This is a genomic window from Nitrosopumilus sp. Nsub, from assembly GCF_001541925.1.
GTDB lineage: Archaea > Thermoproteota > Nitrososphaeria > Nitrososphaerales > Nitrosopumilaceae > Nitrosopumilus.
In genome coordinates, this window is the sequence record NZ_LQMW01000017.1 from 55,312 (window position 1) to 167,804 (window position 112,493).

At 31.5% G+C, this 112,493-nt stretch carries 134 protein-coding genes, 2 tRNA genes and 1 pseudogene; 61 read left to right on the forward strand and 76 right to left on the reverse strand.

Annotation, left to right across the window (positions count from 1 at the left end):
- Nucleotides 1-104 precede the first annotated feature (104 nt).
- Together AW732_RS03510 and AW732_RS03515 are read right to left on the reverse strand one after the other, a co-directional pair.
- On the reverse strand, nt 105-599 hold the full coding sequence (locus AW732_RS03510; RefSeq protein ID WP_067958574.1) for a GTP-dependent dephospho-CoA kinase family protein: 495 nt from the start codon (nt 597-599) through the stop codon (nt 105-107).
- An 11-nt stretch (nt 600-610) separates the two neighbouring features.
- Complete coding sequence (locus tag AW732_RS03515) at nt 611-1,735, reverse strand: Mrp/NBP35 family ATP-binding protein (RefSeq protein ID WP_067958578.1); 1,125 nt, start codon at nt 1,733-1,735, stop codon at nt 611-613.
- A gap of 146 nt (nt 1,736-1,881) precedes the next feature.
- On the opposite strand from AW732_RS03515, the gene AW732_RS03520 reads away from it, so the two are divergent.
- The 3 genes from AW732_RS03520 to nadC are packed head-to-tail and all read left to right on the forward strand — an operon-like array spanning nt 1,882 to nt 3,525.
- Complete coding sequence (locus tag AW732_RS03520; RefSeq protein WP_067958580.1) at nt 1,882-2,475, forward strand: DNA-directed RNA polymerase; 594 nt, start codon at nt 1,882-1,884, stop codon at nt 2,473-2,475.
- Between the two features lies 1 nt (nt 2,476).
- Nucleotides 2,477-2,665 (forward strand): transcription elongation factor subunit Spt4, encoded by a 189-nt coding sequence (gene spt4, locus AW732_RS03525; RefSeq protein WP_067958583.1) that lies wholly within the window; start codon nt 2,477-2,479, stop codon nt 2,663-2,665.
- Between the two features lie 41 nt (nt 2,666-2,706).
- Nucleotides 2,707-3,525 (forward strand): carboxylating nicotinate-nucleotide diphosphorylase, encoded by an 819-nt coding sequence (nadC, locus tag AW732_RS03530; protein WP_067958585.1) that lies wholly within the window; start codon nt 2,707-2,709, stop codon nt 3,523-3,525.
- Here nadC and AW732_RS03535 read toward each other — a convergent pair.
- The 3 genes from AW732_RS03535 to nadX all read right to left on the reverse strand — a co-directional run bounded on the left by AW732_RS03535 (nt 3,522) and on the right by nadX (nt 5,794).
- Nucleotides 3,522-3,917, reverse strand: coding sequence for a CDC27 family protein (locus tag AW732_RS03535; RefSeq protein ID WP_348625413.1), 396 nt, complete (start codon nt 3,915-3,917; stop codon nt 3,522-3,524). The two genes, nadC and AW732_RS03535, sit on opposite strands and share 4 nt — an antisense overlap.
- A 9-nt stretch (nt 3,918-3,926) precedes the next feature.
- A complete protein-coding gene (gene nadA, locus AW732_RS03540; protein WP_067958588.1) occupies nt 3,927-4,883 on the reverse strand; it encodes a quinolinate synthase NadA in 957 nt (318 codons plus the stop codon).
- A 92-nt stretch (nt 4,884-4,975) separates the two neighbouring features.
- A complete protein-coding gene (nadX, locus tag AW732_RS03545) occupies nt 4,976-5,794 on the reverse strand; it encodes an aspartate dehydrogenase (protein WP_067958591.1) in 819 nt (272 codons plus the stop codon).
- A gap of 194 nt (nt 5,795-5,988) precedes the next feature.
- Between nadX and AW732_RS03550 the strand changes: the two genes are divergently transcribed.
- Genes AW732_RS03550 through AW732_RS03565 form a run of 4 tightly spaced genes read left to right on the forward strand, consistent with a single transcriptional unit; the run spans nt 5,989 to nt 11,517 of the window.
- On the forward strand, nt 5,989-6,780 hold the full coding sequence (locus AW732_RS03550) for a DNA double-strand break repair nuclease NurA (protein ID WP_082697412.1): 792 nt from the start codon (nt 5,989-5,991) through the stop codon (nt 6,778-6,780).
- On the forward strand, nt 6,777-8,309 hold the full coding sequence (locus AW732_RS03555) for an ATP-binding protein (RefSeq protein ID WP_067958596.1): 1,533 nt from the start codon (nt 6,777-6,779) through the stop codon (nt 8,307-8,309). The genes AW732_RS03550 and AW732_RS03555 overlap by 4 nt, the downstream gene beginning before the upstream one ends.
- Complete coding sequence (locus AW732_RS03560) at nt 8,309-9,451, forward strand: DNA repair exonuclease (protein ID WP_067958599.1); 1,143 nt, start codon at nt 8,309-8,311, stop codon at nt 9,449-9,451. The genes AW732_RS03555 and AW732_RS03560 overlap by 1 nt, the downstream gene beginning before the upstream one ends.
- Nucleotides 9,448-11,517 (forward strand): AAA family ATPase, encoded by a 2,070-nt coding sequence (locus tag AW732_RS03565; protein WP_067958605.1) that lies wholly within the window; start codon nt 9,448-9,450, stop codon nt 11,515-11,517. Before AW732_RS03560 ends, AW732_RS03565 begins: the two co-directional genes overlap by 4 nt.
- Here the strand turns inward: AW732_RS03565 and AW732_RS03570 are convergent.
- From AW732_RS03570 to AW732_RS03580, 3 genes are read right to left on the reverse strand one after another with little or no spacing between them, the layout of a single operon-like run.
- Nucleotides 11,504-12,046: a YkgJ family cysteine cluster protein gene (locus tag AW732_RS03570; protein ID WP_253805553.1), complete on the reverse strand. Its 543-nt coding sequence runs from the start codon at nt 12,044-12,046 to the stop codon at nt 11,504-11,506. The genes AW732_RS03565 and AW732_RS03570 overlap by 14 nt on opposite strands.
- Nucleotides 12,047-12,085: 39 nt before the next feature.
- Nucleotides 12,086-12,886, reverse strand: a complete 801-nt coding sequence (locus tag AW732_RS03575; RefSeq protein ID WP_067958608.1) for a hypothetical protein — start codon at nt 12,884-12,886, stop codon at nt 12,086-12,088.
- Nucleotide 12,887: 1 nt separating this feature from the next.
- Nucleotides 12,888-13,376 carry a HEAT repeat domain-containing protein gene (locus tag AW732_RS03580; protein ID WP_067958610.1) on the reverse strand — a complete coding sequence of 163 codons (489 nt, stop codon included), beginning with the start codon at nt 13,374-13,376 and terminating at the stop codon, nt 12,888-12,890.
- 89 nt (nt 13,377-13,465) lie between these two features.
- Here AW732_RS03580 and AW732_RS03585 point away from each other — a divergent pair, with 89 nt between their 5' ends.
- Nucleotides 13,466-14,131 carry a redoxin domain-containing protein gene (locus AW732_RS03585; protein ID WP_067959044.1) on the forward strand — a complete coding sequence of 222 codons (666 nt, stop codon included), beginning with the start codon at nt 13,466-13,468 and terminating at the stop codon, nt 14,129-14,131.
- A 4-nt stretch (nt 14,132-14,135) separates the two neighbouring features.
- Here AW732_RS03585 and AW732_RS03590 read toward each other — a convergent pair whose 3' ends face one another.
- Nucleotides 14,136-14,714 (reverse strand): hypothetical protein, encoded by a 579-nt coding sequence (locus tag AW732_RS03590; protein ID WP_067958612.1) that lies wholly within the window; start codon nt 14,712-14,714, stop codon nt 14,136-14,138.
- 1 nt (nt 14,715) lies between these two features.
- A complete protein-coding gene (locus AW732_RS03595; protein ID WP_067958629.1) occupies nt 14,716-15,171 on the reverse strand; it encodes a 50S ribosomal protein L15e in 456 nt (151 codons plus the stop codon).
- Between the two features lie 278 nt (nt 15,172-15,449).
- On the opposite strand from AW732_RS03595, the gene AW732_RS03600 reads away from it, so the two are divergent.
- Nucleotides 15,450-16,112: a hypothetical protein gene (locus AW732_RS03600; RefSeq protein ID WP_253805554.1), complete on the forward strand. Its 663-nt coding sequence runs from the start codon at nt 15,450-15,452 to the stop codon at nt 16,110-16,112.
- Nucleotides 16,113-16,205: 93 nt separating this feature from the next.
- On the opposite strand, the gene AW732_RS08905 is transcribed toward AW732_RS03600, so the two are convergent.
- From AW732_RS08905 to AW732_RS03615, 3 genes are all read right to left on the reverse strand, one after another.
- Nucleotides 16,206-17,522: a hypothetical protein gene (locus AW732_RS08905; protein WP_067958632.1), complete on the reverse strand. Its 1,317-nt coding sequence runs from the start codon at nt 17,520-17,522 to the stop codon at nt 16,206-16,208.
- A gap of 112 nt (nt 17,523-17,634) precedes the next feature.
- Nucleotides 17,635-18,567, reverse strand: a complete 933-nt coding sequence (locus AW732_RS03610; RefSeq protein WP_067958635.1) for a D-2-hydroxyacid dehydrogenase — start codon at nt 18,565-18,567, stop codon at nt 17,635-17,637.
- Between the two features lie 66 nt (nt 18,568-18,633).
- A complete protein-coding gene (locus AW732_RS03615) occupies nt 18,634-20,043 on the reverse strand; it encodes a multicopper oxidase domain-containing protein (protein ID WP_067958638.1) in 1,410 nt (469 codons plus the stop codon).
- A gap of 171 nt (nt 20,044-20,214) precedes the next feature.
- On the opposite strand from AW732_RS03615, the gene AW732_RS03620 reads away from it, so the two are divergent.
- The 3 genes from AW732_RS03620 to AW732_RS03630 all read left to right on the forward strand — a co-directional run bounded on the left by AW732_RS03620 (nt 20,215) and on the right by AW732_RS03630 (nt 23,868).
- Entirely contained in the window at nt 20,215-21,576 is a 1,362-nt protein-coding gene (locus AW732_RS03620; protein WP_067959049.1) for an aspartate ammonia-lyase, read from the forward strand.
- Nucleotides 21,577-21,579: 3 nt separating this feature from the next.
- The gene (locus AW732_RS03625; protein WP_067958640.1) at nt 21,580-22,848 is read left to right on the forward strand and encodes a tRNA (N(6)-L-threonylcarbamoyladenosine(37)-C(2))-methylthiotransferase; all 1,269 of its coding nucleotides are present in this window, start codon (nt 21,580-21,582) and stop codon (nt 22,846-22,848) included.
- Between the two features lie 72 nt (nt 22,849-22,920).
- Nucleotides 22,921-23,868: a hypothetical protein gene (locus tag AW732_RS03630; RefSeq protein ID WP_067958642.1), complete on the forward strand. Its 948-nt coding sequence runs from the start codon at nt 22,921-22,923 to the stop codon at nt 23,866-23,868.
- 30 nt (nt 23,869-23,898) lie between these two features.
- Here the strand turns inward: AW732_RS03630 and AW732_RS03635 are convergent, their stop codons facing one another.
- The 4 genes from AW732_RS03635 to AW732_RS03650 form a co-directional block, all read right to left on the reverse strand.
- Nucleotides 23,899-24,126 (reverse strand): hypothetical protein, encoded by a 228-nt coding sequence (locus AW732_RS03635; protein WP_067958648.1) that lies wholly within the window; start codon nt 24,124-24,126, stop codon nt 23,899-23,901.
- Nucleotides 24,127-24,532: 406 nt separating this feature from the next.
- Nucleotides 24,533-24,973 carry a 50S ribosomal protein L31e gene (locus AW732_RS03640; RefSeq protein ID WP_067958651.1) on the reverse strand — a complete coding sequence of 147 codons (441 nt, stop codon included), beginning with the start codon at nt 24,971-24,973 and terminating at the stop codon, nt 24,533-24,535.
- Nucleotides 24,974-25,132 carry a 50S ribosomal protein L39e gene (locus tag AW732_RS03645; protein ID WP_067958654.1) on the reverse strand — a complete coding sequence of 53 codons (159 nt, stop codon included), beginning with the start codon at nt 25,130-25,132 and terminating at the stop codon, nt 24,974-24,976.
- A gap of 26 nt (nt 25,133-25,158) precedes the next feature.
- The gene (locus tag AW732_RS03650) at nt 25,159-25,710 is read right to left on the reverse strand and encodes a CoA pyrophosphatase (protein WP_067958656.1); all 552 of its coding nucleotides are present in this window, start codon (nt 25,708-25,710) and stop codon (nt 25,159-25,161) included.
- A 71-nt stretch (nt 25,711-25,781) separates the two neighbouring features.
- On the opposite strand from AW732_RS03650, the gene AW732_RS03655 reads away from it, so the two are divergent.
- Nucleotides 25,782-26,513 (forward strand): 5,10-methenyltetrahydrofolate synthetase, encoded by a 732-nt coding sequence (locus tag AW732_RS03655; protein WP_067958661.1) that lies wholly within the window; start codon nt 25,782-25,784, stop codon nt 26,511-26,513.
- Here AW732_RS03655 and AW732_RS03660 read toward each other — a convergent pair whose 3' ends face one another.
- A complete protein-coding gene (locus AW732_RS03660; protein ID WP_067958663.1) occupies nt 26,514-29,012 on the reverse strand; it encodes a dihydropteroate synthase in 2,499 nt (832 codons plus the stop codon). It lies immediately after the preceding gene.
- A gap of 31 nt (nt 29,013-29,043) precedes the next feature.
- Entirely contained in the window at nt 29,044-30,006 is a 963-nt protein-coding gene (locus AW732_RS03665) for a homocysteine S-methyltransferase family protein (protein WP_067958666.1), read from the reverse strand.
- A 111-nt stretch (nt 30,007-30,117) separates the two neighbouring features.
- On the opposite strand from AW732_RS03665, the gene AW732_RS03670 reads away from it, so the two are divergent.
- Nucleotides 30,118-31,218 carry an MFS transporter gene (locus AW732_RS03670; protein WP_067959051.1) on the forward strand — a complete coding sequence of 367 codons (1,101 nt, stop codon included), beginning with the start codon at nt 30,118-30,120 and terminating at the stop codon, nt 31,216-31,218.
- 3 nt (nt 31,219-31,221) lie between these two features.
- Here AW732_RS03670 and AW732_RS03675 read toward each other — a convergent pair whose 3' ends face one another.
- Genes AW732_RS03675 through AW732_RS03685 form a run of 3 tightly spaced genes read right to left on the reverse strand, consistent with a single transcriptional unit; the run spans nt 31,222 to nt 33,776 of the window.
- Nucleotides 31,222-31,980, reverse strand: a complete 759-nt coding sequence (locus AW732_RS03675) for an ABC transporter permease (RefSeq protein WP_067958675.1) — start codon at nt 31,978-31,980, stop codon at nt 31,222-31,224.
- Between the two features lie 5 nt (nt 31,981-31,985).
- Nucleotides 31,986-32,750, reverse strand: a complete 765-nt coding sequence (locus AW732_RS03680) for an ABC transporter ATP-binding protein (RefSeq protein ID WP_067958677.1) — start codon at nt 32,748-32,750, stop codon at nt 31,986-31,988.
- Nucleotides 32,751-33,776 carry an ABC transporter substrate-binding protein gene (locus tag AW732_RS03685; RefSeq protein WP_067958679.1) on the reverse strand — a complete coding sequence of 342 codons (1,026 nt, stop codon included), beginning with the start codon at nt 33,774-33,776 and terminating at the stop codon, nt 32,751-32,753. It abuts the gene before it with no gap.
- 133 nt (nt 33,777-33,909) lie between these two features.
- On the opposite strand from AW732_RS03685, the gene AW732_RS03690 reads away from it, so the two are divergent.
- From AW732_RS03690 to lysX (AW732_RS03700), 3 genes are read left to right on the forward strand one after another with little or no spacing between them, the layout of a single operon-like run.
- Nucleotides 33,910-35,109 (forward strand): argininosuccinate synthase, encoded by a 1,200-nt coding sequence (locus AW732_RS03690; RefSeq protein ID WP_067958680.1) that lies wholly within the window; start codon nt 33,910-33,912, stop codon nt 35,107-35,109.
- Entirely contained in the window at nt 35,106-35,273 is a 168-nt protein-coding gene (locus tag AW732_RS03695; protein WP_067958682.1) for an alpha-aminoadipate/glutamate carrier protein LysW, read from the forward strand. The genes AW732_RS03690 and AW732_RS03695 overlap by 4 nt, the downstream gene beginning before the upstream one ends.
- Entirely contained in the window at nt 35,273-36,130 is an 858-nt protein-coding gene (gene lysX / locus AW732_RS03700) for a lysine biosynthesis protein LysX (RefSeq protein WP_067958684.1), read from the forward strand. The genes AW732_RS03695 and lysX (AW732_RS03700) overlap by 1 nt, the downstream gene beginning before the upstream one ends.
- Before the next feature lie 32 nt (nt 36,131-36,162).
- On the opposite strand, the gene AW732_RS03705 is transcribed toward lysX (AW732_RS03700), so the two are convergent.
- The 3 genes from AW732_RS03705 to AW732_RS03715 form a co-directional block, all read right to left on the reverse strand.
- Nucleotides 36,163-36,492, reverse strand: coding sequence for a YnfA family protein (locus AW732_RS03705; RefSeq protein ID WP_067958686.1), 330 nt, complete (start codon nt 36,490-36,492; stop codon nt 36,163-36,165).
- Nucleotides 36,485-36,838, reverse strand: a complete 354-nt coding sequence (locus AW732_RS03710; protein WP_067959053.1) for a YnfA family protein — start codon at nt 36,836-36,838, stop codon at nt 36,485-36,487. Before AW732_RS03710 ends, AW732_RS03705 begins: the two co-directional genes overlap by 8 nt.
- 98 nt (nt 36,839-36,936) lie before the next feature.
- Nucleotides 36,937-37,881, reverse strand: coding sequence for a deoxyhypusine synthase (locus tag AW732_RS03715; RefSeq protein ID WP_067958688.1), 945 nt, complete (start codon nt 37,879-37,881; stop codon nt 36,937-36,939).
- Nucleotides 37,882-38,042: 161 nt separating this feature from the next.
- On the opposite strand from AW732_RS03715, the gene argC reads away from it, so the two are divergent.
- The 10 genes from argC to AW732_RS03765 all read left to right on the forward strand — a co-directional run bounded on the left by argC (nt 38,043) and on the right by AW732_RS03765 (nt 46,615).
- Entirely contained in the window at nt 38,043-39,089 is a 1,047-nt protein-coding gene (argC, locus tag AW732_RS03720) for an N-acetyl-gamma-glutamyl-phosphate reductase (RefSeq protein WP_067958690.1), read from the forward strand.
- A 2-nt stretch (nt 39,090-39,091) separates the two neighbouring features.
- The gene (locus AW732_RS03725) at nt 39,092-39,895 is read left to right on the forward strand and encodes a [LysW]-aminoadipate/[LysW]-glutamate kinase (RefSeq protein WP_067958694.1); all 804 of its coding nucleotides are present in this window, start codon (nt 39,092-39,094) and stop codon (nt 39,893-39,895) included.
- Nucleotides 39,888-41,069, forward strand: a complete 1,182-nt coding sequence (locus AW732_RS03730) for an aspartate aminotransferase family protein (RefSeq protein WP_067958696.1) — start codon at nt 39,888-39,890, stop codon at nt 41,067-41,069. Before AW732_RS03725 ends, AW732_RS03730 begins: the two co-directional genes overlap by 8 nt.
- Entirely contained in the window at nt 41,056-41,475 is a 420-nt protein-coding gene (locus tag AW732_RS03735) for an Lrp/AsnC family transcriptional regulator (RefSeq protein WP_067958699.1), read from the forward strand. The genes AW732_RS03730 and AW732_RS03735 overlap by 14 nt, the downstream gene beginning before the upstream one ends.
- 116 nt (nt 41,476-41,591) lie before the next feature.
- Nucleotides 41,592-42,758: a hypothetical protein gene (locus AW732_RS03740; RefSeq protein WP_067958701.1), complete on the forward strand. Its 1,167-nt coding sequence runs from the start codon at nt 41,592-41,594 to the stop codon at nt 42,756-42,758.
- Nucleotides 42,759-42,780: 22 nt separating this feature from the next.
- Complete coding sequence (locus tag AW732_RS03745) at nt 42,781-42,948, forward strand: alpha-aminoadipate/glutamate carrier protein LysW (RefSeq protein ID WP_012215677.1); 168 nt, start codon at nt 42,781-42,783, stop codon at nt 42,946-42,948.
- A complete protein-coding gene (lysX, locus tag AW732_RS03750; protein ID WP_067958703.1) occupies nt 42,945-43,787 on the forward strand; it encodes a lysine biosynthesis protein LysX in 843 nt (280 codons plus the stop codon). The genes AW732_RS03745 and lysX (AW732_RS03750) overlap by 4 nt, the downstream gene beginning before the upstream one ends.
- Before the next feature lie 2 nt (nt 43,788-43,789).
- Nucleotides 43,790-44,917: a M20/M25/M40 family metallo-hydrolase gene (locus AW732_RS03755; protein WP_067958706.1), complete on the forward strand. Its 1,128-nt coding sequence runs from the start codon at nt 43,790-43,792 to the stop codon at nt 44,915-44,917.
- Nucleotides 44,917-45,954: a diphthine synthase gene (gene dph5, locus AW732_RS03760; RefSeq protein WP_067958710.1), complete on the forward strand. Its 1,038-nt coding sequence runs from the start codon at nt 44,917-44,919 to the stop codon at nt 45,952-45,954. Before AW732_RS03755 ends, dph5 begins: the two co-directional genes overlap by 1 nt.
- 43 nt (nt 45,955-45,997) lie before the next feature.
- Nucleotides 45,998-46,615: an adenylyltransferase/cytidyltransferase family protein gene (locus tag AW732_RS03765; protein ID WP_067959056.1), complete on the forward strand. Its 618-nt coding sequence runs from the start codon at nt 45,998-46,000 to the stop codon at nt 46,613-46,615.
- Here AW732_RS03765 and AW732_RS03770 read toward each other — a convergent pair.
- The 7 genes from AW732_RS03770 to AW732_RS03800 form a co-directional block, all read right to left on the reverse strand.
- On the reverse strand, nt 46,612-47,295 hold the full coding sequence (locus tag AW732_RS03770) for a DUF120 domain-containing protein (RefSeq protein WP_067958713.1): 684 nt from the start codon (nt 47,293-47,295) through the stop codon (nt 46,612-46,614). The genes AW732_RS03765 and AW732_RS03770 overlap by 4 nt on opposite strands.
- A gap of 8 nt (nt 47,296-47,303) precedes the next feature.
- Complete coding sequence (dnaG, locus tag AW732_RS03775; protein ID WP_067958716.1) at nt 47,304-48,446, reverse strand: DNA primase DnaG; 1,143 nt, start codon at nt 48,444-48,446, stop codon at nt 47,304-47,306.
- A 128-nt stretch (nt 48,447-48,574) separates the two neighbouring features.
- Nucleotides 48,575-48,925, reverse strand: a complete 351-nt coding sequence (gene erpA, locus AW732_RS03780; RefSeq protein ID WP_067958719.1) for an iron-sulfur cluster insertion protein ErpA — start codon at nt 48,923-48,925, stop codon at nt 48,575-48,577.
- A gap of 107 nt (nt 48,926-49,032) precedes the next feature.
- Nucleotides 49,033-49,794, reverse strand: coding sequence for an enoyl-CoA hydratase-related protein (locus AW732_RS03785; RefSeq protein WP_067958721.1), 762 nt, complete (start codon nt 49,792-49,794; stop codon nt 49,033-49,035).
- 36 nt (nt 49,795-49,830) lie between these two features.
- On the reverse strand, nt 49,831-51,948 hold the full coding sequence (locus tag AW732_RS03790) for a 3-hydroxypropionate--CoA ligase (protein ID WP_067958724.1): 2,118 nt from the start codon (nt 51,946-51,948) through the stop codon (nt 49,831-49,833).
- A gap of 42 nt (nt 51,949-51,990) precedes the next feature.
- A complete protein-coding gene (locus tag AW732_RS03795) occupies nt 51,991-52,674 on the reverse strand; it encodes a type 1 glutamine amidotransferase (protein ID WP_067958726.1) in 684 nt (227 codons plus the stop codon).
- A 24-nt stretch (nt 52,675-52,698) separates the two neighbouring features.
- Complete coding sequence (locus tag AW732_RS03800; protein ID WP_067958730.1) at nt 52,699-53,973, reverse strand: Glu/Leu/Phe/Val dehydrogenase; 1,275 nt, start codon at nt 53,971-53,973, stop codon at nt 52,699-52,701.
- A gap of 137 nt (nt 53,974-54,110) precedes the next feature.
- On the opposite strand from AW732_RS03800, the gene AW732_RS03805 reads away from it, so the two are divergent.
- The 4 genes from AW732_RS03805 to AW732_RS03820 all read left to right on the forward strand — a co-directional run bounded on the left by AW732_RS03805 (nt 54,111) and on the right by AW732_RS03820 (nt 57,154).
- Nucleotides 54,111-54,836: an archaeal proteasome endopeptidase complex subunit alpha gene (locus AW732_RS03805; protein WP_067958732.1), complete on the forward strand. Its 726-nt coding sequence runs from the start codon at nt 54,111-54,113 to the stop codon at nt 54,834-54,836.
- A gap of 50 nt (nt 54,837-54,886) precedes the next feature.
- The gene (locus AW732_RS03810; protein WP_067958734.1) at nt 54,887-55,579 is read left to right on the forward strand and encodes a class I SAM-dependent methyltransferase; all 693 of its coding nucleotides are present in this window, start codon (nt 54,887-54,889) and stop codon (nt 55,577-55,579) included.
- Complete coding sequence (locus AW732_RS03815) at nt 55,576-56,733, forward strand: MFS transporter (protein ID WP_067958737.1); 1,158 nt, start codon at nt 55,576-55,578, stop codon at nt 56,731-56,733. The genes AW732_RS03810 and AW732_RS03815 overlap by 4 nt, the downstream gene beginning before the upstream one ends.
- A 76-nt stretch (nt 56,734-56,809) precedes the next feature.
- Entirely contained in the window at nt 56,810-57,154 is a 345-nt protein-coding gene (locus AW732_RS03820) for a twin-arginine translocase TatA/TatE family subunit (RefSeq protein ID WP_067958739.1), read from the forward strand.
- Nucleotides 57,155-57,156: 2 nt separating this feature from the next.
- Here the strand turns inward: AW732_RS03820 and AW732_RS03825 are convergent, their stop codons facing one another.
- On the reverse strand, nt 57,157-57,933 hold the full coding sequence (locus tag AW732_RS03825) for a site-specific DNA-methyltransferase (RefSeq protein ID WP_067959059.1): 777 nt from the start codon (nt 57,931-57,933) through the stop codon (nt 57,157-57,159).
- Between the two features lie 93 nt (nt 57,934-58,026).
- Here AW732_RS03825 and AW732_RS03830 point away from each other — a divergent pair, with 93 nt between their 5' ends.
- On the forward strand, nt 58,027-60,537 hold the full coding sequence (locus AW732_RS03830) for a DEAD/DEAH box helicase (RefSeq protein WP_067958740.1): 2,511 nt from the start codon (nt 58,027-58,029) through the stop codon (nt 60,535-60,537).
- A 102-nt stretch (nt 60,538-60,639) separates the two neighbouring features.
- Here the strand turns inward: AW732_RS03830 and AW732_RS03835 are convergent, their stop codons facing one another.
- Complete coding sequence (locus tag AW732_RS03835; protein ID WP_067958743.1) at nt 60,640-60,861, reverse strand: hypothetical protein; 222 nt, start codon at nt 60,859-60,861, stop codon at nt 60,640-60,642.
- Between the two features lie 3 nt (nt 60,862-60,864).
- A complete protein-coding gene (locus tag AW732_RS03840) occupies nt 60,865-61,125 on the reverse strand; it encodes a DUF373 family protein (protein WP_067958749.1) in 261 nt (86 codons plus the stop codon).
- Nucleotides 61,126-61,292: 167 nt separating this feature from the next.
- Here AW732_RS03840 and AW732_RS03845 point away from each other — a divergent pair, with 167 nt between their 5' ends.
- The 3 genes from AW732_RS03845 (at nt 61,293) to AW732_RS03855 (ending at nt 64,067) form a co-directional block, all read left to right on the forward strand.
- Nucleotides 61,293-62,123, forward strand: coding sequence for an SDR family oxidoreductase (locus AW732_RS03845; RefSeq protein ID WP_067958751.1), 831 nt, complete (start codon nt 61,293-61,295; stop codon nt 62,121-62,123).
- Between the two features lie 74 nt (nt 62,124-62,197).
- Nucleotides 62,198-63,859, forward strand: coding sequence for a DNA topoisomerase I (locus AW732_RS03850; protein ID WP_067958753.1), 1,662 nt, complete (start codon nt 62,198-62,200; stop codon nt 63,857-63,859).
- A 93-nt stretch (nt 63,860-63,952) separates the two neighbouring features.
- Nucleotides 63,953-64,067 (forward strand) — tRNA-Met (locus AW732_RS03855).
- Between the two features lie 49 nt (nt 64,068-64,116).
- On the opposite strand, the gene AW732_RS03860 is transcribed toward AW732_RS03855, so the two are convergent.
- A complete protein-coding gene (locus tag AW732_RS03860; RefSeq protein ID WP_067958755.1) occupies nt 64,117-64,560 on the reverse strand; it encodes a hypothetical protein in 444 nt (147 codons plus the stop codon).
- Nucleotides 64,561-64,666: 106 nt separating this feature from the next.
- On the opposite strand from AW732_RS03860, the gene AW732_RS03865 reads away from it, so the two are divergent.
- Nucleotides 64,667-65,530 carry a prohibitin family protein gene (locus AW732_RS03865; protein ID WP_067958758.1) on the forward strand — a complete coding sequence of 288 codons (864 nt, stop codon included), beginning with the start codon at nt 64,667-64,669 and terminating at the stop codon, nt 65,528-65,530.
- A 15-nt stretch (nt 65,531-65,545) separates the two neighbouring features.
- Here the strand turns inward: AW732_RS03865 and AW732_RS03870 are convergent, their stop codons facing one another.
- Complete coding sequence (locus AW732_RS03870) at nt 65,546-65,878, reverse strand: hypothetical protein (RefSeq protein WP_253805556.1); 333 nt, start codon at nt 65,876-65,878, stop codon at nt 65,546-65,548.
- An 85-nt stretch (nt 65,879-65,963) separates the two neighbouring features.
- Between AW732_RS03870 and AW732_RS03875 the strand changes: the two genes are divergently transcribed.
- Both AW732_RS03875 and AW732_RS03880 read left to right on the forward strand, forming a co-directional pair.
- A complete protein-coding gene (locus AW732_RS03875; protein ID WP_067958762.1) occupies nt 65,964-67,157 on the forward strand; it encodes a hypothetical protein in 1,194 nt (397 codons plus the stop codon).
- Between the two features lie 6 nt (nt 67,158-67,163).
- Nucleotides 67,164-67,982: a transglutaminase-like domain-containing protein gene (locus AW732_RS03880; RefSeq protein ID WP_067958765.1), complete on the forward strand. Its 819-nt coding sequence runs from the start codon at nt 67,164-67,166 to the stop codon at nt 67,980-67,982.
- Here the strand turns inward: AW732_RS03880 and AW732_RS08705 are convergent.
- From AW732_RS08705 to AW732_RS03885, 3 genes are all read right to left on the reverse strand, one after another.
- Nucleotides 67,979-68,149 (reverse strand): hypothetical protein, encoded by a 171-nt coding sequence (locus AW732_RS08705; protein WP_172790389.1) that lies wholly within the window; start codon nt 68,147-68,149, stop codon nt 67,979-67,981. The two genes, AW732_RS03880 and AW732_RS08705, sit on opposite strands and share 4 nt — an antisense overlap.
- A 70-nt stretch (nt 68,150-68,219) precedes the next feature.
- Nucleotides 68,220-68,381: a hypothetical protein gene (locus tag AW732_RS08710; protein WP_172790390.1), complete on the reverse strand. Its 162-nt coding sequence runs from the start codon at nt 68,379-68,381 to the stop codon at nt 68,220-68,222.
- A gap of 35 nt (nt 68,382-68,416) precedes the next feature.
- Nucleotides 68,417-68,503: transfer RNA gene (locus AW732_RS03885), tRNA-Ser, on the reverse strand.
- Between the two features lie 94 nt (nt 68,504-68,597).
- Between AW732_RS03885 and AW732_RS03890 the strand changes: the two genes are divergently transcribed.
- The gene (locus AW732_RS03890) at nt 68,598-69,629 is read left to right on the forward strand and encodes an isocitrate/isopropylmalate family dehydrogenase (RefSeq protein ID WP_067958768.1); all 1,032 of its coding nucleotides are present in this window, start codon (nt 68,598-68,600) and stop codon (nt 69,627-69,629) included.
- A gap of 221 nt (nt 69,630-69,850) precedes the next feature.
- Here AW732_RS03890 and AW732_RS03895 read toward each other — a convergent pair whose 3' ends face one another.
- The 11 genes from AW732_RS03895 to AW732_RS03945 all read right to left on the reverse strand — a co-directional run bounded on the left by AW732_RS03895 (nt 69,851) and on the right by AW732_RS03945 (nt 78,449).
- Nucleotides 69,851-70,387, reverse strand: a complete 537-nt coding sequence (locus AW732_RS03895) for a HemK2/MTQ2 family protein methyltransferase (RefSeq protein WP_067958771.1) — start codon at nt 70,385-70,387, stop codon at nt 69,851-69,853.
- Nucleotides 70,362-71,066 carry an rRNA adenine dimethyltransferase family protein gene (locus tag AW732_RS03900; RefSeq protein ID WP_067958774.1) on the reverse strand — a complete coding sequence of 235 codons (705 nt, stop codon included), beginning with the start codon at nt 71,064-71,066 and terminating at the stop codon, nt 70,362-70,364. The genes AW732_RS03895 and AW732_RS03900 overlap by 26 nt, the downstream gene beginning before the upstream one ends.
- Nucleotides 71,063-71,629 (reverse strand): DUF655 domain-containing protein, encoded by a 567-nt coding sequence (locus AW732_RS03905; RefSeq protein WP_067958776.1) that lies wholly within the window; start codon nt 71,627-71,629, stop codon nt 71,063-71,065. Before AW732_RS03905 ends, AW732_RS03900 begins: the two co-directional genes overlap by 4 nt.
- Before the next feature lie 20 nt (nt 71,630-71,649).
- Nucleotides 71,650-71,976 (reverse strand): RNA polymerase Rpb4, encoded by a 327-nt coding sequence (locus AW732_RS03910; protein WP_067958779.1) that lies wholly within the window; start codon nt 71,974-71,976, stop codon nt 71,650-71,652.
- A 2-nt stretch (nt 71,977-71,978) separates the two neighbouring features.
- Complete coding sequence (locus AW732_RS03915; protein ID WP_067958782.1) at nt 71,979-72,278, reverse strand: 50S ribosomal protein L21; 300 nt, start codon at nt 72,276-72,278, stop codon at nt 71,979-71,981.
- Between the two features lie 55 nt (nt 72,279-72,333).
- Entirely contained in the window at nt 72,334-73,389 is a 1,056-nt protein-coding gene (rlmN, locus tag AW732_RS03920) for a 23S rRNA (adenine(2503)-C(2))-methyltransferase RlmN (RefSeq protein ID WP_067958785.1), read from the reverse strand.
- Nucleotides 73,390-73,479: 90 nt separating this feature from the next.
- Complete coding sequence (gene radA, locus AW732_RS03925) at nt 73,480-74,655, reverse strand: DNA repair and recombination protein RadA (protein WP_067958789.1); 1,176 nt, start codon at nt 74,653-74,655, stop codon at nt 73,480-73,482.
- A gap of 84 nt (nt 74,656-74,739) precedes the next feature.
- Entirely contained in the window at nt 74,740-74,922 is a 183-nt protein-coding gene (locus AW732_RS03930; RefSeq protein ID WP_067958791.1) for a 30S ribosomal protein S30e, read from the reverse strand.
- A 43-nt stretch (nt 74,923-74,965) separates the two neighbouring features.
- A complete protein-coding gene (locus AW732_RS03935) occupies nt 74,966-76,690 on the reverse strand; it encodes a radical SAM protein (RefSeq protein ID WP_067958800.1) in 1,725 nt (574 codons plus the stop codon).
- A gap of 51 nt (nt 76,691-76,741) precedes the next feature.
- Nucleotides 76,742-77,554, reverse strand: a complete 813-nt coding sequence (locus AW732_RS03940; RefSeq protein ID WP_067958802.1) for a dihydroorotate dehydrogenase electron transfer subunit — start codon at nt 77,552-77,554, stop codon at nt 76,742-76,744.
- Nucleotides 77,538-78,449, reverse strand: a complete 912-nt coding sequence (locus AW732_RS03945; protein WP_067958805.1) for a dihydroorotate dehydrogenase — start codon at nt 78,447-78,449, stop codon at nt 77,538-77,540. Before AW732_RS03945 ends, AW732_RS03940 begins: the two co-directional genes overlap by 17 nt.
- A gap of 85 nt (nt 78,450-78,534) precedes the next feature.
- Between AW732_RS03945 and AW732_RS03950 the strand changes: the two genes are divergently transcribed.
- Together AW732_RS03950 and AW732_RS03955 are read left to right on the forward strand one after the other, a co-directional pair.
- Nucleotides 78,535-79,872 (forward strand): ribonucleotide-diphosphate reductase subunit beta, encoded by a 1,338-nt coding sequence (locus AW732_RS03950; RefSeq protein WP_067958806.1) that lies wholly within the window; start codon nt 78,535-78,537, stop codon nt 79,870-79,872.
- Nucleotides 79,811-80,533 (forward strand): fibrillarin-like rRNA/tRNA 2'-O-methyltransferase, encoded by a 723-nt coding sequence (locus AW732_RS03955; protein WP_082697409.1) that lies wholly within the window; start codon nt 79,811-79,813, stop codon nt 80,531-80,533. The genes AW732_RS03950 and AW732_RS03955 overlap by 62 nt, the downstream gene beginning before the upstream one ends.
- Here the strand turns inward: AW732_RS03955 and rnhB are convergent.
- Nucleotides 80,530-81,150 (reverse strand): ribonuclease HII, encoded by a 621-nt coding sequence (gene rnhB / locus AW732_RS03960; RefSeq protein ID WP_067958808.1) that lies wholly within the window; start codon nt 81,148-81,150, stop codon nt 80,530-80,532. The two genes, AW732_RS03955 and rnhB, sit on opposite strands and share 4 nt — an antisense overlap.
- Before the next feature lie 61 nt (nt 81,151-81,211).
- Between rnhB and AW732_RS03965 the strand changes: the two genes are divergently transcribed.
- Nucleotides 81,212-82,381 (forward strand): tRNA (guanine-N1)-methyltransferase, encoded by a 1,170-nt coding sequence (locus AW732_RS03965; RefSeq protein WP_067958810.1) that lies wholly within the window; start codon nt 81,212-81,214, stop codon nt 82,379-82,381.
- Here the strand turns inward: AW732_RS03965 and AW732_RS03970 are convergent.
- Genes AW732_RS03970 through AW732_RS03980 form a run of 3 tightly spaced genes read right to left on the reverse strand, consistent with a single transcriptional unit; the run spans nt 82,349 to nt 84,187 of the window.
- Nucleotides 82,349-82,942 carry an RlmE family RNA methyltransferase gene (locus tag AW732_RS03970; RefSeq protein WP_067958812.1) on the reverse strand — a complete coding sequence of 198 codons (594 nt, stop codon included), beginning with the start codon at nt 82,940-82,942 and terminating at the stop codon, nt 82,349-82,351. The two genes, AW732_RS03965 and AW732_RS03970, sit on opposite strands and share 33 nt — an antisense overlap.
- Complete coding sequence (locus tag AW732_RS03975) at nt 82,939-83,661, reverse strand: transcriptional regulator (protein ID WP_067958815.1); 723 nt, start codon at nt 83,659-83,661, stop codon at nt 82,939-82,941. Before AW732_RS03975 ends, AW732_RS03970 begins: the two co-directional genes overlap by 4 nt.
- Before the next feature lie 52 nt (nt 83,662-83,713).
- Nucleotides 83,714-84,187, reverse strand: a complete 474-nt coding sequence (locus AW732_RS03980; RefSeq protein ID WP_067958818.1) for a hypothetical protein — start codon at nt 84,185-84,187, stop codon at nt 83,714-83,716.
- Nucleotides 84,188-84,290: 103 nt separating this feature from the next.
- On the opposite strand from AW732_RS03980, the gene AW732_RS03985 reads away from it, so the two are divergent.
- The 4 genes from AW732_RS03985 to AW732_RS04000 are packed head-to-tail and all read left to right on the forward strand — an operon-like array spanning nt 84,291 to nt 89,948.
- Nucleotides 84,291-86,384 carry an AAA family ATPase gene (locus tag AW732_RS03985; RefSeq protein ID WP_067959068.1) on the forward strand — a complete coding sequence of 698 codons (2,094 nt, stop codon included), beginning with the start codon at nt 84,291-84,293 and terminating at the stop codon, nt 86,382-86,384.
- Between the two features lie 51 nt (nt 86,385-86,435).
- On the forward strand, nt 86,436-88,610 hold the full coding sequence (locus tag AW732_RS03990) for a biofilm-associated protein (RefSeq protein WP_253805557.1): 2,175 nt from the start codon (nt 86,436-86,438) through the stop codon (nt 88,608-88,610).
- 34 nt (nt 88,611-88,644) lie between these two features.
- On the forward strand, nt 88,645-89,157 hold the full coding sequence (locus tag AW732_RS03995; protein WP_067959073.1) for an adenine phosphoribosyltransferase: 513 nt from the start codon (nt 88,645-88,647) through the stop codon (nt 89,155-89,157).
- Nucleotides 89,157-89,948 (forward strand): S-methyl-5'-thioadenosine phosphorylase, encoded by a 792-nt coding sequence (locus tag AW732_RS04000; RefSeq protein WP_067958821.1) that lies wholly within the window; start codon nt 89,157-89,159, stop codon nt 89,946-89,948. Before AW732_RS03995 ends, AW732_RS04000 begins: the two co-directional genes overlap by 1 nt.
- Here the strand turns inward: AW732_RS04000 and AW732_RS04005 are convergent.
- The 4 genes from AW732_RS04005 to AW732_RS04020 all read right to left on the reverse strand — a co-directional run bounded on the left by AW732_RS04005 (nt 89,945) and on the right by AW732_RS04020 (nt 91,326).
- Nucleotides 89,945-90,229 carry a hypothetical protein gene (locus AW732_RS04005; RefSeq protein WP_067958824.1) on the reverse strand — a complete coding sequence of 95 codons (285 nt, stop codon included), beginning with the start codon at nt 90,227-90,229 and terminating at the stop codon, nt 89,945-89,947. The two genes, AW732_RS04000 and AW732_RS04005, sit on opposite strands and share 4 nt — an antisense overlap.
- A gap of 8 nt (nt 90,230-90,237) precedes the next feature.
- On the reverse strand, nt 90,238-90,603 hold the full coding sequence (locus AW732_RS04010; protein WP_067959075.1) for a hypothetical protein: 366 nt from the start codon (nt 90,601-90,603) through the stop codon (nt 90,238-90,240).
- A gap of 106 nt (nt 90,604-90,709) precedes the next feature.
- The gene (locus AW732_RS04015; RefSeq protein ID WP_067958826.1) at nt 90,710-91,063 is read right to left on the reverse strand and encodes a MarR family transcriptional regulator; all 354 of its coding nucleotides are present in this window, start codon (nt 91,061-91,063) and stop codon (nt 90,710-90,712) included.
- A 44-nt stretch (nt 91,064-91,107) separates the two neighbouring features.
- Nucleotides 91,108-91,326 carry a hypothetical protein gene (locus tag AW732_RS04020; RefSeq protein WP_067958828.1) on the reverse strand — a complete coding sequence of 73 codons (219 nt, stop codon included), beginning with the start codon at nt 91,324-91,326 and terminating at the stop codon, nt 91,108-91,110.
- A gap of 17 nt (nt 91,327-91,343) precedes the next feature.
- On the opposite strand from AW732_RS04020, the gene AW732_RS04025 reads away from it, so the two are divergent.
- On the forward strand, nt 91,344-91,859 hold the full coding sequence (locus AW732_RS04025; RefSeq protein WP_067958830.1) for an Hsp20/alpha crystallin family protein: 516 nt from the start codon (nt 91,344-91,346) through the stop codon (nt 91,857-91,859).
- On the opposite strand, the gene AW732_RS04030 is transcribed toward AW732_RS04025, so the two are convergent.
- From AW732_RS04030 to AW732_RS08715, 7 genes are all read right to left on the reverse strand, one after another.
- Nucleotides 91,860-92,984 (reverse strand): DNA topoisomerase IV subunit A, encoded by a 1,125-nt coding sequence (locus AW732_RS04030; protein ID WP_067958833.1) that lies wholly within the window; start codon nt 92,982-92,984, stop codon nt 91,860-91,862. It abuts the gene before it with no gap.
- Nucleotides 92,971-94,845 carry a DNA topoisomerase VI subunit B gene (locus AW732_RS04035; RefSeq protein WP_067958836.1) on the reverse strand — a complete coding sequence of 625 codons (1,875 nt, stop codon included), beginning with the start codon at nt 94,843-94,845 and terminating at the stop codon, nt 92,971-92,973. The genes AW732_RS04030 and AW732_RS04035 overlap by 14 nt, the downstream gene beginning before the upstream one ends.
- Nucleotides 94,832-95,404, reverse strand: a complete 573-nt coding sequence (locus tag AW732_RS04040) for a KH domain-containing protein (protein WP_067958839.1) — start codon at nt 95,402-95,404, stop codon at nt 94,832-94,834. Before AW732_RS04040 ends, AW732_RS04035 begins: the two co-directional genes overlap by 14 nt.
- Nucleotides 95,394-96,179 carry a serine protein kinase RIO gene (locus tag AW732_RS04045; RefSeq protein WP_067958842.1) on the reverse strand — a complete coding sequence of 262 codons (786 nt, stop codon included), beginning with the start codon at nt 96,177-96,179 and terminating at the stop codon, nt 95,394-95,396. The genes AW732_RS04040 and AW732_RS04045 overlap by 11 nt, the downstream gene beginning before the upstream one ends.
- Before the next feature lie 81 nt (nt 96,180-96,260).
- Complete coding sequence (locus AW732_RS04050; protein WP_067958846.1) at nt 96,261-96,557, reverse strand: DUF424 domain-containing protein; 297 nt, start codon at nt 96,555-96,557, stop codon at nt 96,261-96,263.
- Nucleotides 96,557-96,979 carry a translation initiation factor IF-2 subunit beta gene (locus AW732_RS04055; protein WP_067958848.1) on the reverse strand — a complete coding sequence of 141 codons (423 nt, stop codon included), beginning with the start codon at nt 96,977-96,979 and terminating at the stop codon, nt 96,557-96,559. The genes AW732_RS04050 and AW732_RS04055 overlap by 1 nt, the downstream gene beginning before the upstream one ends.
- Before the next feature lie 66 nt (nt 96,980-97,045).
- A complete protein-coding gene (locus tag AW732_RS08715; protein ID WP_172790391.1) occupies nt 97,046-97,198 on the reverse strand; it encodes a DUF5679 domain-containing protein in 153 nt (50 codons plus the stop codon).
- Nucleotides 97,199-97,453: 255 nt separating this feature from the next.
- Between AW732_RS08715 and AW732_RS04060 the strand changes: the two genes are divergently transcribed.
- The 4 genes from AW732_RS04060 (at nt 97,454) to AW732_RS04075 (ending at nt 100,444) form a co-directional block, all read left to right on the forward strand.
- Complete coding sequence (locus AW732_RS04060; RefSeq protein ID WP_067958851.1) at nt 97,454-97,951, forward strand: hypothetical protein; 498 nt, start codon at nt 97,454-97,456, stop codon at nt 97,949-97,951.
- A gap of 70 nt (nt 97,952-98,021) precedes the next feature.
- The gene (locus AW732_RS04065; protein WP_067958854.1) at nt 98,022-99,161 is read left to right on the forward strand and encodes a DUF373 family protein; all 1,140 of its coding nucleotides are present in this window, start codon (nt 98,022-98,024) and stop codon (nt 99,159-99,161) included.
- Between the two features lie 75 nt (nt 99,162-99,236).
- Complete coding sequence (gene uppS / locus AW732_RS04070; RefSeq protein ID WP_156416064.1) at nt 99,237-100,028, forward strand: polyprenyl diphosphate synthase; 792 nt, start codon at nt 99,237-99,239, stop codon at nt 100,026-100,028.
- On the forward strand, nt 100,025-100,444 hold the full coding sequence (locus AW732_RS04075; RefSeq protein WP_067958857.1) for an NUDIX domain-containing protein: 420 nt from the start codon (nt 100,025-100,027) through the stop codon (nt 100,442-100,444). The genes uppS and AW732_RS04075 overlap by 4 nt, the downstream gene beginning before the upstream one ends.
- Here the strand turns inward: AW732_RS04075 and pyrF are convergent.
- From pyrF to AW732_RS04090, 3 genes are read right to left on the reverse strand one after another with little or no spacing between them, the layout of a single operon-like run.
- The gene (gene pyrF, locus AW732_RS04080) at nt 100,430-101,164 is read right to left on the reverse strand and encodes an orotidine-5'-phosphate decarboxylase (protein WP_067959077.1); all 735 of its coding nucleotides are present in this window, start codon (nt 101,162-101,164) and stop codon (nt 100,430-100,432) included. The genes AW732_RS04075 and pyrF overlap by 15 nt on opposite strands.
- Nucleotides 101,145-101,831, reverse strand: coding sequence for a hypothetical protein (locus tag AW732_RS04085; protein WP_067958859.1), 687 nt, complete (start codon nt 101,829-101,831; stop codon nt 101,145-101,147). The genes pyrF and AW732_RS04085 overlap by 20 nt, the downstream gene beginning before the upstream one ends.
- A gap of 52 nt (nt 101,832-101,883) precedes the next feature.
- On the reverse strand, nt 101,884-102,882 hold the full coding sequence (locus AW732_RS04090) for an adenylosuccinate synthetase (protein ID WP_067958861.1): 999 nt from the start codon (nt 102,880-102,882) through the stop codon (nt 101,884-101,886).
- Between the two features lie 79 nt (nt 102,883-102,961).
- On the opposite strand from AW732_RS04090, the gene AW732_RS04095 reads away from it, so the two are divergent.
- Complete coding sequence (locus tag AW732_RS04095; protein ID WP_067958863.1) at nt 102,962-103,423, forward strand: hypothetical protein; 462 nt, start codon at nt 102,962-102,964, stop codon at nt 103,421-103,423.
- Here AW732_RS04095 and AW732_RS04100 read toward each other — a convergent pair.
- Nucleotides 103,420-103,701: a Fe(2+)-trafficking protein gene (locus AW732_RS04100; protein ID WP_067958866.1), complete on the reverse strand. Its 282-nt coding sequence runs from the start codon at nt 103,699-103,701 to the stop codon at nt 103,420-103,422. The two genes, AW732_RS04095 and AW732_RS04100, sit on opposite strands and share 4 nt — an antisense overlap.
- Before the next feature lie 77 nt (nt 103,702-103,778).
- On the opposite strand from AW732_RS04100, the gene AW732_RS04105 reads away from it, so the two are divergent.
- The 5 genes from AW732_RS04105 (at nt 103,779) to AW732_RS04125 (ending at nt 106,330) form a co-directional block, all read left to right on the forward strand.
- Entirely contained in the window at nt 103,779-103,994 is a 216-nt protein-coding gene (locus tag AW732_RS04105; RefSeq protein WP_067958869.1) for a hypothetical protein, read from the forward strand.
- Nucleotides 103,995-104,054: 60 nt separating this feature from the next.
- Entirely contained in the window at nt 104,055-104,702 is a 648-nt protein-coding gene (locus AW732_RS04110) for a hypothetical protein (RefSeq protein ID WP_067958872.1), read from the forward strand.
- Between the two features lie 103 nt (nt 104,703-104,805).
- The gene (locus AW732_RS04115) at nt 104,806-105,093 is read left to right on the forward strand and encodes a winged helix-turn-helix domain-containing protein (RefSeq protein ID WP_067958875.1); all 288 of its coding nucleotides are present in this window, start codon (nt 104,806-104,808) and stop codon (nt 105,091-105,093) included.
- Nucleotides 105,094-105,215: 122 nt separating this feature from the next.
- A complete protein-coding gene (locus tag AW732_RS04120) occupies nt 105,216-105,809 on the forward strand; it encodes an L-threonylcarbamoyladenylate synthase (RefSeq protein WP_067958881.1) in 594 nt (197 codons plus the stop codon).
- Nucleotides 105,809-106,330 (forward strand): THUMP domain-containing protein, encoded by a 522-nt coding sequence (locus AW732_RS04125; protein ID WP_067958884.1) that lies wholly within the window; start codon nt 105,809-105,811, stop codon nt 106,328-106,330. The genes AW732_RS04120 and AW732_RS04125 overlap by 1 nt, the downstream gene beginning before the upstream one ends.
- Here the strand turns inward: AW732_RS04125 and cgi121 are convergent.
- From cgi121 to AW732_RS04140, 3 genes are read right to left on the reverse strand one after another with little or no spacing between them, the layout of a single operon-like run.
- Nucleotides 106,322-107,095, reverse strand: coding sequence for a KEOPS complex subunit Cgi121 (cgi121, locus tag AW732_RS04130; protein ID WP_067958887.1), 774 nt, complete (start codon nt 107,093-107,095; stop codon nt 106,322-106,324). The two genes, AW732_RS04125 and cgi121, sit on opposite strands and share 9 nt — an antisense overlap.
- 42 nt (nt 107,096-107,137) lie before the next feature.
- Nucleotides 107,138-107,491: a hypothetical protein gene (locus AW732_RS04135; RefSeq protein WP_067958891.1), complete on the reverse strand. Its 354-nt coding sequence runs from the start codon at nt 107,489-107,491 to the stop codon at nt 107,138-107,140.
- Nucleotides 107,492-107,521: 30 nt separating this feature from the next.
- Nucleotides 107,522-108,280, reverse strand: a complete 759-nt coding sequence (locus tag AW732_RS04140; RefSeq protein WP_067958894.1) for a TatD family hydrolase — start codon at nt 108,278-108,280, stop codon at nt 107,522-107,524.
- 87 nt (nt 108,281-108,367) lie between these two features.
- Here AW732_RS04140 and AW732_RS04145 point away from each other — a divergent pair.
- Nucleotides 108,368-108,595 (forward strand): annotated as a pseudogene (locus AW732_RS04145) (histone); the annotation flags it as partial.
- 114 nt (nt 108,596-108,709) lie between these two features.
- Here the strand turns inward: AW732_RS04145 and AW732_RS04150 are convergent.
- Complete coding sequence (locus AW732_RS04150) at nt 108,710-109,135, reverse strand: plastocyanin/azurin family copper-binding protein (protein ID WP_067958898.1); 426 nt, start codon at nt 109,133-109,135, stop codon at nt 108,710-108,712.
- 74 nt (nt 109,136-109,209) lie between these two features.
- Between AW732_RS04150 and AW732_RS04155 the strand changes: the two genes are divergently transcribed.
- Together AW732_RS04155 and AW732_RS08985 are read left to right on the forward strand one after the other, a co-directional pair.
- Nucleotides 109,210-110,961, forward strand: coding sequence for an AIPR family protein (locus AW732_RS04155; RefSeq protein ID WP_067958901.1), 1,752 nt, complete (start codon nt 109,210-109,212; stop codon nt 110,959-110,961).
- A 202-nt stretch (nt 110,962-111,163) separates the two neighbouring features.
- A complete protein-coding gene (locus AW732_RS08985) occupies nt 111,164-111,292 on the forward strand; it encodes a hypothetical protein (protein ID WP_256381639.1) in 129 nt (42 codons plus the stop codon).
- Here the strand turns inward: AW732_RS08985 and AW732_RS04160 are convergent.
- Nucleotides 111,289-111,879: a hypothetical protein gene (locus AW732_RS04160; protein ID WP_067958905.1), complete on the reverse strand. Its 591-nt coding sequence runs from the start codon at nt 111,877-111,879 to the stop codon at nt 111,289-111,291. The genes AW732_RS08985 and AW732_RS04160 overlap by 4 nt on opposite strands.
- Before the next feature lie 105 nt (nt 111,880-111,984).
- Here AW732_RS04160 and AW732_RS04165 point away from each other — a divergent pair, with 105 nt between their 5' ends.
- Entirely contained in the window at nt 111,985-112,245 is a 261-nt protein-coding gene (locus AW732_RS04165) for a winged helix-turn-helix domain-containing protein (protein ID WP_067958908.1), read from the forward strand.
- Nucleotides 112,246-112,247: 2 nt separating this feature from the next.
- Here AW732_RS04165 and AW732_RS04170 read toward each other — a convergent pair whose 3' ends face one another.
- On the reverse strand, nt 112,248-112,466 hold the full coding sequence (locus tag AW732_RS04170) for a hypothetical protein (RefSeq protein WP_067958912.1): 219 nt from the start codon (nt 112,464-112,466) through the stop codon (nt 112,248-112,250).
- Nucleotides 112,467-112,493 lie beyond the last annotated feature (27 nt).

Below are 112,493 nucleotides of genomic sequence, written 5' to 3' on the forward strand. Positions count from 1 at the left end.
AAGATAATTGGTCGATTTTTGAGTTAATGAAATTATGAATAAATAGGGTCAGAGGTTATGTGGGGTAATCACGAATCATACAGCCACCGTCTCATCACACCCCATTAGTTCATTAAATCAAGTAGTGTTTGTGCTTTATTTCTAATTTCTGAACTAATTTCAACTAAAACAAGCCCCTCATTTGGCTGACCATATAACACAATTGAGTTATCAGGAGCATGAATACAGACAGGCAATACTAACAAATCTTCTTCGCCCATCACAGTAATTCTTACAGGAGCAGTCATAGAAAATGCTTTTTTTATAATTTCAATACTTTCTAAAGTGATTTCTGCTGCAGGATTGTCAATTTTTAATTCAGTTGCATTTCCAAGTTTTGGTAGATCACGTTTTTGTCTTTTTTCAAAACCATCAATTATTTGCAATGAAGGGGTTAAGCCAAAATTTATCATTTTTTCAGTCGTTTTATCTCCAACTGTTATCAGATAGGAATTATTTGAAAGGTATTTTTCAATATTTTCCTTATTGTCTTGTCCTAGTGGTAATAAAATACCTAAAGGGGTTTTGAATTGGTCTCTAAGAGAATCAGGTAATTTCACAGGAATCTCAATTAAGAAGTGCCGTTATTTGTAGAATCTTCATTTGATGATTCAGAATCACCAGATTCAGATTCCATTTCTTCTTGTAAATTAGATGCAATAATACTACATTGTGCAGCAACATTTTTTGCACTGGCACGAAATGCTTCAGCACTTGGTGAATCAGTATTTGTACTCATTATAGGCTTTCCAGAATCAGAACCAGACATGATACCATAATTTAATGGAATTTCACCCAAGAACGGGATTTTGAATTGTTCACTAATTTTCTTAGCACCACCATTTCCAAAAATATAATGTTTATCGTCACAGTTTGGACAAACAAAATGGCTCATATTTTCAATTACACCGATAATTGGAACATTAAGTTTTTCAAACATTGAAACTGCTTTGACTGCAACATTACTTGCAACATCTTGAGGAGTAGTGATAACAAGAATTCCAGTAATAGGAATTGTTTGTGCAAGTGTTAATGGAATATCACCAGTTCCAGGTGGGAGATCAACAATTAGATAATCCAGTTCAGACCAATTAGTATCAACTAGAAATTGTTTTAAAATTCCAGAAATAATAGGACCACGATAAATTGCAGCTTGTTTAGATTGATCTGCAAAAAAACCAAAAGATACGACTTTTAATCCATTAACATCAGCCGGTTGAAGTTTGTTATCTTCAACTTCCATTGAACCATCTTCCATTCCCAACATTAATGGAATACTAGGTCCATAGATGTCTGCATCAAGTAATCCAACTTTAGCTCCAGTTTGAGATAATGCAAGAGCTAAGTTTAGAGATACAGTAGACTTACCTACACCACCTTTACCACTTGCAACACCAATGATGTTTTTGACAGTTGCCATTTGAGTGTCAGCTTCAAGTGAACGACCTTCCATGACTTTTGCAGTTACATTCAAATCAAAATTCTTCAAGTCAGAAAGTTCAGCAATAACTTTTCTTACATCATCTTCAATTTCTACATTGAAAGGGCATGCAGGAGTAGTAAGTTCTAAAGTGAATTTTAGATTACCGTCGTTTAATTCTAAATCTTTAATCATTCCCATTGAAACAATATCTTTTTTTAAATCAGGATCAATCACAGTGCTTAATTTTTCAAGAACTTGATCTATAGCTACCATTGGATAAAAAAGTCAAAATACGATATTTAAAGTAAGTTAGATATGGAAAAAAATTGTGATTTTTTTCAAAAATCATCAAAATCCTTAGAAATTCAAGTCAAATCACCCAAAGATTCATAAATTGAAATTCAAGGAAAAAATAACAGTTGTTTTCTATATCTACCCTAGTTGATGTCGTTAGGATCCCTCCAAGCTTGTTTGGAACTACGCTCAAAAAAGCAGCAATAAACATTCTCAAAGAAAAATACGAGAGTATGATTAATGCCGAATTGGGTTACATCATTATGATTTTAGATGCTAAAGTAGACGAAATGGGAAAAATGATTGCAGGAGATGGAGGAACATTCCACAAAGTAGAATTTGAGGCTTTAACATTTTATCCAAAATTACAAGAAATCGTTCAAGGTGAAATTGTAGATATTACAGACTTTGGTGCATTTGTTAGAATTGGTCCAACAGACGCATTGTTACACTTATCACAAGTTATGGATGATTATCTAAAGAGTGATGTTAAGATGGGATTAATTTTAGCAAATCAAAGTGGAAGAACATTAAAAGTTGGTTCAACATTGCGTGCAAGAATTACAGCAGTTTCATTAGGAAAAGCTGCTGCAATGGGTAAAATCGGTATTACTTGTAGACAACCATTCTTAGGTGCAGATGAATGGATTGAAGAAGAAATTAAAAAAGCTGGAGGTTCAAGTGAACCTGCAAAAGAAGAAAAAGTAGAGGCTAGTTAAAATGGCACGAGAAATGGCATGCAGAAAATGTAAACGTGTTACAACAGAAAAAGTTTGTCCAGCTTGTAAATCATCAGACCTAACACCTGATTGGAATGGAGTTGTACTAGTAGTTGATCCAACAAATTCAGAGATTTCTAAAACACTAGCAATTACACAAAAAGGCAAATACGCAATTAAAGTTACATAGAGAAATTCTAAATCTTTAAAATCATAATAACATTAATCACAATATTGACATTTAATCCAAAAAAACAGCTATTGCAATTCCTTGCTGAAGATATTGGCAAAGGAGACATCACGAGTCAATTATTAACAAAGAAAAAAATTACAGTAAAGATAATTTCAAGAGAAAATGCCATTGTTGCAGGCACAAAATATGCAAAAGAAATTTTTGTTATCAAAGGATGTAAGGCAAAAATAATTTCCAAAGATGGAACAAAAATTAAACCTAATCAAAACATCTTAGAAATAACAGGAAATGCAGATAAAATTTTGACATGTGAAAGAACTGCATTGAACATACTAACAAGAATGAGCGGAATTGCAACACAAACAAATGAACTTGTAAAAAAAATTCCAAAAAAAACTAAATTGTATGCAACTAGAAAAACTGCACCAGGTTTAAGATATTTCGATAAAGAAGCTGTAAAAATAGGAGGCGGAGAAAAACATAGATTAAGATTAGATGAAATGGTGATGATTAAAGACAATCACATAGCAGCAGAGCAATCACTATTATCATTGATTAACAAAACCAAAAAGAAATATAAAAAATTTGAAGTAGAAGTCGAAAACACAGAGGATGCAGTACTTGCTACACAAAAAGGTGCAACAATTATCATGTTAGATAATTTTTCCCCAAATCAAATAATCAAAACAATCAAAGTTTTAAAAAGTAAAAAATTACGAAGTAAAGTATTATTAGAAGCATCAGGTGGAATTAATTCTAAAAATATTTCAAGATATGGTAAAACAGGAGTAGACATTATTTCAATTGGAAGCATAACAAATTCAGTGAAAGGAATTGACTTTAGTTTAGAAATCTAAGAATTTAATTCTGACAATAAATTTATCATAGATTTATTTTTTGGATCAATGTTTTGAATTTTTTTACAACAGTCTAAAGAAATTTGATTTTCTTGCAATTTCTGATGTGCGTACGCCTTCAACAATAAAACTTCAACATCTGTATCTCCAGTCTCTAGAGCCCTATCAAAATAAGAAATTGCAGTACGAAATTTATTTTTCAGGTAATATATGCCTCCAATAGTAAATAGAGCATCATGGTTGTAAGGCACCTTTTCCAAATAATCTAAACCTAATTTCAATGCCTCAGGATATTGTTTCTTTTTTACAAGTTTTTTAAATTTCTTGAATTGATCAATGTTCTTTTTAAATTCAATATCTTCAGGAGTTTTACTAAATAATCCAACCAACATAATCACATGTTAACTGATTTCTAACATTCTATCAATTGCCAAACGAGCCTTATCAGCTATTTCTTTTGGAACAGTAATTACAGTTTTCTCATGAATTAAAGCATCATATACTTTTTCAAGAGTGATCATTTTCATATATTCACATTCAGCCTTTTCAGAAGCTGGAATGAATGTTTTATCCGGATTTTGTTTTTTCATTCTATATAAAATTCCAGTTTCAGTTGCCACAACAAAATTCTTTGATTTAGATTTACTGACATGGTTTAACATTCCTTCAGTTGAAAGAATTGAGACTTTTTTATCATCATAACTTCCATCTGCAACATCATACATCATTGGAGTAGTACAACTACATTCAGGATGAATTACAAATTCGGCATCGTTCATTGATTCTAATTTTTTAGTTACATCTTCAGGAGTGATTCCTGCATGCACATGACATTCACCAGCCCAAATATGCATATTTTTTCTACCAGTCATTTTTGCAACATAAGAACCAAGAAACATGTCAGGTAAAAATAAAATTTCTTTATCTTCAGGAATTGCTTTGACAACATTTACAGCATTTGATGAAGTACAACAATAATCAAGTTCCGATTTAATTTCAGCAGTTGTATTGACATAGCCAACAGAGATTGCGTTAGGATGTTGTTTTTTCCAATTTCTTAATTCTTCAACGGTAATTGAATCCGATAAAGAACACCCAGCTTCCAAAGAAGGTAAAAGAACTCTTTTTTCAGGACTAATAATAGAAGCAGTTTCTGCCATAAAATGAACCCCACAAAACAAAATAGTCTTTTGTGGAACAGTGGCAGCTAATCTAGACAATCCAAGAGAGTCACCAGTAAAATCAGATACATCCTGTACATCAGGAATTTCATAATTATGAGCTAAAATGACAACGTCCTTTTCTTTTTTCAAACGCATGATTTCATTTTTTAAAAATGAGGTATCTTGAACTTGCATGATTTACAAAAAATTGAATATGTGTAAATTTAAAGAATAGGAAGTAGTCTATAATGTTCTACAGAGTCTCTAAAAGCGGCAAGTTTTGCCATTTAAGTGCCAATTTGAATGTCATCTGAACAATACTTTCTCAAAGTCTCAATAGCAGATAAAATGGCCAATCTACTAGTTTTTGGATTTTGTGGGTCGGGGGTATTTTCAATAGTAAAAGTCATTTTTCCAGATTTACCTATTGCCTCAATATGATGAGTGTTTTTATCAGTATTAGGATCAGCAATAATTTTGACAGATGTCTTATCACTACCAATTCCAGATAAAGATACAAGTGCAGCTACGTTGATGTTTGCAGGAAATAGCATAACTGCATCACGAGCAGTTCCTTCAAAAATAATGGTTGAAGAATCAAGTGAATCTAAATTAATTTCAGAAGATTCAAAAAATTTTGCACCCTTTAATGAACGAGGATGTTTGGTAGTAGTAATTGATACGGAGTCCAGTTCGTCTTTAATTGACTTTAATCCATCTAATCCTGCAATTGCTCCAGATGGAAGGTAAATTGTTTTTTTAAAATGATCACATGCATCATACAAGATATCGTAAATGGATTCATCTAATAATGCACCAACACTCATTATCATAAAATCACGTTTATTTTGTAAAATACTCAATCCATCATCTCTAACGGCATTTTGAGAAGCAGCTTCAACAACAATATTTACAGAATGAGAAGAAAGCAAATGTGAGTTTTCTACAATTTCAGGCTTATTCTTTAGTTTTGAAACAAGTGCAGAAGAAGCCTCTTTAGAATCATCATATACATGTGTTAAAATTCCAGGAATTTTGCCAGAGTCAATTGCAAGTGCAATCTGGGTTCCCATTACACCACACCCCAATAATCCAATTTTTTTCAAGTAATCAGAATAGAAAAGTTCTCTTAATTAATGATAGTCCAAAAATTGACATAATTATAAAATCACATTCAAAAAATGGTTTTAATGGATCACCTTTGTCAAATGTCAACATAACCTAAAGATTTTATTCAAACATACCAAGTAATGATGTGCTCAATACTGTTTACAAAGATGCAATTATCAATAGAGAAAAAATGCTATCAATTCTAAAAGGTCCTAAATTTGAGCAAATTTTACAAAAAGCACGTGCCAATTGGAATGATTTTACGCCTACTAAAGAAAATGTGAGTACAGCAGGAATAGACAGCAGTTTCAATAATACAAAATTTCAGGGAATTGAATTATGGGCAACTACAGCAGTTTCAATAAAATCTGATGGAGAAATTCTTGTGGATTTACATGAGTCAGGTTTAGGTTCAGATACTGATCTTTCAAGAATTGCAAGCAAAATGGAAATTGATGCTTGCGAAAAAACAGTTGAACAAGTTGATTTAGTTTTAATGGATGGATCCCTACACTCACAATTTATGACAAGACAATCTGCATTAGATGCACAAGTTGTTAGAACAATGAACAAAAAAAGAAACGTCATATTTATTGCAAAAACATCAAACACAAAAAAACAATTTGAAAATTTAGGATCTTTGGCAGGAGATATTTTTTATTATAACCACATAACAAATGGTCCAGGTTTCAGTGAAATATTTGTAGAAAAAAATTATGGACTAGATAAAATAATTTCATCCACATTTGTTAGACTAAGTGATTCAACACCAATTATCAAATTAGAATTTTTAGGAGGAAAACATGATAACGATGAAATTAAATCAATCATGAATAAACTGTTTAAAACAAGTATAGGAGGATATCCATACGCATTAAAACTTGCACATAATAACTGTAAAATATCAGATAAGGAACTTGGTAAAATGGTTAGTTTGTTAGGATTGAGTAATGAAATTGGATCAAGAGAGGTATTAGGTTGAGTTTAGGATTTGTCGTAGGAGAATCAAAACCTACATCAGTTACAGCAATTACATCTCGATCATTATCGGTTGGAGAATATATCAAAATCAGTATTGATGAAGGAGAAATCTTAGGATTAGTGGAAAGATCATCAGTTTCAAGTGCAGCATTTACAGATGTAAGAAATTTTCATGAAGCAGAAGAAAGTACAGAAATTGCAGACATTAACAAGAGAGATAAAACATTCACAGCTCATATTGGAATTTTAGGATTTTTAGAGAATTTACGCAGAGGTCAGTCAATAATACCTGCAATTCCACCAATCCCAGGTACAGAAATTACACAGCCAACAAATCAAGATTTAGAAGAAATTTTCAGTCCAAAAAAAGATGGATGGTTAAAAATTGGTAATTTATTGAGAAATAAAAAAATTGAAGCTAAAATCAATCTAGATAGAATCGTTTCAAGACATCTAGGAATTTTAGCTATGACGGGAATGGGTAAAAGTAACCTAGTTTCATTAATCACAAAAAAGATTTCAGAAGTAAAAGGAACTGTAATAATTTTTGATTACCATAATGATTACACAACACTAAACATTCCAAATGTGAATGTAATTGACGCAAAAATTAATCCAAGGTTGTTAGAAGCAGATCAATTTTCAGAAGTTTTAGAAATTAGAGAAAATGCAGATGTGCAACAACGAGTATTAAGAATGTCATTTACTCAAGAAGTTAAAGAGGCAGGAGAATTTTGGAATAAATTAGAATATGAAGTAGATTTACTTGTAAATTCAGAGGATAAAAAATTAAAAGAAATCAGAACATCAGCATACAGAGTGCAAGACATCATTGAAGATGCACAAAGAAGATTTGATGATATTTTGGATCCAGAAATTGGAAATCCAATGGACTACATCAAAGAAGGATGTACAAACATCATTAACATTTCAGAATTATCAGAAAAACAAGCCAATGTAGCAATGGGATTTTATTTACAGCAATTACTAAAAGATAGAAAGAATGCAACGATTGCAAAACATGGAAAATCAAAAAAGCAAAAAGATTACAAATTCTTTGAACCTGTTTTCATAATCCTTGAAGAAGCACATGTATTCATTCCAAAAGATCATGATACTGCAGCAAAATATTGGGCTGCAAAAATTGCAAGAGAAGGAAGAAAATTTGGAGTGGGCTTAGGCATAGTCTCTCAAAGACCACGCAGTGTGGATCTTAATATTCTGAGTCAAATGGGCTCATTTGCAATAATGAAAATCATTCAAGAAGATGATCAACGACAAATAGCCTCAGCCACAGAATCTACTAGTCGTGAATTGATATCACAATTAACATCATTAAACGTAGGAGATGCAGTTCTTGTTGGCCAATGGACAAATTTACCATCAATGGTACACGTAGAAGAAGTTAAAGAAAAGAAAATGGGAGCAGATCAAAGTGCAACTAAAGCTTGGATAAAGGCAGATAAAATGAAAAATGTCGGAATAGAATCCACACAAGGGTTAGTTCAAAAAGATTTGTTGTTAGACTAATGTTATTTTCGCATATTTCAGATACACATTTGGGATTAGTACAATATGGTTCCAATGAAAGAGAACAAGATGTGTATGATGTTTTCAATCAAGCAATTGATAAATCAATTGAGGATAATGTAGATTTTGTAATTTTTGCAGGAGATATTTTTCATGTGCCAAATCCAAATGGAACTGCAATCGTACAAATGGGAAATGCACTAAAACGTCTTAAAGAAAATAACATTGATTCATTTTTTATTTTAGGAGAACACGACATTAGTAGAATTAGAACAACACCAATTCCATACATATACCATAATTTAGGATTTTCAAAATACATAGGAAATGGAAAACCAATTGAATACAAAGGAATCATGTTAGCAGGATTAGATAAAATCAGAAAAACAGAAATGCCTCAATATGAAGAAATATTTTCAGATTTAGAAAAAAATGTAGAAAAATTTGCAGGGCATAAAATACTGGTATTACATCAAGGAATTACAGAATTTAACAAATTTGCAGGAGAATTGCAATCAACAGACTTGCCAAAAAATTTCACATATTATGCAATGGGTCATTTACATGACAAAGATATCAAACAGTTCAATCATCTTAAAGGTCCAATCGCATATCCAGGTTCCATCGAATTAACAACTAGTGAAGGAATTAAAGAAATCAAAAAGGGGTTTTTTGAAGTAGATATTTCAGGAGATGAAGCAGTACCAAAATGGATTGAATTAGACATTAGACCCCAATTCTCATTTAATACAGAATACAAAGAACTAGCAAAAACAATTGATCAAATTGTAGAAAAAATCAGTAATCTCACAAAAAAACCAATTATTGAAGTAAAAATACAAGGTGAAGAGATAGAAACAGACCAGATTCAGGCACAAATTGCCAGATTGAATACATTATCACTAAGATGTTTTTGGAAAATCACTACAAAACAAACATCAGATTCATCAGTATTTCTAGATAGACCAAATGTCATTGAAGATGAAATGTTTAGACTTTCAGCAAAAATCTTAGATTCTGAAAAAGATATAAATTTTGCAATAAAAGAACTACTACCAAAATTATCAACTGACGGAATTAACGAAGCACTTGAAATAATTGTAGACGATTATGAAAAATTCAAAAAGGAGGAAGAACAATGATTACTTCAATTGAATTAGGAGATTTCTTAGCACATTCAGAAACAAAATTAGATTTTGAGAAAGGAGTAACAATTTTTGTTGGAGAAAATGGTGCTGGAAAATCAAGCATAATTGATGGAATTACATTTTCACTATTTGGACAACATACAAGAAAGTCAAATAAAGGATTGATTAAAAGAGGATCAAATCAAGGTTATTCAAAAATTGAATTTTCAATAAATGGTAAAAAATATGAAACAGTCAGAAAAATAGACAGTAAAGGAAGTTTAGTTGCAACATTTTCTGAAATAACAGATAACAACAGAATAGAAATTGCAGCAGGAGAAAGAAAACAATTTGGAGAGTCAATGACAGAACAAGTTGAAAAAACAATAGGAATGGATTTTGAGAAATTAAAAATTGCATCAATTGTACAGCAAGGGGAATTAAATTCAATAATTAATGCAAAACCAAAAGAATTCAAAGAATTACTTAATGCAATAATTGGAATAGATAAATTAGATGTCGCATCAGAATCAATGAAAAAAGTAATAAAGGAATTTCGTGAAAAAATTAAAACAGATTTAGGATATGATGATACACATATTGATATTTTAGAACGAGATTTTGAGAAATATTACCAAGATATCAAAGAATCTGAGCCTGAAAAAAATCAATTAGAATTAAAACAAAAACAGATTCAAGAAGAGTTAAAAAAATTACAAAAAGAATTGGAAACGGAAACACCAAAAATTGACAAAATCAACCAATTAGAATTACGAAAGGAAGAATTATCAAAATACGTAAAAGAAACAATGAAAGGAATTCAGCAAAAAATTAGTGAAAATGAGCGTAAAATACGTGATTGTGAAGGATGTTTTGACGTAATTAAACTGAAAATCGATTTTGAGACAAAAATCCAGAAAGTTGAGGAAGCATTAGAAGATTCATTAAATAAAATTCAAGAAATGACAAATCAAATTGTATCTTTAAAAGAAAAACAAATTCTAGCATCAAAACTACAATTAAAAGACAATAAATGTCCAGTCTGTGATTCAACGGTAGAAAAATTAAATCCGCTTTTCCAAGTAGATCATATCAATGAAGAGATAGTCAAATTACAAGAAAATATCAAATTAAAAGAAGAAGAAAGAGAATTGTATACTCAAAAGAAAAAAGAATTTTTGGAAAAAGTACAAAAAACAAGAGATGCAGAAGCAACTCTCAGAGCACACTCAATAAATACAAAAGAAGAATTAATTGAAATTCAAAAAGAAACCCAAATTCAAAAAGAAAAATTACCATTAACAAATAATAATGATTTAAAACAAATATCACAAATAGATGAACATGCGAAATTAATTTTTGAAAATATTTTGAAATTAGAATTAGAAACAAATGGATTTAATGAAAAAGAATTTGAAGATCTTAAAAATACAATTATAGAAAAACAAACAAGTTTATCTCAAATTGATCAACAAATAGGAGGAATTTTAGAAAAAATAGATAAAGCTGAAAAACAAATAGATGTGATTGAAAAATCAATTTTAGAGCTTAAAAAAGTGAAAAAATATATTTCAAAATTAGATAAAGTTCAAGCAAATATTTTCAGCAGAGATGGTTCTGTTGCAATAAGTTTAAGATCATGGGCATTGAATTCAATTTCAGTAAAAGCCTCAGAATATCTATCATTTCTCAATACAAAAATTCAAAGAATCGCATTATCAGAAAAAGCAAGAGATGTTTCAATTACATGTTATTCAAAAACAGAAGTTTTGGAATTAGAATCACTAAGTGGTGGAGAAAAAGTAAGCGTAGCATTAGCATTAAGATTGGGAATGGCAAGTTTACTAGGCTCATCAAATCTAAATTTGATGATACTTGATGAACCAACAACTCACCTTGATGTTGAGAGAAAAAAATCACTAGTTAGAGTATTGTCACAATTATCAGATATTTCTAATTCAGAAGCACCCATGCAATTTTTAATTATCACTCATGATGCAGAAATTTTTGAAGACTCAAATGTTGAGCAAATTTACAAATTTGAATCAAAAGAAGAAGGAAGTAAAGTCATTGCACTTTGAGAGATAATTCAACTTGATTTAACATAAATTTTAGAAATTTAGATAAGGACTCTCCTTCATGTTTTGAATTCCATTCCCTTACAAGAACATCATAAAACTTCCATTCAAGTTCATCTTTTTTTAGATGAGGCATCATCATTTCTTTAAAACCATTAAGATCCCAGTCAGTAGGACACAGGATATCACTCATTTGAGATAACTTACCATTTTTCATTTCAAACGGATATGATTTGCATACACCAGGTTTGAAATCATTAACGGTGCATCTAAAAACATCATCAGTTTCTTCAAGAAATTTACATCCACCATTATTTTGTTTTAAGGCAAGATCTACTAAACCCTCTTCAACTTTTATTCCCAAAGAATAATCTTTTGCACCAATTAATTCCAAGAAAGTTTCAGGTTTAGAATTCAACCCATTTGAAAGTCGATGAACATCATGAGCATTAACAAAAATTGTGTATTCCTTACAGCAATCAGTATGACAATCAATACAAGGAAACTTTGGAGTTTTTTGATTAATAGACAACATAAATCACAAAATTAATTTTAGATTTAATGTAAAAAATTATTCTATGATAATTGTTCCCTGCATCCAAGTATGTAATAGACAGTAGTAGGGTACTTCGCCTATACTTTCTGGAACCCATTCAAAAGTGTCATCTCCACTCATGATTCCAGTATCAAATGTTCCACTTGGGGAAGGAGTAAATCCATCAACTGTGCCTGCAGTAAAAGAATGCATTGCGGCAGTAGAATCAGAATTTATCATGGTTACTACATCACCAACACTTACTGTAACAATACTAGGAGTATAGCAATCTAATGATGCTTGACAATCCATACTCATTCCAGAATTATCTGCAGTTCTAATTTCAGTACTAGTTGCAGTTTGTGCTGCAACTACTGGAGTTAAAGTAAATGCAGTTTCAACCCCTTTAGGACCAAAAATATCATCTCCATGACCTAAACCTTGTACAACAACTTTAATGTCAACAGTTGAATCATCTAATGTACTACTTTCATGAACAGGATATTTTCCAGGGTGACGATGTGCTGCAGAATCTGAAAGAATTGAATCAGAACTTTGAGTTGCAACGACATCATAGTTTACATGGTCGACAATGTTTCCATCATCATCCATAAATTCAACTTCAAACACTAATGCTTCACCAACATTACTTGTGCTAGTAAGTAAACTAGGGTTTACTGAAATTTGATTAAGTTCTTCTTCAATTTGAGCAATATTATTTTCAGGAATTGTAAGCTCACGAGATTCTGGTGTTTCATTTGGATCAGCAACAATTAGAAATAAAGTTATTGCAACTAAAACTCCAACAACTGCAATTACACTATATGTAAGATTCATCTCATCCACCTGTTAATTTAGCAAATTTTTCATTCTTACTTAAAGTTTCCATAAATTCAATATTAGATAGTGCCACAACAGCTGATTCTACTACAGGTTCATCAGGATCGTTTAGTGCTTTTTGTAAAGCCTCTTTAGCATCTTTATTTCCTACCACTCCCAAAGCTATTGCTGCTTCATGTCGTACAAACATACTTGGATCATTTAGAGTTGAGTCAATAAGCGGAGGAATAGCTGAAGAATAAGACATTTGACCTAATGAAAAAGCAGCTTCGTGACGAACCAATTCATTGTCATCATTTTTTAAAACTTTAGCAATATGTGGGATTTTATCCTCTCCACCAAAATCTACCAAAATGCAAGTAGCTCTTGTTCTAACAACATAATCAGAGTGATCCAAAAGGGAAACAAAATATTCAGTATCATTATTTTCATATTTTGATTCCATTTCTGCAAAAAGGGCTAATCTTTCATCAGTTACTGCTTGCAATTTACTTGAAAATTTTCGCTGTTCTATATTAGCGTACTTAAAAAGAAAAAGGGGGTATGTATTTAACGTAAAAAATATGGTTGATAGATATGACTGTAAAAATAGGTGAAAAAGCACCAAATTTTGGAGTTTCAGAATGGGTCCAAGGAACCCCAACAAATTTTGATCAGGAAAAAGATCACATTGTATTACTAGAAGTTTTTCAAGTAAATTGTCCAGGATGTTTTATGCATGCAATTCCAGAAGCAATTAACATTTATGAAAAATACAAAGATGAAGGAGTAAGAGTTTTAGGTCTTGCAACTGCTTTTGAAGACTTTGATAAAAATACTTTAGATAACTTGAAGATGTTAGCAGAAACTGGCGAAGTAGTTGGTGAAACAAAAAGTGCTTTATCACAATATGGTCAATTACAAGATGGAAGCAAATTATCATTTAAAATTCCATTTCCATTAGGAATGGATATGTTAACAAAAAATTCTGGTGAAATTAGTCAAGAAAAAATATTAGAATTTATCTATCCTCAAATTCCAAACTTTGATTCACAACCAGAAGACTATAGAAATCAAATAATTCAGAGAGTCAAAGACCACATGAAATCGAAAGAGTATTCTGCAGAAACATTTGAAAATTTTTCACTTCAAGGTACCCCTTCAGTAATTTTAGTAGATAGAAAAGGAATTCTAAGAGATGTATCATTTGGTCAAACAGGACATATTGATGGAATGATTCAACAGATACTTGACGAAGATTAAATTTTTATTTTTTAACAAACTTTATTGCAACAACCACAACTATTGCAACTACAATTCCACCCACAATAAGCCACACTAAATTATTATCAAATGACGTTGTATCAAATTGTCCATCAGGAGGCAAAAAATCATCATCAGATGTTTCAGAAGAATCATTTTCAAGGGGAATTATCTCATCCATGCCAACTAAATATTCAGTACCACTAATTGAAATCACATTAGAGCCAGAGCCAGAAAATTCCATAGTGATGAAATGAACTCTTTCACTAGATTGGATTTTTGGAAAAAATTCTTGGTCATTAAGATAAAACGTTAAATCGCCATTTAGCAAAGTAGAGGGAATAACTAATTCGCCCAAATTATTTTCGAGTCCACTATCAAGGTAAAGGGTAAATTGTTTACTATTTTTATCAAAACTATAATCGATTAAATCAAAATTTGAAGTTAATACAACTTCAAAATCATGGCCAGAAGTTTGAATATCGATTCGATTAATTAATCCAGTTGCATCAGATAGTAATTGTCCATAAGCAGGAGTTATTACAAAAAGTAATACTATTGAAAATATGATTAGTGATTTCAATCTATGCAGATTGTGTAACTCGTCTGTTTAATTCCTTATCTTGTGCAATTCTTGGATGAGATGGATCTGCAAGAATTACTTCAAACCAATAATGTTTACCATCTTTATAGATAAAGTATGAACCTAAAAGTTTCATATTTGGATAACGTTCAAGAACTCTTCTTTCTGCAACAGTTTTCATATCATCATCAGCTTTAATTCGAGTTACACCAAGATGTTTTGGTCTTCTACCACCAGTAGGTCTTTGTTTTCTCATACCACCAGTACCAACTCTCATTCTAACAACAACAATACCTTGTTTTGCTTTGTAACCTAATCTTCTAGCTCTTTCTAAACGACTTGGTTTATCAATTCGAGTGATAGCATTTTGTTTCCGCCATCCAATTACACGTGAACGAAGTTCAGGTGCATTTTCTTTCCAAAGTCGGATCCAGGTTTTATCTTGATGACTAGGCATATAAGAAATGATAAAAATCCCCTATAATAACTGATTTCAGAAAATTAAGAAAAATTGTAATTTTTCACAGATTTTAGCACAAATTTCAGCACATATAAAATGGTTGAATTCAATCTAAGCAACACTAGTGAATTAAAATGTCTTTGAGTGATGAATTAACATCAACTCAAAGATATGCTTCCGCAGAAAACGCTATGACTACTTTTGTTCAGAGTGATTAAAAAAGATTACCAAGTATAAATTTCAGATATTTATTGATCAAAATTAATTCTAAATCCATGGTATCTATGAAAATTATATTTTTTGTTGTATTAATTGGAAGTACTGGTAGTATTTCATCATCAGTATTTGCAGAACCACAAATGACAGCTACAATTGAAAAAACAACTTACACATATTGTGAAAAATTATCATACACCATTGTAGTATCTGAAATTACAGGAGAACATGCAATAATTCACATCAGAGATGAAGCAGATAAAAAAAGTAGTGCAATTCCAATTCCAATAGAAAAATTATCAAATCCAATACCATCATCATATCCATTTCAAAAAGACATTTTCCCATCAGGAAAATATTTTATAGATATTGAATATTCAGGAGCAACAATAACTTTAGAATTTGATTTAATTGATTCAGATAACTTGTGTATTTCAGATACTATGAAACCAGTAATAATTAGATGGATTAATGGAGAATTTACAGATGGAATGTTACTCAGTGGATTTCAAAATCTTGTTGATAAAAAATTAATAGAAATACCATTTGAGATTACTGAAGAAAATATTAGTAAAATAAAAATTCCCCAATGGGTCAAAAGCATAGGCAATGGATGGATAATGGGAATGATTTCAGATCAAATGTTTACAAAAAATTTGCAATATTTAATTGATGAAAAAATTATTTTAATTGCAGATAATAGAACTAACGAGTTAGGATAGATTTTTAATTATTGAAATTTTAGTAATTATTTTTTAGCATATTCATGATTAGGAGCATCATAAATTCTGAAAAATTAAGGATTGGAACTGAAACTAATCTTTCTTTTTGTGTGCTTTAGCAATTAAAGCCAAAATAATTGCAACAACTCCAGCAACTCCAAAAGCAATTGCAAAACTGATTATCATTTCTTTATTAGATGAAGGAGATGCAGAACTTGCAGTAGAACTGGATTCAGAGGAATCTAACACACAGACATTATTTTCTAAAATAGTTCCAGGACCACAACGTTGATCTAATACACAGACATTATTTTCTAAAATAGTTCCAGGACCACATTCATTTGTAGGAAGGGTTTCAATAACAGGGGTTTCAATAACAGGGGTTTCAATAACAGGGGTTTCAATAACAGGGGTTTCAATAACAGGGGCAGAAATTACTTTTGAGAAACCAAATTCTGAGCCAATTATTTCTAATTCTTCAGTTCCCAAAGGAACATCAATACTTAATGTTCTACTTTCAAAGGTAGTTTGAGTTTCTCTGAAAATTGTTTCATCCCCATCAGATAAAATAAAGAATTTATCATCAACACCGTCATAAATGGAATCAAAGAAATTTCGATCAAATGTGACATCTAGTTTTCCAGATGAGTCATTTACATTAACATAAAAAATTAGAGACATTGAATCAGTATCAGATTCTATTTCATATACAGTCAAACCCATGGCAGTAAAATCAACATCAAAAGGCATACCATCAACAGTTACTGAAAGAGTTTCAATAGAAGGAATGGCTGTAGGTTCAGAGATAGATGTTTGTTCTGCAGTTTCCTCATCTATAGGGAATCCAGAGTTAACATTGTTAGATGAATCGGAATCAGGAAAGCTATAGATAACAAATTCAATCCAAGGATAATCAGGATCAATTATTCGATAAGTTCCAAGTTCAGTCAGTGTAAATGAAACAGATTCCCCAGGAGGAATTATGTCAGTAACTATTCTATTATCTTTGTTAAAATCACATGGGTTATCATCAGTTTGAGTATCAGATGTTTGAGTATCATTAGGATCAAATTCACAAACTAAAAAAGTATCATAATTAATGGTTGATGCTCGATTAGAATTTGCATTACCACTAACTAACACATGTGAAACAACATCATTATTGATTATAGTAATCGTTGAGCCAGGGGAAGATGAAAATAAAGTATTGTCAAGGTATTGACTATTGTCTTCAAGATAACCATTTTCAATAATTTGAACAACTCCATTATCAGATGTTTCAGCATAAACTAACACTGTAGAAATCATTGTAAAGAGAATCAAACCTAGAGAAATTTTCATCAAAGTACTAACATTAGGAAAATGCAAAGTTTCAGACTTTAAATTACCAACATTTTGTTTTTCTAACACAAATTTTTAACTCAAAAATGGTGTTAAAATCAAAGAGCCGATTATTAATCACGTACAAGTCAATTTTTTTGAATATTTTTTAATGTCAGGCACAAACTATAGTGTTTAAATTCTAAATTACGCCTCTAAGGATTTGAATAATTTTTTCACCAATGACATTTGCAGCCAAAGATTGAGCCTCTTTTGTTTGAGCACCAATATGAGGAGTTAAAATCACATTATCAAGTTCTGCCAATTTATTACCAGTTGCAGGTTCTTGTTCAAAAACATCTAAAGCTGCTCCACCCAAAGTACCATTTTTGATTGCCTCATACAAAGCATCCTCATCAACAACACCACCTCTAGAAGTATTGATAATTTTTGCAGTATTTTTCATTGTTGACATTTTTTGTGCATCCAATAAATGATGAGTTGAATCTAACAATGGAACATGAATTGAGACATAATCACAACTTTGTAACAAAGTATTCAAATCAGCTTTCATTAAACCAACCTCTTTTGCAAATTCCTCATCAATTGGCATTACATCATATCCAATAATATTCATGTTTAGTGCACGTGCTAATCTACCTAATCTTTTACCAATATTTCCTAATCCAATAATACCCAAATATTTTCCACGAAGTTCTGTTCCCTTTAGTTCTTTTTTGAGCCATTTTCCATCACGGATTGCCCTATCACCTCTAGCAGTTTGACGTGCCAAAGATAACATCAAACCTAAAACTAATTCAGCAACAGCATTCATTGCACCTTCTACAGCATTAATTACACGAATGTTTTTTGCTTTAGCAGCTTCTTGATCAACATTATCTAATCCAACACCAACACGTGCAATTATTTTACAATTATCAGCTTTGTCAATAATCTCTTTTGTTATAGTTGTCCTACTTCTCACAATAACAATGTTAAAAGTAGAAATTTTTTCTAAAATTTGTGCAGGAGTTATTTCTGGTTCATATGCAACCTTTAGACCATTATCAGTTAAAATTTTAGTTAGTACTGGATCTACTTCATCACAAATTAGTACAGAATCTTCAAAACTCAATAAAATCTAAAATGAAATGCGGCATATAATTCATTAAAAAAAATAAAAAAATAAAATAAAATTGGTCTAGATACGACCTAAGTCTGTCATTACTTCAATGATTGGTCCAGCTAATTCAGGAACTACTTCCCATAGTGGGATAGCACCGTCTGCTTTCAAATCAGAAATAACTTCATCGGTATACATACCATGGATGTTTAATGCTGGGTGAGCAATGCTGTTTTGACCCATTGGTGGGACTGCATCACTTGGATTACCTAAGACATATGCGTATGATGGTACTGCGTCCATACCTAAGCCTTCAACGATTGGGTTTAAGTTGAATGGATCACCTGCAACAAATACTGTTACTGCACCGGAATAGATTGCTGCATAGTCGTGGTTAACTGCTGCATAAACTCCTGGCTCATCAAATACCAAATCTACAATCATACCTTGTGAACCTCCGACTAACCATGTTTCAGTGGCAGCAGATTGAACTCTGTTACCTTGTGTAACTCTATCCAAGATTTCTCCTACAATGTGGAAGAAGACTGGTTCGTTACCTTGGTTCTCAATGAAAAGTCTTACGTGTTGATCATTTTCAACAAATAAGAGTTGTCCTTGTTGTTCTTCTAAGTCAAGACCATCTCTGGCTTGTAGAACAGCACTGATTTTCTTTTCTGGGTCACCCATTACAAGTAAGTTGTGTGCCATGTTTGGAACATAACCAAATTGCATGCCGTTGACTACTGTTGCAGTGTTTTGATGAGACATCATTTTGCCCATATCATAATTACCGTCAGTTAAGTACAACTGGCTGTATTGTAGCTGGAACTCTAATGCATCAGCATCGTAGAAAACTCTGTCTAATTCACCGCTTCCACTGGTTTTCTCAACCATTAATTTCTTGTAACCGTTTGCTGGGTCAACGATTGCAATTCCGTACATGCCGGAAAGTACGTGTTGATCCATAGCAGCGAGTTTAACACCAGAACAATGGTATTTGAAAATTCCTGCGGATTCAGCAATATAACAGTAAGTTGTGGATTCACCTGGATTAACGGATTCAAATGCTCCTGCAGTTATCTGAGATGCGTGCATGTCATTTCCGTGTCCTACCATTTCATCAGATGGAATAGTTAGTGTCATCTTTACAACGTCACCTTGGGTAACTCTCAATGTTGGACCTGGGATTTGTCCACTAAAGGTCATTGCATTGTAAGTTTCACCAGTTACGAGAGGCATTTCATGGCTCTCACCGGTTAGTTGAAAGTCGTGTACTGTTCGTCCAGAGGACTCAAGTACTCCACAATCGGTTTCTGCGAATGCTTTTGGCATTACAAGTTGTAAGCCACCCATTTGATGGATTTTCTCAATTACATCGGCATCCATTTTGTTGATGTCGAGTGATTGTCCACTAATTTGGGTTTGTGTGTATGTGCTTCCGAATAAGGTTGCTCCCATTACAGCTACTGCTGCAATTGTAAAGAGCATACTGAATTTCTTATTCATGGTACAAATACCGAATTTCCCTATAAATACTAAACCTGAATTTTCATCATTCTAACGATCTTTTCTAGTGTTTATTTTAATAGATTCTCATTCTATATGTTTAGAATCAGTTCAAAAGAAATGAATAATAAAAGTGAAAACGGTAAAGTCAACATGAAGTTTCGATCAGATCAAGATTCATTAGGCAAAGTCAAAATTCCTGCAGATGCATATTATGGAGCATTTACGGGTAGAGCAATTAATCAATATCATGTAACAGGAAACAAAGCTCACAAAAATTTGATTGATGCCTTTGTAATGATCAAGAGATCTGCTGCAGTTGCAAATATGAAAACAAAAGTAATTGATACTAAACGTGGAAAAGCCATTGTATCAGCATGTGACAAAATTTTGTCAGGTAAATTCACTGACCAATTTGTTGTCGATATGATCAATTCAGGTGCAGGAACTGCATTTAACATGAACTCTAATGAAGTTATTTCAAATGTGGCATTAGAAATTCTACATAAGAAAAAAGGACAGTATGAATTCTTACATCCAAATGATCATGTAAACATGTCACAGTCAAGTAACGATACATATCCAACAGCAATGCATGTTGCAATTTTGATGAATCTTAAAGAAACAATTCCAGCAGTAGAAATTTTAATTAAATCATTATCTAAAAAAGCAAAAGAATTTTCATCATTTAAAAAAATTGGAAGAACACATTTGATGGATGCATTGCCAATTACATTGGGCAGTGAATTTGCAGCTTACACCACATCCATAACAAAAGCCAAAAACAATCTCGTTGCAGCACAAAAAGAATTACAAAATGTTGCACTTGGAGGCACAGCAGTCGGCAATGGTGCAAACACACCAAAAGGATATAGGAAAATTGCAATAACAGAACTAAGTAAAATTTCTAAACTTAAATTAAAACCAGAACCTGACATGCAATTTAGCTTACAAAGCAAATTCCCAGTTGCAAATGCATCAGGAGCATTAAGAAACTTGGCATTAGAGATTGGAAAAATTGCAAACGATGTCAGATTAATGGCATCAGGCCCAATTGCAGGTTTGGCAGAATTAGGAATTCCAGCAGTTCATGCAGGTTCATCAATCATGCCAGGTAAAGTAAACCCATCACTGGCTGAATGCATGAACATGATTTGTTTTAATATCATAGGAAATGATACAGCAGTATCATATGCAGCACAAGGCGGACAATTTGAACTAAATGTAATGTTACCTGGAATGCTAAAATCAGTATTAGAATCAACAGATATGCTCAAGAATTTTTTACCAATATTTTCTGCAAATCTAATTGATGGATTGACTGCAAATAAACAAAAACTTCAAGAAAATATCGAAAACAGTCCAGTAATAGTAACTTTACTTACTCCAAAGATAGGATATTTGAAGTCAGCAGAACTATTCAAAGAATCACTAAAAACTGGAAAGACAATTAGAGAATTAGTAGTTTCAAAGAAACTAATGACCAACAAAGAAATAGATTCACTGTTTAGATAAGTTATGGCAAAAATCTTTGTAGAAGCCTATGGCTGCTCTGCTAGTTTTGCAGATTCAGAAATGATTTCAGGATTGATTGTCAATGGAGGACACACATTGGCAACAGATTCAACAGAATCAGATCTTAATCTCATAGTTACATGTTCAGTTAAAGATACAACAGCAGATAAAATGATGTACAGAATCAAATCATTAAAAACAAAACCACTAATCGTTGCAGGATGTCTACCAAAAGCCGAAAAAGAAAATGTTGAAAAATTTACAAAAAATGCAAGCTTACTTGGCCCAAGTTCATTAGGAAAAACATTAGAAGTGATTAACTCCACATTAGGAGGCAAAAAGCAAATTGCCCTAGAAGATTCAGATGTATCAAAAGTAGGATTACCAAAAGTCAGATTAAATCCAACCGTAGGAATTGTGGAAATTGCAAGTGGATGTATGAGCGAATGTACATTTTGTCAAACTAAATTATCAAAAGGGGATCTTTCAAGTTACAGATTAGGAGACATTGTGAGACAAGTTAAAACAGAAATTAAAGAGGGGTGTAAAGAAGTTTGGCTGACATCAACAGACAATGGATGTTACGGATTGGACATAGGAACAGATTTACCTTCATTAGTAAATACAGTTTCAGAAATTCCAGAAGATTTCATGATAAGAGTGGGAATGATGAATCCAATGTATATGCCAAGAATTAAAGAAAAGTTAATTGAGTCATATGATAACAAAAAAGTTTTCAAGTTTTTACACATTCCAGTTCAAAGCGGAAGCGATAAAGTACTAAATGACATGAAAAGAGGACATACTAGTCAAACATTTAGAGAAATTGTAAAAAAGACAAAAGAGAAATTTGACAACTTTACAATTTCAACAGACATAATTGTTGGATTTCCATCAGAAACAGAAGAAGATTTTCAAAAAACTATCCAATTATTGGATGAAACAAAACCAGATGTTGTCAATTTATCAAAGTATAGTGCCAGACCAGGAACAGATGCAGCAGAATTAGAACAAATTGATGCAGCAGAAGTTAAGAGAAGAAGTAAAGTAATTTTTGATCAGATCAACAATATATCCTTAGAAAGTAACAAAAAATGGATCGGATGGAAAGGAAAAGTATTGTTTGATGAAAACACAGAGGAAGGAATCAAAGGAAGAAACTATGCTTACAAACCTATTGCAGTGGATGAAAAAGTCAAAATTGGAGATTCACACATTGTTGAAATCACCAACGCTACCAGAAAAAGGCTAATTGGGAAGATCGCAAGCTAAATTTTTTCGATCTAAAATTTGATAAAAAAAACGTAAGAAGGTTTTTTATGTAAATCTGAGAATAAAATTAGAATGAGTTTTCAAGTAAAAGAACCAGTATTAGTAATAGGATTAGGCGGAGTAGGCTCAAAATTAGCAAACGAAGCAAAAGATGCCCTAAATTCAGATTGCTTAGTCATCAGTAACGATTCAAAAGATTGCTCATCAAGTAGTGACTCAATTCACATATCTACAGATTCAATAATTAATCCATCAGTTCAATTGATTAGAGGTTCAACATACAAAAAATCTGAAGACATCAAATCCAAAATTTCTCAATACTCCACAGTTGTTTTAATGAGTAATTTGGCTGGAAAAGCAGGTGCAGCAATTGCTCCAGTAATCTCAGAAATATGCAATAATGCAGACAAAGGACTAATCACATTTGCAATTATGCCATTCAAATATGAAAAAGAAAAAATATTCAATTCAGGAATTTCACTAAAGAGAGTCAGAGAAGATTCACAATGTACAATTGTATTAGATAATGATTCATTACTAGAAAGCAACCCAGAGTTAACTCCTAAAGCATGTTACAATATTGCTAACTCAGCAATTATGCACGTAGTAAAATCACTTGGAACAACTGAAATAAATTCTGAAACAAATATTCTCACAACAAGTAAAGATGGAAACAGTATGGAAGAATCTCTAAGAGATTCATTAAAAATGCTATACCAAAATGCTCCACCAAATGCAGTTAAGAGTTCAATGTTGTATGTAGCAGGAGGAGAAAATATCCCAGTAGGAATAATCAATTCAATTAAAAATATTTCAAATGGAATCACAAATCAATCAAATTCACAAATTAATGTGTCATCATCAGATGAATCCAAAGTAGTAATGCTATCATCAGTACAAACAATGACAAAATTTGACAACTACGATCCATTAGGAATGATACCAAAAGAACAGACCCTCGATTGGGATACTCCAGATTGCAGTATAGATTGCAAATTAGAACTATATCAATTAGAATAAAAAACTTTTAGAAATTCTAACAATTATTTGTTAATTTAAAACATCATTTTCATCTTTAGAGTCAGATGAAACAATTGCCTTCATTTGTGAAGTATCAGAACAAGTTTTTCTAAATCCAATATTATGTTCTAAAACTCTAACCATTCCAGTTCGCCTATAACCCTGAATAGATTCATCGTATTCCTTTTCATGAACTGTAAGAACTACAGCTTTTACTTTTTTTCCACAAGTTTTACAATAAACGTAGACCTCAGGCATAGTTAATTTTACTAAAAAATACCTGAACTTAAAATTTGAGTTATTATCAAAAGGATATTAAAACAACAAGGAAATATGGAAAAGAAAGGATTCCATTACTCTCCACCATTCAATCCTGCAAATAATGGCATTTTCTTGTTATAATATTTATGTAAAAAAAATATTTAAGTTTGATCCAACCAAGATATCAAAAAACAAGAGAAGAAGATAAATCAAAGAAAAACATTATAGATCAATGAAAAATGAACTGACAAATGCTATTGAAAAAAAAGTATTTTGTTTCATAATGGATTTACCAGAATCCAGTTCAAACAAAAAAATAGGATCTAAAATGAAGGGTCATCCCATTGATGATCATTACTCATTTTAGAAAACTAATTTTGTTAAATTAAGAAAAAGTTAATTTTTAGTCCTTTGATGGTGCTTCTTCTTTAGCTGGTGCTTCTTCTTTAGCTGGTGCTTCTTCTTTAGCTGGTGCTTCTTCTTTAGCTGGTGCTTCTTCTTTAGCTGGTGCTTCTTCTACAACATTATCAACTTTGTCTTCAACTTTTTTAGTTTCTTTTTCAGGAGTAACAGCAGATTCGACATCATCAGTAAATGAAGTAACAAGAACATAACCTTCATCAGTTTTACTCATTCTAACTTTAATTTTTCTTGGAGGACTGCGAGCACCTCTAGACCAAATTTGATGAGACAGTTCTTCATCAATTTTGATAGTTTCCACTTTCATGTGGTGTTGAGCAAATTCTTTAATCATATTGATAGCTCGTACTGCACGATGTTGGGATTGAGAAAGTAATACTTTACCTAATGGAATTGTATAAACACGTTCTAATTCTTGTGACAATTATCCAACCTCCACATCTGTTGATCTCCAAGCTCTACGTTTTGGATTAGTTCTAACAGTTCTGTTAGTTTTTAGTATAATCCAAGCTGGAACTGCTGAAGCCTGCTTTGTTTTTTTTAGCAGACGAATTTTTCTTGGAGAGGACTTGCGTGCAGCCATAGTTTTTCAGGCACGAAGAGCTCTTTTTAAATGAATCTCAGTGTATTTTCAATTTGTTTTAATATTCTAGCCGAAGCGCCCCAAACAATTTGATTTTCATACTCAAATGTGTACATTTCATCCATCAAATTATGACTAGGATCGCTATCTATTGCAAAAGTTTGAAGAAAAGGAGTTAAAGGGATATGAAGAATTTTCTCAACTTCAGAATTTGTTACGAGTGGAGGAATTTGTTTCAACATAGACACAAATGGTAAAATTAGAAATTTTGTTGTTAGTGTTTGTACAGGTGCTAATTGACCAATAACATCATTTTTTGAAACGTTCAATCCAATTTCCTCCCTTGTTTCACGTAATGCAGTATCTAAAAGAGTGGAATCATTTTGGTCAAATTTTCCACCAGGAAATGAAATTTCACCTGCATGAAATTTCATACTTTTTGGTTTTTCAGTCATAATGATTGTTGGGTGTTCACCATAAATTACAATTAGAACAGATGCTAATTTGTAATCCACATCAGATTTCATTTCAGGAGCAATAGGAGTAGACAAAATAGATTTTAAATTATCAAATTGCATTATGTTTTCCTATAATTCCACAGGGGTTTTAGTATTCAAAGGTTTTAACCAAGTATTGAAAAAATGAAAATATGACAATTCGGTATGAAGCAAATCCACCTAAAATTCTACCAGGCATTAACAAAGATGACTCTATTGAAAAATTTGTAGAAAAAATTAAAACAATATCAAAAAAATGTGATGCAATTCACTTAACTGAAAATGTGTTAGGCCATGAAAGAGTATCACCATTAGAAATTGGGAAAATTTTGAAAAAAGAGATTCCAGAACATCCAATTACAGTAAGCCTTAGAGTTAGAGACAAAAAAGAAGAAGAGATTGAAAAATTTGTAGAAAATTGTATTTCCACAAACATTGAAGGGATTTTGATACTTATGGGAGATCCATCACAATTAAAAACTCAGGATTTAGGCTTAATTCCTAGTTCAGTAGTTTCAAATCTGAAAAAAAAATATGAATCAAAAATTGATTTGTATCTTTCAATTTCAAATAATCCAAATTTCTCAAAAATTGGAAAAAAAATTAAAGCAAATCCAAAAGGATTCATGACGCAAGTAATTCAAAACATTCAACAAGTTCAAAATCTTTCAGATAATCTAAAACAATTTTCAATAATTCCAATCATATTATTTCCATCTGAAAAAAATCAAAAATCAGCAGATTTTTTGGGATTAAATTTAGAAGAATACAATAAGGAATTTCATAAATTAGTAACTGAAACATACAAAATTACAAAAGACATTCTAATTACATCACCAAATGATTTTAAAGGATTAAGAGATTATTTAGAAAAAAACTGGTAATTAAATAACAAAATATTGTGCATGGGGGTGATGAATGACAATTGCTGCAGTTGATTGTTCAGGTACAATTTGACCAGATTCAGTGATAGTCATTCCAGATTTTTCAGGTTGTAATAACTTCCATACTAAATGATGTTGTGAAACATCAGGGCAACTAGGAAATCCCCAACTATATCTTAAACCGCCTTTATCTAATTTCAATTCAGATTTAATTTTTACATTAATCCATTGTGCTAAAGCTTCTGCTAATTCAACAGCAATACCATGAAGATAATATGCATCAGAATATTTATCCTCAGCATCCCATTTTTCAAGAACATCAGCAACCTTTGTTCCAACAGTTACAGATTGAAATGCAACAACATCATTTTCACCAAAATAATCAGTCAAACACAAATGTTCTGGACGAGTTGAGCGTGGAAAATCAAATTCAACATCATCTCCAGAGGGATTTTCAACCAATAATTTTTGTCCATTATTATGGCACTTGAAATACCCATAGACAATTTCAGGCTCAATTAATTTTTCACGTAATAATTTCATTTTCCATTCAGTAAGTAATTGTTCATGTTCTTCTTCAGATTCAGAACCTGCTTTACCACGCAATCCCCAAGATAATTTAAACAAAGATTTCTTATCAATCATCGTCCAAACTTCAGCCATATTGATTTGGTCCAATTTTAAACGAATTGGTCGACCAATAATTTCTGGAGTAGGAGGAGTTACGGGTTGTATATCACTTCTTGGAAGAGTGGAAGGATCCACAGTTGTATTTGATTTTTCTTTCCAATTTTCTAATTTTGTTCTCCATTCTTCCAAAAGTTTGGGTTTATCATCAGAGATTAAAGCATCCATAGTTTTTAGACCTTCAAACATTGTGTTACAATAAAATACTCCAGGATCATAAATTCCACCTTCTTTAGCAATTCGATTAATGTAATTACTGTTAATTGCAGCTCCGCCACAAAGAATTGGAACAGTCATGTTATTTTTTCGGGCATGTTCAACAAAAAATTGCATTTGTTTAGATGTTGAAACTAGTAATGCAGATAAACCAATAGCATCAGGTTTAACTTCATCAATTTTTTCTAAAAATTTTTGAAGCGGAACTTGTTTTCCTAAATCATATACAGAATACCCATTATTTTGAAAAATTGTTTTTACGAGATTTTTTCCAATATCATGAACGTCACCATAAACTGTTCCTAAAACAAGTGTACCCTTACTGGTACCCTCTTCTTTAACAAGATATTTTTCAAGTTCTCCAACAGAGGCTTTCATACACTCCGCAGACTTTAAAACAAATGGTAGAATCAATTCACCGGCTCCAAACTTATCACCCACTTCTTTCATTGCAGGCAATAAATCCTCATTAAGGGTCTTAATGGCTGCTTCATGAGTTACATCTTTAGGGAGATCTAGGCTCAAAATTCCATCATTGTTTTGGATTAAATCAGTTTTTCCAAGTTTATCAGCAATTGCACAAACAACGTCATTTTGAATTCCATCTTTGAGTCTATTTATAATTCTAAAATTAGCTCGTTTTCCAGGAGACCATGATGGATCAACATCAACTTTTTTTACATTATCAGTGGTTTTAGGTCCAACCTTTTCAAAATAAGAAATTAATTCAGATAGAGCATTAGGATGTGTATTAAAAATTAAATCTTCAGCAAGTTTTTTTTCTTTAGGATCAATCTCACCATATGGAATAATTTCTTTAGCATTTACTATTGCAGAATCCAATCCCACTTTAACTGCATGATGTAAAAATACAGAATTAACAATTTTTCTAGCATAAGGCATCAATCCAAAACTAATGTTACTCAATCCTAAAGTAGTAAAGCAATTTGGAAATTTTTCTTTTACAAGACTTATTCCCTCTAAAGTATTTTTACCAGCATCAAGAAATTCATCCTCACCAGTTGCTAAAGTAAATGTAAGCACATCAAAAATAAATTGTTCAATTTTTAATCCATAATTTTTACCAGTTTCATAAAGTAATTCTGCAGTATCTACTTTTTGTTGAGAAGTTTTTGCCATTCCATTTGGACCAATGCACAATGCTATTGCAGGCAATCCATATTTTGCCATTACAGGAGCTAGTTTTTTGAATCGACTTCCATCACCTTCTAAATTAATAGAATTGATTATTGGCCTACCAGGAATTTGTTCTACAGAAGACGTAATCACATCAGGATCAGTAGAATCAATAACTAAAGGAGCATCAATTTCTAAACTTAATTTTTTCACCAAAGTTAGCATGAATTCACGTTCATCAGAACGTTCAGTTGTTGCAACACACACATCCAAACAATGTGCACCATCTTCAGCCTGAATTCGTGCTAAATCGACTAGACCATCAAAATCATCAGTAAGAACTAATTTTTTGGCTTTTCTAGAACCTTGAGTGTTAATTCTTTCACCAATAATCAAAGGTGCAGGAATTTGTTTTAGATCAACTGCTTTTAATGCAGAACTTACTCTTGGAATAGCCATACTCTAAAGTCACATCAGTTTTTCTAAATACTTAACCCTTGATAGAACTGGCTTTTTCGTCAATAATTTTACGTAATGATTGAATATGTTCAGGATTTGTGCCACAACATCCACCAATTATTCTAACTTTGTCAAATTGATCTATAAAATCACCTAAAGCATCTGCCATTTTTTCAGGAGTCATTTTGTAAACAGCTTTACCACCATCATTTTCAGGCATTCCAGCATTTGGAACTACTAACAGATTATGTTCATTTTGTTCATCCAACCATTGAACACTAGGGTTCATTTCAATTGGTCCAGTGGAACAATTTAATCCAAAAACATCAATTCCCATATCAGATACAGTGGTATATGCAGATTGAATGTTAGTGCCAAGTAACATTTTTCCGTATTGATCAAGTGTAGTATTAGAAATAATCGCAACTTTTTTTCCAGTCTTAGACATTGCATTATGACATGCTTCAATTACTAATTTGACTTCTAAAATATCCTGACTTGTTTCAATTAGTAATGCATCAACACCACCGAGAATTAATCCTTCAGCTTGTAATTCAAAAGCTTCACGAATTTCATCAAGGGGTTTTTGACCCAAATCAGGATCGTCAGAACTTGGCAAATATCCAGTTGGTCCCATAGAGCCAATGACAAATCTAGTAGTATCAGAATATTCATCACAAACTTCCGATGCTAATAGAGCAATTTTTTTATTGAAATCAACTGTTTGATCACCAAAACCATATTCATCCAATTTTATTTTATTAGAACCAAAAGAATTTGTTTCAATACAATCAGCACCGGCATCTAAATAATTTCTATGAATTTGTTTTATCCAATCAGGATGAGTTAAAACTAAACCATCATTAAATCCGTCTTGATTATTTGGGAAATCTTCAGGTGTAGGATCATATTTTTGAATTTCAGTACCCATTGCTCCATCAAATAGTAAAATTCTATTTTTTAATGCATCTAAGAAAGATTCCTTTTCAGTCAATAATTTTAAAAAATACTTGGACAGTTTAACTCTTTTCAGATAAAGCAAGGAACTAGACTAAAATGTACACGTATGTTGAAATTAGGTCAAAATGGAATTTTTTTTATATTTATGTCAAAGTTACAAGTTAACAACTTAGTTCGTATTGCTACATTTTTTCAACATGCAGGGATTTCCATTGTCTTTGTATTCATGCCAATTATTGGAAAAGGAGTCACAGATTCCATTTTTGAGATTGGATTATTGATAGCATCATTTAGTTTTGCACAGATTTTATCAGAAATTTATTTTGGAAGGTATTCCGATAAAAAAGGAACTAGACTCAAATTTATCAGAATTGGTTTCATTGGATGTGCCATTGCATTCGGATTACATTATTTTGCAGATGATCTAACATTATTATTTCTAGTAAGAATTGCTGCAGGAATAGCAAGTGGTATAATGATTCCAGCTATGATTGCATACACATACGAAGCAAATATTGACAAAAAAAGAGCAGCAACAGTCATCTCATTTCACGCTTTAGGATGGTTAGCAGGAATAGCTGCTGCAGGAATAGCAAGTGATCTTAGATTAATTTTCTTAATTAGTGCAGCATCATTTGTAATTGGTTTAATTTTTACAATTAAACTTCCAAATCCAGAACAGAAAAAAGAGATTGAGCCAGGAACAACAAAGTTAGTAATTTTAAAAAATAAATTTCTATTTTTGTCATTATTACTAAGACATATTGGTGCTGCTGCCGTATGGACAATTCTTCCAATAATGATTGTTGAAAGATGGGGAGGGGATTTGTATCATATTTCTGTAGTATATGTTGCCAACACACTGACAGCGTTCATTTTGATGAATGTAATGGCAAGCAAAATTCATCTTTCAAATGTAACAAAATTCAAAATAGGAATTGGATGTACAACTTTTGTCTTTGTAGGATTATCATTTGTCACAGAATGGTGGATGGCAATGCCATTCATGTCATTAGTGGGTGCAACATGGGCATTTTTGTTTATTGGAGGAAACTTTCATCTAATGGAAAACAATCCACGTTCAACATCAACAGGAATATTTAGTTCAACATTATCAATTTCAACAGTAATAGGACCAGTTATTGCAGGAAGTATTGCATTCATGTTTGATTATGTTGCTGTAATGTATTTTGCAATAATCATTATTATTTGTGCATTTTTAGTTTCATTAAAAATTAAAAAATAAAATTTATCTCAATCCCCATCGAGACATTACTTTAGTTTCTAATCGTTTGAAAATAACTCCATCAATAATCAAACCAATTAACATAATCACAACCATTATTCCAATAACTTGAGATACATCATTTAGTGAACGTCCAGCATTAAGTAAAAATCCTAATCCCAAAAATGAGAATAAAATTTCAGCTCCTATTACCCCCCTCCATGCAAAAGCCCAACCTTGTTTAAATCCAGAAATCATGTATGGGAAAGCAGCAGGGATAAGCACAGATATGATTAATTGAGTTCCTTTGGCACCCATATTTCTGGCTGCTTCAATAAAATGAGGATCAATATTCTTGACTCCAGTATACGTATTGATTGTGACAGCAAATATTGCTCCAATTGCAGTAACAAAGATTATTCCACCATCTGTTAGTCCAAACCAAAGTATGCCTAAAGGTACCCAAGCAATAGATGGAATGGACTGTAATCCCAAGACTAGCGAACCTACTGTTTGATTGATTACTTCAATTCTTGCCATAAAGATTCCCAAAACAATACCACCAGCAATTGCAATAGCTAATCCAATAGCTAATCTCCACATACTGGTTGCAATACCATAAAACAAACTACCATCAGCACCACCATAAAACAAATCTTCAGCGACTTCATAAGGTGAAGGGAAAATATTGTCAGGCCAAACTCCAGCCATAGCAACAATTTGCCACACTACTATTATTCCAATATAAAATGCAATTCTGTGAGGGGTGAAATTTTTTGCCATAATTATCACTCTATGTTTTTCTTTACCTCAGGTCGTAGTTCTACTAGAATATCTTGTTGGAATTTTGTTAAAGATTCATCTTCAGCTGTTCTAGGTCTAGGAAAGTCATTAGTGAGTTCTTTTTTAATTGTTGAAGGTCTGTTGCTAAAGATTGCAACTTTAGTTCCAAGTACAGCTGCTTCTGCAACATTATGTGTTACAAACAAAATAGTTTTTTTTGTTTTTTCCCAAATTAATTGCATTTCAACTAATAGTAAATCTCTAGTTTGTGCATCAAGAGCTGCAAAAGGTTCATCCATTAACAAAACATCAGGATCCATTACAAGAGCTCTAGCAATAGCTACACGTTGTTTCATTCCAGTGGAAAGTTGGTACGTATAAGAATCTGCAAACTTTGTTAATTGCATCATGTCAAGATATCGATGAGAAATCTTTGCACGTTCTTCTTTGGAGATACCAGCCATTTTCAATCCAAATTCAACATTATCTTGAACCTTTAACCAAGGAAACAATGCACCCTCTTGAAAAACCATAATTCTTTCAGGTCCAGTTTCACTTACAGGACGACCATCAAATATTATTTGACCATCATCAGGTTTTTCCAAACCTGCAACTATTCGTAAAAAGGTAGATTTTCCACATCCTGAAGGACCAACTAAACATACAAAATCACCAGATTCAATTTTCAGATTCACACCTCCAAGTGCTTTAAGTTTATGAGAATCATGACTGAAATATTTTACAATATTTTTAGCCTCTAATTTGGTCATCTACGTACCCTCTCCAGAGTTAGAATTTGAATCAATAGTGTAAAAAATTTCAGATAAATCATATCCATTTCTTCCCAAATATCCCAAAGCATCAGCTTTTTCTGCAAAAGAATAGACAGAATCACTCACAGGATCAGATGTAATTTCAAGATTAGACAAGGAAATATCAACAACATCATCAGATAATGATTGTCCTAAATGGGATTTTAAAAAAGTATTAAAAATATTTCTTGTTTCAATAGGATTTTCATTTATCCAGTTCACGGTATGATGATGAGATAAAAGATAGTTTGAGATAATTTCAGGATTTTTTTCAGCATAATTAGAATTTACAATTAACAATACAGATGCAAATTGTTTATTTGGCCACAAATCTTCTTCAAAAAACAATCTATTTCCACCCAATTCAGTTTCCAAAATTGTTGCCCATGGTTCTGCAACCCATGCACCATCAATTTCACCTTTAACAAATAATGTGTAAATATCAGGATTAGAAATGTTGTAAACAATTACAGAGCCTCCTTTTTCAGCAGGTTTTAAATTATTTTCAGACAAATAATGTCGTAAAGAAACATCTTGAGTATTTCCAATTTGAGGTGCAGCGATTTTTTTTCCAATAAAGTCGGATGCAGAATTTATTTCAGAATTTGGATGAACAATAAAGCTTGCACCACCACTTGCAGCTCCAGATAAAATTTTAATATTTTTATTTTCAGAATTTAAAAATCCATTAATTGCAGGTCCCGGCCCAACATATGCAATATCAACAGAATTTGCAAAAAGAGATTCAATTACCTGAGGTCCGCTATCAAAAACTCTGCTTTCAATTTTTGTATCAGAATTAAAATTTTCTAAAAAGAATCCTTCTTCAATTCCTACAATAGGGATCACATGTCCAACATTTGGAAAGTATGCAATTCTCAGATTATTTTCTTGAGATTGTTCATTTGAATTCAGTACAACTGCCCCAATTGAACCCAGTAAAACTGCTGCAATACCTACAAACAGTATCATTTTGATTGTCATAAAACAGCGTTATATTCGGTGGTTAAATAATCATCGAATTTTAGCTCAAGCTAGTCGTAATTTCTTTGAAAAAAATGAAAAAGGAGGCACATCACAAAAGATAAATTCCAAAATGCTACGGGAATATTGTTTTATGACTCAAAAAGGAATTCTTGCATTTTCAGGAGGACTGGATACATCAGTTGTGGTGAAATATTTACAAGAAGAACAAGACATGGAGGTAATCACAGTCACAGTTGATGTAGGTCAAGGTGACGATGCAAAAAAAATTGCTGCAAAAGCAAAAAAACTCGGAGTGAAAAAACACTACAATATTGATGCAAAAAAAGAATTTGTTAAAGATTACATTTTTCCAGCAATTAAAGCAAATGCACTTTATCAAAAAAAATATTGTTTGGCAACAGCTCTTGCAAGACCACTTATTGCAGAAAAAGTTTTAGAGATTGCAAAAAAAGAAAAAGTTACTTCGTTAGCACACGGCTGTTCAGGTAAAGGAAATGATCAAGTACGTTTTGACATCACATTACGTTCTGGTTCAGATCTTCCAATCATAGCACCAATTCGTGATAAAAATTTAGATAGAGATACAGAATTAAAATTTGCCAACAAACATGGAATTGAAATAGATTCAGTTGCTAAAAAATTTAGTATTGATCAAAATTTGTGGGGACGTGCAATAGAAGGAGGAGTTTTAGAGGATCCATACAACGAACCACCAGATGATGCATTCATTTGGGTAAAAACAAAAGACTTACCAGACAAACCAACTTATTTAGAAATTAAATTTGAAAAAGGAATTCCAGTTGAAGTGGACGGAAAAATAAAAGAATCACAAAAAATTATTGAATATATTAACAAAAAAGCTGGTGCAGCAGGTGTGGGAATAATTGATCATATTGAAGACAGAGTTGTAGGAATTAAATCACGTGAAGTGTATGAAACTCCTGCAGCAACTTGTTTAATTGAAGCACATGCAGATTTAGAAAAAATGGTTCATACAAAACATGAAAACAAATTCAAATCAATAATTGATGATGAATGGGCACATTTAGTATATTCAGGACTTTGGCAAGATCCACTCAAATCAGATCTGGATGGATTTATTGAAAGATCTCAAAAACCAGTATCTGGAACTGTAAAATTAAAGATGTATAAGGGTAGTTTGAGAGTAGTAGGAAGAAAATCAAAGAATTCATTGTATAGTCACGATATTGCTACTTATGGGGTAGAGTCGACATTTGACCAAAGATTAGCTAAAGGATTCGTAGAATTGTGGGGAATTCAGTCAACGGAAGCTAATAAATTACAAAAGAAAAGGAAATCAAAAACATGAACTGTCCAGAATGTGACGCAAAACTCAACATCCCAGACGATGCCGCAGTAGGAGAAATTGTCTCCTGCCCTGATTGTGGAGCTGACTTTGAGATTTCTAAAAAAGAAGGATCAAATATCGAGCTCAAAGAAGCAGAAAGTGTAGGCGAAGACTGGGGAGAGTAATGTCGAAAATTAGCATTGTTTTTGACCGTCTGAGAACGGAAGAAAAAATGCTCCAAAAGGAAGCCGCCGAATTAGGTCATACTGCAGAAATGTTGGATGCCAAAATTACACAAATCAACACAGATACTAAAAAAGATGATTTAGATTTAGGAGATGTAGTCTTAGAAAGATGTGTTAGTTATTTCAGAGGTCTTCATTTTACATCAGCTTTAGAATTTTTAGATATTCCAGTTTTGAACAAATTTGATGTTGCAAGTATTTGTGGAAATAAAATGTTCATGACATTACTATTGAAAAAAAATAATATTCCAACACCTAAAACATATTTTTCATTTTCAAGTCAAAGTGCTACAGAAAATTTAGAAAAAGTTGGTTATCCTCTTGTAATCAAACCAGTGATTGGTAGTTGGGGAAGAGGAGTCATACCAATTAAAGATAAAGATACAATGGATGCAGTTGTAGAAGTAAGAGAGATTACAGACAGTCCTCATGATAGAATTTACTATTTACAAGAAGTGGTAAAAAGACCTCCAAGAGATATCAGAATCATTACAATAGGAGATGAACCAATTGCAGGAATGTATAGAAAATCATCAGGCGGATTTAAAACAAATATTGCATTAGGTGCAGATCCTGAAATTTGTGAGATAACAAAAGAAATGGAAGAGATGGCAATTAAAGCATCACAAGCTATGGGTGGAGGAATTTTAGGAATAGACATGATGGAAGATGAAGAGAAGGGAATAGTAGTTCACGAAGTGAATAATACAGTGGAATTCAAAGGGTTAGCAAAAGTTGCGAAAAGAAACATACCAAAAGAAATGATTGAATTTGCTTTAGATTATGCCAGAAAATAATTCATCTGAAAACAAATTTAAAAAAAATAAAATTATCTAGGAAAATAAAACATTACTGCAATTCCAATTAAAACTACGATAGAACCAATTATTTCAAATTTATCAGGTTTTTTCTTATCTATCCAATATCCCCACAATAATGAAGATATTACAAAAAATCCACCGTATGCAGCATAGACTTTTCCAAAATTTTCAGGTTGGAAAGTCATTACAATTCCATATGAAAATAAGATCAACCCTCCAACTAATCCAAAAATTTTTCCTTGATGATGCTTCAACCACCTCCATATCAAATAACCACCAGTAATTTCTAGTAATGCTGCAAAAAAGAAAATCCCCAAAGAACTCAGCGTATCAATCATTTTTTTCTCCTTTTCTCGGAATATAGAAAATTATCAAAATTCCAATTACAGCAATTGTTGCTCCAATTATCTCATATTGGTCAGGAAGTACTCCATCAATTAACCATCCCCAAAAAACAGACATTATAATAAAAACACCACCATATGCAGCATAGATTCGATGAAAATGCGTTTTTTGAAAGGTTGGAACTATTCCATAAAGAAATAAAACAAATCCACCTAATGCACCCAACATCCAACTGAAATCATTTCTCAACCATAACCAAACAAGATAACCACCACCAATTTCTAAAAATCCAGCAATCACAAAAAGAAGAATAGAAGTCAAAATAGTTTTGGGAAACATTACAATCACAATAATTTCTAAATGTAAGAATAAAAAGTTGCATTAAAAAAATAATTTATTATTTTTAAGAGAATGAAATCAAAAAGATGGAAACAATTTCAATTCTTTTTTAATTTTGATAATAGTGCAGCATAAATGAAAGGCAGAATTGTTGTTACTTCTGCATGCAATGTTGCCTGACGCGCAATTTTTGTTACCTTTCCCCATGAAATTGCTTCTCTTACTAATGCCCCACTAAGACTTCCATCAAATTCTTGAGCTGTTGTAATATAGAATGCATAATCTAATCCTTCTCTATATTGATTCCACCACAAGGTATGATGTTTTGAAATTCCACCACCAATCATAAATGCTCCAGATTTTTCTGCTTTGAAAATATAACCTGAAAGTAAATTTGCATCTCCAACTAAATTTAATTTGAAATCACTATGATTTTGTGCAAACATCCAAATTTGACTTCCAACTGCACCATCCATTATTCCAGGTACTACTACACTGATATCATTTTTGTATGCCCAATAAAGAAAAGAATCTTCACCCATATGTTTGCCAATCATTTTACAAATTTCTGCAGTAGACATTTCTTTAACTCCATTTTTGTATTCTTCTTCAAGAAATGATTGCATTTTTTCTTCTATTAGTGGTCCATAATTATCCATTGGAACCAATACGTTTCCTAATCGATGAATATTTTGATCTGCTAATTCATTATCATCCATTGTAAAAGAACCTTCATTATAATTTGAGAAATGTTTTGCAATATCATGATCTAATGCACCACAGGTTGTAATCACTACATCAAACCATTTGTTTTTGATCATATCTTTGATAATTCCTCTTAATCCTGTTGAAACAACTGCACCTACAAATGAAACAAATTTCAAACATTTTTCATCAGAAATCATTTTTGTCAAAATATCTAATCCATCAGAAAGATTAACAGATTCAAAACCACCAGATTGCGATAATTCCTCAAAAATTTTTTCAATCGAAGTATTTGAGTCAATTTCAATATCTTTTACAGGACGGCCTATCTCAACCATAAGGGGAGATTTGCCAGACTTCCTATAAATTTATTTTAAAAATAGAAATTTTATGAAATTGAAACAAGTTTTTCTAGAAAAATCCTGGATTTAAATAAAAAATTAGACAATCAGGGTTCAATATAACAAGATAAATTATACTACTTTTGATGTGATTTATCATGAAAGTAGGAGTTGTAGGAGCATCAGGGTATGTAGGTGGAGAAACACTTCGTTTACTAGTTAACCACCCAGATGTTGAGATCACAACAGTAACTTCAAGACAACATGTAGGAGAATATCTTCATAGAGTTCAACCTAGTTTAAAGGGATTCACAGATCTAACTTTTTCAGAATTAGATTATGATAAATTAACTGATAAATGTGATGTAGTATTCACAGCAGTTCCTCATGGAACAGCAACAGAAATTGTAAAAGCATTATACGATAGAGGAATCAAGATTATTGACTTAAGTGCAGATTACAGATTGCATAATCAAGAAGCATACGATAAATGGTATGGCTGGACACATCCACATCCAGATTATTTACCAAAATCAGTTTTTGGAGTTCCAGAACTACATAGAGAAGAAATTAAAAAAGCACAACTTGTCTCATGTCCAGGATGCATGGCAGTTACATCAACACTAGCACTTGCACCATTAATTAAAAATGACCTCATAGATACAAATCACATAATTGTAGATTCAAAAATTGGTTCATCGGGTGCAGGTTCAGGTTCTGGAACAGCACATGCAATGCGTGCAGGGGTAATTAGACCATACAAACCAGCAAAGCACAGACACACAGGCGAAATCGAACAAGAATTAAGTGAAATTGCAGGAAGTAAAATCAAAGTATCAATGAGCCCACATGCAGTAGATGTTGTTAGAGGAATTTTGTGTACAAATCACACATTTTTGAAAAAAGACATGGAGCAAAAAGAATTGTGGAAAATATATCGTGAAGCTTATGGTGATGAAAAATTTGTTAGACTAATCAGAGATAAAAAAGGACTTTACAAATTCCCTGATCCAAAATTCTTAGTAGGTTCAAACTTTTGTGATATTGGATTTGACTTTGATGAAGACAATAATAGATTAATTGCATTATCAGCATCAGATAATTTAATGAAAGGTGCAGCAGGTTCTGCAATTCAAAACATGAATGTTATGTGTGGTTTTGATGAAATGAGCGGATTAAGATATACACCGTTAACTCCTGTTTAGAAATGATCACAATTAAAATCGGCGGAAGTGTAGTAGATGATTTACATCAATCAACAATTTCAGATATTAAAAAAATTGCTGAGACAGAAGGCATCATAATAGTTCATGGAGGAGGAAAAGAAGTCACAAAAGTATGTGAGCAATTAGGAAAAGAACCAAAATTTGTTACATCACCAAGTGGAATTAAGAGTAGATATACAGACAAAGAAACTGCTGAAATTTTTACAATGGTCATGTCAGGTCGAATAAACAAAACAATCGTTCAGATGCTTCAAAAAAATGGAATTAACGCAATTGGATTGTCAGGCGTAGATGCTAAAGTCATCGAAGCAGACAGAAAAAAGAAACTCCTCATAATGAATGAGAAAGGAAGAAAACAAGCAATTGACGGAGGATATACAGGTAAAATTAAAAATGTCAATTCGGAATTTATCAGATCATTATTAGATAGAGGGTTAACACCAGTCATTTCCCCAATTGCAATTAGTGAAGAGGCAGAATTTCTCAATATAGACGGAGACAGAGCAGCAGCATACGTTGCAGGTAGTGTCAAAAGTGACAAAGTATTATTCATTACAAATGTAGACGGGCTTTTAATGGAGGATAAAGTTGTTCCAAAATTGACATTGGCTGAAGCAAAAGAAATTAGACCTAAAATAGGTCCAGGTATGGAAAAAAAGATTTTGGCGTCAACTGAAGCACTAGACATGGGAGTAAAACAAGCTTTTATTGCAAATGGACAAAAAGAGAATCCTATTTCTACAGCTATTGCACATGATAATTGTACGGTGATTGAACATGAGTGAAGATCAACACATGGGAAATCTGTATCAGAGATTTCCAGTTACAATTGAAAAAGGAGTTAAAGCCCATGTTTGGGATACTGATGGAAAAGAATACATCGATTGTATGGGAGGTTATGGTGTTGCACTAGTAGGACACCAAAATCAAAGAGTTAACAATGCAATAAAAGAACAAGTTGATAAAATAATTACAGTTCACAGTTCACTTTACAATAAAACAAGAGAAGAATTTTTGAAAAAATTAATTGAGATTGCCCCTGAAGGTCTAACACAAGTACATTTGAACAATAGTGGTGCAGAAGCAGTTGAAGCTGCAATGAAATTTGCAAGAAAGTTTACAGGGAAAAAAGGAATGGTTGCAATGAAAGGTTCGTACCATGGAAAATCATTTGGTGCGTTATCATTAACGTTTAATCCAAAATATAGAAAATCTTTTTCACCTTTAGTTGAAAAAGTATCTTTTTCATCTTTTGGAGACATAGAATCACTTCGCTCTGTAATTGATGAAGATACAGCATTCATAATTTTAGAACCAATCCAAGGAGAAAGTGGAATTGTTGTTGCTCCAGACGGATTCTTACAAGATGTTAGAAAACTATGTGATGAAAAAGGAATTTTATTAATTTTTGACGAAATTCAAGCAGGATTAGGAAGAACAGGTCGATTATGGGCAGGAGAACATTGGAATACGATTCCAGATATTCTATGTCTTGCAAAGGGAATTGCAGGAGGGATACCAATGGGCGCAACACTAGTTCGACCAGACATATTATCTTCAATTAGTAAAGGAGAACACTCATCAACATTTGGAGGAAATCCAATATCTTGTGCAGCAGGATTGGCAGCACTTACAACAATTACTGAAGATGGATTAATTGAAAATTCTAAAAAAATGGGAGAAATTTTTAGAGAAGGGTTAGAAAAATTAAAAGAAAAACACACGATGATTAGAGAGATAAGAGGAAAAGGGTTAATGATTGGTGTCGAAATGAAATTTGAAGTCAGAGATATTTTGATGGGTTTAATTCAAGAAGGTGTCCTAATGTTATATTCAGGAAGAAACATACTAAGAATATTACCACCGTTGGTGATTGAAGAAGAAGACGTAACAAAAGTTTTACATGCTTTAGATATTGTATTAACAAGAGAGGAAGAAAAGAGAAATGTACAAGGATAAAATAGATGAAAAAATCATAGGGTATCTTAAAGAAGACTCAAGAGAATCTTTTGTAGATATTGGTAAAAAACTCAAACTTTCAGAATCAGCTGTACGAAGAAGAGTAAAAAATTTAGTGGATAGTAAAACGATAAGTAAATTTACCATAGAGATTGGAGAAGACAATGTTACAAGTGCAATTGTTTTAGTTTCAGTTGATTCAGCTACAGACACATCAAAAGTTTCAGCAAAACTTGCCAAACTGGAAGGAGTAAAAACGGTTTATGAAATTACAGGACAATACGACATTACTACAATTATGAGTGGTTCAAGTATTGCAGAAATTAACAATAGTATTGATGCATTAAGAAAAATTTCAGGGGTAGTAGATACCAACACTGTAATTATTTTAAGAAAAGTTGCGTAAAACGAGTTTCGTTTTAAAAATTTAATTCAAAACTAATTTAGGATCAATTAAAAATATTTTCAACGAAAATAGTACGAATATGTTTATATCATCAATTTTGTTCAACGAAATTAGTAATGAAAGATCCGAATCACTATGCAAATATGTATAATTCATATGAAAAAAATCCAAAAAAAATTAGAGTGTTAGACAGTACTTTAAGAGAAGGTGAACAACATCCAGGAGTCTCATTTACAAATAAACAAAGAATTCAGATTGCATGGATGTTAGATTATTTTGGAGTGGATCAAATTGAAATTTCCCCAGTAGTATCAAAAGATCATCAAGAAGCAACTAAAACAATTATCAAACAAGGGTTAACAGCAGACATAGTTTCTCACGGTCGTGCACTTAAAGAAGACATAGATGTTTCATTAGATTGTGATGCAAAATGGTGTGCAGCATATTTAGGAATATCAGATATACATCTTAAAGACAAACTCAGAATATCAAGAGAAGAAGCATTAGAAAGAGCTGTAGAAACTGTAGAATATGCAAAATCTCATGGATTAAAAATTAGATTTACAGTAGAGGATGGTAGTAGAGCAGAACCAGAATTTCTACTTAAAGTTTGTAAAGCAATTGAAGAAGTAGGTGTAGACAGAATCAGTTTGCCAGATACTGTAGGAATTTTACGTCCAATTGGAATGTTTAACTTTGTAAAAAAAGTTAGAGAAGTAGTAGACGTACCATTAGATGCACACGTACATAATGATATTGGATTGGCTGTTGCAAATGCATTTTCAGCTTGTGATGCAGGTGTTGATCAAATTCATACAACAATTGATGGAATTGGAGAAAGAACAGGAATTCCGCCACTTGCAGAAGTAGCAGTTGCATTAACTTACTTGTACAAATCACCAAATGATTTTAGATTAGATATGTTATTGGATTTATCGAAATTAATTGAAGATTATACAGAAATTAAACCATATGATTCAAAACCAATTGTGGGTTCAGCTGCATATAAACACAAAGCAGGTACACACCTTGCAGCAATTCTTAGAAATCCAGCAGCCTATGAGCCAATCCCACCAAGAGCTGTAGGAAATAGAAGAAGAATAGTTTTTGGAGAATTAGCAGGAAAAACAGGTGCAGCCTATCTAATGTCATTATTAGGATTAGAAAAAGATGACACAGGTGCAAAAGCAGTTGCGTCAGGACTAAAGAATCTAAGAATGGGAGATCTAATTGAAATACCACTTGAAGATAGACTAGAAAAAAAGATGATTGAAGATAAATAAAGAGGAGAAATAAAGAAGAATTATGTCAAAATGTGAAGAATGTGATGCAGATATCTCAATTCCAAGTGATGCACTTGAAGGAGAAATTGTAACATGTCCCGAATGTGGCGCAAGTTTTGAATTAGCAAAAGGTTCAGATGGTTTTGATCTTAAGCCTGCTCAAACAGTTGGCGAGGATTGGGGCCAGTGAATCCTGATGTTACAATTCTTTACGATTCCATACGTTGGGAAGAAAAAGCTCTACTAGAAGCAGGTAAGAAAAAAGATATCAACATTCAGATGGTTGATTGTAAAAAACTTGCTTTAGATTTAGAAAAAAAGCCTAAAGATTACGGAGTAGTTATTCAACGATGTGTTAGTTACTATAGAAATTTGCATTCAACAGCTGCTCTTGAAGGAATGGGAGTCAAAGTAATCAATTGTTTAAACACAGGAGTATTTGCAGGAAATAAATTATTCACCCACATGCTATTAAAAAAATCAGGAGTTCCAACACCTGATGCAACAGTAGCATTCTCTAAAGATGCAGCTATTGAAGCATTAGAAACTGATGGATATCCAAAAGTTATCAAACCAACAGTTGGTAGCTGGGGAAGATTAATTTCAAAAATTAATGATAAAGAATCGGCAGAAGGAATTATTGAAAGTAGGGAAACAATGTATCCAATTTATCAAATTCATTATTTAGAGGAATTTGTAAAAAGACCTCCAAGAGACATCAGAGCAATCATGGTAGGAGATAAAATAGTTGCTGCAATATATAGAAAATCAGAACATTGGAAAACAAACATGGCATTAGGAGGAATTGCTGAGCCATGTGAAGTTACACAAGAAATGGAAGAAATGTGTATCAAAGCAAAAAAAGCTGTACAGGGAGATATCGTAGGCGTAGATTTAATGGAAAGTGAAGAAAAAGGGTTAGTGGTTCACGAAGTTAACAATACAACAGAATACAAAAACACTGTTAGAGTATGCGATGTAGACATACCTTCTCTAATGCTGGATTACGCAATGAAAGTAGAACGATAAAAATGGACGAACATTTTACAGTAACACCAAAATTCACAACAAAAATGTTGGAAAAAGCACTTCGACTTTACACACCATCACTTAGCGAAAGACCAATGGCAGAATTTTTAGCAGATAAATGCGATGATTTGGGATTTGAAGACATACAAATTGATGAAGTAGGAAACATTATTGCAAAAAAAGGTTCAGGTTCACCAAAAATTTTGTTATGTGGGCACATGGATGTAGTTCCAGGAAAAGTAAAAGTTAGAAAAGAAGGAGATTCACTTTATGGACGTGGTGCATCTGATGCAAAAGCACCATTAATGGCAATGCTATTTGCTGCAGCGTCAGTTAAAGAAAATCAAGGAACAGTAACTTTCGTAGGAGCTGTAGATGAAGAAGGAAATGCCATAGGAATCAAAAATATTGTAAAAAAACAAATGGATATGGATTATGCAGTATTTGGAGAACCTAGTGGAATCAAACAAGTAACGATTGCTTACAAAGGAAGGTTAGCAATTAAACTAAAAATTAGTGTTTCAGATAGTTCACATGCTAGTGCCCCTTGGCTTTCAAAAAATGCAATTGAAGAATCAATAATTTTTGTTAAAGAATTAAAAGAAAAATTAGAAGCAAATCAAGAAGGTAAAACAAAAGGAATGTTACTTACTGCAACAATGACAGAAATTAAAGGTGGAACAAGTCATAACATCACACCAAAAGAATGTGAAATTCTTTTTGACATTAGAATTCCAGTAGATATGAATTGTAAAAACATTGAACAAAAAATTGCAACTTTAGTTAAAGAGATTTCTCAGAAAAGGGAGGTAGATGCATTTTATTCAATTTTAGATGAAACTGAACCATTCGAAGCAGCTCATAACTCATCATTAGTTAGAGCATTTACTCTAGGAATTATGCAAGTAGAAAAATCCAGACCAACATTAATTCGAAAAACAGGTACAGGAGACATGAATGTTTTAGGAAATCAATGGAAAATTCCAGTAATCACATATGGTCCAGGAGATCCACACGAAGCACATACAATTGATGAAAAAGTTTCAATTGAAGAATACCTTAAAGGCATAGAAATTTTCAAGGCTTCCTTACAGCATTTAAAAAGGCTACATGATAAAAAATTGCAATAATGTTAGCTTTTGTAGGTTTAGGAATATCAGGTTTTGAATCCATCCCCATAGAAGGATTAGAAATAATTTCAAATGCAGATATTGTGTACTTGGAGCAATTTACTAGCCCAATTAGTGAATCAGATTTGGAAAAAATTAAAAATTCAATCAAAGGGGAATTCAAACTAGCTAAAAGATGGCTAGTTGAAGATGGAAATGAAATTTTAGAAATGTCAAAAGAGAACAACGTGGTTTTATTGGCATATGGAGATCCCTATATTGCAACAACACATATCGAATTAAGAGCAAGGGCAATTGAAAATAAAATTCAAACACATTCAATCCATGCTTCTTCATCATTGACATCTATGATTGGAGAATGTGGTTTACATTTTTACAAAATTGGAAGAATTGCAACAATTATGAGTGAAATGAAATCACTTACAACACCATACTATGTAATTTATAAAAATTTGATTGAAGGAAATCATACGGTTCTTTTGTTAGAATATAATCAAGACAAAGATTTTTTCTTAGATCCCAAAGATGCATTAAATGGATTATTAGAAACGGAAAAAGGGCAAACAAGAAAAGTAATTACAGAATCAAATTATGCTATTATTGCATCAAGAATTGGTTTTAAAAATCAAGCAATTATTTCAGGGAAGATATCTAGTTTGAAAGAAACAGATTTTGGAAAACCACCACATACAATCATCATTCCAGGTAAATTACATTTTACAGAATCAGATGCTTTGAAATTATTTGGAAAATGCGTAGATGAACCATTTGATAATTCTGAAAAAACAGAAAAAATTTCAAATCAAATGATGAGAAAATATGTTCCAATGGTTAGAGAAGCACTAGAAGAGGTTGAACCATTTTACAAAAATCAAAAAGAATTTGAAGTGATTTTAGATAATGCTGAACGATACATTAAGGATGCAGAGGTATTTTTAGGCGAGGGTCGAGATGAAAATGCAATTTTGAGTATTGGATATGCTGATGGATTAGTAGACGCGCTAAGATTAGCAAAAGGCCTTGAATTTAAAATGTAAGATTATCAATAAATTAAAGAGGAGGTCAAAAGATAAAAAAACATTGGAACAAATTGAAAAAAACATCTTATCAGCAATATACGTAAGTCAAATTACTGGAGAAAATCCAATAGAGAAAATTTTAGAAAACAAAATGATCTCTGAAGAACAGATTTCTGAAAGAATGGATAAATTAATTCGAGAAAATCTAATTAATCAAGATAAAACAACATTAACTGAAATTGGTAGAGGTTTATTACGAGTAGTATTAGCAGGAGGTGTTTTTGATATCATACACCCAGGACATATTTCTACATTAAATGCAGCAAATGCATTAGGAGATGTATTAGTTGTTGTTGTAGCGACAGACAACACAGCAGTAAAAATGAAAAAAAGAAGACCAATACACAGTCAAGAACAAAGACAAGAATTAGTCAATTCATTATCAGTAGTGGATTTATGTTTAATTGGACAAGAAAATAATATTTTTAAGACAGTGAATTTAGTAAAACCACAAATAATTGCATTAGGGTATGATCAAGTCCATCAAGAACAATTCATTACAGAAGGATGTAAGAAAATTGAATTAGATGCAAAGGTTGCCAGATTACAATCACCCATTCCAGAAAGCTCCAGTTCTAAAATAGAAAAGGAGTACGGGGAATCAATTCACGGAATTTAATAATTTACTTCAATTTTTATTGAAACTTTTGAACCATCCTTCAATTTAGTGTTTTTACGTATACATGTTTTAGAGATTAATTCAATTACAGATTCATCATGATGAGTTCGTTCAAGAATAATTAATTGGCATTTAATTGAATTATTTAATTTGGCAGAAAAACACTTGACCCAACCATATGTTCTCTTTCCATCAGAAAAACTTTTAATTTTAATTCCATCTAAAGTTTCAAATTGTTTTATTGCTTCTTGATGAATTTTTTTGTCTAAACGAACATTTAGAGTTCCAGGAAATGGAACATATCCAATTTTAGATTTAAATTGTTTTGTGTATCCTTTCAATCCCATATAGTATGCACCCTCACCCATTCCTGAAACTAAAGTTCCTCGAAGATTAACAATTGAAGGTGAAGAGTCTAAACTTTTTTGGAGAAGTGAGGATAATTTTACAATCTCAGAATAACCTTTACCAGTAATTTTTACAGATAAATTTCTTCCACTAATTATTCGAGTGATGGATTTGTTTTGTTCTAATTCTAACAAATGCTTTGATGCAGCTTGTTGTGATTTATTGATATTTTTTCCTAAAGCAGATGTTGTTATTGTAACGTAATTGTATTTTGCTCCTTTAGATAATAGATAAGAGAGAGTTAAGAGGTGCTGAATTTTTAGTTCAGTCATCTAAAATCCTAAGATATGCCTAAATCACTGAATGTCTTTAACGTCATGCCATCAGAGTTGGTTAATTTTGCAACTCTATGTCCAATTACACATTCAATTCCAGCATTTTTAGCACCTTCCAATAATCTCTTGGTGATAATTCCATCCAATAGAAGATACTTGATGCCAGATTGAGAAGATAATTTACTTACTACTTCACTAATTGGAACTTTAAAGATTTCATTTTGATCACCATCTAAAGCAACTGCTTCTAAAGTTTCATTAAGATTTGGGAAAATTTTAGATGCAACATCTGCAATGGATTTATCATCTTCACTTTTCAATGATGGAGTAGGTTTGCCATTTTTAATTTCATCAACAATTGGTTGTAAAATTTCATCTAATCTTTGAGGAGTTAATTCTTCTACTTCAACACCAGTATCAGCTTGTAATTCATAATCAAGTGTTACAACAGATTTTAATTCTTTGAGAATAAAACCACCTGCTCTATCACCATCAATAAATGCAACAACAGTATCTTTTTCAGAACATAATTCTTTAATGGATTCATCAATTTTTGCACCTTCAATTGCAAGGACATTATCATATCCTGCTCTCAATAGATTAATGACATCAGCTCTACCTTCAACCAAAATAATCCAATTTGAATTAAAAACTCCAGAACTGCATGTTAATTTAGATGGTCCATAACTAGATAATTTTCCAGAATCACCTTGATGAACATCATTTAACATTGTTTCACCTTCACTAACTGTTTTAGTTGCCCATTTTTGCTTGATTTCTTTTGCACGTTTTACAATATCATCTTTCTTTGCTGCACGTACATCATCAATTGCATCCAAATTAAATTTACAATCAAATGGACCAACTTTATCAATACTTTCGATACCAGCTGCAATTAATGCACAAGTATCAATATCAGTACTCATTGGAATAACAGCATTACCACTTGTAGTATTAGATGTTGATTTAGCAATAACTTCAATACGTCCTACTTTAGAAACTCGTTGCAGTTCATTCAAATTCATCTCTGGGCCTAACAGTCCTTCTGTTTGGCCAAAGATGGCTCCGATTATATCTGCTCTTTCAACGAGTCCATCAACTTCATAGGAAAGCTTAACGTGATATTTGACAATTCCTGATTGAGGCATAAATTCTTCATCTCCTTTATCATTATATCCTCAATTCTAACTTAGGATATATGAGGGTATCGCAATAGAAAAAAAATCGGAGTATAGCATAAGCTAGAGATATTAAAAAATGAAATAATGATACTAGTTTATTCAGTACTAAATGAGTGACCACATGAACAGGATTTTGTAACATTCGGATTATTAATTTTAAATCCAGATCCCATCAAGCTCTCAATATAGTCAACGTTTGCACCTTGTAAATGATCAACACTGTAACTATCAACTAAGAGTTTAACTCCATTTTCTTCAAGAATAAGATCATCTTCTTCTGGTGCTTTTTCAAAGCCCATACCATAAGATAATCCAGAACAACCACCACCTTGAACATATACTCGTAAGTATTCAGGGGATTCGGCTTCCTCTTTCATGAACTCTTGGATTTTCTCAGCTGCTTTTGCAGTAACTGTAACCATTTTTTGTGTTTGTTCAGTTGCCATTATGATCAAAAACCATTTCCAAATTATAATAATCTTTTCCCCTTCAACATACTAGTAATTCAGATAGGCTCAAAATATAATAAAAATAAAAAAGAGACTGAGATAGCTTATTTCTTGGATTTATTTACAAATGCGGTCATTCTTTCTTCACGATCAGGGTGTGTAAAGCAATTTCTCCATGCAAGGAGCTCAATAGAAAGACCAGTATCAAGATCTGCATTTCTTCCTTTATTGATTGCAACTTTAGACATCTGAACACCCATTGTTGAACATCCAGCAATTTGTTGTGCCATTTTCAAAGCTTCTTCTTGTAATGATGCTAGAGGAACTACTTGGTTAACTAAACCAATTTCTCTTGCCTCATCAGCTTTGATCATTTTTCCAGTATAGACAAGTTCTTTTGCCTTTGCTATTCCCACAATTCTCATTAATCTTTGTGTTCCGCCCCATCCTGGAGGGATTCCAATTGTTACTTCTGGTTGGCCTAGTCTGGCAGTGTCAGCTGCAATTCTAATATCACAAGACATTGCAAGTTCACAACCTCCACCTAATGCAAATCCATTGATTGCTGCAATTGTTGGTTGTTTAACCAATTCTACCGTTGCAGTAACAAGTTGTCCAGTTTTTGCATATTCGACAGATTCATCTGCAGAGATTTTTGACATGTATTCAATGTCAGCTCCTGCAGAAAATGCTTTTTCACCTTCACCAGTCAAAATGATAACTTTGACATTATCATCATGATTGAGAGTTTCAAAAGTTTTGATTAGTTCTTTTGCAACATCAGTATTCATTGCATTGAGTTTGTCAGGTCTATTGATTTTGACAGTACAAATGCCATCAGAAGTAGATGTGGTAACTAGTGACATGAAAATTTGTCAAGTCATGCAAGAATTAAATGTTATCTATTTTTTAGAAATTTTTCCCCATTGTTGAAGTGCAGATGCTGCTGCTACCCAAGTTCGGAGATCTTGATAAACTGGAACATTGTGTTTTTCAATTAATTTGATCATTTTTTCAGTGTATGGACCGCCATTACCGCCAGCTAAGACAGGTTTCTTTCCGTTCTTTTGGAATGCAGCCAAATGGTCAACAATTGTTTCTTCTAATGGATCATCTTGGAATACAAACCAGGGCATAGCAATGTCAATATTCTTTTCATCCATAAATTGTTGAATAACAAATCTATAATCTTCTGCAGTTGCACCACCACCAACATCAGCTGGATTTCCATTATGAATTGGTACTGCAGGAGGGAAATGTGCCTTCATTTTTTTAACACCTTGTGGAGAAAGTTTTCCAATAGTAAGTCCGTATTTTTCTAATTGATCAATTCCACCAATCATTGGACCAGCACCATTACTAGTCATTGCAACTTTGTTACCTTTTGCTGCAGGTTGCCAAGCAAGTGCTTTTAGTACTCCTGCTAATTCCTGATAACTTTCAACTGAAATAATTCCTGCTTGCTTGAATGCACCCATAATAATTGCGTTTGAGCCTCCAAGTGAGCCTGTATGTGATGCTGCTTGTTTTGCACCTGCAGCTGTTCTTCCACTCTTCCAAATTACAATTGGTTTCTTTTTCTCTTTCATAACACGTTTTGCAACATTAATGAATTTTCTACCATCACCAAATCCTTCAACATATAATCCGACTACTTTAGTTTGAGGATCATTTGCAGCATACCAAATCATATCTGCTTCATCAACATCAGAACGGTTACCGAAACTGATCATTTTTGATAATCCAAATACATCAGCAGATTCTAACATGCTGATTCCCATTGTACCACTTTGTGAGAAGAATGCAACAGGACCTAATTTTGAACGTAACATTCTTTCTTGTCCTTGGAATGCACAATCTAGTCTATTTGCAGCATTGAACATTCCAATACAGTTTGGACCAATAATTCTGATTTTGTGTTTTTTAGATAAACGTGCAACTTCTGCTTCATAATCTGCTCTTTCTCCACCAAGTTCTTTTCCTCCACCTGAAACAATTACAACGCTATGAACACCTTTCTTTGCACAGTCCTCTAAAACTGGAGGAGTCATTGACAAATCTACTGAAACAACAACAAGGTCAACATTTCCTGGAACATCTGCAACTGAAGCATAACATTTTTGTCCAAATATTTTATCAGCCTTTGGATTAATTGGATATACCTTTCCTTTGAAATCATAATTAACTAAACTATCTAAAATTGAATTTCCAATTTTACCAGGGGTTGCAGATGCACCAACAAGTGCAACAGATTTTGGAGTGAAGAATGTTTCCATATCTGAAATATTTGGTTTTGCCTTTGAGATAGAATTTTTCTTTATCTCTTTATTTAGAATAATTTTTGCATCAACTACAAAGTGAGATTTTGGATAAACGATTACAGGGTTAAAATCAATACTGTTAACATAATCTGCATTTTCAACACCTAATTTTCCAATATCTACTAACATTTTTGCAACTAGATTAGTATCGATTGGCTCACTTCCTCTGAAACCTTTTAGAAGTTTTGAACCCTTTAATTCATTTAACATAGATTTTGCATCAGAGGTTGTAATTGGAAGCATTCTAAATGCAACATCTTTCATAACTTCTGTCATGATTCCACCCATTCCAACCATAATGATTGGTCCGAATTGAGAATCGTTTTGAATACCTACAATAAGTTCAACACCTTTTGGAACCATTTTTTCCAAAAGAATACCTTTGACATTGACACCTTTCTTTTTAGATAAACGGCCATACATGTCAGTGAATGTTTTTTTAACATCAGCAACGTTGTCAAGTCCGACTTTGACTCCACCAACATCTGTTTTGTGTAAGATTTGTGGAGAGACTACTTTCATAACTAGTGGGAAACCAATTTTTTTTGCTTGTTTTGCAGCTTCTTCAGCAGAAGTTACTAATGCATAAGGTGGTACTTTTACACCATAAGTTTTGAGAATAGATTTTGATAATTCTTCGGTAATCACTTTGTGATCGGTTTGAATAGTTTCATCGAAAATTTTCTTGACAGCAGCCATTAGTCGATCGATGAAATCAAAACTCAATATATTAAACTTTGGTCAAAGCGAAAATTGAGATTTAAAATTTTTGTAAAAAGTTTCCATGTTGGATTTAACAGTGAAAATATTTTGTTCAATATCTGAACGGATTTGGCGTGGATCAATATGAGGGATTTTATCCAATTTTTCTTCAGTTTTATCTAACCAAAGATTCACCATTTGTTCATTTACTTCAAGATGAAATTGGAGTCCAATTGCACTTTTGTATTGAAATGCTTGATTTTGGTAATTCTTAGATGAGGCTAATCTGGTAGCACCCGAAGGTAAATCAAAAGTATCACCATGCCAATGAAATACAGAAAAAGGATTTTGAAATCCAGAAAATAATTTAGAATTATCAGAGAGAGTTAAGTCATGATAAAATCCAATCTCAGTAATTGGTCCTCGATATACTGAAGCTCCAAAAGTTTTTGCAATTAATTGAGAACCTAAACAAATTCCCAATACAGGGATTGAATTTTCAACATAATTTTTAATCAATTTTTGCTCTTCAATCAAATAAGGTAAATCATCATTTGCACTTTCTGGAGCACCCAAAATTATTGCAAATGAAAATTTTTTCTTGGGAATTTCTTCATGTTTTGCATAAACAGACGTAATATCAAATCCATCATCAGACAATAATTGACCTAAATGCCCTGAACCTTCAATTCTAGTATTTTGAATGAGTAAAACGTCAGACAATGTAAAAATTAAAAAATAATCAGACTAAGGCCAAATGCCTTTTTGATTAAATGCTTCCAAAACACGTTCAACTGCTAAAACCATTGTAGCTTTTCGCATGTCAACTTTGTGTTTTTTAGATAATGCATATGCATCTTTGAATCCTTGTGTGATATTTTTCTCCATCTTTGATGCAACTTCATCAAAACTCCAATAGTATCCCATATTGTTTTGAACCCATTCCAAATAAGAAATACAAACACCACCAGAATTTGCTAAAATATCAGGAACCACAAGAATCTTTTTCTTTTCAATTACAGGATCTGCTTCAGGCAATGTTGGGCCATTTGCAGCTTCACCGATAATTTTACAATTTAATTTTTCTGCGATTTTTGCAGTAATTTGATTTTCTAAGGCTCCAGGAATCAAAATGTCACATTTTGCAGTTAGTAATTCTTCAGTTGAAACATCTTTACTTCCAGTAAATCCTACAACGGAACCAGTTTTTTCTTTGTGTTCTAAAATTTTACTTACTTTAGCACCTTTAGGAATTAAAATTGAACCTTTAGAGTCACTTACTCCAACTACAACTGCACCCATTTTTTCCAAATATTCACCAGCAAATGTGGAAGCATTTCCAAATCCTTGTAAAACTACTTTTGCACCTTTTAATTTAATTTTCAATGTTTTTGCAGCTTCTCTTACAGTGTAAGCAGTGCCCAATCCAGTAGCAACATTTCTTGCTAAAGAACCACCCATAGAAATTGGTTTTCCGGTAATTACACCAGGAGAATATTTGTTTCCGTTTAATTTACTAAAAGTATCCATAATTTGGGTCATTTCTCTTCCAGTTGTATAAACATCAGGTGCAGGAATATCTTTCTCAGGTCCAATAATTTCTGCAATTTTGTAAGCAAAACCACGAGTTAATCTTTCCATTTCACCATCACTGAGTTTTTCAGTTTTTGGGTTTACGTAAATAGCACCTTTTCCTCCACCAAGCGGAACATCAACAATAGCACATTTCCATGTCATCCATGAAGACAGAGCCATTACTTCACGTTCCATGTATTCAACACCACCCTCCGGGTTGAAATAACGAATACCACCTTTGTATGGACCTCTATCGTTATTGTGTTGACTTCTAAAACCAGTAAATACTCTAATTTTTCCATTATCCATTTTTACAGGAATTTTTACTCGCAACATTTTATTTGGCATTGCAAGATATTCACGAATTCCCTTATCCTTAATTCCAAGAATGTCACAAGCATCATTTACTTGCTTAGTTGCATTGGCAAATGGATCGGATTTTACCATAATAATAATAATAGTCCTATTCAGATTATATAAGTTTGGTTCAAAAAGGAATATTGAAATTATAAATTTTTAAAAAAATTCTAAAATTATTGAGAGATAATTACCCTTAAATTGACTGAGAATGAAGTTGACATATCATGATGGCATCACGCGGTTACGATATGACACCAACAATGTATTCTCCTGATGGCAGAATCTATCAAGTCGAATATGCAATTGAGACTGTAAAAAGAGGAACTTTAGCTATTGGTATCAGTACCAAACAAGGAGTCATTATGGCAGTAGAAGAAAAAGCAAGAACTTTACAAACTAAAAACATTACACAGAAAATTTTCCAAGTTGATTATCACATAGGAGTTGCAGCAGCAGGATACATTCCAGATGCACGTGTTCAAGTTGATAATGCCAGAGCATTTTCACAAGGAAATAGAATGACATATGATGAATCAGTAGAAATTGCTACAGTTTCAAAATATTTAGCAGATACAGCTCATCAATTTACTCAATATGGAGGAGTACGTCCAAATGGCGTTTCAATGATTATTGCAGGAATTGATCAAAAAGGAGAAGCAATCTATGTAATAGATCCTAGTGGAACATACGTACAATTTTCTGCAGTTGCAATAGGGGCAGGTGCTGATGAAGTTAATTCATTTTTAGAAAAAAATTATAATCCAGACATGAGTTTAGAGGACGCAGCAGCATTAGCTATTGCATCAGTAAATTTGAAAGCAGAAGCCAAAGATGAAATTAAAAATGTCAAAATGGCAAAAGTTTCATCTGAATCAAAAGTTTTTGAAAAAGTTTCAGAATTAGATTTAGAAAATTATTCTAAAAATGTATCAAAATTTTCAAATGAATAAAAGTTTTAGATTTGAAAAATATTCAATCAGAGACAAGGAGGATTTAGATAATGGGTTTAGGTAGTAGTTATTGGAGTGAAGTAATTGAAGTACTTCGCGATATAATTCCAATTTATGATAAAGTTAATTCAATAATTTCATTAGGTAAAGATATAGAACACAGAAATCGAGGAATTTCAGGAAGAGTTCTCAAAGGAAATAAAATTTTAGATGCAGGTTCTGGTTTTGGAAACATGTCTAAAACAGCATTAAAACTAACAGATGGTAAAATCTCAATCACTCTTTATGATCCTCTAGTACCTATGCTCAAAAATACAGGTTCACATTTTGAAAAAGTTCCAGACATGGCAAATGGTGTTTTTGAACATATTCCATTTAGAGATGAAGAATTTGATGCAGTACTATGCGGTTATTCATTAAGAGATGCAATTAATTTGAGAGTTGCAATTTCTGAAATTCATCGAGTATTAAAAAAAGAAGGACGAATGGTAATTGTAGATTTAGGCAAACCAGATGAAGGTTTTATCAGAGCAGGTGTTGCATTTTATCTTAGATGTATTTTACCAATTCTAGCATTTAGTGCTGGTGGAAGATTGGGACTAAAATTCGGTACACTTTATGGTACATTCCAAAGATGGCCACAAAATAAAAAATTAGAAGAAAAATTACTAGAAAAATTTTCACGAGTAGAATTTGAAAAGGATCTTATGGGTGGCGCAATAATGGTTGCGGCATACAAATGAACAGAGTTCTAATTTTAGTTAATTTAACAGGATTAATCATAGGCATTTCATATGGACTTCATGGTCCAATTCTACCAATTTTTGCAAAAAATGTTATTGGTGCAACATATTCAGAATTGGGTATTATCGGACTAGCAAATTTTGTTCCATACATGTTCATTCCACTTTTTGTTGGAATTTTATTAGATAGAATGAACAATGCACATCTATTAGCAATAGGAGCAGCAATCAATTCAGCATCAATCTATCTTTTATCCATTGCACAATCAGTTCCAGAAATATTGGGATTTAGAGTAATGACAGGAGTAGCTCATGCATTTTTCTGGCCACCATGTGAATCAATTATTTCAAATGAAAGTACAGAAAAGAACAGAGTCAAAAACATCTCTTGGTTTACAATGTTTTTTGTAATGGGTTTCATGATTGGACCCCTATTAGGTACAGCATTTTTAGAGAATCTCGATGTAACATATAGAATATTATTCCAAATTGCAGCATTCATTTTAGCTGCAGGAATTATTACAGCATTATTAGCATCAAGAAAGAGAGTCAAAGTACATCACGAGAGATTTTCTTTTTCAGCAATTAAAGATATGAAGAAATTTCCAGAAGTGATCACATTACTGATTTTCTGTACATCTTCATTTGGCATAATTCTAACAATTTTTCCAGCATTTCTTAATGACAAAGGAATGGATCCAACAGATGTTTTGTATTTATTTTTTGCATTTGGAATTTCACGAGTAGTTTCACTTGCATTAGCAGGAAAATTTGCAAAGAAAACAAGTCAAACATTGATTGCAGCAACATTAGCAGTTTCAATAGGACTAGCTATTTCTGTGGTTGCAGATTCAATAATCACATTTGGAATTGCTTTAGTGTTAATGGGATTTGGATTTAGCATATTTTTCCCGCTAACTTTAGAAATAATTTTAAGCAAAACAAAGAAAGGTATATCTGGAAAAATTATCGGAGCTTATGAAACAATTTTTGGATTAGGATGGGCATTAGGGCCAACAATCGGAGGACCGATAACACATTCATTTGGGGATGAAACACCATACATAGTATTTTCAATAATTGGAATAGGCATTACAGTATTAGCAATAATTTCAAGAAAGAAATTAGAGCCATTAAAGATTCAGGAAAAATAGTAATTCAAAATAATAAAACAAAATTAGGCACAATTTCAAACATTACGTTTAATTTTAAATTAGAAAATACCTGAACATGTTAGAATTTTCATTGAATATAGGTGGAAGTGAATGGATGATAATCATATTTGTTGCAGTCGTACTAGTTTTAGGAACAGGTAAACTTCCAGGTGCAGCCAAAAAAATGGGAAAAGTTGTTAGTGAATACAACAGTGCCAAAAATGAAATTCAACAACAAATGAAAGAAGTAACGGAAGAAGTGCCAAAAATTTCAGGACCAGTTGAAACTGAAAGAGAGAAATTAGAAATGATTGCGAAATCTGCAGGTATTATTACTGAAGGTAAGACAGATGATGAGATTCAAAAAGAAATATCTACAAAAATGGGTCAAAAAACAACAGAAACATCTGAAAAAAAATAAAATTATTTTGATTTTTTAATTCGATAAAGATCCTTGTCTAATCTTTTTTTAGCAAATTTGTAATAATCAGGAACAATTTCAAATCCAAGATAACGACGATTAAGAGATTTACTTACAACTGCAGTTTGTCCAGAACCCAGAAAAGGATCAAATACAATATCTTTTTTTTCACTAGAATATTCTAATAATTTTTTTATTATTTCAGAAGGGAGTTTGGTAGGAGTTTTTTCATCACCAGACCAATATTCTCTTTTGATATCCCAAACATCTTCTTTATCACGATAATGAAGGCTTCTACCATCTGGCGATTTATCACCTTGTTTAAATCTAGAAAAGGGAAAGAATTTCCTTTTTTTGTCATCTTTACAAACGTAAAGACAATGATAATGAGAAGTAACAAATTTCTTTTTTGTGACAACACCAAATTGATATTTCCAAATAATATGGTTAATAGTCACAAATCCAACATCATCTAATGCACGTAAAATATCTTTGAGATTATTCCATCCTGAAAAAACATACATGCTTCCAGAATCTTTTAAAATTCGAAATACCTCACTCATCCAAGAAAATGTGAAATCATAATAATTTTCAGGTTTAATCTCATTATATCCAGATAACACTCTAGAAGCAGTTCTATTGTAATTAGCCTTTTTTGCTTTAAAATTAATAGCAAATGGAGGATCAGTTATGACAAGATCAATTTTATTTTTAGAGATTAATTTCATACCATCAATACAATTTTTATTGTAAATTTTGTCAATTTCCACTTTATTCATTTTTAAATTAAAGATTGTTTCTAGGTTAATAATCTCATTGGTTAATAAAGAAATTAAACAATAAATCATCAAATATTTCTAATTAAATAGATCTTGAAATTTTCATGTCCAAAATGTAAATCAAAAATTGAAATTCAAAAAACATTTAACAAAAAAATACACGTATCTTGCAATAAATGTGGGATTCAAGATATTTTAGAATTTTCAAAAAATCCGGATGAAGTGTTTTTAGAATTTTTATCAAGATTTGACAAGGGGTTAGTCACTCAAAAAGAACTAACAATAGAATTAGCAGATGAAGGGATAATCAGGACAGAGAAAGAAATTAATGAAATGATCGGGGAATCAACTCCAGAAAAATTTCTTGAAGAAATTTTACGTTCAAAAAAAGATTTTATTTCAGATTATAAAATTTTGAAGAATTCTGAGCCTAAAATGGGATGCAAAGTTGAAGATTTAGGATTAGATGAAAATATTTCAATTTTTTTAAATGAATTAAAAATTAAACAATTTTACAAATTCCAAGAGGATGCAATTCAAGAAATAGTATTTGGAGAAAATATTGTTATTGAGGCACCAACAGCATCAGGAAAAACAGAGGCATTTTTGATTCCAGTTATTCAAAGAATAAAAAAAGAATCCAACAAAGGTAAAATTTTTGCAATTTTTGTGTATCCAACAAAGGCATTAGCCAGAGATCAGTTTCCAAAAATCAAAAAATTTGCAGATAAAATAAAAATAAACGTTAAAGTCTTTGACGGAGATACAAAAATAGAAGAGAGAAAAGAAATAATTGAAACACCTCCTGAAATCATAATTACAAATTTTGATGTGTTACATTATCACTTATGGCACCAAACAAAATTTTCAAGTCTACTAAATTCAACAAAAATTTTAGTGGTAGATGAAGCACATGTTTATTCAGGAATTTTTGGTTCTAATGTTCATTATATCATAAAAAGATTAAAACGAATATGTAAAGACAAATTACAATTTGTTGCAGCATCTGCAACACTGGAAGATGCCAAAACATTTTGTGAACAATTATTTGGTGAAAAAATGCAATTGGTTAAAGGTTCTGGTAAAAAAGGAGAAACAGATTTTGTAATGTTATTTCCATCACTTAGAACTCAAAGAAACCTAATGGTAGAATTAACAAAAAAATTGACAGATAAAGACCACAAAACAATGATTTTTAGCAATTCGCATTTGAATGCTGAACTTTTAGCAATGCAAACAAAAAAGCAAAAAATCAACATCAAAGTACATCGAGCAGGATTAATGTCAAATTATAGAATGTCAGTTGAAAAACAATTCAAAGAAGACAAATTACAAGCAATTTCATGCACTCCTACGCTTGAACTAGGTATAGATGTGGGAAATGTAGATTGTGTGATTTCATCCACAATTCCAGTAAATAGGCTCACTCAAAGAATAGGAAGAGCTGCAAGAAAAGGACAAAGAGGATATGCATTTTTAGCATTAGGAAATGATCCAATTTCACAATATTACAAAAATCATCCCGATGATTATTTTGAAGATATAGAAAAAACATACATTGATCCAAACAACCCATTTGTAGAAGAATTTCAAATACTAGCAATGGCTTGCGATAAACCAATTTCAAAACATGAATTAAAAGAACATCAAAAAATGATTGAACATCATTTAAAACAAGAAAACATCATAGAATCAAATAATCGAATCATACCTAACTTTGAAAAAATTAGTTCAATTTTAAACGATTACAGTATCAGAGGAATTGGAAAATCAATAGATATTTTTTTGAATGAAAGAAAAGTAGGTGACAGAATACTTCCTATTGCATTAGAGGAATTACATAAAGATGCAATTTATTTTCTAGCTGGTTCTCGTTACAAAGTTAAAGAATTGAATTATCCTAAAGAAAATTATGCTAAAATCGAAAGAATTCAAAAAGACTATCCATATTACACAAAATCATTAACAGAAGAATGGCCAACAATTGAAAGCATTTTTGAAAAAAGAAATGCAGGGGGAATTGAAATAGCATTTTGTAAATTGCATATAGAAAAAAAAGTCTATGGTTATGTGAATATTGAATTAGGACAAGAAGTTACACAGGGTGAAAAAGTAATGTTGGATACACCTCTAGAATATGATTTCATTACAAAAGGTATTGTATTTCATGCACCAAGTCCTTTAAAAATTATTGAAAAATCTGAAGATGAAGAATATACTGAAGCAAGTGGATATCATGCTACTGAACATGTCGTAATTGAAGGTAGTAATATGATTACAGGAGGAGTTTCTCAAGATTTAGGAGGAATTTCACTAGGCACATCAGGCTTAATTTTCATTTATGATGGCGCAATTGGAGGCAGCGGTGCAAGTAAAGCACTATACGATAGATTTGAAAAAGTGCTTGAAAGAAGCATGCATATTGTAAAAGAATGTCCATGTAAAAATGAGGCAGGATGCCCAAGATGTACATTTTCCTACAGATGTGGAAATAATAATGAATTTTTACATAAATATTCAGCATTAGAAATTTTAGAAAGAATCAACAAAGGAGAAAAAACAAAACTAATCGATCCTATGGAAGGAGACAGACCGTTAGTATGAAAAAATATCAACATGGCAAACTAAACAATTAGTTATATCTCAAAAATTACTCCATACTAAAATCACATAAGATAATGTAATACTTGTTTTTTTAATCAGAAATTAATGAGAGGATTTGATGTCTAGTTTTAATTTTTTAATCAGAAATAGTGCTGCTGCTCCAATGTTAAGCATAATTCCTCCAGATATTATTCCCACATATGAAATCCAATTAATTGGAGCTGTCAAGAAATACAAAATCGTTGCAGACAATATGGCAATTCCAGCAATGATCAGTAAACATGCAACTAATTTTGCAACAGATATTGTCTTTTCACGTTCCATATCTCAATCCTTATTTTCGTCTTCTTTTGAAACATCATCATCTAATAATTTGGAGATAGTGTAATCATGATGTTCTTTTCGATTTTTAGCATTTAATTTTTTGATTTTTCTTTTAAGATCTATTCCTGCTATCAACATTGCACTTCCAAAAAAGAGAGAAATACCTGAAAAAAATGTCAAACCATAAGACAGTACAAGATTTATTCCAACCAACAGAACTGCTATTCCAACTACAACTAACAACAGAGGAATTTGTTTTATCACAATTTACCAAGAAAATTGGCCTTGATAATGATTCCTCTTGTCTACTTTAACGTTCCAAACACATCAGAATTCCACATTCAGAGAAGGTCATTGATATATTATGTTTGATTTTTTCTTAGTATAGAAAATCAAAATGGGATAAATATAAGAAAAAAGATAACATTATTATGAAAAAGGTTGCTCTTGTGACAGGCAGTTCATCAGGTATTGGACTAGAGACAGTATTAGCACTAGCAAGAGACGGATATGAAACATATGCAAGCATGAGAGATGTAAAAAAATCTGCAGAATTAGAGTATGCTGCAAAAAAAGAAAATATCAAAATAAAAATTATCGAATTAGATGTAAATAAAGAAGAATCAATAATTTCAGCAATAAAAAAAATATCATCAAATAGTGGAAGATTAGATGTTTTAGTAAATAATGCAGGGTACGGTCAATTTGGATGTACTGAAGATATTACATTAGATGATTTTAGAAAACAGTTTGAAACAAATTTTTTCAGCATTGTTAAAATTATTCAAGAGGTTTCTCCAATAATGAGAAATCAAAAATCAGGAATTATAGTAAATATCAGTTCAGTTGTTGGAAAAATTGGATTGCCAGGTTCTCCAGCTTATATCAGTACAAAATTTGCTTTAGAAGGGTTTAGTGAATGTTTAAGATATGAACTAGGTCAATTTGGAATTAAAACAACATTGATTGAACCAGGAGTGATTAAAACAAACTTTTTCAATTCAATGAAAATTCCTGAATCAAAAACAGATCCAAAATACAAAGAATTAACAGATCATATTTTAGCAGGTCTTAAGATGATGGCTGAAATGGGAACTGCTCCATCACAGGTTGCAGACGTCATAATGAAAGCCATTCATAGTGATGAAATACTTCCACGATATATTGTGGGTACTGATGCAGCCATGTTTATGGAAGCAAAACAAGCCAAAACAGACCTAGAATTTGAAAAATATATGAGTAAAGAGCTATTTCCAGGCTAAAATTTACTTTATGTTAAATTATATACAGATGTTAAGGAGTTTTTGTCAAAGTCCACAACTAAAAATGAGATAAAATGAAATGGAAAAAATTACAACATAATGGAATCTTGTTTCCTCCAGAATACGAGAAACAAGGAATTAAAATAAAAATTAAAGGAGAGGCTGTCAATCTTGACATAAATCAAGAAGAGATGGTATATCAGTGGGCAAAGAAAAAAGATACTCCTTATGCACAAGACAAAGTTTTTCGAAAAAACTTTACAGATGATTTTATTAAAACATTAGATTCAAAATTTAAAAAAATATCATATGAGGATATTGATTTTTCAACTGCTTACAAAATTGTAGATAAAGAAAAAGATCTCAAAGAGATGATGACAAAAGAAGAAAAAAAGGCATTAGCTGCAAAAAGAAAAGAATTACGTGAAAAATTAAAAACAAAATATGGAATTGCCATCATGGATGGAAAAGAAGTGGAAGTTGGAAACTATATGGCAGAACCTCCAGGAATATTCATCGGCAGAGGCGAACATCCACTTAGAGGTAAATGGAAACCAAGAGTTACAGCAAAAGACGTGACATTAAACTTAGGAAAAGATGCAAAAATACCAGAAGGTGATTGGGGTAAAATTATTCATGATAACGATTCAATGTGGTTAGCCAGTTGGATGGATTTCCTTACACAAAAAAGAAAATATGTTTGGTTAGCAGATACTGCAGGATTAAAACAAGATAGAGATAAGCAAAAATATGAAAAAGCAGTCAAGCTCGGAAATGAAATTGAAAAAATAAAAGATCGAATAGTCAATGACATGAAAAGTAAAGATCCTAAAATTAACAAAATATCTACTGCATGTTATTTGATTTATAGAACTGCTATGAGGGTAGGAGACGAAAAAGATCCGGATGAAGCAGATACAGTAGGCGCAACAACACTAAGAAAAGAGCACATCAAAATTACAGCAAATGCAATTAAATTTGATTTTCTAGGTAAAGATAGTGTAAGATGGCAAGAGACAGTTGTTGCAGAAGGTCACGATAAGCAATTTCATGAGAATCTTAAAAACATAATTGAAAAGAAGAAACCTAAAGATGAAATTTTTGAAGACATTACATCAAGACATGTCAATCAATATTATTCAAGTATTGTAAAAGGACTAACTGCCAAAGTGTTTAGAACATATCTTGCAACTACAGTTGTTAAGAATTATCTAGTAAAACATGATACGATTAAAACAAAAACTGCAAATGAGAAATTGTATCATGCGAAATTAGCAAACTTAGAAGCAGCAATGATGTGTAACCACAAAAGAACGATTCCTAAAACATTTGAACAAACTTTACAAAAGAAAAGGGATTCAATTAAAAAATTAGAAAAACAAAAAGTCTGGGAAAAAACTAAAGAGACTCTTAAAAAAGTTGAGGAAAAAGAACCTAAAACAGAAATTCAAAAGAAAAGTAAAACAAAAAGAATTAAGACATTAAATGAACAGATTAAAAGACAAAAAGCTAAACATAAAGAAAGATTACAAAAACTTGAGCTGCAATTAGATTTATCAGAAAAAACTAAAGATTATGCAATTGGAACATCATTAAGAAATTACATAGATCCACGAGTTTTCAAAGCATGGACTGGTGAAGTGGGAGTTGAATGGGAAAAATTGTATACAGCAGCATTACAAAAAAAATTCCTTTGGGTTAAAGACGAAGATGTCAAATGGAAAGATCTAAAGTAAATGTATAGAAAATTATTTCAAAAATAGTCAAAAAAACAGGCAAAATATCCTAGTAGAATCATTTAATTTCCCATATTTTCAACCATATATTATGCCGGGGTAGCTCAGCCTGGTTAGAGTGCCAGTTCAATTGGTAAACTCTAACGGTTCTCCAACTAAGGCAATACTCATAATCTGGAGGTCGCGAGTTCGAAACTCGCCCCCGGCACACAGATTATTCTTAAAAATTGTAAGATGGGGGTTTCTATGAAAAATTTTTAAGAATAGTATTCTTTAAAGCCCTTATCTGTAGGGACTAATTCAGTTTTCATACCAAATAATCCAGATTTTTGTTGGGCTTTCATCAATCCATTATTTTCCAAATCTTCTAAAATGGAATTAAGTTCCTCAGTAGTTAAACCTGTATTTTTTTGAATATTTTCAAATAATCTAACTCCTCTATGTAACTCACCTAAAACAAGCATGTTTTTGGTTTGGGGTTTTGAAGATTTTGGAGATTCTTGGTATTCAGCAAGGTTTGATTCAAATTGTTCATCAGACTGTTTTTCAAATCTACCAAAATCAGAGCCATATTGTCTTTGTGAAATGTCTTGAGAGTTAAAATCACCAGTTTTGAGTTTTCTCAACACACGTGGCAAAATTCTTGCCAATGGAATCATTAAGAAGATAATCAAATAAACCCATGAAAAATCAGCTTCCATACCATTTTCACGTATTAATAAGATAAATTTGTTGATGATTATTTTCCCTAGTTTAGGAATGAAAAGAGTGATGGGTATAATAGTAGGAAAAAATCTACCATCATAGATGTCAAAATATCAATCATCTCCAGTTAAAGTTAACATGAGTGCAGCCAAAGTGGTTGTGGGTGCCATTATTCTTCTAATTATAATTGGAGTTGTGGCAGGAGCATCAGTTAAAATTGTAGAATCAGGTAATAGAGGAGTACTTACACAATGGAGTGCAGTAGATTTAACAGCACCACCACTTGATGAAGGTATTCACTTTGTTGTTCCATTTCAAGATGAGGTAGTACAAGTTGAAGTTCGTACTCTAAAGTATGATAAAGAAACTAGAAGTGCATCAAAAGACCTTCAGACTGTAGAAACTACAGTTACTGTAAACTATCATGCAGAATATGAGAAAGTGAATTATCTTTACAAGGAAATTGGATTAGATTATGAAAGTAGGGTTATCGGACCAGCAGTTGAAGAAACAGTAAAACAAGTTACAGCAAATTATAATGCAGAAGAATTAATTACAAAAAGACCACTAGTTAAGGGAGACATTGAAAATGCAATTAGAGATAGATTAAACCAATTTTACGTAACTACAGAAGTTATTTCAATTACAGATTTCGAATTTTCACCATTATTTGCTCAAGCAATTGAAGCTAAAGTAGAAGCAGAACAAAAAGCCCAAAAAGCAGAAAATGATCTTATAAGAATTGAAGTTGAAGCCAGACAACTTGAAGCTCAAGCAGTAGGTTTGGCAGCAGCAAATATTGCAGAAGCAAATGGTGAAGCAGAAGCAATTGCAATTATCAATAACGCACTTTCACAAAACCCATATTATTTAGAGTGGTTGAAGACACAAGCATGGGACGGTAAACTTCCTCTAGTAGTTGGAGAAGGTGGAACACCATTTATTCAAATTCCAGTACAACCTTAAGTAAATTAAAAAAAATTATTTTTTATCCTTAGATTTTTCTCTTATTGCATCATACATTGCAAGAAATTGTTCAGGTTCATTTCGAGTATAATTTTTTTCAAGTTTTTGAATTTCCTCATGGGTTAAGTGCTCACCTTTATTCTCATGATATTCTTTAATGATTTGAGAAGGGGTTTTCTGAATATTATATTTCTCAAGAGTTTGGGAAATTGAACGTTTTGCCAAGAAGTTTTTTAAAAATAACTGATATACAAGATAAGTAGAGATTGCAACTATACTAACGATTAAAATTGGAATTATTATCACACCAGCAGCCATACAACAACTAGAGATAATTGCATATTTCATTGTTATTCTTTTTTGTGACTAGATTTTGCATTTTAAGAGAAATTCAAGTTAATGTTAAATGTAGTATTTCCAAATTTTTATCAAATTGGGAGAATTTCAAGAGTTTACTGAGGCATTATTTGGGCAATTATCAGTTGAAATTGATGAAGAAAAAGAGATTATCAAATTAGCAAGTAGAGCAAAAGAAGATCTAAAAGGAAAGGTGGAATTCAATAATTTAGAAAATATAGCAGCAGAGGTTTTTTCCACATATAAAAATAAAGTTGAAGAATTTCTAGACGTTAAAATCCCTGAAAATATTGAGTTAAAATTTCCAGAATTAACAGATTTGAAAAGATTGAAAGGGGAAAAAGTATTTGCAGATAAAGAATCAAAAGTATTTGTTACAGAATTATTTAATGCAGTTGCAAAAGAGAATAAAACAAGAATCGCAGAATTAATGCAAGAGGATACAGCCAAGTATTTAGTATATTCAACATATGCAATTCAATACATTTCTAAAATTACAACAACATATGGAGATTATTTAGATTCAATTATTTATTTGAACAAATTCATCCTATCAAGATATCCAGAAATAATTCTTCACAAGCAAGGTGAACCATATGATGCAAAATTTGAGAATGTTAATTCAGGTTATTTGGGTGCTGTAAAAATGACTGTTGTTGAAGAATTAATTCATGCTGCTCAAAAAAACCTACAACAAGTTAACAAAAATGCTGCAATAGAAGTAAATAAAATTAATGAAGAATTAGCAAGAATAATTTTATCACTAGATACTGAAACAATTAACAAGCTTTCAGAATATTGTCAATTACAAGCTGTTCCAGATGATTTTCCATTTGCAAAAAAGGCAAATCTATTCTTCTTTTTGAATCCAGATCATTTCTTAATTGAACAAATAGGTCCAGATGTAATGACATTTACCCACGTAGAGATAGATCCAAAAATAGGAGAAGCAATTCCTCAATTATTAGATATTTACAAAAAATGGTTAGTTCCAATCCAACAACATCATGCAGCATTTACAGCAATGGAAGGAATGGCAGCTTTTGCAATTGAAAATATTCTAAAAGACGACAAAGATTTTCAAAATTATCTTACAACATTCATGGGAACTGATTTTTCATCATATCAAGTAAGAAAAAGTATGGGAAAAGACTTTACAAAAATAATTTATGAAAAATTAGGCACAAAAACATTCAAGAAAATGATTGAAGTTCCTCCAAATACAAAAGAATTGAAAGATCCTCAGTTATACCTAAAAAAACTGAGTTAGTAATAATTGAGTGAAAAATTTGACCCACTAGTTGCAGAATGGATATCATTTGTAAAAAATCCCAATTTCAATTTAATTGAAAAATGCCTTAAATTTTCACAATTAATAGAATATCCAGAATTACAAGTTGATGAATACATTAAAAAAATTCATAGAATGGGAATGTCATTAAAAGAATCAATTAGTGATGTTAAAAATCCAACATATCTAATTTCAATGTTAAATGAACATCTTTTTGAGAATTTAGGGTATAGCGGAGATGATGATGATTACTATAATCCAAAAAATAATTTCCTTAATGAAGTAATAGATAAAAAAACAGGTCTTCCAATTACAATATCAATTCTATATGTTGAAATTGCTAAATTTATTGGATTAGATCTTAAGGTGGTAGGATTTCCAGGACATGTATTAGTAAAATATAATGAAGAAATGATACTTGATCCATTTTATGATGGTCGTTTATTAGACATTGACGATTTACAAGAAATTTTAGATGTGAATTTTGATGGAGAATTAGAATTCAAACCAGAATTTCTTGACGAAGTTAAATCAGAACAAATTCTTATCAGAATGGTTCGTAATTTAAAAAATTCATACATCGGATCATATGTTTATGATAAGGCATTACGTTGTGTTGATATGGTGTTAGCAATTGAACCAGAATCTCCAGAAGACATTAGAGATAAAGGAATTTTAGAACAAAGATTACAAAATTCTGAAAATGCTTTGAAATATTTGAATAAATATTTAGAAATAAATCCTAATGCAGAAGATGTAGATTTTATTTTAGAATTAATTAGAAGTATTAAGATTAAAGATTAATCAATAATAGAATTGACATCTTGACCTTTTTTGATCATTGATATTTCATGACGAGCAATTTTATTTCGTAAAGCGCCTTTCAAGATATCTACTTCACTTCTAAGTAGTGCAATTTCATCTTCAAGTTTTGCAACTCTCTCATAAATGGTTTCAGCATCTGAACTCATAATGAATTATGAATAAAAAATTGTATTAAAAAGTTATGGGTAATGGTTTAGTAACTAGATGAATCTTAAATTATAATTCAAATTCTTGACGACATTTTTCACATTTTGCCCTTTCTTCACCAGGTGAGCCTAAAAGGAAGATTTTTCCAATTGTTTGACATAAAGGACACATTCCAGTTGTAGCATTTTTTGGGCCTGTACGAATAATTTTTTGACTTTTTCTTCGTCCCATGAAAAAACTCACTTATCCGGTCTATTAAGTTTTAATGGCGCGGGGAGAGGGATTTGAACCCACGAGTTCTTGCGAACATAGGATTAGCAATCCTACGCCCTACCAGGCTAGGCGACCCCCGCATAATTAGACCTAGAAGTATCTGTAAATAAATTCATTCGTTATCAAATAATGCAGTGGTAGAATTAATTAGAAGTAATTCAGAATCTTGCAATAATGAGTAAAAAAGCAGCTGTAATGAAAGGAGATGGAATTGGACCAGAAGTAGTGGATTCAATGTTAAGGGTCCTAAAAGAATGTAATTTTCAATCAGAATTAATTTTATGTGAAGCAGGTTCTGAACAATGGGATAAAAACGGTAGAAAAGATGCATCATATATCCCAGATTCAACTATGAAAACATTAGAAGAAGTAGACTGTTGTTTTAAAGGACCAACCACAACGATTCCAGTACCAGGTGCCCCTAGAAGTGTTGCAGTAACATTAAGACAAAAATTTGATCTTTACGCTAACATTAGACCAACAAAAACATATGATAGATTAACACCAAACAGAAAACTTGATTGTGTATGTTTTAGAGAAGCAACTGAGGGTCTCTATACAGGAGTAGAAGCAAAAATTACAGATGATGCAGCAATTGCAATAAGAAAAATCACAAGACATGGTAGTAGAAGATTAATTGATTCTGCAGTTGATTGGGCAAATAAATTTGAAATGAAAAAAATGGTTGCAATTACAAAAAGAAATATCTTAAAACAAACAGATGGAATATTTTGGGACGAAACACAAAAAGCAGTAGAAGGTACAGGAATTGAATTATCTGAAATATACATAGACAACATGGCACAACAAATGGTAATTGCAACTGAACAGTTTAATGGTTCAGTGTTAGTTAGTACCAATTTATTTATGGATATTATTTCAGAACTTGCATCAGCGTTAGTTGGTTCAATTGGATTAATTTATTCTGCCAATATCGGAGACAATTATGCAATGTTTGAAGCAGCGCATGGAAGTGCACCTCAATTCGCAGGACAAAATAAAGTAAATCCAACAGCAACAGTATTGTCAGGAGCATGGATGGCAGATTATTTAGGTGAAAGAGAAATTAGAGATGCAATATTTGCAGCTACTGAACAAGTAATTAACGAAGGTAAAGATGTAACATGGGATATTGGTGGAAATGCATCCACTACACAAATGACAGATGCAATAATTACATATGCAAAAAATAATTTAAGAAAATAGATAGTAATCAAAACCACATAGTTACCGACGGGTAACTCCACTACACATTCTAACACCCTAACATGCAATGTTTGGAATTATTCGATTGCTATCAAACAATAATACAGATTAATTGAATAAAAATATGATTTAGAAAAAAATGATCAAATGTTTATTTTTAAAAAATTTTTTAAATAATATTTCAATGAATTTCAGTCATTAGAGAGAGAACAAAATACATGTTAATTTATTGCCTCTACAAGAATTAATTCTTCAAAAAATAATTTTTTTTGAGCAATAATTTTTGTTGTTAAACCTAATTTTTCTGCATAATCTATGAGTTTAGAATAATTTGATAATGAAGAAGTAACAAAAATGAATTTTCCATTTTTTTTCAAATTTTTTAAAACAGAATCAAAAATATTTTTGGGAATTTCAAAACCTTCAGAACCACCATCAGTTGCAATATCCAAAATTTCATCTGTTGCAAGATAGGGTAAATTACAAACAATAAAATCAAATTTTATTTTTAGTGCATCAGAACTATTACAGCAAATCAAATTATCTGTTTTGTAAGAACTTTGATTTTGTAATACTTTATAATTAACATCAGTTCCAATAACAAATGAAAAATTTTTACAAAGTAATTTTGTTAAATAACCAGAGCCACTTCCAACATCTAAAGCACACTCACCTTTTTCATTTTCAATATTATTGGCTATAAAAAAAGTATCTTCAGATGGAGGATATTCATCAGTTTTTAAGAATTTGTTTGGCAAGATTAACTATTTCATCTCCTGTTAGGTCATCAATTCGTTTCTCTATTGTACTTTGTTGATTGAATTGTTTTAAAATATTTTTTACAGTTTTCCGCCTGTAAGAAAATATATCATTAATTAATGAAATTAATTGTTTGTCCAAATCAGTTTTCTTAGATATTTTTAAAATCATAGAATCAACTTTAGGAGGGGGAGAAAAATTATTCTTTCCCACTATAGAAATTTTTTTGATATCTAGAGTATATGTTGCAATAATACTTACAGCTCTTCGATCTTTTGATTTTGCAAGTAGTTTTTCAGCAAATTCTTTTTGAACCATAATTACACCATGTGAAAAAGATTTTTGTGCCAACCATTCAACTGCGTCTTTACTTTTCGAGTAAGGTAAATTGGAAACAAAAATTGAAAAAGTATCTTTTTTCTTAAAGCCATCACCAGATTTTAGTTCAAGATTATCAAATTGAGAGAAATTAGATCTTGCTTTTTTAGTTAATTTTTCATCAGCATCTACAGAAATCACTTTTTGAGCATTTTCACATAATAGAGGAATCAGAATGCCTGGACCAGTTCCTAGCTCAAAAACTACATCATTTTTAGAAATTTTAGCTTCTTTGACAATTAATTCCGCAATAGATTTTGAGTTAAGAAAATGTTGTCCCAATAATTTTCGTTTTATCATCTCTTAACAAAGAGATTCATCCTACTTTCACCAGAAATTTCATCAATTATTCTTTCAGAAATATGTTTAACTGGATCTTTGAATCCAACTCTGTCTTGTAAATCCACATAACTTTCAAATTTTTGTTTTTCTCGTTCTTCCAACATGGTTTTCATGTATGTCTTTCCAATACCAGGAATTAATTCCAGTGCATGAATTCTAGGAGTTAATGGTTGTGCATTATTAAGATATTTTACAAATTTTGTTTCATTGTCAGTGACAATTTTTTCTACGACATTTGATAATTCACTTTGAGCAGAACTAGATATTTTTTCATAATCCATTTTACCCAATACAGATGAAATTTTTGTTCTACCGTCCTTACCAATGTAAATTTTTTCTCCAACTTCAAAAGTAGAATTTGAAATTCCTAAAACTTCTAAAAGCGTTAAACGATCCTCACCAATTGCAGTAACAATAATGCCTTCTCTTCCACGAACAGTTGTGGATTTGCCCCTAGGATTGAAATCTAAAACATATGCATACTCTTCATACTTTCTAGAAGTAGGTTGTCCCCGATACAAAATGTATTTCTCCAGAAAAATTAAGAATGCTCCTGGATTATTTTGAGTATTTTTTCCAGGGTTTCGGCAAGAATTAATTTTTTCCAACCAAAAGTAAATGAACGTAATTCAGCCATACTTGTTGGTCTGATATTTACAATTTCAACTGCTTCGTCTTCTGTTAATTGACAATCTTTGATAAGTTTCTTTTTCATGTTTTTTGCATTTTTTGAATCTATTGTTACAAATTTTGAAACATAATCATATGTCCAACGTTGTATTTGATCCATTTCTTCAACATCAACTTTACCCAAAATTTCTTTTACTTCAGAAAGTGAAATTGCTTGTTTTTTTTGTACTTCTTCCATAATTATACACCGAATGGTTTTATGTGATCTAACCTAGTGATTAAGGTTTTTGGTTTGTTTCCCAATTTGACACTTAATGTTACTGCACGTCTACCAACATTTGTAATAACACCTACTTTTCCATGGTATCTTCTATGCGGTAATCCTTTGTGCTGTCTAGGATCAATAATGACAAGTGCTTGTTGGCCTTCTTGATATTCACGTAACAAAAATGATACTCCTCTAGGGGATTTTTTTGTCATTACAGATCTAGATTTATGTTTAAATCCATGTGAACGACCATGAGACTTCTTAGTTGCCATGAGTCTAAAACCTTGGAAAGCCCTATTTTAACACTTAGGACAATATTTTAAAAAATTACCCAACAATATCAGTTCTAAGTTGTCCACATGCAGCTGAGATCTCTGTTCCTTTCTCAACTCTGATTGTACAGTTAATTCCTGCTTTTGATAAAATTCGTTCAAATTCATGAACACGATTATTTGATGGGCGTTTAAAATCACCAGCCGTAGGATTGATAGGAATTAAATTTACATGAGAACCATTTCCACGTAATAATTTAGCTAACTTTTGAGCAATGTCAGGAGAATCATTAATCTCATTCATTAATGCATATTCAAAAGTAACACGTCTACCAGTTTTTTTAAAATAAGCATGACCAGATTCAATTATTTCTTCAACAGAATTTGCAGTAGCAGTAGGAACCAATTTTTTACGTAAATTATTTGTAGGAGCGTGTAAAGATATTGCCAAGCCTATTTGCAAATTTTCGTCAGCCAATTTTTCAATTCCAGATGCAATTCCAATTGTTGAAATAGTTATGTGACGTTGACCTAATCCAAATCCTCTAGGATGAGTTAAAATTTTTACAGCCCTAATCATTTCATCGTAATTTGCCATGGGTTCACCCATTCCCATAAAAACTAAATTCGTTACGTGTTCTCCTCTTTGCCTTAAAATTTCTTCAAAATGAATTACCTGTGAAATAATATGTTCTGCCTTGAGATTTGTTTCAAAACCCATTTGTCCAGTTGCACAAAAAACACATCCCATTGCACATCCAATTTGAGTTGAAACACAAATAGTTGATCTTGGGTGACCTCCAATTTTTGTTGGTTCATATTGCATTAAAACAGTTTCAACAGATTTTTCATTTGTTAAATTAAGTAATAATTTTGTAGTGTCACCATCTTCACTTACAATTCTATGAGTTTCCTTTGCAGAACCTATTGTGTATCCAGCACCATCTAATTCTTCAATCAATTTTTTTGGTAGTTGTTTAATATCTGAAATTTTTTTTGGAAACTTGTAATATAGAGGAAGTAAAATTTGATCTGCCCTATAACGGGGATAACCCATTTCAATGACTAATTTTTCCATTTCTTCAGGAAAAAATCGATAAAGATCCACCATGATAAAATGTCACATTATCAGATGATATTAGAATTTAATGAATAATTAAAAAATAAAATAAGAAAAAGAGAAGAAAAAATCTCTCAGAGGCTAGAAATCATCAGATGTGATATCTGCGCCGTGATCTTCAACTATATCTACTTCAGGTTCAGCAGTAGCATCTACTTCAGGTTCAGCAGTAGCATCTACTTCAGGTTCAGCAGTAGCATCTACTTCAGGTTCAGCAGTTTTAGTTTTTGTCTTAGTCTCTTTGGCTTTTTTTGTGGTTGCTTTCTTGGTAGTCTTTTTTGTCTTTTTCTCTGCCTCTTCAGGATCAATGATTCCTGCTTCGCCCAAAGCAAAGATTACTTCTTCTTCAGGATGATGAGGACTATCCACCATTCTAGCAATTCGTTTTTTGCCTGATTTTTTGAAGTAAATTCTATAGGTACTTGTATGTGCAACTACATTTCCACCAATAGGTCTAGTTGGATCTCCAAAGAAAACATCAGGTGATGCCATTACTTGGTTTGTTGCAATTGCAGCACAATCATATGTTTCTGCAATTCGGACCAACAAGTGAACAAAATGATTTAATTTTTGTTGTCTGACAGATAATGTTCCTCTTCCAAGATATTCAGAACGGAATAATCCAACTGCAGAATCTGCAACGATTAATTTTACATTATGTTCTTCAATTATAGTACCAGCTTCTTCGAGAATTAATGTTTGATGAGCACTGTTGTATGCACGTGCGACAATAATATTGTCCAAAACTTTTTCAGGATCCATTTCATGAGCTTGAGCAATTTGAACAATTCTTTCAGGTCTGAAAGTATTTTCTGTATCAATATACAAAACACCACCTTCAAGTCCACCTTCTTCTTTACTTTTTTGAACCATTACAGACATGGTATGAGCAAATTGTGTTTTACCACAACCAAATTCTCCATAAACTTCTGTCAAAGCTCTAGTTTCAAGACCACCATCAAATAGGGTGTCAAGACAATTAGTACCAGTACTAATCTTACCAATACTTTGTCGAGTTTTATAGAGTTCACTTGCACTAATGAAATCTTTAGCAAGTAAACCACCTTCAACCAAATGTTTTCTTGCTTTATTGACAATTTTTTCAGCTGTATCCTTTTCCATTCCAGTGATTTCTGAAATATCAACAGGGCCTCTAACGATGAGATCCATGACGTTGTGGACACCTGCATCGGATAATTTTCTTGTAGTTACAGGACCTACGCCCTCCAAACTATCTAATCTTAAATCTTCAACCATACCGTATAGTACGGTACCTGTACTTTATAAGGGTATTGTTTAAAAATTTGATTGATAAATGATAAAAATACAGACGAAAATATTCTAACGTCTTTTTCTTCTTTGACCAGGTTTATTTTGACCTGGGAATCTGCCTAAAGCAAATCGTTTTTTGAAATTACTTTTGTTAGCTACACTAGAACTTGTTCCTACGATTTTTCTTCCTTCAACTTTAGGAGTTTGTCCTCTTACTTTACCTGCTTTAGTTAATGAACCGTGTGTTGCCATGTTTTACAGTTAGAATTAGTGAATTTATGTATTTGGATAATAATTACCAGTACTTTGCCTTGATAGTTTCAATAACTTTTTCATGTTCTGGACTCTTTCTGCGGGCATATTTTTCCATAGCACCAAGAGGAACTCCACCAAGAGATCTAGCAATAGCATTGAAGAAGTATCTTTGTGGTCCTTTTGCACCAGTTTTAGTCATGAATTTTTGAATAGCATATTTGAAATTATGTTGCCATGTCTTGTATAAGACACCCAATTGTGCAGGAGTCATTTCATTTCCAATGTTAAAGAAATTAGATGTTTCCAACAGACCGATAGGAACAAAAGTCAAAGCAGTAGCAGTAAACATGGAATCGGGTTGTTCATGTTCTAGTTCACTAAGAAGTCTAATAGTTTCCCAAGAATCTTCAGGGGTTTCATCATTATCTAGTCCCATAATTAATGTGAAAGCAGGAATCCAATAATTTTCATTCATAGATTTGACACCTTCTTTAACAACCCAGTGCCATTCTGATGGATCATAAGGAGCTAATTTTCTATCGGCATATTTGCCAATTAATCTAAGACTACCAGTTTCAAATCCAGCTTGAACACCAATCATATTGTCTGGGCCAGCTTTCATAATTCTAGATAAGTTTGGAAGAAGTTTTTCATCAGCAATTGCTCCAGCTAAGGTTCCATGAGTTGGATTAGTGTGTTCAACCCCAGTAGACATGATTGCCGTAAATAATTCCTCTAATGCTTCTCTATTTGGTTCCATTCCTTTTGCAGTTCGTGGATCCATTCCGTAAACAAAAATATCATCACTGTGAATCCATGCAGATTTAGAACCTCCTTTCTTAATGTTAACTTCAATTTCTTTTTTGACTTTTTCAGGAGAATAGTATCTTAATGATCTTAATGTGACATCACAAAATTTACAACCTCTACCACAACCTCGCATTACCTCAACCATTCCATGCATACTAGGTTCTACAATATCAGGAATCTCTTCTAAATCAGGTCTATCCCAAAAATTAACAAATCTTCCATGAAGTTTCTTTCCATTTCTTTCAAATTCTTTTATGTTAACTTTAAAATCACTTCTCTTTCTGAAAGGATCCATATTTTCAAAATCACCATTAATTAAATAATTAAAGAATCTACCAGCATGTCCATCAATCTCTGGTGCAATTCCACCTAGTTCACCTTCTAAGATAGCATAAATTCCAAATTCTTCAATTTTTTCTGGATCATAATTATATTGCCAAGTTCCAGATGCACCCGAAATTACTTTAGCCTTACTTCCAGTTCTTGCTTTAGCAGCTTTAATTCTATGATGTAATTCAGTGTTGTAAAATTCATCATAAGATGTTTGTTTTCTACCATAAGTAAATGTCATAGTTACAGGACCCATTCCCAAAGGATCCATTTCATAAGTTCCAATTACTTCAGTTTCAGGACCAATAAATTTTTCAATGTGATTTGGATGAGCAACAACTACATCACTACGTGCAAAACCATCACGTAACAATCCAGCTTCTAATTTTCTCAGCCCATATGGAGCATATTTTGCTGCACCATTGATGTCAGGAGACCAATTACAAATAAAATCAAACAGAACTTTAGGAGTTACTTGTTTTCCAAGAATTTTGTACCAAAAGCTCTTAGGATCTCTATGAGGGTCTAGTGCAGGAGCACATCCAAAAAATGTTGCAAGAGACAATCCCCTATACGGAGACATTAATGTTCTATCTGCGGTTAAAACGATTTTTGGAGTTCCCATTACCTTCACGCAAAATATTTTATGATTGATTTTAAACCTTACTCGAAAAAATCAATAATCTTCAAGAATTCCAGCCTTATTTCTGTGCGTATAACCAAATTCTTTGTTTTGAGACAGATGAGTTCCATCAAATATAGTTCCATCTTTACAGGCAAGATCCTCACCCACACAACAACTTCCACAAATCCCAACACCACATTTCATCATTCGTTCAAGACTTGCTTGAACAAAAATGCCTTTAGAATGGGCAGATTGAACAGTTTTGTACATCATTTTTTCTGGACCACAAGTATACACACCATCAAAGTGAGATTCGTTAACTAATTTTTCTACCACATCAGTTACAAATCCTTTTTCACCATAACTTCCATCATCAGTACAGACAATCACTTTGTGAGGATTATTTTTTAATAGTTCATTTGCTAATGTTTCAAAGAAAACTTCATCTTTTGATTTTGCTCCAATCAACAATGTTACATTATCAGTTGGTTTAACATGTGTTAATAATCTCATCATAGGAACTAATCCAGTTCCACCTCCTACTAACAAAAGATTTCCTTCTTTAACATCAAAAGCATTTCCATAAGGTCCACGAACTCCAATTTTTTCACCCGACTTAATGTTGAAAAGTCCTGTGGATGCCTGACCATGTTTTCTAACAGTAAATGCTGCTTTTCCAGTTTCTTTAGAAATCATTACACTCATTGGTAATTCATTAATTCCAGGAATCCAAACCATTGCAAATTGACCAGGTAAAACATTAGACATAACATCATCTGAAAAATACAAAGTTCGAACAGTAGGCGTTTCATCTACTACTTTTTCAATTGTGAGAATCGTTGTATGATTAAAATTTCTTTGCAAGTCCCACCATCTCATTAATTGTTGAATAGTTTTTCTTTTTCATATATTGAAGTATTCCTTTATTGATATCATCAAAAACAGTTATCCAATTATCTCCAATTGCACTGCCGAGTTGAATTGCGGAAGCACCAGCTAAGAAAAATTCAATTGCATCTTCCCAAGTAGAAATTCCACCACATCCAATTATTGGGATATCGTATTTTGAAGAAATTTCATAAACACATCGTAATGCAATAGGTTTGATTGGAGTACCAGATAATCCTCCAAATTTATTACTAAGAATTGGGCGTTGGGTTTCAACATCTATTGCCATTGCTCTAACCGTATTGATTGCAGTTATAGCATCAATTCCAGAATCAATTGCAGTTTTTACAGTATTAAGGTAATGAGTAGTTCCTAAACCAACTTTTGCAATTACAGGAATATTAGTAGAATTTTTTACAGTTGTAACAATTTGTTTAACTAATTCAGGATCATCACCAACTTCTAATCCAACTTTGGCCACATGAGGACAAGATAAATTCAGTTCAAATGCAGTAACATTACAATTTTGGAATTCATTAACCATTTTTGCAAAATCTTCAGGAATTGAACCAACTAAACTTACCATAATGGGAACGTCTGCATTTGGTTCAATCATTTTAGCAAAATTTGATGCTCCAGGATTGGATAATCCCACAGCATTCATCCACCCGCCACCATTTACGCTAAAAATAGTAGGGTTTGGATAACCTTCCCAAGGCTCATTACTCAAAGATTTTGTTACTACAGCTCCTGCACCTGAGCGATAAAGTCGATTAAAAACATCTAAAGAAATACCTAAAATTCCAGATGCAAGCATGGCTGGCTTTTCAAGTTCAATTTTACCTATAGAGGTGACAAGACTGGGTTCCATCCTGATAATTGAACGTAGATTCGAATATAATAGTTGATTTGAGGATCTAGTACCTTTTTTAAAGGTGATTTAGGTTCAACTAGTCATGTATTCTGTAATTTTAACAGAGTTAGGAATTTCCATTTTCAATGATGGACAAGTAGATAAAGCATTTCCATTTTCAAATTCTGTTAAAGAATATCTTGCAATAAAAAATAAAGAAGCAAAACCAAATGAACTAATTAATTATCTAGCAAAAATTCAAAGAGGTGTTTCTGTAAGTGATGAATCATTACTTGCAATTTTAAAAAAATTCTCTATTGATTGTCATATGATGGATGAAGTAGAATTAGAAAAAATCCAGTCAACAAAACCACAGATTATTGTAGATTCAGGATTTGCATCAAATCTTCAAGATACGTTAGGAAAATTAAGAGAATTTGCATTAGGGTTTTCATCATCAAAAGTTACTGAAGTTTCAGAAAGTCCAGATTTACATATCATTCAAGCAATTAATTCATTAGATGAAATTGATAAAATTGCAAATGGATTAAGTTCAAGACTTAGAGAATGGTATGGATTACATTTTCCAGAATTAGATAATATGATAGACAGTATCAACGGATATGCACAAATTGTAATGGCAGGAAAAAGAGAATCATTGTCAAAACAAGTTTTTGAAGAGGCAGGTTTTCCAGAATCTAAAGTCGATATGCTATCATTAATCTTATCAAAAAGTAGAGGAGGAGACATTTCAGATATTAATTTAGCAATAGTTCAATCAATTGCAAAACAAATTTTAGATTTTCATGAATTACGTAAAAAGTTGGAAGAACATGTGGAATCAGAAATGCAAGAAATTGCACCTAATCTTTCAGCTATTCTTGGTACTGCAGTTGGTGCAAGGATTTTGGGAAGAGCAGGAAGTCTAAAAAGAATGGCATCACTTCCTGCAAGTACAATTCAAGTATTAGGAGCAGAAAAAGCATTATTCAGATCATTAAAAACAGGTTCACAACCACCTAAACACGGATTATTATTCCAACATGCAATGGTGCATGCAGCTCCAAGATGGCAAAGAGGAAAAATTGCAAGAGCAGTTGCAGCAAAAGCAGTGATTGCAGCAAGAGTAGATGTGTATGGAGAAGGATTGAATCAAACATTACTTGAGAAACTAAATGTAAGAGTCGATGAGATAGGCAAAAAATATGAAAATCCAACTGAAAAAGACATCAGAACACCTCAACAATTCAAACCACAAGGTGGAAGATTTGATGATGGAAGAAGAGAAGGTGGAAGAAGAGAAGGTGGAAGAAGAGAAGGTGGAAGAAGAGATGAAAGAAGAAATTATGGTGAACGAAGAAGAGAAGGTGGAAGATTTGATGATAGAAGAAGAGAAGATAGAAATTCAAGTAAAAAGAGAAAGAAGTTTGGAAGAAGATAATCAATCATATTTTTGGATCAAATCAGAAGGAGAGCAAAAAATTTCTACTGAAAATTTAGTTCCAGGAAATCAAGTATACAAGGAAAAATTAATTATCAAAAAAGGAATTGAGTATAGATTATGGGATCCTTTCAGAAGCAAATTAGCAGCATCAATAATGAATAGATTAGAAAATTTCCCATTTAAAAATAATAGTAAGGTATTGTACTTAGGAGCTTCAACTGGAACAACTGTTAGTCATATTTCAGACATTGTAGGTCCAACCGGAATTGTTTTTGCAGTTGAACATGCAAGTAGAGTTGCAAGGGATTTCTTAGACAGAGTAGCATCATATAGAACAAACATCATTCCAATTCTTCAAGATGCAAGAAAACCTAAAGAATATTTTTCAGTATTTGGAAAAGTAGATGTAGTGTATGTAGACATAGCACAACCAGATCAAACAAAAATTGCAATAGATAATTGTGACATGTTTCTAAAAAAAGAAGGATTATTCTTTCTAGTGATTAAAACCAGAAGTATAGATGTAACAAAAGCACCAAAAAAAATCGTTGAAGAAGAGATAGAGAAATTGAGAGAGAAGTTTGAAATTTTAGAATCAATAGATTTGCATCCATATGATAAAGATCATGCGATGGTAATTGCTAGGTATAAAAATTAATTTTTACCCATAATTTTTTGTACAGGTTTCCAACTTTTACGCACAAAAACTGGCATGATATGATTTTTCTTGTAGTATTTTGTCACAAATTTAACAGTAGTTGAATCAGAAGGATAACCACTACCAAGATTATGAGATTTATTTAATTTTTCAATAGCCTTATCTCTAGTTACTTTTGCTAAAATTGATGCAGCAGATACCACAACAAATCTACTATCAGCATGATGATATGATTTAATTTTGTGACCATCAGAAAGTAAAGAAATTTCTTTCCCAAATCTCAGAGGTTTTACATCACAAGAATCAACATATGAGGCATCAGCATCTAATTTTGAAACTACTTTTGCCATGTATTTTGCTTCCAAATAATTCAAAAGATGTTTTTTCACACTTGCATCAATTGAACGGGGAGGGATTTTTGTGATGTAATAATCATCAACAATTTCAATTATTTTTTTATAGAGAATCTTTCGAGATTTTGAAGATAATTTTTTTGAATCTTTCACACCAAGTGCAGTTAATTTTCGCAAATTTTTTTTTTCTAAAGAAATTCCAGCAATTACTAAAGGTCCCAACATAGAACCACGTCCAGCATCATCAATCCCACATATTTGCACAAATTCTGTCTTAAAATACAAGTATTAAACCGTTATACGTTATTAAAAATTAGAAAAAGAAATGAGTGAGACAAAGGAATCATTTCAAGAAATTATAGAAGGAGATACAAAATTATTAGTTCCAAAAAAATCATTGACAGAAAAAGTACCGCCAATCAAACCAGCATTTTTCAATCCAAAAGCAAAAACAAATAGAGATTTTTCAATAATTGCATATGCAGCGTTTTTAAAAAAATTTGAAGGTCCAAAAATTTTCTTGGAGTCATTGTCAGGAGTAGGTGCAAGAGGGTTACGTGTTGCAAATGAATTAGAAATAGAAGAAATGAAAATAAATGATCTTAATCCAACTGCCTTAGAAATTGCAAAAAAATCATCCATTCTAAATAATTTAAACAACATTAAATTTTCTGAAAAAGAAGCATGTGTGTTCCTAAATGAACACTCAAGAAAAGGAAATCGAGGTTCAATAGTAGATATTGATCCATTTGGTTCACCTGCAGCCTTTTTTGATTGTGGGGTTAGGGCAACCATGCACGGAGGAATATTATCAACAGCTGCAACAGATCTTCAGGTACTTAACGGCCTTTTTCAAGGAGCGTGTAAGAGAAAATACGGCGGAACTCCAATTAGAGTTGAATACGGAAACGAGATGGCCATCAGATTGATTTTAGGATGTCTCAGATCAGTTGCTGCAAGATTAGGAGTAACAATGATTCCAATGTTTGTTGAAAGTGAAATGCATTATTATCGAACATATACTAGAATTTTGAACCGAACAGATCAAGAAGAAAATATTGGATATGTCTTACATTGTAAAAATTGCGGCCATAGAAAAACTGTTGTTGAACAACAACAAGAATGTGATTTATGTAAATCAAAAAACAGTATTGCAGGCCCATTATGGATAGGAAAAATATTTGATAAAGAATTTGTTAAGAATATGATTGAAGAGAGTTCAAAGTTGAAAATACAAAAATCATGTGAAAAAACTATTCACAAATGCTTAGAAGAAACAGAGATGCCAGGATTTTATTTTACATTAGATGAAATTGCTAAGAAAATAAAAACATCCCCACCAAAATTAGAAAAAATCATATCAAATTTAAAAGAAAATGGATTTACATCAAGTGTTACATCTTTTAATCCAACAGGATTTCGAACAAATGCAAATATTAATGAAATAATTAAAATTTTTAATTCAACCAGTGAAACCCATACAAACACAGTATAATTCACTGCTTTGTTTTCTACTTGCATCAGGTTTTGTTAAATTGATTCTTGCAAATTTTTTCTTAACATAATCTCTAAATTCTAAAGAATATTCACCATCAAAAACTTTGAAAACCGCGTTTCCTTTATGAGCTAAAACTTTATCCATGATTTTGGTACAATCATAATTTAAAGAAATTTGTCTAGCATGATCAACGGACCAATTACCAGTAACTTTTGGTGAAAGATCACAAATCACAGCACCTACTTTACGCCCAAAATAAGATAAAACATCATCAACTAGAGATTCATTTTCAATGTTATCTCTAACAATATGAGCACCTGGAATTTCTTCAACATATGATAAATCAACTCCCATAACTTTTCCTTGATTTCCAACTAATTTTACAGCAACTTGAGTCCAACCACCGGGAGCACAACCAAGATCCAATACATAAAATCCAGGACCAATTAATCGATAAGACTGATTTAATTCTTTTAACTTGTATGCAGATCTAGCTCTAAACCCTTGTTCATGAGCTAATCTACGATAATGATCTTTTCGTGCATCTGCTAATTTCATTTTTTAGCCTTCGATGGTTTTTTGTATTCAGCTAGTACCCAATCTTCAATTAATTGACATGTTTTTGGACTAATTTCACCATCTAAAGAACACTTTTGTTCAACAGTACAAACTAAACAAGGAGAATTTTCAATTGATTGAGTACTGATAGGAGTTTTCTTTAAAATTAATTTGTATGTCCAACGATCGTTTTCAAGAAGTTTTTCCCTATTGACTGTACCCATTCTTTCAAGTTTCAATGACAATCTAGAACCATCACGACTTGAAAGTTTCAATTTTTTCCACAATTCACTTTGAAGCATACCATCAGATTCTCGTTCAGCTAAAACATCATAAATTTTATTTGTCAATCTTTCCATGTCGACTTTTTCAATTTGGAAATTTTCAATTTCTTCTTCAGTTAATTGTTCTTCTAATTCTTCTTCAACAGTTCTTTCAGCTGCTTTTTTTTCTTCTTCTAATTCTTTTTTAGTTAGTTTCTTGGGCTTTTCAGGTTTTGCCTCAGCTTTCTTTGTTACTTTTTTAGCTGGTTTTGCCTCAGCTTTCTTTGTTACTTTTTTAGCTGGTTTTGCCTCAGCTTTCTTTGTTACTTTTTTAGCTGGTTTTGCCTCAGCTTTCTTTGTTACTTTTTTAGCTGGTTTTGCCTCAAGAATTTTTGTTTTCTTTTTTAATTCTTCAATTTCTGCTTTAATTTTTTTTGCTTCATCTAATTTTGTCATATAATCACCATTTCTAAATTCAATTTACTACTATTCTTTGAATAATTCATTCCTATTTAACAGTAAATGTTCCAGTAGTGGAAAGATTTGTCAAATCAGTAGTAACAATATCTGCAACAATCTTGTAAGAACCAGGAGAATCAATTACTTTTGAAAAGGCGTCATTATTTGGAAACATTTTACCATCTTTTACACATTGATTGAAATAACCACCTTGTGTCACCACATCAGCACTTCCAGAAGTATAAATTGTGATATACAAATCGCCACAACTTATAGAAGAATCATTAATTTTTACTTGAATTTGAACAGGTTCTAAAACAGTGTAATGATTAGATAATCCAATAATTTCAATATCTGAATCATGAGAAGGTTTTCCGTGAGAAGACTCACCAGAGAAAGTCATAGGCCACATATTCAATTCTCTATCAGGTTTTTGAAGAGTATCAGCCATTACTGCAGATCCAAACACAATTGAGAAAATTACAGGTAAAACAAACACAATCATTTGCTTTGAGGAGACCATTTTGTACTAAACTAGGCAATTCCCTTATATCTATTTAGCAAAAATTGAGGCTAGGACTAGATTGTGACGAATAAGTTAAATCGTATCCGTGTAGATATTGCATGTGCGACTTAGAAAATTCAGAGTTCGAGCATACCGATGTATTCATGATTCTGGTGAGATTACGGTAGGGGACTTAGCAGCATTTGTAGGACGAAATGAGAGTGGGAAAACAACCATTTTGCAAGCATTGACATTGTTAAACAGAGACGAAAAAATCTCAGAATTAGATCTTTGTGATGAAATGACTGAAGAGCTTAAAGAAGAGATCAGATTAGCTGAAGGAGAATTTGAATTAAATGAATATGAAATAGAAATACTCAAAGAAAAATTTCCAGAATTACCAGAAATCAAAAAAATCAAGTTATTTAGAACAAATAGAAACCCCAAAGTCCAATATGATTTTGAAGAGACAGAAATTAGTGATGTTGATGATGAGGGACTAAATTCATGGGAAAACTTTACAAAAGAAATTCTTGAATTTTTAGATACATTACCAAATCACATAAGAATTCAAATTAATACAAAATTATTTGAAGAACAAGTTCCAAAAAATCAAGAATCATTTGATAGTGGAATGGCAGAGTTCAGTAATGAATTACATGTAATAGCAATTGAAGAATCAAAAATTCTTGAAGAATGGGAAAAAATTTATCATAAACCAGAAAATCAATTTTCAAACCTTCTCAGTGGTGAAAGTCAAAAAGTTGCATTAAAGAATTTTATTTATTCAGAATTACATCCAAGGTTTGTATACTTTTCAGATTATAAGAAAATTTACGGGAATATCAATCTAAACGAATACCTAAGAAAAGAAAATGAACAAAAACAAGATTCAATTGAATTTATTGAGGAATTTGATAAAGCTGAAACTGTAAGAAATTTGTTTTATTTAGCAGAATTAGACATGAATGAATTAGATGAAGTAAAAGAACAACCATCAAAATGTATCAAATTACTTAATACTGCAAGTAACAGATTAACTAAGAAATTAAATCCAGCATGGAAAGGAGATCCTATTCATGTTGATTTAAGATACAATCCAGGAAACATTATGAGTGTTGTAATTTCAGATGTTCACAAAGATGGAACAATAACAAACACAGGTTTACTAAATAGACGTGCAGAAGGTTTCAAATGGACATTTTCATTTATTGTAAATTTTGCAGCTGAAACACAACGTTCAGAACTTAAAGAAGCAATTTTACTTTTGGATGAACCAGCAAGAAACCTACACCCAACACAACAGATGGGAATTTCAGATTTATTGAAAAATTTGGCAGGCTCTAATCAAGTTCTATATGCAACTCACTCACCATTTATGATATTTGATTATACACCAGGAAATCTATTAGTTGTGGAATTAGATAAAAGAAAACATCTTAGTAGAATTTTCTATGATTATTGGAATGCAGATGACAAAACATTAACGCCTATCTTGTATGGATTGTGTAGAGGTCAAGTAGAAGCAATCGTAGATAGAGAAATTGGAACAAATTCCAGACCAGTTATCATTGTAGAAACAATGTCAGATTCCATGTATTTGAATTCATTTGACAAATTTTTACAGGATCCAAATATTTCCATGAATCCATTAAACGTAATTGCAGCATTTAATAAAAATTCAGTTTTACCATTGGCCATATTTTATAGAAATCATGGATACAAAACATTTGTTTTATTGGATAATACAGAAGAATCAAAACAAATATCTGCACAATTAGAATCAAATCAATTTTCTGCAGTTCAAACAATATTTTTTGAAAGAGATGGTAAAAAAATGGAATCAATTGAAGATTATGTTGTAGTTGAAGATTATCTCCATGCAGTAAATCAAACATATGAAATTAAATTAAGGCAAGAAGGATACTCAAATCTTACACCAGAAAGTATTGATTCTAAAGATTCCAAGGGTATTTTAGAAAAATTAAGAAGAGTTTGGCAAGAACATAGTGATGACGATTGGGGTGAATTTAACAATGAAGAAATTACCAGATACATTTGTGAAAAGATAACATTAGAAGAAACCAATTTCTTATCAGATAAAACAAAAGACCAATTTAGATCATTGTACAGATTAATTGCAGAAAGGATTAGACAATATCAAAATACAGTAACTAAACCAGATCTTGAAAAATTTCAAAGAAAGAAGGGTTAAACGAAGAATAATGATGAGAAATACTAAATTAAAATGGAGTTTAAATTAAATATGAAAAAAATGATTAATGTGAAAAAATCTTCAAATAAAGGGATTTTACTTTCAGTGATCCTATTATTTTCAGTTTCATTAATTTTAGTTCCATCAAACGGATATGCTGAAGAAATTAATGTAAAAAGTATGGGAGTAGAAAAGACATCAATTATTACATTCACAAACGATGGGACAAAAGAGATCAAAACATTTAGAATTTGGCTAAGTCAAGATGCAAAGTTTGAATCTTTTAAAACAGAGAAAGGATGGGTTGGTGAAAAAAATTCACAAGGAGTAATAGTTTTTTCATCATCAGAATCAATTAAAGAAAACCAATCAGTAAAATTTGGAATTAAAACAGATAAACCAAACCCAGTCATTAATTGGAAGGGATTAGATAAAACAAATTCAGTCGTAGGTACAGGAGTAATCAGTACAACAAAAATTCAAAAAGTTGATCAAAATCCAAACATCGAACCAAGTAAAAACGTCATAGATAATGATGGAGAGATATTTTCAAAATCAGAATTTAGAATAATACCAGATAAACCAAATGCAGGTTCAACAATTAGAGTAGTAGGCGAAAATTTTGGAGCATCTCAACTTTTTGAGTTTTATATCGACAGTAACAAAATTGGAAATTTTGAGACGGACAATAATGGAAAGTTCATAACTACTATGAAAATTCCAAATAATATTTCGGAAGATAGAATAGAATTTAAGGTAAAAAACAATCAAGGTGAAGAAAAAATTGTTAGTTTAAGATTAGGAGATAGTCAAAATAGAATTGAAAAGATAGATGATGTAAAAATTACCATTAACGGAATAGGCAAAGTAGTTCATAGAGGAGATAATTTAGAATTATTTGGAACAGCCTCACCAGGTAGTGCCGTAATTATAGAAATAAAGGATCCGCAACAAAATATCATTAACAGCAGAACAGAAAAAGTTGATGGTACAGGAAATTGGAAATTAGATAAAACAATTAATATTCCATTTGATGCTCCATTTGGAAAATACACCATTATAACTTCAGATGGAAAAAATCAAAATCTAAAATATTGGACAATTGAAACAGATAAAACAATTTTGCTAACCCCAGCGGAAATAATGTTTGATCCAGGTAGCATAATCAAATTTAACGGAACAGCAACACCAAATCAATTAATCGAATTAGTATTAGAAAATAATTTAGGGAAAGAAATAACATCAGATATTATTAGTGTTGGAGAATCAGGATTTGTAGAATTTGAGTATCAAACAACAGAAAACGATGATTTAGAAGGTACATGGACATTAATTGCCACTCAAAATAAAGTCAAAGAATTCATTTATGTTGGATATGGAGAAATGCCATCAATTCCAGTAAATATTGAATTTGATAAAACAAATTACAAGTCATCAGAAAATGCAATTATCTCCCTATTAGGAAAACCATCAGAAGTGTTGAAAATTATGATAATTAATCCATCAGGAGCAATCATTGGAGAAGATATAGAAATCAAATTACAAGAAGATGGCCGTGCTACCTACACATTAGAATTGGGAGGGTATGGATCTGGAATTTATACAGCAGTTGCTCAAAAAGGCAATGCTCAAAGTAGTGAAAAATTCTCTGTAGGCTTACAATTAGGTTCAGGTCCTATTGAGGCACAAACGACACAATTAGAATATGAACAAGGAGAAAGAATTCTATTAATTGGTTCAACTAATCCAAATGTGCTATTGAACGCAGCATTAGTAGATCCTAATGGAGTAGAAATAAAGAAAATAGAAATTCCATCAAATAGTGATGGAACATTCAAAGTAGAAGAATTTAAAATTCCAAATAACGCAATTTCAGGAACATGGAAAATTAATGTCAATAGTGGATCAAACTTAGATAAAAGTGAATTTGAAGTAATTTTAACACAAGAAGAGGGAATCATAATAGATGTGGGAGACACAATAGAAATTCCAGGATTTGGAGAAAGTATCAAATTTGGAATTACAACTAGTCAAAAAACATCAGTTACAATACAAATTTTAGATAAAAATGATAGTCAGGTAGGAGAAAGTCTTTCTTGTACACCAACCACAGACTTCAAATGTGAAATTCTTTGGACATTTCCTAAAGACATAGTTCCTGGAACATATGTCATCAGTGTAAATGATTCAAAAATCACAGTAGAAAAAACGTTTGAGATAGAATAAAACAATTTTTATTTTAGTGAATTTAGCAATTGATATGAATCTTAAAGATAAAATTGCAGAATATCCCAATTTTCCAAAAAAAGGGATTTTATTTAGAGATTTTAGCCCAGTTCTAAAGGATCCATCATCATTATCACAAATTGCAGATGAATTTGCAAAGCATTTTCATCCAAAAAATGTAGACGTATTTGCAGGAATTGAATCAAGAGGATTTCTTTTAGCAACAATTTTGGCATTAAGATACAATAAAGGCATAGTAATGGTTAGAAAAGCAGGAAAGCTTCCTGGAAAAACTGCAAAATTATCTTATACAATTGAATATGGAAAAGACACTATTGAAATTCAAAAAGACATTCTTGAAAAAGGTCAAAGAGTGATAATTTGTGATGATTTACTAGCTACTGGAGGCACAGCAAAAGCAGCAGGAAAACTAATTGAAAAAGTGGGTGGAGAAATCACAGGATTTGCATTCATAATTGAGTTAACAGAATTAAACGGAATAAAAGGACTAAGCAAGTACAATTGTAAATCATTGGTGAAGTATTAATGGAAAAAGATGTAGAAATTGGAATTTTTGGTGGAACCGGAATTTATGATTCAGGATTACTTGAAAATCCACAAGAAATTGATATAGATACGCCGTATGGAAAACCGTCAGATACAATCACAGTGGGTGTTTTCAAAGGAAAAAAAATTGCATTTCTTCCAAGACATGGAAAAAAACATACCATTCCACCACATATGATTAATTTCAAAGCAAATATCTGGGCATTCAAAGAATTAGGAATTACAAGAATTATTGCACCATCAGCTGTAGGTAGTTTAAAAGAAGAATTAGAACCAGGCCATGTAGTTTTACCATCACAATTTTTAGATTTTACAAAATCAAGAGATGGTTCATTTTCTGAAGACGGCAGAGTTATTCATATTTCAGTTGCAGATCCATTTTGTCCAGAATTACAATCATCAATTCTCAAAGTAACAGATGAAGAAAATATCGGAATCCATAAAGATTGTACATATGTATGCATTGAAGGTCCACGTTTTTCAACTAGAGCAGAATCTAAATTTTATAGAACAACAGGTTCAGATATAATTGGAATGACATTAGTTCCAGAATGTCAACTTGCAAGAGAAGCTCAAATTTGTTATGCATCAATTTCTACAGTAACAGATTATGATGTATGGGCAGATAAACCAGTTACAGCAAAAGAAGTCCTTGAAACACTTGGAAAAAATGTTGAAACTACAAAGAAAATTTTGACAAAATTAATTGAAGAAATTCCAAAAACAAGAAGTTGTTCATGTGCTAAAGCATTAGAAGAAGCAGAATTCTAATCATCCACAAAAGATTCTTTCTTTAGTCCTTCTGGAACTGTCATATCTCCTTGAAGTAGATTTTGTTGTAATTTCATTATTACCTCATCTACATCATAACCTAATTTTTTTAGTTCAGTTTCAGTGGTTTGCGATAATTTTGCTCCAATATTTTGTCCACCAATCCTTCCAAATGCTATAGCAGTAAAACGAAACTCATTATCATCTAAAGTAAAATGACCTGTTATTTTTGCAGCCATTTGACTACCGTGTATATTATTTATGTGAACTTTAAGTTCCATATTCTGTTCTAAATCTCTATAGCTTTGTTAACATTATCTTCAATCAAAAAGCTCCAATGTTGATCATCCTCAATTTTGAAATTTTCAATTTTTAATGTTATGATTTCCTCATCAACAGTTTCAAACTTTATTGTTCCATTTTCTTTTAATTTTACTAATTTCCATCTATCCTTACCTTGTTGTAATTTACTTACACAAACTGCCCATTTTGCATCAGAATCAATTCTTGGCATTCCCACAATATCAGTGAGCTCTTCAATTCCAAGCTGCTTTTCTTCACAGAAAATTTTCTTACAAACACCACATCTCCAAACATCAACAGAACCAATAGTTCTTTCATTTATGTTGAGATTCACTACACCATAGTAAGTAATCTGAGGATTGTCACAACATTTGTAAACCGCTGGAGCTTTTACTTTTTCTTCTTCAGGTTTATCTACAGTTTTAGGGTCACTCAACATTGTTCACAAATTATTAGTATTATTTAGTCCTTGCATCATCGTAAGGACGTTCTAAAATTACTCCTATATTATCAACAATTTTGTTTCGTTTAAATTCAATATTTTCTCGTTCACACATTTTTCTATACATGTTAACTGCAGTAAATCGTGGATGCATTGCTTCAAATTCAGTTTCAGTAATATCAATAAAAGCACCTAGTCCCATTAGTTCTGTTGCAGTTTTTTTAGCAGAATCAGATGAAATTTTTAATCTCTCTGCAATTTGCGAAGAAGACATTTTTCCATACCAAGTAACTAACAAGAAAATTTTAGCCTGAATAGGCGTTAGTTTAATTTCAGAAATTAAATCATTTTCAAGTTTTGAGGAATCCATAATTTCTAGAGAAAATACAAGTACATAAAATATGAGTCAAAAGATTATTTTTTAATTAATATTTTTTTTGAAATTTTTAAACTGAATCCCATTGCAATAAAATGTACAATTCCACCCACAATTGCAGCATTAATCAAATTATCAAGAACAGTCCAGGTAATTAAAAAGGCAATTAATGATGGAACTGTAAGAATAGTAGCCATAATAGTTCCTTTAACAATAATCTCACTAATCTTTAGTTTAGATTTAGAGGGATCAGACATTATGAGAATTGTTAAAAATGGTAATAAAAATCAAAGATACTTTATATTTGGTGGGCACTGATTTGTATTGCTTGTCAAGTTACAAAAAAACATATTCAAATGAACAATCATTGAATTTTGTAATTCCAATAATTGTAATCTTATTTTTAGGAATAGTATACATAATGAGTCAGAGAGCTGATTCAGGTTATGTCAGTTTTATTCTAATTGGAGCAGCCGCAATAACAATGATCTATTGGGTCAGAGTAATTAAAAAGATGGCAGTTGAACAAAAACCTGCAACATATGAACAAGCAAGAGAACAAGAAACAAAGAATTGGGTTTATGACTTAATCAAAGGTGAAGGAGAATTTGTTTTTGTAGCAGAGGTTCCAGGACCTGAAGATAAAATTGCAGTTAGATTAGTAGATGGGATATTATACGTTCGCGGTACAGGTGGATTTTCAAAAGAAATTCCAATTGAGGGAGCAAATGAAATGCAAATATTTGATTTCAAATATAGAAACGGGGTATTAACACTAAGAATAAAATAATTAAAGACTTTTTGCTAGTTCCAATTTTTGTGGTAAATATTTGTCAGTAATATTCGTCAAACCATACTTTGAGAAAGCTTCCAATTCTGCTTTTCTTTTTAATCTCAAAAATACATCCAATTCTTTTTTCCAGATTCCATCTTGGTATCTAGGATCTTTTTGTAAGTCATAACATCTCTTAATATCAGATTCAGTCATAGGTATTGTTGGTAACTTGTATTTTTCAATATCAGTAGCCCAAACTCCAACCCATTTAGCATCTGGAACGGTTAATTCTCGAAGATGTGCAGCATTTGCAGAACCAGATTTAATTACCATTGCAATATGTTCTCCATACACATCTCCATCAGTCAAACAAATGATAGGTAATTTCATTTCATCATGAAGTCTTTTCAATAAAGTTCTAGTTGAACGTGGTGCTTGTCCACCAGTGTTAATGATAATTGATTTGAATTTTTTGTCTACTTGTTCTTCAACAAATCTTGTAAAAAGACCACCTTTCTCAATTGCAATTACAATTTCAGCACTTGTATCAACTAATTCAGCAGTAGTTAAACTAGGACCAATAGAATAACCATCAGGGTGATTTGCTAAATTCATAGTTTTTCCCTCATATCCAGGAATCGTATATTCAATATTCAAATCACCAAAAATCGAACTTCTTTCTTCAGGGAAAATATGAAAATCTTCTCTAGGCTTAGAAGTCACTGCCTCTAAATCTACAATAATGTTATCAGATTCAGATTGATCTTCAAATTCTACTGCAAATGCTTGAGATGAATAGTAAACATCTCTTAATGTAGATGATTTTTTTTCATTAGTTAATCGATTTGCAAAAAATGCTAACCACATTAATTGTGTAAATGATCTTAATTGTGCAGAGTTTCGAGAACTTCTCAAAGCAGCATTATTTCCTAAAATGTATTGTCGAAGTTTTTTATCATATACAATATTACTTACAGATCTACTAGGAATAGAGAATTTTGGGAATTGTCCATTGTCTAAATCATCATAAATTTTTGCACCGTGGCTTTTTAACATTTCAAGAATATTCTTTTGTTTGTCATCAGCTTTCTTACTTCGTGCTTTAGCTTTAGAATCTTTTTTTGTTTTACTTGTTGCCAATTTCTTTTTCCTCCTTTACAGCTTTTTTAGTTTCAGTTTCAATTTCAGTTTCAAGCATTTTCTTATAATTAGGTTCTTTTTTCTTTCCAGCTAATTCAGTACAAAATTCTGCAATCATTGGAATATATTTTGCGTAGAGATTAGCTCTCTTTTTTGCTGCCTCTGCTTGACCACGTTTAGACATAAAGGAAGATAACTTTCTTGATAAGAATTGCAAAGCTAATCTTAATTCTCTCTCTATTTCTTGTCTGTCTGCAACATTTTCTTTTCCAGCGGTTTTGTAAGGAATTCTTGTAGAACAAATATGAGAAACAATAATGAATGGTGGTTCACCTTTTACTTTGTATCGTCCCCAATCAGTATCATTTACTACTTTGATAACTACATCACTGCCTTCATCATAAAGTAATGGAATTCTATTTGCATAACGATATACATGTGGGCCACCAGTTTTGATATCACCACCATAAGCTATTCCCATCTCAATTATGAATGGAAAACCAGAATAAGCAGAAGCTGGGCGTTGAACTACAGCAACAAAATCAGGGTTAAAGAATTTCTTGATTCCTTTTTCTAGAGGTTCTGCACCTAATGGAGCCAAACAACTAGAATCAGGAGCCATAAAATCATCAAATTTCTGAAGGGAGTCACTTAGATTGACAAGTTCTTGATTCGTTAGAGTTCCCATTCTTTTTTCAGGCTTTAATTTAGCAAATTCTGCAAATTTTACTGCAGTTGTAGGCCCTACACGCTGAAATCTTTTTGTCAAAAATGTAGTTAGCGGCTCACCTTGAACAGTATTTGTTAGTTGTTTGTAATATTGACTTTCAGGATCCATGTCAATTGATTTTGATTGAGAATCACCAAAGTCCCAATAAAATAATTTTTTATTTGGCATGTCAATATCCTCAATTCTAATTTTGTTTAATTTTTCAAAATCCATTTTCAAAAAGGACATTAAAGCAATTACAACTCGAACTTGACGTGGTAAATTTTTCCATTTCTTCTTTGCTTTATCCATGATAGAAGTAAAACTAAGATTCTTTTTTGATAAACCTAAATCTTTTCTAACTTTTTCAATCATTGCATCATCAATTGTAGGTATTTCAAATTGAGACTCAACAATCATTCTTCTAATTCGTTCTACATCAATTCCATGTGGATGAGGACGAATAATAGTAGGTGGTGGTGGAATATCTTTTACAAATCTAGGATGACTGAATTTATTTCCTTTAGGATCATCAAAAGTAATTGATGCATATGGAGTAATTAAAGAAGTTTCATAAACATAATCTCTGATTTTGTTTCCAGCTTTTGAGTAATCACCTTCTAAACAAATACTTACACTCAAACCTTTTTTTGAAATATCTTTAGTAGTATGTTTCAAAATAACAGGTTTATTTTTTTGAATATCCAACAAAATTTCAAATTGATTTTGAATTTTTGCATCAGAAGAACTTTTAACAATTACAGGTTTGTTTGTTGTAATTTGTCCATACAAGATTGCCATTGTTGCACCCAATCCAAACATTCCTCTTGCCTGTTTTAATCCAAATTTTGAACCATAAAGTACAGTTCCAAATGCGAGAGGAATATGTTCTGCATCAATTCCAGGTCCATTATCTTTTACAGTCAAAATATAGGGTTTAGGGTCAGGTTTATCAGGATCAACAGCCTTGATTGTAAGGTGTACATCTGGAAGAATTCCCTTTTGATCACATGCATCTAATGCATTTTCAACAAATTCTCTAACTGCAGTATATAATGAGCGAGTAGGATTACTAAATCCAGCTAAATCACGATTGCTATAAAAAAACTCACTAGGCGAAATTTGGTTAAATTTTTCTTTAATAGAAGACATCTTGATCTTCCCATAATTTCATTTTTTCTTGTTTGGTTCGTCTATTAGCAGATTCCAATTTATCATAAACTGCACCGTGCATTCCACCACTAGATAAAGCAGAAATTGCATCAACCGCTAATCTTAATTTACTTGCATCACCTATAATTGCAACAGTTCTTCCATAAACTGAAATGTGTGTATTAGTTAGATTTTCCATATTTTTTCTTGCTCTACCTCCTTCTCCAATGATCCTCCCTTTTATCCGTTCAACATTAGCATTAGATTTTCCAACAAATTCTCTAAGATCAATTACATGTAAGGTATTTTCACCATCCAATAATGTCATTGCGTTTTCAGGAGAAAAACCTCTACCAATTGCAGTAACAATTTCAATTGCTTTGAAGGGTTGCATTTTTTCAACATCACCAGTAGATTTTATGAAAACTTCACCAGTATCACCATCAATATCAAGTGAAACATAACATGATTTTTCAATTGAGGACTTTACATTTCCAGATTTTCCAATCAATGAACCAATTCTATCATTAGGTATACGAATTAATTTTTCAAAGCTCATTTACAATCTCCATAAATACATCATCAGAATTTTTAACAATCATTCCTCTTTTCTTAAAGAATCGTGTAATGTTATTAATGTCTCTTTTAAGAAATTCTTTTGAATTAGGATGTCTAAGATCCACAGCAGATCCTAAATCAAATACTACCAATCCAGAATCAGTTTTAAAAATATTATACTCTGAAAAATCACCATGAACTAGTTTGGCTTTATGATATAGATCCTTAAGTATAGAAATTGCTTGGGTGTAATCATTTTGTTCGATTTCAGAAGTTAATAGAGACTTACTGGGAGACCCATTAACACCTACAAAATCCATGGTAAGCACATTTTTTGTGATATAAAGCGGTCGTGGAACAGGAATTCCAGCATCATAGCATTGTGATAAATTACGATATTCTTTTTTTGCCCAAAGATAGACTAAATTTTTGGTGCCTTTTTTGACATGTCTAAATCTAGGATCATCAGTTAGATAGGGTTCACGTTTTTTAAAATTTGAAGTACTAACCAAGTAAATTTTCAATGCCACATTTGAATCATCTTCAGCAACTCCCCAAAAAACAACAGATTCTTTTCCAGCACTCACAGAACCATTAACATATGCAATTACATGATCTGTAATCATTTTGTAGAGGGTCATCACTGTTGGTTTGTCTAAAACTTCATTGATCACTTTTCCTTTTTTGAATCCATCATCAAGTTCTCTTCTTTTAGATTTTGAAATTAATTTTTTATCTATTTTAGATTCTAATTTTTTACTAAGAATGTCAGTCATTAGGTATTATTTCTCACACTAGATAAAAGATATTTCTTTTTCAAAAAAATAGTTTGAAAAGAAGTATAGAAAAAATCCATCTTACGAATTAAAAACAATTAGAAATGGAATTTCAGAGATTATTTTAACTCCAGATTCAGAACCAATTCCAAGACCAGTAGCTAAAGAAATTGTTTCTTTACCTACTAAATTTAAAATTGAAGCAGATTTCAATAGTGAGGCAGCTTCATTTTTATCAACTTTTTCATGCCCATAATAATTTTCACTGATGTGAATTTTTAATTCACCATCAATGACATCTTTTCCTATTAATTCGGCATCACACATATTCAACATTACATTTTTTTGATAATCAGTTATTCTAACAGAAAATTCCATTATGCGTATTTACCTTTGAGAGTAGATTTTGCACCACATGCTTCACAAATTAAAAATGAAATACGATTTTCTTTTGTAATTTTTGTATCAGGACTTTTACATGTAGGACATTCAACATAATCTTTAACATAAATTTGAAATAATCTTGTAAAATCATCAGGAGCCCTACGACCAACAAACATTGCTTTATCCCCTAATCGTTCTGCGGGAACTGCAAATTCTTTTGATAAGTATTGAAGTACTTTATCAGGTTCCCTTCGTAAAACTTTAGGAAATTCTGAAAAATTACGTAAAAATGTTTTTTGGCCTTCCCACATTACATCTACTACAGGTAGTTCAAATCTAGCTGAAGATTTTTCATTGGAATCACCTAATTTATCTTCAATACGTTTAAGCAATTTCTCATAATCAGATTTAGTCATAAAAAAACGTGGAGAGTATTCCCTATATTGTTTTTGAAAAAGTGGAATCGAGTAAACTAATGTTCTCTATTCTTTTGGCATTGCACCAATACGGAATACATTTGTTCCACAAGTTGGACATGAGCCTTTGACAGCTGGTCGTCCATTCTTTAATTTGACTTCTTTCGGATCTTTGATTTCCGTTTTTGCTCTACATTTTACACAATATGCTTGAACCATTATGAAATTAAACAAAGTTTGGAAGTATTTAGGAAGAGGCTGTAAAAATTATTTCACTATCAAACTAGATGTACGTAGTTTTTTTTTAGGCACAAAAAAATATCAAAACTAAATATTTTTGATAAAAAGAAGTATTTTTTTATAAAATAAGTAGTTTTTATTAATTAAAATTATAGTTTTTTCAAGATCTAATTAATTAATTTTTGATTTATGAAAAATTATCAAATATAAACTAGGTTGTAGTAAAGATAGAAAATGGCATCAAAAAAAGGAATTGCAGTAACTGCAATAATTTTAGTTGCAATTACTGGAGCCAGTTTTTTACTTTGGGTAATTCCACAAGAAAATGAAACAACATTCATTGTTACAGATTATCAAGGATATCTTAATGGAGTCGAAAACATACATGAAGTATTACAAGAATCAATTGATATAGAATATCAAAATCTTCGTGAAGGAAAAATCTCACCAGAAGATTACATTACAGTTACTGAAATAACATCATCGCAAGTAACAACTCAGATTAGTGAATTTATTACTTCAAAACCATCTGAACAATGGCAAGAAAGTTACATCAATTACATGGATGCAATGAAGAAATTCAATGAATATATTCTGGAAACTAAAGTTTTAGCCAATCAAATTCAAAATGAAAATCCAAATGAAGATATTTCACAGACAATAGAAAAAATTGAATCTATAAAGGCTGAATCAATGGAATATGTCAAAAAATCAAATGAATTAAGACCATAGGCTCAAAAACCGAATTATACTAATCAGAGATGTTGGAAATCATTAAAAACCAATCCCTCGTAAAAAAGTCATGTCTCAAAGATCTTCAAAAGTACAAAAAGACATCAGCAAATCAACAGCTAACAAATTAGTTGTAATTTGTGTTGATAGAGACAATGATGTTGGTGAAAAAACAGGAATTAGTACTCCAGTAGTAGGAAGAGATGCTTGTATAGAGGCAGCACAAAGATTAGCATTAGAAGATCCAGAGGATGCAGATTCCAATTCAATTTTTGCAGCAATTAAGACATATGAAGATTTGATCAGTAAAGGATATCAAGTTGAAGTAGCTACCATTACAGGAGTTAAAAATCGAGGAGTTCAAGCAGATGAAAAAATTTTACAAGAAGCAAAAAGGATTTTAGAAAAATTCGATGCAAATGGTGCAGTGATTGTTTCAGATGGTGAAGATGATGAAAGTGTAATTCCAGTTATTCAAAATGTTCTACCAGTAGTATCAGTACAAAGAGTTGTAATGAAAGTAAGTAGAAGTGTAGAATATTCTTACGCAGTTTTTGGAAAATATTTAAAAATGATTGCTTATGATACAAAATATTCAAAATTCTTTTTAGGAGTTCCAGGAATTCTTTTGTTAATTGGAGGAATCGGAACTGTTTTTGGATATACTGCAGAAATTTTTGCAGTACTTGTAAGTATTTTGGGTGGAGCATTTTTAATCAGAGCATTTGACATAGATAGAGCATGGTCAAGCTGGTCAAAACCTACGCCGACAGGTTTTATCAGAATGTTTACAATGGTTACAGGAGTATTGCTGATTCTATCATCAGTGCCAGCTGGAATTAGTACTATTGATCAACAAGTAATTGAATCAAATGATGGAGTTATTGAAAGTATGTCAAATCAAATTGTTCTTGGACAATTTGTAGCAGGCTCATTACCAATTCTATGGATTGGTTTGGGAGCAATTTTTGCAGGAACGTTACTTAGTAATTGGATTGGAGGAATTCCAAGACAAATTAGCGATATACTAAGAATTATTGTTTTAATTTCATTATATCCAATAATTGCTCAATTTACCAACATTATGATATTTGATGAAAGTTCATTCACATTAATTCCACCATTATTGGGCGGATTAGCAGTAACTCTAGTTTCAGCTACAATTCTGTTTAAAAAATACAGAAATCAAAAAGGACAAGAAATGGTTTAAGAAGAATAAAATCGATTTTTGATCTATTTTTTAAAAAACACTGATATCATCAGATAATCATCAATTTTTAGAGAAATGAGTAAAGTAAAGGACATTGTTTTACAATTATCTGGATTATACAGAATATATGGAAAAAAATTAGAAAATGAAATCAAAACAGGAGATATTCCTAATCATATTGCATTAATTTTAGATGGAAATAGACGATGGGCAAAAAGACATTTAGAAATTAGTAAAAAAGGACATTGGAAAGGAGCAGATGCAGTTGAGAATTTACTTGATTGGTGTGAAGAATTTAATATCAAAATTGTTACGCTTTATGCATTATCAGCAGAAAACTTAGAAAGAAAAGATAACGAACTAGAAGATCTCTATGAATTAATTAGAATGAGATTAGAAAAATTATACAACGATCCAAGAATACATAGATGTAAAATGAGAGTTAAAGCAATTGGAAGAATAGAATTACTTCCAGAGTCAATTAAAGAAGTTTTAACTAGATTAGATAATGTAACAAAAAATTACGACAATCATTTTCTAAATATTGCATTAGCTTATGGGGGTCAGTACGAATTAGTTGATGCAGTAAAAAAAATTGGAGAGAAAATTAAGGAAGGAGATTTGAAAATTGAAGAAATCACAAAAAAAGAAATTGAATCTAATCTATATACATCACATTTACCACAATCAGCACCAGATATGATTTTACGCACATCAGGAGAAAAAAGATTAAGTGGGTTTTTGATGTGGCAAAGTGCATATAGTGAATTAGTTTTCATGGATATTTTTTGGCCAGAATTTAGAAAGATTGATTTAATGAGAGCCATTAGAACATTTCAAGAAAGGAAAAGGAGATTAGGAAAATGATTGAAGAGACATCTGCAGGAATTGTGATTTTTAGAAAAGAAGAAACAAAAAATTTATTTTTATTATTGCATTATCCATCAGGTCATTGGGATTTTGTAAAAGGTAAAATGGAGAAAGATGAAACAACTCATCAAACAGCAATAAGAGAAGCAAAAGAAGAAACAGGAATTACCGACATTACATTTATAGAAAATTTTGAAGAGTGGATTGAATATAATTTCAAATATCAAGGAGAATTAGTTCAAAAAAAAGTGGTGTTCTTTTTAGCAGAAACAAAAACAAAGGAAATTAAAATTTCACATGAACATAGTGGATATACATGGTTGGACTATAATTCATCAATGGAAAAAACAACATTTGATAATGCAAAAACAGTTCTTACTAAAGCTCAAAAACTATTATCAAATACTTTGTGATTGTAATTCTTTGGCAACATTAACAGGATTCTTAGCATTCAAAATAGTTCTACCTACAATCAAGTAATTAGTTCCTGAAGATATCACTTCAGATGCATTTCCGCCCTGAGTACCAACTCCAGGTGAAAATATACTAAGATTTTTTCCTGCCTGCTTAGAACAGTATTGAATAATTTTTGGAAATGTTGCACCTACTACAATTCCATCTACTTTTGCTGTTAATGCCCAATTTAGAAATAATTGGTATAATTGCTGTTTTTTACCCATTTTAATTTCCATATCATATGACAATTTAGCCTCAGGTGCGCTCATATGACACAAAGTAATCACACCATTTTTTTCTTTATGAGAAGATTTTACTAAATTTTTCAAACTATCTAATCCCATGATAGGATTTGCAATAACAGCATCAAATCCCAAATTCCATAAATGTTCAGTTGTTACACGATTAGTATTTCCAATATCATTTAATTTGATATCTGCAATTGTTTGTAATCCATAATCATGTGCCGTTTTATTGATTTTAATTATTTCTTTAGAACTTAAAGGAAGAAGTAAATGAAAATTTAATTTAATTCCACAAAGATATGGATTTAATTTTTTAATATTTTGAATAGTTTTGTTTTGTAAATTTTTTTCTGATGAATCATAATCATTTGCAAGAATTACTTTGCCATTACTTTTTGATAATTGTGAAAGTCTAGTTTTGAAGGTGGCCATAATCAACTAGTGGATGAGTATCCTTCAATTTTATTATTTTGATGTAAGAGTAGCCATGTTCAGAGGGATTTTGAACAAAAGTAGGTTCAATTCCATTTGTTGTAGAAAATTTGATAAATGGATTTTCAGGTTCACTGTTTAATACAACATGACAAAAATATGATGTTCCCTCATCATTAAAATTCATAAAAACTCCAAGAAGCCATTTATCGTTATGAGGAAATAAAAACAACGGGAAAGGAACCTCATCAAAACCCCATGTGAGTTTTGCAAGACTAGATAAATCCTCTAGTTCAATAGGCTGATACCGATCAAGTGTTCCATTACCAGGTTGTAATGTTTTTGGAAGAGACTTAATTCTAATAATTGGAGAATATAATTTACTAGAGTCAGAAGTAGAATCTACAATTTGGGATTCTTCCTTTCCAGATTTTAATCCATAACAAAGGTAATCACCATTATGTTCTAAAGGAGTATAGTAAACAATTGGTTTTTCTTTTAATACATCCATTTGTACAGATAAAATTTTTTTACCATCATGATTGTGTGAAAAAGATACACGTGGTGCACGCTCAAGTGCACAAACTAATCTTGTAAATTCTAAAGTTGAATGTACTTGAATGTATCGAGGTAATTTATCAACAGTAGAAGTTTCTAATTTGTCCACATAGATTTGTAAAAGATTATCAAATTAAACTTATCCAAAAATCTAGAGCCTGCTATCTTCTATCAACAACATCATTGATAGAAGGACCAGTTCCAATAATTGTTACAGGCGTGTTTAATTCATTTTCTATATTTTTGATAAATGATTTTGCATCTTCAGATAATTCATCAAAAGATGTTTTTCCAGCACAGTTAGTAAAAAGGACATCAAGTTTTGTAATAGAAATTTGTGTTGCACCATTAAGCATAATTGCACGCCTAGCTAAATCAAAATCAAAATCAGCTGCACGTCTTTGACGACCAGTTACAGTTCCAAATTCAGACCAATTTTTCTTTTCTGCTTCTTCTAAAGACAATTCTTTTGCTAATGGACCAGTTCCAACACGAGTAACATATGATTTGAAAACAACAATTACTTCATCAACTTTTGTTGGCCCCAAACCAATATCAGCACAAATTCCAGATGCTGTAACATCTTTAGAAGTAACAAAAGGATATGTTCCGTGCCATAAAGAAAGGAATGTTCCTTGAGTACCTTCAACTAGAACATTTTCGTTTGCAGATAATGCTGAGTTAATCTCTTCAGGCACATCAACAATCAAAGGAGATAATGAATCAAAATCTTTTGCCATTTTTAAAACTCGCATCGCTCTGTCAGAATTTGCAGGGCCAGTTCCACTACCAGTACTGCCAATTTTTTCTTTTAATTCTCCTTTAGAATCTCTTTGTAAATGAGATTCCTCAATTACACCACAGTGTTTATCGATAAAAACACGACCAGATGCATCAAAATCCTGAATTTCTTTAGATAAAACTTCAGGATTAATTACAACACCAGGTCCAATCATTACTTTAGCATTTTTATTCAAAAATCCACTTGGAAGCATTCTAACTTTGTAAACTTTGTCACCATCCATTATAGTGTGACCTGCATTTGGACCTGCGCCTCCACGAACTATAATTTTAGGATCGTCTTTAATTGATAAATATGAAATAATTTTTCCTTTACCCTCATCACCAAAAAATCCTCCAACAACAACAGTGGATGTCATAATTTTAAAGATCCATCTCGTTTATTTAAGCTAAAGTATTATACATGATTTTATATTCAAGCAACATCAGATTAGATCGATGTCAGAGGATAATCATGCTGGAAATATTATTGTTAATTTAGCTAGTCTACCAGATTTTTTACGAACACCAATTTTAAAAAAAAGAATGATTGAATTTTTTTCAAAAGATGAAGCAGATAAAAAAGAAATTATTTTTAATGCATTAGAAGCAGGCCCCACAATCCCATTTCTTAATTTCTCGAAATTGTTTAAGTCATGGTTAAAGATTGTAGCAAATTTATCAGAGGAGCATAGGGAAGGAATGTTCCTAGCATACATCAACCAATCATTATTAGAACCAGAAAAATTAATTGCATTTAATTTAGATGGAATTTTAGAAATGTTTTTGCAATTAGAAGAAAATGAAAAAGAGACCATCTCAAGAACAATTAAAAGAATTATTGAAAATCTAAATGAACAAGATAGGAAAAAACTCCTAATTATGATACCAAATAACGCAAAAAGTCACTTGAAAATTTAATTGATTTGAGGTTCATCAGGTTTTCTATTATCTTCATTGGTATAATCAATGATTTCCCCTTCAGGAGATAATACACCGACAAAGATTTTTTCATGTTTTTTCAATAATTTTCTGTGATCAGCCATAGACATATCCAATTTCATTTCATTCATGACCATAATCTGATATTCTTTCCATTCAGCCCAACACTTTGTACAAGTTGGATATTTTTCATTTATTGGCCCTAATTGTTCAGTATCAGGAATAGAATTTTTACATTTGGTACATGTACGACTCATAAATCTCAGCAAGAAATTACTCCTTTTATCTTTTTTTGATGTAAAGTAATAATAATTCATGAAGAGTATTCAGTAATATGAAAATCAAATGTCCAAAATGCAAAGAAGATGCAGAAGTTGCAATGGATTATTCATTTGTCAAATGTGGATCATGTGATTTAGATATGAGTTATGGAGAATATGTAAAATTTGTGGCACATAATCAACCTAGATATTCAGATATTTTAGGAGATTATGCATCAGGCGGAAGTACAGAAGGGCATACTGCAGGTTCCTTGGATGAATGGGATTAACAAGATGGTAAAATGATTCATCAGATTAAAATAATTACTTTAACAAATTACTAAACATCATTGGAATTTTTGTTAGAAAACATATTAAATCTTGTAGGATTTTTAGTAGGACTTGCAATTGGTATTATGTCATTTATTGGATTTCGAAATACAGGAAGTCCAACATTATTTAGATTAACAATCGCATTTTTTTCAATTAGTATAGGATTTTTTGTCATTTGGTCTGGATATATGCTAGAAGATTATGTAATTAAATCAGGAAGTGTAGATAGAGGAATTCAGACATTAGGAATTATTATTCAAACTGTAGGATATTTTTTTATTGCATTTTCCCACAGCATCAAAGCATTTTTTCCAAAATCAAATTATTTTAGATCAGTAGGAATTTTACCATTTTTCTTAGTTTCAACTGTACAACTAGAACACATTTTCAGATCAATTTCATTTATTTTATTGGTGTATGGTGCAATTGAAACAATACTATCATACAGAAATAATAAAAACAAAGGTGCTGTTTCAGTTGCCTTAGGACTTGGACTTTTAGCGTTTGGAGAATTTTTGGGATGGTATTCTTTTGTATTCCCCGAATCAATATTATACTCAATATCAATGACAATCAAAATTGCAGGATTAGTTGCATTATTCATTCCAGTAAGCAAGGTTCCATTGAAGAAGATAAAATTTGATGATGACTTGGATAAAATTTGAAATAGGCTCAAAAATCCAGAGTTGTCAAATTCTTTTATCTTTTTAGTATATACGAAAATATCAATTGTTTCCTATACAGATTTGAGAAATATAATACAGAGAAATGGGCGAATATAGAACACAAATGAAGATTATTGGAGATATACTGTCAACTACCAGAGATGACCTTCAAGATGAAAATGGAGCAACTGTAACATATCTTATTAGAAAAGCAAATATTTCTCATTCTAGAATTTCTAGAATTTTAAAAACACTAGTTTCACAAGGTCTTTTAGAACAAGCTGATTCACAAGGTTCAAACAGATATAAAATTAGTCAAACAGGAAGAGAATTTCTTCAAGCATATCATTCATTTTCAAAATTTGCAGATGATTTTGGTTTAAATATTTAATTTTTTCTTTAATTCAAGTTATCAAAAACAAATACAATTTAAGTAAATTACAAAATTAATGAATACAAGTTGCCATAATGAAAAGAAAATAATAATTAAAGAAAAAATTAATGTTGATCATAATGAAAGTAAATTGTAACGATGAAGGAATTGAAAAAGCAATTCAAATTATTGGAAATGGAGGCATCATAATATTTCCAACAGATACAGTATATGGAATAGGTTGTGATCCATACAATGAAAATGCGGTAAAAAAAATTTATGAAATTAAATCAAGAGATAAAATAAAATCATTACCAGTATTAGCACATTCAATAGGGATAGTTAAACAAATTACTACAATAGATGAATTTACTGAAAAAATTATTAGAAAATATTGGCCCGGACCACTTACATTAATTTTAAAATTAAAAGATAAGAATTTAAAAAAATCATTAGATTTAGAAGATAAAATTGCAGTAAGAATTCCAAATTCAGAATGTTCTTTAAAATTATTAGAAAAGTGTGGTTTACTTGTTGGAACAAGTGCAAATATTTCTGGAGATTCAGCATTTACAAATCCAGAAAAATGTATCAAAAATGTCAAAAAATTTGATGTTTTTGTAGATGGAGGAACAATTACAAGTAAAGGAGAATCAACAATAATTGAAATAGAAAATGAAAAAATTCGTATTATTAGGCAAGGGGCATTAAAAAAAGAGGATATCAAGATTTGATGAATCTAATTGTTACATGTGCTAGAAATTTAGAAGGAGAGACTGAAGAAGAAATAATAGATATTTTAGATGAATTAGGAGATCCTGATGTAAAAATTTCTGTTAGTAATATGTCTGGAATAATTACAGTTCAAACAAAATTAGATCCCATAGAAGTAGTTAGAAAAATGAAGGAGATGTTATTAGATGAACCTTGGAGTATCAGATACTGTCTAAGAGTCATTCCAATACAAAAAATTGTTGAAACAAATCTTGAAAAAATTCAAGAATGTATTTCTAGTATTTCAGACAAAATTGAAGAAAACGAATCCTACAGAATTTTGATTGAAAAAAGAAATTCAGATATTTCAAGTAAAGAAATAATCACAAATATTGCAAATCAGATAAAAAACAAAGTTTCATTAGATTTTCCAGATAAAATTATTTTAATTGAGATATTAGGAATTGTTACAGGAATTTCACTCATTAAAAAATCAGATATACTTAGTCTAGAAAAAACTAAACGAAGTATGTCAGAGTAAGATAGAAGCCTTTTCTACCAATATATCTTCTAGAGGAGTTTTTGAATATATTGAATCAATATGTTTTTTTGAAATGTTGAAATATTTTTTAATAAATAAAGTATTATTTTTTAAAAATAAATTCACACATAATGGAGATAATTCAGAGTATAAAGAATTAAAATAATTTTTGTTCCCAATAACAATTAAAATAAAATTTACTGAAGGTTTCAAACCAACAGAAGAAATTGCGTTAGAAATTTGTAATGTCGATGCAAATCTCATTAAAATATCAGTTTCAAGTTTATGAGATAACAAGATATTATTTTTTTCGGCATTAAGTGAGATTGATAAAATTTTCTTTAGATGAGAAGCATTTAGAATAAAATTACTTGAAATAACTTGAAATTTTAATTGTGGATATTTTGCTCTTAAATCATCAATAAATTGAATATCAATTTTTTTTTGACCACGAATTTCAAGTACATGGATTTGTTTTCTTTCAATTTCAAAAGTTAATTTTTTTGAAGAGCCACCATGAATTACAGGAATAATACTTACAACATCACCATCAGAAATTTTTGTATCTCTTCCATTCATTGCTGAAGAATCAGAACCATTAATTGCAATTAAGAGATTTTCAATATCAAGTTCAGAAGTGTTACTAGGTTTAATTTTTACCAGATGTTCTAATAATTCACTCACAGATAAATTAGATTTTTCAATTTGCAATTGTTCAGAATTAAATGATTTTTTTGCACCTCCAACTAATTTGATAGTAATCATTTCAAAACCTCATTTTCAATTAAGAAATAAATATTTAATTAATTATTCAGATTTCTCTTCTACAGATTCAGTTGTAGTATTGATTGTCTCGACTTCCTCATTTGTAAGAGTTATTTCTTCAACGGTTTCAGAAACATCTTCAGAGTCTGCAATTTCTAGTGAAGGATCTTGCTCTTCATTATTAGAAGAATCAACATTGCCATCTTGTTTGTATTGCTCGTTGAGAATTTGTTTTTTATTAAATCTTGTAATATAACCTGCAACTTTATTTTTCAATCCTTTTGAGCGGATAATAGTAATTTGATTTAGTGCTTTTTTATTTTCAGTAAAATCTTCACCAAACTTTGTCTTATGGTCATTTAATACTTCAAATGAAAGACGCTTTATTCTATCCACGCATGAATTAATGAGGGGGGTATTTTATACCTATATTCCAAGATAGCGTTTTGTATTTTCTTCTAAGAGATATGACATATCATCAAATGTTTTTTCAAGAACTTTTGAGGCACTAAAAATGACACTTGGTATAAAACTGATCTGTCCAGATTTCATTTCAAAACATCTAGAAAATCTAACAGGACCATCAGTTTCAACAAGAATTTTTGATTCATTAGCTTTTGACAATAAACTCTGTTTGTCATTTGCATAAATCATTACAGGACCAAAAGATACAAAAAAATCCATATCCATAGCTTTTTGAAGTTGTTTTTTGCTTCCATCAAACCAATGCAATAAAGCATGTTTTGTATCATACGAAGTCATTATTTCAAAAATATCATCAAGACTTTTTCGCGAATGAATAGATACAGGTTTATGAAATTTTTCTGCAGATGAAAGTAAAGATTCAAAGACATGAATTTGTCTTTGAGTATCATCATTATTTTTACAATAGGTTGGATCTAATCCAATTTCTCCAATTCCAGAAATTGTATTTTGATTTAATTCTATTAAGTCATTAATTTTTTCAAGATCATTATCATTTGCACATTCAGGATGAATTCCAATAAAAGGTAAAACAAGATCACTTTTTTTTGATAAAGATAACGTTAAGAGAGAATTTTCAAAATTCATAGAAACACAACATGCTTTAATTTTAAGAGAATCCATTTGAGTTAAAATAAAATCAATTTCAGGCAAATATGCAGAATCAGACAGATGAATATGAGAATCAAATAACCAAGTCATAGTCTAATAAATTTTGAATATTGTCTGTATAAATCGATTCCTTAGTGATATTTTTTCACTCATTAGGTTTTTTCACAAAAAAGAAAAAGAAAAAACATGAAATCTTCAGAATTAGGATTATCAGCAATGTATAGAATTTTAAAAAAATCTGGTGCCGAAAGAGTTAGTGATGAATCTGCAGATGAATTAAGAAGAATCATAGAAGATATTGCAGAAGATATTGCAAAAAATGCTGTAGATATGGCATCACATGCAGGTAGAAAAACAATCAAAGCTGAAGATGTAAAATTAGCTTCAAAATCATTTAACAAATAATAATCTAAAGAGTTTAATTGTTCATTTCGTGTTTTTCAAAACGGTACTCTGGCAGAACGGTTATGCGTGAGCCTGCAAAGCTTATACAAGGGGGTTCGACTCCCTCGGGTACCTTTATTCTACAATTACTTGAGCGAACATCCAAGGATGTAATTCACAAAAGTAATCGTATGTACCAATTTCATCGAAAGACAATGTGTAATACTGGTAGGGATCTAAATAACCACTATCAAATAGGTCAGTAGGCTCTTCATAAAATCCGGATGTTACAGTGTGAAAAGCAGAATCTTCATTTAACCAAGTTACAGAACCTCCTTTTTCTATAACAATCTTAGATGGAATATAGCAAATATCTTCAACATCACATCCAGGACGGGAAACTTTAGTTGGGATAAGTACATCTGCTTTTATTGCTTCTTCAGTTTGCAAACTAGTTTCGTCAGAATTAACTTCTTCAGAATTTAATCCAGAAAATGATAAGCCAATTACAGTTACCGATATTCCCAATATTATTGTCAAAGCGATTATTTTTTTTATCATTTCATGTCATATCCGTGTGAGAGTTATTACACAATTACCTAATTCTCTAAATATATAATATATTACAAAAATCAATGTCACAGAATCCTAGTGGTTTATTAGAATATATTCCAGGCTCACATGCACTATTAGTACAAAAAAATTCTAGTCCACCTTTAGAAGGATTTGCAGAAAATATCAGAGAAAGTATTCATGAGTATGCAGAAGATTCAAAAAATGAAGTAGAAAAAGGAAATAACTTCCTTCAATGGATTTTGACAAGAGTTTTTGAGGCTACAGAAGATGATGCAGCAGATGCAATTGTTGATGGAGCAAATGACTTAGGAATTGATGCGTATCTGCCAGTGGATTTTTCAGACAATACTGTTAGATTATTTCAATCAAAATACGGAACATCACATTCACTTGAAGCAATTGCAAAATTTAAAGAGGATGCAAAAAGGTTACTTGCAAAAGACATTACAAAAATGAGGCCAGAATTAGCACAACTTGTAACAAAAATTAAAGAAAAAAATCTAAAAATAAAATGTTGTTATGTCACAGATCAAAAAGTCGATTATCATGATGAATTAGTAGAAATAATTGATGAAGAAAAAATTATTCAAAAATTATGGGATAGAATAAAAAAACCAGCAGCAGGAAAAAAATCATCAATAAAATTAGAAAGAATGCTTAGACATGAAAATACCATTTTAGGAATTTTAAAACTACGTGAATTGACAGATTTTGTGAGTAAAAATCGAGATTATGTTTTTGAATCAAACATTAGACAATGGATGCAATTTAAGACTACAGTTAACAAAGGATTAAGAGATACTTTACAAACAAATCCAGGAAAATTCTTTTTTTACAATAATGGAATTACAATTGTAGTTAGTGATTTTACAGAATTAGGAGAAAATATGATTGAACTTTTTGCTCCACAAATTGTTAATGGTGCACAAACATCAAATTCAATTTTAGATCATTCAAAGAGAACAAAAAATATGGATGGTTCAATGACAGTGACAATAATAAAAGCTGATGACGAACAAGAGCAAAACAATATTACAAAATACAGAAACTCTCAAAATTCCGTAAGAGGAAAAGATTTAGTTTCATTAATGGATTTTCACAAATCAATTAAATCACAATTAAAAAATTGTGGATATTTTTATGAAATTCAAGCAGGCTCATTTGATACAAAAACAAAATCAAAACAATTAGAATATGGAGGGGATTCAGCTTACAATAATTATCTTCCAGACAATCATAAAAAAGTCATTGTTGCAAAAGATGCAATTCAATCATTAGTTGCAGGAATTGAACAAAGACCTACAGAATCATACAGTTCTCCAGCTCAATTTCTTCCAAGAGGTAGTAAATATGATCAAATTTTTAATGACAATCTAAAAGATGATTATAGAATTATACTATATCCATATCTTGTAAAGGAATTTGCAAAAAAATCTTTGAAATATGGAAAACAAGGAGGCCACAAAACAAAAAGATATGCAACATTATTCTTTGTAGCAGTTTATTTCAGAATACTACACAAAAAAATTTTAGAATCTAAAGGAGATTTTAAATCAGATGTAAGAAAATTAGAACCAATTTTTCACAGTTTTAAGCTTAATAATAGAATTTTAAAACTTACAGATGTTATTGTTACAAAATTTCTAGAGGATACAGTAGTCGATGACGAAATTGAGTTAGCAAATACAAAACATAATTTCTTCTCTCAACATGTTTGGAATGACACAATGCTCAGAGTGATAGATAAAAAAATTAGACAAGAAGAAGATGAAATAATAGCACTTAGAAAAATTGCAAATAATCTATTTTGATTGAAAAGGCAGTAGTCTAACCAAGTAAAAATCTTGCAGGAGGTTTACATTGGTTAAACTAGCTACCTAATTTATTGGGAAATACGTATTATTTAACATAATTTTCTCAGTTGGGGAGAATCTAGTATGTTTTTTATATTGATGAAAAATAGAAAAAATCACATTGGGTTTAAAAGAAAAATGTGTCATTTGTAATGAAAAAATGAAACAACGCTATAATCCAATGGATGAATGGGGAATTGAAGGAACACTTTGTGGAAAATGTTATTCAAAAAAAGTTGATGAGCATTATCCAGGGGATCACATTAGAGTTAACAAAGATTTAGATTAATTCTGTTCTGTCTTTGAATATTTATTTACATTAAAGCAGTTCCATGCAAGTGGATCATCTTTAACATCTTTTTCTTTTAAAAATTTAATATCAGTTATTGTTTTTTTTCTTTTCAACAAATTTACTTGAAAACTAGAAAATACTTTACAACTACAATCATTGAATAAACAAACATCATCATCACCTTCATCATGATCTTGTGCTTCATGACCACAATTACATAAATCACGTTTTTTTGCATCATTTAGAGATTTTTCGGTATAAACTCCTAATCTAAGATAAGCTTCACCGCCATGACCTTTTTTGAATCGTTCATAATGTTCAGATTTTGGCAATATTTTGAAAAAAGCTAAATTTGTATCAGGTTTTTGAGAATCAGAACCCATAATGAACCAATAATTATTTTCCATTTCAACAAATCGAATTTTTATTGATGGATCCACCCACCAATGAATAGAATCATGCCAAATAGAAGATGATTGCTTTCGATCAGTAATTAAAGGAACTACATTCATTCTAAGGTCAAAGTACCTATATGCAACTCCTACAAAATCATCAAACCAAGGTATTGGCGATTGAGAGGACATTGTACAAAAATACAAGAGGAGCTTATTTATCTGATCTGAATAAATTGTAATACCCTTATATCAGAGTTTTTCACTATATTCCACATGGTAGTTTATAGAACAAGTATGCAAATTGTTGCAGATCTATTGACAGCTACCCAATTATCAGGTCAAGAAGGTATCAGAACTACATCTCTCCTTACAAAAGCAAATCTATCACATTCAAGACTATCAAAATTTCTAACAAATTTGACAGGTGCAGGATTAATCAACAAAATTGAGTTTGATGGAAAAAACACTTTTGTCATCACATCGAAAGGAAGACAATACTTAGAATCATATGCTAATTTTTCTAGTATTGCCGAATCATTTGGTCTAGAACTTTAATTCTATTTCTTTTTAGATCTTTTTCTTTTAGCGTTAAGTTTCTCTCGTGCTTTTTTGTCTTTGTATCCACCGTAAAAAAGAATGAAAATAATACCACCAATAGAACCATAAAACAATGGAAGAAGGGGTTGTTCACGTACTTCTCCAGTCATTGGGGAAACCCAAGCAATAGGAATTCCTACAACCATGAAAATTAAGATGATTGTAAGATACTTGTCCATGCAATATCCATTTTACAAAACCATATA

What these genes read in the sequence shown, in the direction of transcription:
- AW732_RS03515 (WP_067958578.1), bottom strand. Translation starts at nt 1,735, where the DNA reads ATGGTAGCTATAGATCAAGTTCTTGAAAAATTAAGCACTGTGATTGAT.
- spt4 (WP_067958583.1), top strand. Translation starts at nt 2,477, where the DNA reads ATGGCACGAGAAATGGCATGCAGAAAATGTAAACGTGTTACAACAGAA.
- AW732_RS03535 (WP_348625413.1), bottom strand. Translation starts at nt 3,917, where the DNA reads ATGTTGGTTGGATTATTTAGTAAAACTCCTGAAGATATTGAATTTAAA.
- nadA (WP_067958588.1), bottom strand. Translation starts at nt 4,883, where the DNA reads ATGCAAGTTCAAGATACCTCATTTTTAAAAAATGAAATCATGCGTTTG.
- AW732_RS03550 (WP_082697412.1), top strand. Translation starts at nt 5,989, where the DNA reads ATGCTATCAATTCTAAAAGGTCCTAAATTTGAGCAAATTTTACAAAAA.
- AW732_RS03560 (WP_067958599.1), top strand. Translation starts at nt 8,309, where the DNA reads ATGTTATTTTCGCATATTTCAGATACACATTTGGGATTAGTACAATAT.
- AW732_RS03565 (WP_067958605.1), top strand. Translation starts at nt 9,448, where the DNA reads ATGATTACTTCAATTGAATTAGGAGATTTCTTAGCACATTCAGAAACA.
- AW732_RS03575 (WP_067958608.1), bottom strand. Translation starts at nt 12,886, where the DNA reads ATGAATCTTACATATAGTGTAATTGCAGTTGTTGGAGTTTTAGTTGCA.
- AW732_RS03585 (WP_067959044.1), top strand. Translation starts at nt 13,466, where the DNA reads ATGACTGTAAAAATAGGTGAAAAAGCACCAAATTTTGGAGTTTCAGAA.
- AW732_RS03595 (WP_067958629.1), bottom strand. Translation starts at nt 15,171, where the DNA reads ATGCCTAGTCATCAAGATAAAACCTGGATCCGACTTTGGAAAGAAAAT.
- AW732_RS03600 (WP_253805554.1), top strand. Translation starts at nt 15,450, where the DNA reads ATGGTATCTATGAAAATTATATTTTTTGTTGTATTAATTGGAAGTACT.
- AW732_RS03615 (WP_067958638.1), bottom strand. Translation starts at nt 20,043, where the DNA reads ATGCTCTTTACAATTGCAGCAGTAGCTGTAATGGGAGCAACCTTATTC.
- AW732_RS03620 (WP_067959049.1), top strand. Translation starts at nt 20,215, where the DNA reads ATGAAGTTTCGATCAGATCAAGATTCATTAGGCAAAGTCAAAATTCCT.
- AW732_RS03625 (WP_067958640.1), top strand. Translation starts at nt 21,580, where the DNA reads ATGGCAAAAATCTTTGTAGAAGCCTATGGCTGCTCTGCTAGTTTTGCA.
- AW732_RS03630 (WP_067958642.1), top strand. Translation starts at nt 22,921, where the DNA reads ATGAGTTTTCAAGTAAAAGAACCAGTATTAGTAATAGGATTAGGCGGA.
- AW732_RS03635 (WP_067958648.1), bottom strand. Translation starts at nt 24,126, where the DNA reads ATGCCTGAGGTCTACGTTTATTGTAAAACTTGTGGAAAAAAAGTAAAA.
- AW732_RS03645 (WP_067958654.1), bottom strand. Translation starts at nt 25,132, where the DNA reads ATGGCTGCACGCAAGTCCTCTCCAAGAAAAATTCGTCTGCTAAAAAAA.
- AW732_RS03650 (WP_067958656.1), bottom strand. Translation starts at nt 25,710, where the DNA reads ATGCAATTTGATAATTTAAAATCTATTTTGTCTACTCCTATTGCTCCT.
- AW732_RS03655 (WP_067958661.1), top strand. Translation starts at nt 25,782, where the DNA reads ATGACAATTCGGTATGAAGCAAATCCACCTAAAATTCTACCAGGCATT.
- AW732_RS03660 (WP_067958663.1), bottom strand. Translation starts at nt 29,012, where the DNA reads ATGGCTATTCCAAGAGTAAGTTCTGCATTAAAAGCAGTTGATCTAAAA.
- AW732_RS03670 (WP_067959051.1), top strand. Translation starts at nt 30,118, where the DNA reads ATGTCAAAGTTACAAGTTAACAACTTAGTTCGTATTGCTACATTTTTT.
- AW732_RS03675 (WP_067958675.1), bottom strand. Translation starts at nt 31,980, where the DNA reads ATGGCAAAAAATTTCACCCCTCACAGAATTGCATTTTATATTGGAATA.
- AW732_RS03680 (WP_067958677.1), bottom strand. Translation starts at nt 32,750, where the DNA reads ATGACCAAATTAGAGGCTAAAAATATTGTAAAATATTTCAGTCATGAT.
- AW732_RS03685 (WP_067958679.1), bottom strand. Translation starts at nt 33,776, where the DNA reads ATGACAATCAAAATGATACTGTTTGTAGGTATTGCAGCAGTTTTACTG.
- AW732_RS03690 (WP_067958680.1), top strand. Translation starts at nt 33,910, where the DNA reads ATGACTCAAAAAGGAATTCTTGCATTTTCAGGAGGACTGGATACATCA.
- AW732_RS03695 (WP_067958682.1), top strand. Translation starts at nt 35,106, where the DNA reads ATGAACTGTCCAGAATGTGACGCAAAACTCAACATCCCAGACGATGCC.
- lysX (WP_067958684.1), top strand. Translation starts at nt 35,273, where the DNA reads ATGTCGAAAATTAGCATTGTTTTTGACCGTCTGAGAACGGAAGAAAAA.
- AW732_RS03705 (WP_067958686.1), bottom strand. Translation starts at nt 36,492, where the DNA reads ATGATTGATACGCTGAGTTCTTTGGGGATTTTCTTTTTTGCAGCATTA.
- AW732_RS03710 (WP_067959053.1), bottom strand. Translation starts at nt 36,838, where the DNA reads ATGTTTCCCAAAACTATTTTGACTTCTATTCTTCTTTTTGTGATTGCT.
- AW732_RS03715 (WP_067958688.1), bottom strand. Translation starts at nt 37,881, where the DNA reads ATGGTTGAGATAGGCCGTCCTGTAAAAGATATTGAAATTGACTCAAAT.
- argC (WP_067958690.1), top strand. Translation starts at nt 38,043, where the DNA reads ATGAAAGTAGGAGTTGTAGGAGCATCAGGGTATGTAGGTGGAGAAACA.
- AW732_RS03725 (WP_067958694.1), top strand. Translation starts at nt 39,092, where the DNA reads ATGATCACAATTAAAATCGGCGGAAGTGTAGTAGATGATTTACATCAA.
- AW732_RS03730 (WP_067958696.1), top strand. Translation starts at nt 39,888, where the DNA reads ATGAGTGAAGATCAACACATGGGAAATCTGTATCAGAGATTTCCAGTT.
- AW732_RS03735 (WP_067958699.1), top strand. Translation starts at nt 41,056, where the DNA reads ATGTACAAGGATAAAATAGATGAAAAAATCATAGGGTATCTTAAAGAA.
- AW732_RS03740 (WP_067958701.1), top strand. Translation starts at nt 41,592, where the DNA reads ATGAAAGATCCGAATCACTATGCAAATATGTATAATTCATATGAAAAA.
- AW732_RS03745 (WP_012215677.1), top strand. Translation starts at nt 42,781, where the DNA reads ATGTCAAAATGTGAAGAATGTGATGCAGATATCTCAATTCCAAGTGAT.
- AW732_RS03755 (WP_067958706.1), top strand. Translation starts at nt 43,790, where the DNA reads ATGGACGAACATTTTACAGTAACACCAAAATTCACAACAAAAATGTTG.
- dph5 (WP_067958710.1), top strand. Translation starts at nt 44,917, where the DNA reads ATGTTAGCTTTTGTAGGTTTAGGAATATCAGGTTTTGAATCCATCCCC.
- AW732_RS03770 (WP_067958713.1), bottom strand. Translation starts at nt 47,295, where the DNA reads ATGACTGAACTAAAAATTCAGCACCTCTTAACTCTCTCTTATCTATTA.
- dnaG (WP_067958716.1), bottom strand. Translation starts at nt 48,446, where the DNA reads ATGCCTCAATCAGGAATTGTCAAATATCACGTTAAGCTTTCCTATGAA.
- erpA (WP_067958719.1), bottom strand. Translation starts at nt 48,925, where the DNA reads ATGGCAACTGAACAAACACAAAAAATGGTTACAGTTACTGCAAAAGCA.
- AW732_RS03785 (WP_067958721.1), bottom strand. Translation starts at nt 49,794, where the DNA reads ATGTCACTAGTTACCACATCTACTTCTGATGGCATTTGTACTGTCAAA.
- AW732_RS03790 (WP_067958724.1), bottom strand. Translation starts at nt 51,948, where the DNA reads ATGGCTGCTGTCAAGAAAATTTTCGATGAAACTATTCAAACCGATCAC.
- AW732_RS03800 (WP_067958730.1), bottom strand. Translation starts at nt 53,973, where the DNA reads ATGGTAAAATCCGATCCATTTGCCAATGCAACTAAGCAAGTAAATGAT.
- AW732_RS03805 (WP_067958732.1), top strand. Translation starts at nt 54,111, where the DNA reads ATGATGGCATCACGCGGTTACGATATGACACCAACAATGTATTCTCCT.
- AW732_RS03810 (WP_067958734.1), top strand. Translation starts at nt 54,887, where the DNA reads ATGGGTTTAGGTAGTAGTTATTGGAGTGAAGTAATTGAAGTACTTCGC.
- AW732_RS03815 (WP_067958737.1), top strand. Translation starts at nt 55,576, where the DNA reads ATGAACAGAGTTCTAATTTTAGTTAATTTAACAGGATTAATCATAGGC.
- AW732_RS03820 (WP_067958739.1), top strand. Translation starts at nt 56,810, where the DNA reads ATGTTAGAATTTTCATTGAATATAGGTGGAAGTGAATGGATGATAATC.
- AW732_RS03825 (WP_067959059.1), bottom strand. Translation starts at nt 57,933, where the DNA reads ATGAATAAAGTGGAAATTGACAAAATTTACAATAAAAATTGTATTGAT.
- AW732_RS03835 (WP_067958743.1), bottom strand. Translation starts at nt 60,861, where the DNA reads ATGGAACGTGAAAAGACAATATCTGTTGCAAAATTAGTTGCATGTTTA.
- AW732_RS03845 (WP_067958751.1), top strand. Translation starts at nt 61,293, where the DNA reads ATGAAAAAGGTTGCTCTTGTGACAGGCAGTTCATCAGGTATTGGACTA.
- AW732_RS03850 (WP_067958753.1), top strand. Translation starts at nt 62,198, where the DNA reads ATGAAATGGAAAAAATTACAACATAATGGAATCTTGTTTCCTCCAGAA.
- AW732_RS03860 (WP_067958755.1), bottom strand. Translation starts at nt 64,560, where the DNA reads ATGGAAGCTGATTTTTCATGGGTTTATTTGATTATCTTCTTAATGATT.
- AW732_RS03865 (WP_067958758.1), top strand. Translation starts at nt 64,667, where the DNA reads ATGTCAAAATATCAATCATCTCCAGTTAAAGTTAACATGAGTGCAGCC.
- AW732_RS03870 (WP_253805556.1), bottom strand. Translation starts at nt 65,878, where the DNA reads ATGAAATATGCAATTATCTCTAGTTGTTGTATGGCTGCTGGTGTGATA.
- AW732_RS08705 (WP_172790389.1), bottom strand. Translation starts at nt 68,149, where the DNA reads ATGAGTTCAGATGCTGAAACCATTTATGAGAGAGTTGCAAAACTTGAA.
- AW732_RS08710 (WP_172790390.1), bottom strand. Translation starts at nt 68,381, where the DNA reads ATGGGACGAAGAAAAAGTCAAAAAATTATTCGTACAGGCCCAAAAAAT.
- AW732_RS03890 (WP_067958768.1), top strand. Translation starts at nt 68,598, where the DNA reads ATGAGTAAAAAAGCAGCTGTAATGAAAGGAGATGGAATTGGACCAGAA.
- AW732_RS03900 (WP_067958774.1), bottom strand. Translation starts at nt 71,066, where the DNA reads ATGATAAAACGAAAATTATTGGGACAACATTTTCTTAACTCAAAATCT.
- AW732_RS03910 (WP_067958779.1), bottom strand. Translation starts at nt 71,976, where the DNA reads ATGGAAGAAGTACAAAAAAAACAAGCAATTTCACTTTCTGAAGTAAAA.
- AW732_RS03915 (WP_067958782.1), bottom strand. Translation starts at nt 72,278, where the DNA reads ATGGCAACTAAGAAGTCTCATGGTCGTTCACATGGATTTAAACATAAA.
- rlmN (WP_067958785.1), bottom strand. Translation starts at nt 73,389, where the DNA reads ATGGTGGATCTTTATCGATTTTTTCCTGAAGAAATGGAAAAATTAGTC.
- radA (WP_067958789.1), bottom strand. Translation starts at nt 74,655, where the DNA reads ATGGTTGAAGATTTAAGATTAGATAGTTTGGAGGGCGTAGGTCCTGTA.
- AW732_RS03930 (WP_067958791.1), bottom strand. Translation starts at nt 74,922, where the DNA reads ATGGCAACACACGGTTCATTAACTAAAGCAGGTAAAGTAAGAGGACAA.
- AW732_RS03935 (WP_067958800.1), bottom strand. Translation starts at nt 76,690, where the DNA reads ATGGGAACTCCAAAAATCGTTTTAACCGCAGATAGAACATTAATGTCT.
- AW732_RS03945 (WP_067958805.1), bottom strand. Translation starts at nt 78,449, where the DNA reads ATGGAACCCAGTCTTGTCACCTCTATAGGTAAAATTGAACTTGAAAAG.
- AW732_RS03950 (WP_067958806.1), top strand. Translation starts at nt 78,535, where the DNA reads ATGTATTCTGTAATTTTAACAGAGTTAGGAATTTCCATTTTCAATGAT.
- AW732_RS03955 (WP_082697409.1), top strand. Translation starts at nt 79,811, where the DNA reads ATGATAGAAGAAGAGAAGATAGAAATTCAAGTAAAAAGAGAAAGAAGT.
- AW732_RS03965 (WP_067958810.1), top strand. Translation starts at nt 81,212, where the DNA reads ATGAGTGAGACAAAGGAATCATTTCAAGAAATTATAGAAGGAGATACA.
- AW732_RS03970 (WP_067958812.1), bottom strand. Translation starts at nt 82,942, where the DNA reads ATGAAATTAGCAGATGCACGAAAAGATCATTATCGTAGATTAGCTCAT.
- AW732_RS03975 (WP_067958815.1), bottom strand. Translation starts at nt 83,661, where the DNA reads ATGACAAAATTAGATGAAGCAAAAAAAATTAAAGCAGAAATTGAAGAA.
- AW732_RS03980 (WP_067958818.1), bottom strand. Translation starts at nt 84,187, where the DNA reads ATGGTCTCCTCAAAGCAAATGATTGTGTTTGTTTTACCTGTAATTTTC.
- AW732_RS03990 (WP_253805557.1), top strand. Translation starts at nt 86,436, where the DNA reads ATGAAAAAAATGATTAATGTGAAAAAATCTTCAAATAAAGGGATTTTA.
- AW732_RS03995 (WP_067959073.1), top strand. Translation starts at nt 88,645, where the DNA reads ATGAATCTTAAAGATAAAATTGCAGAATATCCCAATTTTCCAAAAAAA.
- AW732_RS04000 (WP_067958821.1), top strand. Translation starts at nt 89,157, where the DNA reads ATGGAAAAAGATGTAGAAATTGGAATTTTTGGTGGAACCGGAATTTAT.
- AW732_RS04005 (WP_067958824.1), bottom strand. Translation starts at nt 90,229, where the DNA reads ATGGAACTTAAAGTTCACATAAATAATATACACGGTAGTCAAATGGCT.
- AW732_RS04015 (WP_067958826.1), bottom strand. Translation starts at nt 91,063, where the DNA reads ATGGATTCCTCAAAACTTGAAAATGATTTAATTTCTGAAATTAAACTA.
- AW732_RS04020 (WP_067958828.1), bottom strand. Translation starts at nt 91,326, where the DNA reads ATGTCTGATCCCTCTAAATCTAAACTAAAGATTAGTGAGATTATTGTT.
- AW732_RS04025 (WP_067958830.1), top strand. Translation starts at nt 91,344, where the DNA reads ATGGTAATAAAAATCAAAGATACTTTATATTTGGTGGGCACTGATTTG.
- AW732_RS04035 (WP_067958836.1), bottom strand. Translation starts at nt 94,845, where the DNA reads ATGTCTTCTATTAAAGAAAAATTTAACCAAATTTCGCCTAGTGAGTTT.
- AW732_RS04040 (WP_067958839.1), bottom strand. Translation starts at nt 95,404, where the DNA reads ATGAGCTTTGAAAAATTAATTCGTATACCTAATGATAGAATTGGTTCA.
- AW732_RS04045 (WP_067958842.1), bottom strand. Translation starts at nt 96,179, where the DNA reads ATGACTGACATTCTTAGTAAAAAATTAGAATCTAAAATAGATAAAAAA.
- AW732_RS04050 (WP_067958846.1), bottom strand. Translation starts at nt 96,557, where the DNA reads ATGGAATTTTCTGTTAGAATAACTGATTATCAAAAAAATGTAATGTTG.
- AW732_RS04055 (WP_067958848.1), bottom strand. Translation starts at nt 96,979, where the DNA reads ATGACTAAATCTGATTATGAGAAATTGCTTAAACGTATTGAAGATAAA.
- AW732_RS08715 (WP_172790391.1), bottom strand. Translation starts at nt 97,198, where the DNA reads ATGGTTCAAGCATATTGTGTAAAATGTAGAGCAAAAACGGAAATCAAA.
- AW732_RS04060 (WP_067958851.1), top strand. Translation starts at nt 97,454, where the DNA reads ATGGCATCAAAAAAAGGAATTGCAGTAACTGCAATAATTTTAGTTGCA.
- AW732_RS04065 (WP_067958854.1), top strand. Translation starts at nt 98,022, where the DNA reads ATGTCTCAAAGATCTTCAAAAGTACAAAAAGACATCAGCAAATCAACA.
- uppS (WP_156416064.1), top strand. Translation starts at nt 99,237, where the DNA reads ATGAGTAAAGTAAAGGACATTGTTTTACAATTATCTGGATTATACAGA.
- AW732_RS04075 (WP_067958857.1), top strand. Translation starts at nt 100,025, where the DNA reads ATGATTGAAGAGACATCTGCAGGAATTGTGATTTTTAGAAAAGAAGAA.
- pyrF (WP_067959077.1), bottom strand. Translation starts at nt 101,164, where the DNA reads ATGGCCACCTTCAAAACTAGACTTTCACAATTATCAAAAAGTAATGGC.
- AW732_RS04090 (WP_067958861.1), bottom strand. Translation starts at nt 102,882, where the DNA reads ATGACATCCACTGTTGTTGTTGGAGGATTTTTTGGTGATGAGGGTAAA.
- AW732_RS04095 (WP_067958863.1), top strand. Translation starts at nt 102,962, where the DNA reads ATGTCAGAGGATAATCATGCTGGAAATATTATTGTTAATTTAGCTAGT.
- AW732_RS04100 (WP_067958866.1), bottom strand. Translation starts at nt 103,701, where the DNA reads ATGAGTCGTACATGTACCAAATGTAAAAATTCTATTCCTGATACTGAA.
- AW732_RS04105 (WP_067958869.1), top strand. Translation starts at nt 103,779, where the DNA reads ATGAAAATCAAATGTCCAAAATGCAAAGAAGATGCAGAAGTTGCAATG.
- AW732_RS04115 (WP_067958875.1), top strand. Translation starts at nt 104,806, where the DNA reads ATGGGCGAATATAGAACACAAATGAAGATTATTGGAGATATACTGTCA.
- AW732_RS04120 (WP_067958881.1), top strand. Translation starts at nt 105,216, where the DNA reads ATGAAAGTAAATTGTAACGATGAAGGAATTGAAAAAGCAATTCAAATT.
- AW732_RS04125 (WP_067958884.1), top strand. Translation starts at nt 105,809, where the DNA reads ATGAATCTAATTGTTACATGTGCTAGAAATTTAGAAGGAGAGACTGAA.
- cgi121 (WP_067958887.1), bottom strand. Translation starts at nt 107,095, where the DNA reads ATGATTACTATCAAATTAGTTGGAGGTGCAAAAAAATCATTTAATTCT.
- AW732_RS04140 (WP_067958894.1), bottom strand. Translation starts at nt 108,280, where the DNA reads ATGACTTGGTTATTTGATTCTCATATTCATCTGTCTGATTCTGCATAT.
- AW732_RS04150 (WP_067958898.1), bottom strand. Translation starts at nt 109,135, where the DNA reads ATGATAAAAAAAATAATCGCTTTGACAATAATATTGGGAATATCGGTA.
- AW732_RS04155 (WP_067958901.1), top strand. Translation starts at nt 109,210, where the DNA reads ATGTCACAGAATCCTAGTGGTTTATTAGAATATATTCCAGGCTCACAT.
- AW732_RS08985 (WP_256381639.1), top strand. Translation starts at nt 111,164, where the DNA reads ATGAAACAACGCTATAATCCAATGGATGAATGGGGAATTGAAGGAACA.
- AW732_RS04160 (WP_067958905.1), bottom strand. Translation starts at nt 111,879, where the DNA reads ATGTCCTCTCAATCGCCAATACCTTGGTTTGATGATTTTGTAGGAGTT.
- AW732_RS04165 (WP_067958908.1), top strand. Translation starts at nt 111,985, where the DNA reads ATGCAAATTGTTGCAGATCTATTGACAGCTACCCAATTATCAGGTCAA.
- AW732_RS04170 (WP_067958912.1), bottom strand. Translation starts at nt 112,466, where the DNA reads ATGGACAAGTATCTTACAATCATCTTAATTTTCATGGTTGTAGGAATT.